General features: G+C 53.2%; 115 protein-coding genes and 1 riboswitch (2 of these 116 only partly in view). Of the genes, 49 read left to right on the forward strand and 66 right to left on the reverse strand.

Features of this window, described 5'->3' with window-relative positions:
- Together GP475_RS00265 and GP475_RS00270 are read left to right on the forward strand one after the other, a co-directional pair.
- Nucleotides 1–1,156: the end of a UvrD-helicase domain-containing protein gene (locus GP475_RS00265; RefSeq protein ID WP_187974688.1), read on the forward strand. It extends 2,165 nt beyond the left edge of the window; 1,156 of the gene's 3,321 nt are visible here — the last part of the coding sequence; its start codon lies off the left edge, out of view; the stop codon is at nt 1,154–1,156.
- A gap of 197 nt (nt 1,157–1,353) precedes the next feature.
- Nucleotides 1,354–1,665 (forward strand): DUF2853 family protein, encoded by a 312-nt coding sequence (locus tag GP475_RS00270; RefSeq protein ID WP_187974689.1) that lies wholly within the window; start codon nt 1,354–1,356, stop codon nt 1,663–1,665.
- Nucleotides 1,666–1,691: 26 nt separating this feature from the next.
- On the opposite strand, the gene GP475_RS00275 is transcribed toward GP475_RS00270, so the two are convergent.
- The 3 genes from GP475_RS00275 to nadA form a co-directional block, all read right to left on the reverse strand.
- Complete coding sequence (locus tag GP475_RS00275) at nt 1,692–2,828, reverse strand: acyl-CoA dehydrogenase family protein (RefSeq protein WP_187974690.1); 1,137 nt, start codon at nt 2,826–2,828, stop codon at nt 1,692–1,694.
- A gap of 385 nt (nt 2,829–3,213) precedes the next feature.
- Nucleotides 3,214–4,074 (reverse strand): carboxylating nicotinate-nucleotide diphosphorylase, encoded by an 861-nt coding sequence (gene nadC / locus GP475_RS00280; RefSeq protein ID WP_187974691.1) that lies wholly within the window; start codon nt 4,072–4,074, stop codon nt 3,214–3,216.
- Entirely contained in the window at nt 4,071–5,054 is a 984-nt protein-coding gene (gene nadA, locus GP475_RS00285; RefSeq protein ID WP_187974692.1) for a quinolinate synthase NadA, read from the reverse strand. The genes nadC and nadA overlap by 4 nt, the downstream gene beginning before the upstream one ends.
- A 110-nt stretch (nt 5,055–5,164) precedes the next feature.
- On the opposite strand from nadA, the gene GP475_RS00290 reads away from it, so the two are divergent.
- From GP475_RS00290 to GP475_RS00310, 5 genes are all read left to right on the forward strand, one after another.
- Nucleotides 5,165–5,896 (forward strand): NUDIX hydrolase, encoded by a 732-nt coding sequence (locus GP475_RS00290; RefSeq protein WP_187974693.1) that lies wholly within the window; start codon nt 5,165–5,167, stop codon nt 5,894–5,896.
- Nucleotides 5,897–6,692: 796 nt separating this feature from the next.
- Nucleotides 6,693–6,926 (forward strand): hypothetical protein, encoded by a 234-nt coding sequence (locus tag GP475_RS00295; RefSeq protein WP_187974694.1) that lies wholly within the window; start codon nt 6,693–6,695, stop codon nt 6,924–6,926.
- A gap of 215 nt (nt 6,927–7,141) precedes the next feature.
- Nucleotides 7,142–8,401: an NAD(P)/FAD-dependent oxidoreductase gene (locus tag GP475_RS00300; RefSeq protein ID WP_187974695.1), complete on the forward strand. Its 1,260-nt coding sequence runs from the start codon at nt 7,142–7,144 to the stop codon at nt 8,399–8,401.
- 51 nt (nt 8,402–8,452) lie between these two features.
- Nucleotides 8,453–8,827: an SdpI family protein gene (locus GP475_RS00305; RefSeq protein WP_187974696.1), complete on the forward strand. Its 375-nt coding sequence runs from the start codon at nt 8,453–8,455 to the stop codon at nt 8,825–8,827.
- Between the two features lie 2 nt (nt 8,828–8,829).
- Nucleotides 8,830–9,213 (forward strand): class I SAM-dependent methyltransferase, encoded by a 384-nt coding sequence (locus tag GP475_RS00310; RefSeq protein ID WP_187974697.1) that lies wholly within the window; start codon nt 8,830–8,832, stop codon nt 9,211–9,213.
- 297 nt (nt 9,214–9,510) lie between these two features.
- On the opposite strand, the gene GP475_RS00315 is transcribed toward GP475_RS00310, so the two are convergent.
- Nucleotides 9,511–10,833, reverse strand: a complete 1,323-nt coding sequence (locus tag GP475_RS00315) for a M20/M25/M40 family metallo-hydrolase (protein ID WP_187974698.1) — start codon at nt 10,831–10,833, stop codon at nt 9,511–9,513.
- A gap of 53 nt (nt 10,834–10,886) precedes the next feature.
- Here GP475_RS00315 and bioB point away from each other — a divergent pair, with 53 nt between their 5' ends.
- Nucleotides 10,887–11,939, forward strand: a complete 1,053-nt coding sequence (gene bioB, locus GP475_RS00320) for a biotin synthase BioB (RefSeq protein WP_187974699.1) — start codon at nt 10,887–10,889, stop codon at nt 11,937–11,939.
- Between the two features lie 13 nt (nt 11,940–11,952).
- Nucleotides 11,953–12,153, forward strand: a complete 201-nt coding sequence (bsaP, locus tag GP475_RS00325) for a biotin synthase auxiliary protein BsaP (protein ID WP_187974700.1) — start codon at nt 11,953–11,955, stop codon at nt 12,151–12,153.
- Nucleotides 12,154–12,156: 3 nt separating this feature from the next.
- Here bsaP and GP475_RS00330 read toward each other — a convergent pair whose 3' ends face one another.
- The 5 genes from GP475_RS00330 to GP475_RS00350 form a co-directional block, all read right to left on the reverse strand.
- Complete coding sequence (locus tag GP475_RS00330) at nt 12,157–12,834, reverse strand: response regulator (protein ID WP_187974701.1); 678 nt, start codon at nt 12,832–12,834, stop codon at nt 12,157–12,159.
- 23 nt (nt 12,835–12,857) lie between these two features.
- Nucleotides 12,858–13,010: a hypothetical protein gene (locus GP475_RS00335; RefSeq protein WP_187974702.1), complete on the reverse strand. Its 153-nt coding sequence runs from the start codon at nt 13,008–13,010 to the stop codon at nt 12,858–12,860.
- 117 nt (nt 13,011–13,127) lie between these two features.
- On the reverse strand, nt 13,128–14,291 hold the full coding sequence (locus GP475_RS00340) for a histidine kinase (RefSeq protein WP_187974703.1): 1,164 nt from the start codon (nt 14,289–14,291) through the stop codon (nt 13,128–13,130).
- Between the two features lie 43 nt (nt 14,292–14,334).
- Entirely contained in the window at nt 14,335–15,111 is a 777-nt protein-coding gene (nagB, locus tag GP475_RS00345) for a glucosamine-6-phosphate deaminase (protein ID WP_187974704.1), read from the reverse strand.
- Between the two features lie 9 nt (nt 15,112–15,120).
- Nucleotides 15,121–16,257, reverse strand: a complete 1,137-nt coding sequence (locus GP475_RS00350) for an N-acetylglucosamine-6-phosphate deacetylase (RefSeq protein ID WP_224400127.1) — start codon at nt 16,255–16,257, stop codon at nt 15,121–15,123.
- Nucleotides 16,258–16,404: 147 nt separating this feature from the next.
- Here GP475_RS00350 and GP475_RS00355 point away from each other — a divergent pair, with 147 nt between their 5' ends.
- From GP475_RS00355 to GP475_RS00365, 3 genes are read left to right on the forward strand one after another with little or no spacing between them, the layout of a single operon-like run.
- Nucleotides 16,405–17,349, forward strand: a complete 945-nt coding sequence (locus GP475_RS00355) for a dihydrodipicolinate synthase family protein (protein ID WP_187974706.1) — start codon at nt 16,405–16,407, stop codon at nt 17,347–17,349.
- Nucleotides 17,346–18,296, forward strand: coding sequence for an ROK family protein (locus GP475_RS00360; RefSeq protein WP_187974707.1), 951 nt, complete (start codon nt 17,346–17,348; stop codon nt 18,294–18,296). Before GP475_RS00355 ends, GP475_RS00360 begins: the two co-directional genes overlap by 4 nt.
- Nucleotides 18,296–18,973: an N-acetylmannosamine-6-phosphate 2-epimerase gene (locus GP475_RS00365; protein WP_187974708.1), complete on the forward strand. Its 678-nt coding sequence runs from the start codon at nt 18,296–18,298 to the stop codon at nt 18,971–18,973. The genes GP475_RS00360 and GP475_RS00365 overlap by 1 nt, the downstream gene beginning before the upstream one ends.
- Here the strand turns inward: GP475_RS00365 and GP475_RS00370 are convergent.
- Nucleotides 18,970–19,689, reverse strand: a complete 720-nt coding sequence (locus tag GP475_RS00370; RefSeq protein ID WP_224400129.1) for a FadR/GntR family transcriptional regulator — start codon at nt 19,687–19,689, stop codon at nt 18,970–18,972. The two genes, GP475_RS00365 and GP475_RS00370, sit on opposite strands and share 4 nt — an antisense overlap.
- A gap of 66 nt (nt 19,690–19,755) precedes the next feature.
- Nucleotides 19,756–20,466 (reverse strand): GntR family transcriptional regulator, encoded by a 711-nt coding sequence (locus GP475_RS00375; RefSeq protein ID WP_187974709.1) that lies wholly within the window; start codon nt 20,464–20,466, stop codon nt 19,756–19,758.
- 24 nt (nt 20,467–20,490) lie between these two features.
- Here GP475_RS00375 and lhgO point away from each other — a divergent pair, with 24 nt between their 5' ends.
- Both lhgO and GP475_RS00385 read left to right on the forward strand, forming a co-directional pair.
- A complete protein-coding gene (lhgO, locus tag GP475_RS00380; protein ID WP_187974710.1) occupies nt 20,491–21,705 on the forward strand; it encodes an L-2-hydroxyglutarate oxidase in 1,215 nt (404 codons plus the stop codon).
- A gap of 82 nt (nt 21,706–21,787) precedes the next feature.
- Nucleotides 21,788–22,942, forward strand: coding sequence for an HNH endonuclease signature motif containing protein (locus tag GP475_RS00385; protein WP_187974711.1), 1,155 nt, complete (start codon nt 21,788–21,790; stop codon nt 22,940–22,942).
- Here the strand turns inward: GP475_RS00385 and GP475_RS00390 are convergent.
- The 8 genes from GP475_RS00390 to GP475_RS00425 all read right to left on the reverse strand — a co-directional run bounded on the left by GP475_RS00390 (nt 22,939) and on the right by GP475_RS00425 (nt 32,460).
- The gene (locus GP475_RS00390; RefSeq protein WP_187974712.1) at nt 22,939–24,408 is read right to left on the reverse strand and encodes a peptide MFS transporter; all 1,470 of its coding nucleotides are present in this window, start codon (nt 24,406–24,408) and stop codon (nt 22,939–22,941) included. The two genes, GP475_RS00385 and GP475_RS00390, sit on opposite strands and share 4 nt — an antisense overlap.
- 47 nt (nt 24,409–24,455) lie before the next feature.
- On the reverse strand, nt 24,456–25,316 hold the full coding sequence (locus GP475_RS00395; protein ID WP_187974713.1) for a PRD domain-containing protein: 861 nt from the start codon (nt 25,314–25,316) through the stop codon (nt 24,456–24,458).
- A gap of 44 nt (nt 25,317–25,360) precedes the next feature.
- A complete protein-coding gene (locus GP475_RS00400; protein WP_187974714.1) occupies nt 25,361–26,809 on the reverse strand; it encodes a 6-phospho-beta-glucosidase in 1,449 nt (482 codons plus the stop codon).
- Nucleotides 26,806–28,710, reverse strand: a complete 1,905-nt coding sequence (locus GP475_RS00405; RefSeq protein ID WP_187974715.1) for a beta-glucoside-specific PTS transporter subunit IIABC — start codon at nt 28,708–28,710, stop codon at nt 26,806–26,808. The genes GP475_RS00400 and GP475_RS00405 overlap by 4 nt, the downstream gene beginning before the upstream one ends.
- Before the next feature lie 145 nt (nt 28,711–28,855).
- Nucleotides 28,856–29,131, reverse strand: a complete 276-nt coding sequence (locus tag GP475_RS00410; protein ID WP_187974716.1) for a FeoC-like transcriptional regulator — start codon at nt 29,129–29,131, stop codon at nt 28,856–28,858.
- Between the two features lie 7 nt (nt 29,132–29,138).
- On the reverse strand, nt 29,139–31,100 hold the full coding sequence (gene feoB / locus GP475_RS00415; RefSeq protein ID WP_187974717.1) for a ferrous iron transport protein B: 1,962 nt from the start codon (nt 31,098–31,100) through the stop codon (nt 29,139–29,141).
- On the reverse strand, nt 31,097–31,336 hold the full coding sequence (locus tag GP475_RS00420; RefSeq protein ID WP_187974718.1) for a FeoA family protein: 240 nt from the start codon (nt 31,334–31,336) through the stop codon (nt 31,097–31,099). The genes feoB and GP475_RS00420 overlap by 4 nt, the downstream gene beginning before the upstream one ends.
- A gap of 428 nt (nt 31,337–31,764) precedes the next feature.
- Complete coding sequence (locus tag GP475_RS00425) at nt 31,765–32,460, reverse strand: DUF2848 family protein (protein WP_187974719.1); 696 nt, start codon at nt 32,458–32,460, stop codon at nt 31,765–31,767.
- Between the two features lie 107 nt (nt 32,461–32,567).
- Between GP475_RS00425 and GP475_RS00430 the strand changes: the two genes are divergently transcribed.
- Nucleotides 32,568–33,917: an MFS transporter gene (locus GP475_RS00430; protein ID WP_187974720.1), complete on the forward strand. Its 1,350-nt coding sequence runs from the start codon at nt 32,568–32,570 to the stop codon at nt 33,915–33,917.
- Here GP475_RS00430 and GP475_RS00435 read toward each other — a convergent pair.
- Complete coding sequence (locus GP475_RS00435) at nt 33,912–34,595, reverse strand: GntR family transcriptional regulator (protein WP_187974721.1); 684 nt, start codon at nt 34,593–34,595, stop codon at nt 33,912–33,914. The genes GP475_RS00430 and GP475_RS00435 overlap by 6 nt on opposite strands.
- A 162-nt stretch (nt 34,596–34,757) precedes the next feature.
- Here GP475_RS00435 and GP475_RS00440 point away from each other — a divergent pair, with 162 nt between their 5' ends.
- Nucleotides 34,758–35,270, forward strand: a complete 513-nt coding sequence (locus tag GP475_RS00440; RefSeq protein ID WP_187974722.1) for a hypothetical protein — start codon at nt 34,758–34,760, stop codon at nt 35,268–35,270.
- A gap of 7 nt (nt 35,271–35,277) precedes the next feature.
- Nucleotides 35,278–35,481: a PLDc N-terminal domain-containing protein gene (locus GP475_RS00445; RefSeq protein ID WP_187974723.1), complete on the forward strand. Its 204-nt coding sequence runs from the start codon at nt 35,278–35,280 to the stop codon at nt 35,479–35,481.
- Between the two features lie 37 nt (nt 35,482–35,518).
- On the opposite strand, the gene GP475_RS00450 is transcribed toward GP475_RS00445, so the two are convergent.
- Genes GP475_RS00450 through gabT (GP475_RS00460) form a run of 3 tightly spaced genes read right to left on the reverse strand, consistent with a single transcriptional unit; the run spans nt 35,519 to nt 39,401 of the window.
- Nucleotides 35,519–36,721, reverse strand: a complete 1,203-nt coding sequence (locus tag GP475_RS00450) for an aromatic amino acid transport family protein (protein WP_187974724.1) — start codon at nt 36,719–36,721, stop codon at nt 35,519–35,521.
- Entirely contained in the window at nt 36,718–38,082 is a 1,365-nt protein-coding gene (locus GP475_RS00455; RefSeq protein ID WP_187974725.1) for an aldehyde dehydrogenase family protein, read from the reverse strand. The genes GP475_RS00450 and GP475_RS00455 overlap by 4 nt, the downstream gene beginning before the upstream one ends.
- A complete protein-coding gene (gene gabT, locus GP475_RS00460) occupies nt 38,079–39,401 on the reverse strand; it encodes a 4-aminobutyrate--2-oxoglutarate transaminase (protein WP_187974726.1) in 1,323 nt (440 codons plus the stop codon). The genes GP475_RS00455 and gabT (GP475_RS00460) overlap by 4 nt, the downstream gene beginning before the upstream one ends.
- 127 nt (nt 39,402–39,528) lie before the next feature.
- On the opposite strand from gabT (GP475_RS00460), the gene GP475_RS00465 reads away from it, so the two are divergent.
- Together GP475_RS00465 and GP475_RS00470 are read left to right on the forward strand one after the other, a co-directional pair.
- Nucleotides 39,529–40,062 (forward strand): PucR family transcriptional regulator ligand-binding domain-containing protein, encoded by a 534-nt coding sequence (locus tag GP475_RS00465; RefSeq protein ID WP_187974727.1) that lies wholly within the window; start codon nt 39,529–39,531, stop codon nt 40,060–40,062.
- Nucleotides 40,063–40,126: 64 nt separating this feature from the next.
- Nucleotides 40,127–40,924 (forward strand): hypothetical protein, encoded by a 798-nt coding sequence (locus GP475_RS00470; RefSeq protein WP_187974728.1) that lies wholly within the window; start codon nt 40,127–40,129, stop codon nt 40,922–40,924.
- A gap of 19 nt (nt 40,925–40,943) precedes the next feature.
- Here the strand turns inward: GP475_RS00470 and GP475_RS00475 are convergent, their stop codons facing one another.
- From GP475_RS00475 to GP475_RS00485, 3 genes are all read right to left on the reverse strand, one after another.
- Entirely contained in the window at nt 40,944–41,612 is a 669-nt protein-coding gene (locus tag GP475_RS00475; RefSeq protein ID WP_187974729.1) for a 3'-5' exonuclease, read from the reverse strand.
- Between the two features lie 61 nt (nt 41,613–41,673).
- On the reverse strand, nt 41,674–42,864 hold the full coding sequence (locus GP475_RS00480) for an NAD(P)-dependent malic enzyme (protein ID WP_187974730.1): 1,191 nt from the start codon (nt 42,862–42,864) through the stop codon (nt 41,674–41,676).
- A gap of 271 nt (nt 42,865–43,135) precedes the next feature.
- Nucleotides 43,136–43,885, reverse strand: coding sequence for a GntR family transcriptional regulator (locus GP475_RS00485; RefSeq protein ID WP_187974731.1), 750 nt, complete (start codon nt 43,883–43,885; stop codon nt 43,136–43,138).
- A gap of 69 nt (nt 43,886–43,954) precedes the next feature.
- On the opposite strand from GP475_RS00485, the gene GP475_RS12420 reads away from it, so the two are divergent.
- From GP475_RS12420 to GP475_RS00500, 7 genes are all read left to right on the forward strand, one after another.
- Nucleotides 43,955–44,209 carry a hypothetical protein gene (locus tag GP475_RS12420; protein WP_224400141.1) on the forward strand — a complete coding sequence of 85 codons (255 nt, stop codon included), beginning with the start codon at nt 43,955–43,957 and terminating at the stop codon, nt 44,207–44,209.
- Between the two features lie 81 nt (nt 44,210–44,290).
- Nucleotides 44,291–44,614 (forward strand): FAD-dependent oxidoreductase, encoded by a 324-nt coding sequence (locus tag GP475_RS12425; RefSeq protein WP_224400142.1) that lies wholly within the window; start codon nt 44,291–44,293, stop codon nt 44,612–44,614.
- 195 nt (nt 44,615–44,809) lie between these two features.
- The gene (locus GP475_RS12430) at nt 44,810–45,070 is read left to right on the forward strand and encodes a hypothetical protein (protein WP_224400143.1); all 261 of its coding nucleotides are present in this window, start codon (nt 44,810–44,812) and stop codon (nt 45,068–45,070) included.
- Between the two features lie 24 nt (nt 45,071–45,094).
- Complete coding sequence (locus tag GP475_RS12435) at nt 45,095–45,229, forward strand: hypothetical protein (RefSeq protein ID WP_262485204.1); 135 nt, start codon at nt 45,095–45,097, stop codon at nt 45,227–45,229.
- Nucleotides 45,230–45,400: 171 nt separating this feature from the next.
- Nucleotides 45,401–45,556, forward strand: a complete 156-nt coding sequence (locus tag GP475_RS12440; protein WP_262485205.1) for a hypothetical protein — start codon at nt 45,401–45,403, stop codon at nt 45,554–45,556.
- Nucleotides 45,557–45,602: 46 nt separating this feature from the next.
- Complete coding sequence (locus GP475_RS12445; protein WP_262485206.1) at nt 45,603–45,770, forward strand: HAD family hydrolase; 168 nt, start codon at nt 45,603–45,605, stop codon at nt 45,768–45,770.
- A gap of 3 nt (nt 45,771–45,773) precedes the next feature.
- Nucleotides 45,774–46,325, forward strand: coding sequence for an LppP/LprE family lipoprotein (locus tag GP475_RS00500; protein WP_187974732.1), 552 nt, complete (start codon nt 45,774–45,776; stop codon nt 46,323–46,325).
- 9 nt (nt 46,326–46,334) lie between these two features.
- Here GP475_RS00500 and GP475_RS00505 read toward each other — a convergent pair whose 3' ends face one another.
- Entirely contained in the window at nt 46,335–47,366 is a 1,032-nt protein-coding gene (locus GP475_RS00505) for an esterase/lipase family protein (RefSeq protein WP_187974733.1), read from the reverse strand.
- Nucleotides 47,367–47,743: 377 nt separating this feature from the next.
- On the opposite strand from GP475_RS00505, the gene GP475_RS00510 reads away from it, so the two are divergent.
- Nucleotides 47,744–49,033: an MFS transporter gene (locus GP475_RS00510; protein ID WP_187974734.1), complete on the forward strand. Its 1,290-nt coding sequence runs from the start codon at nt 47,744–47,746 to the stop codon at nt 49,031–49,033.
- Nucleotides 49,034–49,082: 49 nt separating this feature from the next.
- Nucleotides 49,083–49,979, forward strand: coding sequence for an oxygen-dependent tRNA uridine(34) hydroxylase TrhO (gene trhO / locus GP475_RS00515; protein WP_187974735.1), 897 nt, complete (start codon nt 49,083–49,085; stop codon nt 49,977–49,979).
- A gap of 169 nt (nt 49,980–50,148) precedes the next feature.
- Here trhO and GP475_RS00520 read toward each other — a convergent pair whose 3' ends face one another.
- The 8 genes from GP475_RS00520 to gabT (GP475_RS00555) form a co-directional block, all read right to left on the reverse strand.
- Nucleotides 50,149–50,361, reverse strand: coding sequence for a hypothetical protein (locus GP475_RS00520; RefSeq protein WP_187974736.1), 213 nt, complete (start codon nt 50,359–50,361; stop codon nt 50,149–50,151).
- A 52-nt stretch (nt 50,362–50,413) separates the two neighbouring features.
- Nucleotides 50,414–51,358 (reverse strand): uridine-preferring nucleoside hydrolase UriH, encoded by a 945-nt coding sequence (uriH, locus tag GP475_RS00525; protein WP_187974737.1) that lies wholly within the window; start codon nt 51,356–51,358, stop codon nt 50,414–50,416.
- A gap of 41 nt (nt 51,359–51,399) precedes the next feature.
- Complete coding sequence (locus GP475_RS00530; RefSeq protein WP_187974738.1) at nt 51,400–52,437, reverse strand: esterase/lipase family protein; 1,038 nt, start codon at nt 52,435–52,437, stop codon at nt 51,400–51,402.
- Between the two features lie 154 nt (nt 52,438–52,591).
- The gene (locus GP475_RS00535; protein ID WP_187974739.1) at nt 52,592–53,044 is read right to left on the reverse strand and encodes a hypothetical protein; all 453 of its coding nucleotides are present in this window, start codon (nt 53,042–53,044) and stop codon (nt 52,592–52,594) included.
- Between the two features lie 215 nt (nt 53,045–53,259).
- Nucleotides 53,260–54,396, reverse strand: a complete 1,137-nt coding sequence (locus GP475_RS00540) for an MFS transporter (protein WP_262485207.1) — start codon at nt 54,394–54,396, stop codon at nt 53,260–53,262.
- A gap of 40 nt (nt 54,397–54,436) precedes the next feature.
- Nucleotides 54,437–55,780, reverse strand: a complete 1,344-nt coding sequence (locus GP475_RS00545) for a glycosyltransferase family 87 protein (RefSeq protein WP_187974741.1) — start codon at nt 55,778–55,780, stop codon at nt 54,437–54,439.
- A gap of 115 nt (nt 55,781–55,895) precedes the next feature.
- Nucleotides 55,896–57,107 (reverse strand): aromatic amino acid transport family protein, encoded by a 1,212-nt coding sequence (locus GP475_RS00550; protein WP_187975726.1) that lies wholly within the window; start codon nt 57,105–57,107, stop codon nt 55,896–55,898.
- Between the two features lie 72 nt (nt 57,108–57,179).
- On the reverse strand, nt 57,180–58,523 hold the full coding sequence (gene gabT / locus GP475_RS00555; RefSeq protein ID WP_187974742.1) for a 4-aminobutyrate--2-oxoglutarate transaminase: 1,344 nt from the start codon (nt 58,521–58,523) through the stop codon (nt 57,180–57,182).
- 83 nt (nt 58,524–58,606) lie between these two features.
- Between gabT (GP475_RS00555) and GP475_RS00560 the strand changes: the two genes are divergently transcribed.
- Nucleotides 58,607–60,142: a PucR family transcriptional regulator gene (locus GP475_RS00560; RefSeq protein ID WP_187974743.1), complete on the forward strand. Its 1,536-nt coding sequence runs from the start codon at nt 58,607–58,609 to the stop codon at nt 60,140–60,142.
- 33 nt (nt 60,143–60,175) lie between these two features.
- Here GP475_RS00560 and mmsB read toward each other — a convergent pair whose 3' ends face one another.
- On the reverse strand, nt 60,176–61,066 hold the full coding sequence (mmsB, locus tag GP475_RS00565; RefSeq protein WP_187974744.1) for a 3-hydroxyisobutyrate dehydrogenase: 891 nt from the start codon (nt 61,064–61,066) through the stop codon (nt 60,176–60,178).
- A gap of 32 nt (nt 61,067–61,098) precedes the next feature.
- Entirely contained in the window at nt 61,099–62,616 is a 1,518-nt protein-coding gene (locus GP475_RS00570) for a CoA-acylating methylmalonate-semialdehyde dehydrogenase (protein ID WP_187975727.1), read from the reverse strand.
- Between the two features lie 221 nt (nt 62,617–62,837).
- On the opposite strand from GP475_RS00570, the gene GP475_RS00575 reads away from it, so the two are divergent.
- Both GP475_RS00575 and GP475_RS00580 read left to right on the forward strand, forming a co-directional pair.
- Nucleotides 62,838–65,552 carry a GNAT family N-acetyltransferase gene (locus tag GP475_RS00575; protein WP_187974745.1) on the forward strand — a complete coding sequence of 905 codons (2,715 nt, stop codon included), beginning with the start codon at nt 62,838–62,840 and terminating at the stop codon, nt 65,550–65,552.
- 15 nt (nt 65,553–65,567) lie between these two features.
- Entirely contained in the window at nt 65,568–66,773 is a 1,206-nt protein-coding gene (locus GP475_RS00580) for an acetoin utilization protein AcuC (protein WP_187974746.1), read from the forward strand.
- A gap of 24 nt (nt 66,774–66,797) precedes the next feature.
- On the opposite strand, the gene GP475_RS00585 is transcribed toward GP475_RS00580, so the two are convergent.
- Together GP475_RS00585 and GP475_RS00590 are read right to left on the reverse strand one after the other, a co-directional pair.
- Nucleotides 66,798–67,565, reverse strand: a complete 768-nt coding sequence (locus tag GP475_RS00585; protein ID WP_187974747.1) for an SDR family NAD(P)-dependent oxidoreductase — start codon at nt 67,563–67,565, stop codon at nt 66,798–66,800.
- Nucleotides 67,566–67,613: 48 nt separating this feature from the next.
- Entirely contained in the window at nt 67,614–68,822 is a 1,209-nt protein-coding gene (locus tag GP475_RS00590) for an acyl-CoA dehydrogenase family protein (RefSeq protein ID WP_187974748.1), read from the reverse strand.
- 149 nt (nt 68,823–68,971) lie between these two features.
- On the opposite strand from GP475_RS00590, the gene GP475_RS00595 reads away from it, so the two are divergent.
- From GP475_RS00595 to GP475_RS00605, 3 genes are all read left to right on the forward strand, one after another.
- On the forward strand, nt 68,972–69,550 hold the full coding sequence (locus GP475_RS00595; protein ID WP_316932480.1) for a TetR/AcrR family transcriptional regulator: 579 nt from the start codon (nt 68,972–68,974) through the stop codon (nt 69,548–69,550).
- A gap of 254 nt (nt 69,551–69,804) precedes the next feature.
- Entirely contained in the window at nt 69,805–71,535 is a 1,731-nt protein-coding gene (locus GP475_RS00600) for an AMP-binding protein (RefSeq protein ID WP_187974749.1), read from the forward strand.
- 78 nt (nt 71,536–71,613) lie between these two features.
- The gene (locus GP475_RS00605; RefSeq protein WP_187974750.1) at nt 71,614–72,138 is read left to right on the forward strand and encodes a MarR family winged helix-turn-helix transcriptional regulator; all 525 of its coding nucleotides are present in this window, start codon (nt 71,614–71,616) and stop codon (nt 72,136–72,138) included.
- Between the two features lie 42 nt (nt 72,139–72,180).
- On the opposite strand, the gene GP475_RS00610 is transcribed toward GP475_RS00605, so the two are convergent.
- The 8 genes from GP475_RS00610 to GP475_RS00645 form a co-directional block, all read right to left on the reverse strand.
- The gene (locus GP475_RS00610) at nt 72,181–72,957 is read right to left on the reverse strand and encodes an enoyl-CoA hydratase (protein WP_187974751.1); all 777 of its coding nucleotides are present in this window, start codon (nt 72,955–72,957) and stop codon (nt 72,181–72,183) included.
- A gap of 12 nt (nt 72,958–72,969) precedes the next feature.
- Complete coding sequence (locus GP475_RS00615; protein WP_187974752.1) at nt 72,970–74,034, reverse strand: enoyl-CoA hydratase/isomerase family protein; 1,065 nt, start codon at nt 74,032–74,034, stop codon at nt 72,970–72,972.
- A gap of 25 nt (nt 74,035–74,059) precedes the next feature.
- Entirely contained in the window at nt 74,060–75,244 is a 1,185-nt protein-coding gene (locus tag GP475_RS00620; protein WP_262485208.1) for an acetyl-CoA C-acetyltransferase, read from the reverse strand.
- A gap of 111 nt (nt 75,245–75,355) precedes the next feature.
- Nucleotides 75,356–76,765, reverse strand: a complete 1,410-nt coding sequence (locus tag GP475_RS00625) for an NAD(P)/FAD-dependent oxidoreductase (protein WP_187974754.1) — start codon at nt 76,763–76,765, stop codon at nt 75,356–75,358.
- 1 nt (nt 76,766) lies between these two features.
- On the reverse strand, nt 76,767–77,597 hold the full coding sequence (locus tag GP475_RS00630; RefSeq protein WP_187974755.1) for an ABC transporter permease: 831 nt from the start codon (nt 77,595–77,597) through the stop codon (nt 76,767–76,769).
- Nucleotides 77,597–78,496 carry an ABC transporter permease gene (locus tag GP475_RS00635; RefSeq protein ID WP_187974756.1) on the reverse strand — a complete coding sequence of 300 codons (900 nt, stop codon included), beginning with the start codon at nt 78,494–78,496 and terminating at the stop codon, nt 77,597–77,599. The genes GP475_RS00630 and GP475_RS00635 overlap by 1 nt, the downstream gene beginning before the upstream one ends.
- The gene (locus GP475_RS00640) at nt 78,493–79,662 is read right to left on the reverse strand and encodes a polyamine ABC transporter substrate-binding protein (protein ID WP_187974757.1); all 1,170 of its coding nucleotides are present in this window, start codon (nt 79,660–79,662) and stop codon (nt 78,493–78,495) included. The genes GP475_RS00635 and GP475_RS00640 overlap by 4 nt, the downstream gene beginning before the upstream one ends.
- Nucleotides 79,655–80,746: an ABC transporter ATP-binding protein gene (locus GP475_RS00645; RefSeq protein WP_187974758.1), complete on the reverse strand. Its 1,092-nt coding sequence runs from the start codon at nt 80,744–80,746 to the stop codon at nt 79,655–79,657. Before GP475_RS00645 ends, GP475_RS00640 begins: the two co-directional genes overlap by 8 nt.
- 244 nt (nt 80,747–80,990) lie before the next feature.
- On the opposite strand from GP475_RS00645, the gene GP475_RS00650 reads away from it, so the two are divergent.
- The gene (locus GP475_RS00650; protein WP_224400236.1) at nt 80,991–82,349 is read left to right on the forward strand and encodes an aspartate aminotransferase family protein; all 1,359 of its coding nucleotides are present in this window, start codon (nt 80,991–80,993) and stop codon (nt 82,347–82,349) included.
- Between the two features lie 45 nt (nt 82,350–82,394).
- Here GP475_RS00650 and GP475_RS00655 read toward each other — a convergent pair whose 3' ends face one another.
- The 4 genes from GP475_RS00655 to GP475_RS00670 all read right to left on the reverse strand — a co-directional run bounded on the left by GP475_RS00655 (nt 82,395) and on the right by GP475_RS00670 (nt 87,717).
- Complete coding sequence (locus GP475_RS00655) at nt 82,395–83,783, reverse strand: NAD-dependent succinate-semialdehyde dehydrogenase (protein ID WP_187974760.1); 1,389 nt, start codon at nt 83,781–83,783, stop codon at nt 82,395–82,397.
- Between the two features lie 91 nt (nt 83,784–83,874).
- Nucleotides 83,875–85,383, reverse strand: a complete 1,509-nt coding sequence (locus tag GP475_RS00660; RefSeq protein WP_262485209.1) for an APC family permease — start codon at nt 85,381–85,383, stop codon at nt 83,875–83,877.
- On the reverse strand, nt 85,373–86,230 hold the full coding sequence (locus tag GP475_RS00665; RefSeq protein ID WP_187974762.1) for a universal stress protein: 858 nt from the start codon (nt 86,228–86,230) through the stop codon (nt 85,373–85,375). Before GP475_RS00665 ends, GP475_RS00660 begins: the two co-directional genes overlap by 11 nt.
- Nucleotides 86,227–87,717: a flavin monoamine oxidase family protein gene (locus tag GP475_RS00670; RefSeq protein ID WP_187974763.1), complete on the reverse strand. Its 1,491-nt coding sequence runs from the start codon at nt 87,715–87,717 to the stop codon at nt 86,227–86,229. The genes GP475_RS00665 and GP475_RS00670 overlap by 4 nt, the downstream gene beginning before the upstream one ends.
- Nucleotides 87,718–87,820: 103 nt before the next feature.
- On the opposite strand from GP475_RS00670, the gene GP475_RS00675 reads away from it, so the two are divergent.
- On the forward strand, nt 87,821–88,504 hold the full coding sequence (locus tag GP475_RS00675) for a TetR/AcrR family transcriptional regulator (RefSeq protein WP_187974764.1): 684 nt from the start codon (nt 87,821–87,823) through the stop codon (nt 88,502–88,504).
- Nucleotides 88,505–88,666: 162 nt separating this feature from the next.
- Nucleotides 88,667–89,317 (forward strand): trypsin-like serine protease, encoded by a 651-nt coding sequence (locus GP475_RS00680; protein WP_187974765.1) that lies wholly within the window; start codon nt 88,667–88,669, stop codon nt 89,315–89,317.
- Nucleotides 89,318–89,337: 20 nt separating this feature from the next.
- Here GP475_RS00680 and GP475_RS00685 read toward each other — a convergent pair whose 3' ends face one another.
- The 7 genes from GP475_RS00685 to GP475_RS00715 form a co-directional block, all read right to left on the reverse strand.
- Nucleotides 89,338–90,081, reverse strand: coding sequence for an energy-coupling factor transporter transmembrane component T family protein (locus GP475_RS00685; protein ID WP_187975729.1), 744 nt, complete (start codon nt 90,079–90,081; stop codon nt 89,338–89,340).
- Between the two features lie 8 nt (nt 90,082–90,089).
- Nucleotides 90,090–91,475 (reverse strand): ABC transporter ATP-binding protein, encoded by a 1,386-nt coding sequence (locus GP475_RS00690; protein ID WP_187974766.1) that lies wholly within the window; start codon nt 91,473–91,475, stop codon nt 90,090–90,092.
- Between the two features lies 1 nt (nt 91,476).
- A complete protein-coding gene (locus GP475_RS00695; protein ID WP_187974767.1) occupies nt 91,477–92,070 on the reverse strand; it encodes an ECF transporter S component in 594 nt (197 codons plus the stop codon).
- 39 nt (nt 92,071–92,109) lie between these two features.
- Nucleotides 92,110–92,220, reverse strand: a riboswitch (TPP riboswitch).
- 172 nt (nt 92,221–92,392) lie between these two features.
- The gene (locus GP475_RS00700) at nt 92,393–93,718 is read right to left on the reverse strand and encodes a dicarboxylate/amino acid:cation symporter (protein ID WP_187974768.1); all 1,326 of its coding nucleotides are present in this window, start codon (nt 93,716–93,718) and stop codon (nt 92,393–92,395) included.
- 474 nt (nt 93,719–94,192) lie between these two features.
- The gene (locus tag GP475_RS00705) at nt 94,193–94,822 is read right to left on the reverse strand and encodes a hypothetical protein (RefSeq protein WP_187974769.1); all 630 of its coding nucleotides are present in this window, start codon (nt 94,820–94,822) and stop codon (nt 94,193–94,195) included.
- Between the two features lie 15 nt (nt 94,823–94,837).
- Nucleotides 94,838–94,984, reverse strand: coding sequence for a hypothetical protein (locus GP475_RS00710; protein WP_187974770.1), 147 nt, complete (start codon nt 94,982–94,984; stop codon nt 94,838–94,840).
- Nucleotides 94,985–95,026: 42 nt separating this feature from the next.
- A complete protein-coding gene (locus GP475_RS00715; protein WP_187974771.1) occupies nt 95,027–95,356 on the reverse strand; it encodes a hypothetical protein in 330 nt (109 codons plus the stop codon).
- A gap of 333 nt (nt 95,357–95,689) precedes the next feature.
- Here GP475_RS00715 and GP475_RS00720 point away from each other — a divergent pair, with 333 nt between their 5' ends.
- On the forward strand, nt 95,690–96,088 hold the full coding sequence (locus GP475_RS00720) for a hypothetical protein (protein ID WP_187974772.1): 399 nt from the start codon (nt 95,690–95,692) through the stop codon (nt 96,086–96,088).
- Here the strand turns inward: GP475_RS00720 and GP475_RS00725 are convergent.
- Entirely contained in the window at nt 96,085–96,687 is a 603-nt protein-coding gene (locus GP475_RS00725) for a DNA-3-methyladenine glycosylase (protein ID WP_187974773.1), read from the reverse strand. The genes GP475_RS00720 and GP475_RS00725 overlap by 4 nt on opposite strands.
- A gap of 47 nt (nt 96,688–96,734) precedes the next feature.
- Between GP475_RS00725 and GP475_RS00730 the strand changes: the two genes are divergently transcribed.
- A complete protein-coding gene (locus GP475_RS00730) occupies nt 96,735–97,319 on the forward strand; it encodes a nitroreductase family protein (RefSeq protein ID WP_187974774.1) in 585 nt (194 codons plus the stop codon).
- Nucleotides 97,320–97,555: 236 nt separating this feature from the next.
- Nucleotides 97,556–98,722, forward strand: a complete 1,167-nt coding sequence (locus GP475_RS00735; RefSeq protein WP_187974775.1) for an MFS transporter — start codon at nt 97,556–97,558, stop codon at nt 98,720–98,722.
- Between the two features lie 30 nt (nt 98,723–98,752).
- Here the strand turns inward: GP475_RS00735 and GP475_RS00740 are convergent, their stop codons facing one another.
- Together GP475_RS00740 and GP475_RS00745 are read right to left on the reverse strand one after the other, a co-directional pair.
- Nucleotides 98,753–99,808, reverse strand: coding sequence for an ROK family transcriptional regulator (locus GP475_RS00740; RefSeq protein WP_187974776.1), 1,056 nt, complete (start codon nt 99,806–99,808; stop codon nt 98,753–98,755).
- Between the two features lie 82 nt (nt 99,809–99,890).
- Nucleotides 99,891–100,661 (reverse strand): NAD-dependent deacylase, encoded by a 771-nt coding sequence (locus GP475_RS00745; RefSeq protein WP_187974777.1) that lies wholly within the window; start codon nt 100,659–100,661, stop codon nt 99,891–99,893.
- Nucleotides 100,662–100,718: 57 nt separating this feature from the next.
- Here GP475_RS00745 and GP475_RS00750 point away from each other — a divergent pair, with 57 nt between their 5' ends.
- From GP475_RS00750 to GP475_RS00765, 4 genes are all read left to right on the forward strand, one after another.
- Complete coding sequence (locus GP475_RS00750; RefSeq protein WP_187974778.1) at nt 100,719–101,813, forward strand: GTP-binding protein; 1,095 nt, start codon at nt 100,719–100,721, stop codon at nt 101,811–101,813.
- Between the two features lie 93 nt (nt 101,814–101,906).
- Nucleotides 101,907–102,197, forward strand: coding sequence for a hypothetical protein (locus tag GP475_RS00755; RefSeq protein ID WP_187974779.1), 291 nt, complete (start codon nt 101,907–101,909; stop codon nt 102,195–102,197).
- Between the two features lie 76 nt (nt 102,198–102,273).
- Nucleotides 102,274–102,864, forward strand: coding sequence for an LOG family protein (locus GP475_RS00760; RefSeq protein WP_187974780.1), 591 nt, complete (start codon nt 102,274–102,276; stop codon nt 102,862–102,864).
- Between the two features lie 74 nt (nt 102,865–102,938).
- Nucleotides 102,939–104,603, forward strand: a complete 1,665-nt coding sequence (locus GP475_RS00765) for a DUF885 domain-containing protein (protein ID WP_187974781.1) — start codon at nt 102,939–102,941, stop codon at nt 104,601–104,603.
- An 18-nt stretch (nt 104,604–104,621) separates the two neighbouring features.
- Here GP475_RS00765 and GP475_RS00770 read toward each other — a convergent pair whose 3' ends face one another.
- Complete coding sequence (locus tag GP475_RS00770) at nt 104,622–105,251, reverse strand: hypothetical protein (protein WP_187974782.1); 630 nt, start codon at nt 105,249–105,251, stop codon at nt 104,622–104,624.
- Nucleotides 105,252–105,331: 80 nt separating this feature from the next.
- Here GP475_RS00770 and GP475_RS00775 point away from each other — a divergent pair, with 80 nt between their 5' ends.
- Nucleotides 105,332–106,132, forward strand: coding sequence for a TSUP family transporter (locus tag GP475_RS00775; protein WP_187974783.1), 801 nt, complete (start codon nt 105,332–105,334; stop codon nt 106,130–106,132).
- Nucleotides 106,133–106,174: 42 nt separating this feature from the next.
- Complete coding sequence (locus GP475_RS00780; protein WP_187974784.1) at nt 106,175–106,492, forward strand: hypothetical protein; 318 nt, start codon at nt 106,175–106,177, stop codon at nt 106,490–106,492.
- 3 nt (nt 106,493–106,495) lie between these two features.
- On the opposite strand, the gene hrpB is transcribed toward GP475_RS00780, so the two are convergent.
- The gene (gene hrpB, locus GP475_RS00785) at nt 106,496–109,027 is read right to left on the reverse strand and encodes an ATP-dependent helicase HrpB (RefSeq protein ID WP_187974785.1); all 2,532 of its coding nucleotides are present in this window, start codon (nt 109,025–109,027) and stop codon (nt 106,496–106,498) included.
- A gap of 6 nt (nt 109,028–109,033) precedes the next feature.
- Nucleotides 109,034–109,756, reverse strand: a complete 723-nt coding sequence (locus GP475_RS00790; protein ID WP_187974786.1) for a sugar O-acetyltransferase — start codon at nt 109,754–109,756, stop codon at nt 109,034–109,036.
- 38 nt (nt 109,757–109,794) lie between these two features.
- On the opposite strand from GP475_RS00790, the gene GP475_RS00795 reads away from it, so the two are divergent.
- From GP475_RS00795 to GP475_RS00805, 3 genes are read left to right on the forward strand one after another with little or no spacing between them, the layout of a single operon-like run.
- Nucleotides 109,795–110,574, forward strand: coding sequence for an SDR family oxidoreductase (locus tag GP475_RS00795; protein ID WP_187974787.1), 780 nt, complete (start codon nt 109,795–109,797; stop codon nt 110,572–110,574).
- A 60-nt stretch (nt 110,575–110,634) separates the two neighbouring features.
- On the forward strand, nt 110,635–110,946 hold the full coding sequence (locus tag GP475_RS00800; RefSeq protein ID WP_187974788.1) for an RNA-binding S4 domain-containing protein: 312 nt from the start codon (nt 110,635–110,637) through the stop codon (nt 110,944–110,946).
- Nucleotides 110,947–110,948: 2 nt separating this feature from the next.
- Complete coding sequence (locus GP475_RS00805) at nt 110,949–111,782, forward strand: VOC family protein (protein WP_187974789.1); 834 nt, start codon at nt 110,949–110,951, stop codon at nt 111,780–111,782.
- A 142-nt stretch (nt 111,783–111,924) separates the two neighbouring features.
- Here GP475_RS00805 and GP475_RS00810 read toward each other — a convergent pair whose 3' ends face one another.
- Together GP475_RS00810 and GP475_RS00815 are read right to left on the reverse strand one after the other, a co-directional pair.
- Entirely contained in the window at nt 111,925–112,941 is a 1,017-nt protein-coding gene (locus GP475_RS00810; RefSeq protein ID WP_187974790.1) for an alpha/beta hydrolase fold domain-containing protein, read from the reverse strand.
- Between the two features lie 13 nt (nt 112,942–112,954).
- Nucleotides 112,955–114,310 carry the 3' portion of a M13 family metallopeptidase gene (locus GP475_RS00815; RefSeq protein WP_187974791.1) on the reverse strand. Its footprint extends 573 nt past the window's final position, so 1,356 of the gene's 1,929 nt are visible here — the last part of the coding sequence; its start codon lies off the right edge, out of view — the gene reads right to left on this strand; the stop codon is at nt 112,955–112,957.

Below are 114,310 nucleotides of genomic sequence, written 5' to 3' on the forward strand. Positions count from 1 at the left end.
GGTGAGCACCATGCACAAAGCCAAGGGCTTGGAATGGAATACCGTGATTACGGTCTTGAAGAACAGCGGGAAACGCTACCTCAACTCGGTGTGGCTAGAGCCAGCCCAGAGCTTTGATTTTGACCACCCGCTTCATGGCCGTGAAATTCGATTCCTCCCAGCAACCCCGCTGATTCAGAAGAACGTGGAACAATCCGGCAAGGGTGTGGATGTCGGCGCCTTTTACTATGAACAACTCTGGGATCCAGAGCTTCATCCAGAGAATTTTGCCCGACGTCAGGCAGACCAGGATGAGGAGGACCGGATAAGGTACGTGGCGCTGACGAGGTCGAAGACGTGCACCATCTTGTGTACGAGCGCTGATGGCGAGGCGTTGACCACCCCGAGAGTAGAAGTTGAGTTTGGGCCAGACTTTCTGAAGCTTAGTAGTCAAAAATTTGGGTTGGATATTGTTCCCGTTCACAAGCGGGTGTGTAGTTCGGAGGATGAAGAAAAACCCGATGCGGTGCTACCCGCACCATCACCGCTACCAGCGTGGCGAGAGGAACCGCAGCGTCCAGATAATCCCATCTATTCGCGGTTCCAGCCGTCGCGGATCACCTTGGAAGCCGAACAGCTAGCTGAGGTTGAGGTGCGCACCAAAGCCAGCCTTGGTGAACCTATCCCAACTGCGGGCGGCAAGGTTCGAGCTGATTGGCTGGGAGAGGCTGTGCATAGTTACCTGGCTACCCCCTTTGCTGCGCTTTCTCATGCTCAGCAGGAAGCTTTAGCTTCCGAGATTGTGGATCGGTGGAAAGTTGCGCACCACCTCAGTGCGGAGCAGTTGGTGAGCATCGGAAACCGGTTTAGTCAATGGTTAGCTACCGAGTATCCAGATGCGCGGATAATAACAGAAGTTCCGGTGCGCATCCGTACCGAGGAAGGGCAGGTAGCCCAAGGGTGGATAGATCTGCTGATTGAGCAACCAGACGGTTCTTTGGCTGTGGTGGATCACAAAACCTATGCCGGGGACAATGCTGAGGACCATGTGCGTCGTAAATTTGCCGGACAGCTACTGAGCTATGCCGACGCTATCGAGGCGGTGCATCAGCGACGTCCCGAAGAGATCATGATTCATCTGCCCCTCATAGGGACAATGCTCAGTCTTAAGGGATAGGGTTTAGCTGGCGTTTTAGCTGCCTTGAGGGAAGATATAAGGACTAATCCTTAAAGGGACTCGGGAATTTTCTGTATCTTCCCTCTCAATATTTTCTTTGGCCCTTCCTCCCAGGTGGCAAAGGAGTAGGGTTAGGAACGTCCAACACATTGAGGAGGATGCTTTGTGAAATCCTCTACACAGATAGGAACACTGCTATGAGCGCTCTGGAAACTGTCCGTAAATATGCTCCCGACGCAGATGAAGCCGTGGTTGCGGCAATGGAGAAAACCTACCGGCTGGCATTAACTCACGCTGACGCTCGCCTGGTTTCTTATAGCGATGATGAGGAACTGAAGACAGTTCGAGAAAGCTTTGTGAAAGGCAAACTAGGTGTCACCGATTCTGATGAGTCTATTGACGCTGCCATTCAGGAAGTGGGCAAGAAGATTTCCGGCCAAAAGCCACGCTTGGCGGTTTATTACCTGCTGGCTGAAAAATACGGCAAGCTAGGGGTATTTAAGTCCTAGATACCCCCGAAGATCACCGGCCACCGCTAGCGAAATGCGGCGTGGCCGGTTAATTTATTGCCCACAATCAGAGTGTGTACCTCATCAGTGCCTTCGTAGGTGCGTACCGATTCCAGATTATTGGCGTGACGCAGCGGAGAATAATCTCCGGTGATTCCGTTACCACCTAAAATTGTGCGAGCATCCCGGCAGATCTCGATGGCGGTACGACAATTAGCTAATTTAGCCACTGAGATCTGGTGCAGTTCCAGCTGTCCAGCGTCTTTGGCGCGGCCCAATTCCAAAGCCAAAAGCTGCGCCTTATTCAATTCCACCACCATATCTACCAACTTCTTCTGGGTGAGTTGGAAGGAAGAAAGAGGGCGATCAAACACCTCCCTGTTAGCGGCATAGTCAAGTGCAACTTCAATACTGTCCCGAGCCGCACCCAACGCCCCCCAGGCAATGCCATAACGAGCCTCGTTTAGACAAGTAAAAGGCCCTTTGAGTCCCGGGTTGTCGGGCAAGATTGCGGAGTCCGGGAGGTGGACGTCGAGCTCAATATCGCATTGCAATGAGGCCCGCATAGAGAGTTTCTGCTCAATGGGAGTGGCCTTAAATCCCGGGGTATCCGTAGGCACCACGAACCCTCGAACAGTGCCGTCCACCTTGGCCCAGATGATCGCGACATCAGCAATACTGGCTAACCCGATCCAACGCTTAGCTCCAGTGAGATGCCAACCATCACTTTCTTGAGTGGCCGTGGTCTTCATATTCGCAGGATCAGACCCGGCATTGGGCTCAGTAAGGCCGAAGCACCCAATAGCTTCTCCACGAGCCATGCGCGGAAGCCAATAATTCTTCTGCTCCTCTGAACCATGACGGTGGATGGCTGTCATTGCTAAGGAACCTTGCACTGAGATCACCGTGCGCAAACCGGAATCACCGGCCTCTAGCTCTTGCATAGCAATTCCATATTCCACTGCGCTGCGTCCCGGGCATCCATAGCCCTTGAGATGCATCCCAAATAGACCGAGGTCAGCCATCTTAGGAAGAAGTTCGACGGGTAAGGTGGCGGTCTCATACCACTGAGCGATATGAGGGCGAACCTCACGATCCACGAACTCCGATACCTGGGACTGAAGAGCTTTCTCCTGCTCAGTGAAATGACGTTGAATATTCATCAGATCCGTAACTCTGCGACCCACAATAACCTCAATCCTGTCGTCTCGTTGAGGTGTCCTTTAGTTCAGCAACCAAAGCCAAAGAACACATAGGTAACTCACATCACAACATTTTTGGTGGCGTTGGTCAAGGAAATGCCGCTGAAATTATCTTTACTTTGGCTGCAAATTTATAGAGAAATAAGTATGGCTGATAGGAATGGTCTTATTGGAATGTGAGGTTTTATGTTAATTCTCATAGCGTGGAGAATATAGGGGATTGGCGTATGTCGTCGGCATTCATATAAGCACCTATCGCTTAACTCGAAAGGGAGAAAAGGATCTTTTCAAGATAGTCTGGTTAAATATCCTCACCCGAAATAAAGTTTTGGTGGAATATCCGCCATTATCCCAAGTCAAGCCCTAAATCCAGAACGGTGCTGGAATGGGTCAGCGCCCCTACCGCTAGGTAGTCCACCCCAGTTTCCGCATAGGCCCTCGCATTGCTTAGTTTTAGCTCTCCGCTGGCTTCTGCTTTCGCCCCCGCCTGGTGAATAGCGGCAACGCAGTTCGCCACCTGGCGTGGACTCATATTATCTAGGAGCAACAAGTTCACCCCAGCGTCGAGGGCCTCCTGGACTTGGTCTTCGGTATCGCATTCCACCTGAATAGTGATGTCAGGATCGGCAGAGCGGATCCGCTCCACGGCAAGTCCAAGCGATCCCGTGGCTGCAATGTGGTTATCTTTCACCAGCGCGGCGTCGCCCAACCCCATTCGGTGATTGACGCCCCCTCCGCATCGCACGGCATATTTTTGCAATTTCCTCAAAGTAGGAATGGTTTTCCGAGTATCGCGTATTTGCGCCCCGGTCCCCTCAACTGCATCTACCCAGCGTCGGGTATGCGTGGCCACCCCAGATAACTGGCTTAGGAAATTCAACAAAACCCGTTCAAAACTGAGGATTTCTCGGATAGGTGCGCTTATAGCTAAGGCAGTCTCCCCAGCCTGGATTCGTTGGCCGTCATCGAGCATGTGTTCGCAGGTGATAGTTCCGGGGTCAAGCTTTCGGCGCAATGCCCATTGTTCAGCGACCACCTGGGCTACCGGTAGTCCCGCTACAACACCAGCTTCTCTAGCAACAACTAACGCAGTTCCGTGTTGTCCAATCGGTACGGTCGCGTCGGTGGTGATGTCAGGACCCCACTCCAAATCTTCATCAAGGGCCCGGTTGACCACTTCGCGCACATAGTTGCTCTTAAGCATCATTCCCCACCTCCCGGCTGTCCAATGGCAATCATTCTTTCCACGGCGCTGCGGGCAGCGTCAGCAATATGAGGTTCGACGTCTACCTCGTCTTTTCCTTCTCGGAGACAATTAAGCAGCTTATCCAGAGTGATCATCTGCATATAGGGGCACGCTGCTTCCGGATTAACCGCGGCAAATTGAGTATCGGGGCGGGCTTTACGCAATTGGTGCAATATGCCAACTTCAGTAGCGACTAAAACAGTAGCGGTGGTGCTGGTTCGGGCCGCCTCAAGCATTCCTCCGGTAGACAAGATATGGGTGCGTTCAGCCGGGAAATCTCCATGACTAGCCATCCAGAGAGCAGAGGTGGTACAACCACATTCAGGGTGTATAAACAAGTCTGCTTCAGGATGTTGTGCCACGGCTTCTTTTAGTCCGGTTGGCGAAATATCGGCATGAACATGACATTCTCCTAGCCAGAGGTGAATATTATTGCGGCCAGTTGCGCGCTGAACATGTGCACCCAGGAATTGGTCGGGGCAAAATAAAATCTCCTGATCAGCCGGAATAGATTGCACAACCTCCACCGCGTTGGAACTAGTGCAGCAAATATCGGTTTCGGCTTTTACCTCCGCCGTGGTGTTGACATAAGACACCACTACAGCACCGGGATGTTCCGCCTTCCACGCCCGTAGTTGTTCAGCGCTGATGCTGTCAGCTAAAGAACAGCCCGCCTTGGCGTCGGGAATAAAAACCCGCTTATTGGGAGAGAGAATTTTTGCCGTCTCCGCCATAAAGTGAACGCCGCAAAAAACCACCTCATCGGCGTCAGTTTCCGCTGCTATTCGAGACAACGCCAAAGAGTCTCCCACATAATCAGCGAGATCCTGGATCTCGGGGAGTTGATAGTTGTGCGCCAGAATCACGGCGTTGCGGCGCTGGGCTAGCTTCTTAATTTCTTCTTGCTGATCGTGAATAGTTGCGGTAGGGGAGTGAGTCATAGAGTTGGCTCTTTCGGTGTGAAATGACCTGAGTGAAGCGTGACCTGCTGCGGGAGAACTCCCCTTAACAGGTTATCGCCTCAGAGACGAAAACTAAAGTCCACGCTAGCATGACTGATGTGAAGAATGCCAAGTCACCTCTGGGGCCGCAATATCCGATGCGCGATCCCGCAGGAACCGCGAAGTTCCGGCACCAAGCCATTGCTGTCATCCTCAAAACTGACATTGAGGAGGGGCTACAGGTGCTTCTTCACCGTCGCTTACATGAACCTTTTAGTGGTCGATGGGAATTACCGTCCGGATCGGTAGAGGTCAATGAGAACCTGGATCACTCTGTTCGACGCCACCTGAGCCGCTACATTGACCCGCATGTAATCAGTCATCAAGAACAGTTGGGGACATATAGCGATGTTCATCGAGACCCGTATGATCGGACTATCGCCACCTCTTATCTCATTCTGGTGCCCTGGAATGTTGGAGAAATTAACCGTGGCGAAGGGCAGTGGCAGACTGTGTCCCATGCTGGAGACCTGGCTTTTGACCACCAGCGGATATTAGGTGATGGGATAGATCGGCTGCGAGCGAAGCTAAGTTATTCCAATATTTCTTTTGCCTTAGCGCCGCACAGTTTTAGCATTGCGCAACTGCGGGAAGCGTACCGCACTGTTCTGGGTTATGACGTGGCGGCCACAAACTTGCAACGGGTTTTAGCGCGACGCGGCCAATTGGAGGAAACCGGAGAACTTGCTAAACCTCCTGGTGGTGGGCGACCGGCAAAACTATATAGATTTACCTCACAGCAATTGCGTATTACGGATCCTTTTGCTGCTTTTAAACCTTAGAAACCAGTTGACAAGCCCTTGATGAAAGAGTCGATATGCAGATCAAAGGTCAAAGAGCCGTTATCGAAAAAATATGAGAATGATGATATAGCGTGGAAATTTGCGCAATTCACACTAATATTTAGCATTCCGAAGGCTGCTATACCCGAAAACAATAAAAAGATGGCAGAATTTATTTAACGGCGGTAGAAAAGATAGAGGACCCAGAGCTCACAAGCGAGTTAACCAAGGGGAGAGATTCGGGAATATCGGTGCTCAAACTACGGCCTGAGGACCCTTTTAAAGCGTATTATAAAAAATCTTTTAGCTATTTTGATAGCTATTTTCATGACACCTTGGGGAGTGTGGAGGCAGAAAACAAAGAAAAGGACTGCGCTAATAAGGTTAAATTCTATCATAAGAAATTCATTTCCAAGGACGACAATAAAATCTATCGTTTCTATTCAGAAAAACTAACTCAGAATGCGGCTCCGTGTCCTTAAGGGCATGTGAACTTCTTTCTTACTACGATCAGTTGTCTAGTAGCGTGGAAAAAGGAGTGCTTGATTCAACATTCCTGGTTCTTCATGTTGTCGCAGAGAATCTCAGTAACGCTGCACTGGAACGACTATCTCAAAACCTTTATCGCAGCAGGAATCGTATGAGAAGCAAGGGGGAACAACAGATTCGACTATGTTAATAATCGATGAATACATAGGGAACAGTGGCAACGCTGTCAATGCAGAGGAAAACCGGTACGCTGAGAGATTTTGAGAATTTTAATCGTCAAATCAGAGTATAAGAAAGAATCATTGAGATGCAATACAAGAAACGGCTTGATGCCTTAAGCCGACGTCAAGAAGATATTGATAGAGAACGTGACCTATACATCGCCGTCTTCGCTATCTTTTTAGGTATCCCAGGCGTGGTCGAGATGTTTGATGACTCTACTCTTCCGATTGATAAATCATATTTCGGATTCTTAATCCTATTCCTCTTTATTGTTTTGACCGTGATGTACTTCCTGCGTAGGAGAAATAGCAACCGATAAAAGCTATAACGCAGCGTGTGGTGTGGCGGCGGTTTTATCTTGCTTGACGTCGGTAAACGTCACCGCCGGTATCCCTCCAGTAGGAATGGCTCTTGTGTGCAATGCGGTTCATGCAGTGAGCCAAAAGCTGCGCCATAATGTGACGTAGAGCATGAAAGATGAAGGTCCTTCGTCGCTCTCCACTAATCTTGATCAGCACTGAAGGAATTAGGACTATGACTGGCTTCCCACATGCTTCAAAAACTGCAACGATTATCGGGGCAGGGATGGTTGGTTTAGCAACTGCGTGGTTTCTCCAGGAGCGCGGTTATCAGGTGACGGTGTTAGACAAGACCGGACCTGCGGCTGGTTCTTCGTGGGGGAATGCAGGGTGGCTTACTCCGGCAAAAATTTTGCCCTTAGCGGATACCTCCTTATGGACCTATGGTCCTACCGCCCTTTTTAACCCCGACGCAGCGCTTTCTGTTCCGCCTCGTTTTGAACCGGCTCTCTGGGGTTTCTTTGCGCAATTTATGGCTCACGCCACTCCTCGAGCGTGGGATAGGACGATGGCCGGTTTGGTGCCTTTAGCCCAATCCTGTCTTGATGCTTTTGATGAGATTGACGCCACCATTCCCGTAGCGTTGCAGTCTCGCCCCACCCCTTTTGTGGCGGCTTTTGAGAAGAAAGCAGAAGCCCACGGTTTTCTCAAAGAAATTGATGGGGTCCGACGCCACGGGATCCCCGCTGAACTGAGTGAAATCACCAACGTGGACGATTATGCGCCTATGCTTTCAGATCGAATATCCTTGGCCTACCGCCTGGACGGTCAGCGTTTTATTGAGCCTGGTCCCTATGTGATTGCTTTAGCAGAGGCGATAGAAAATCGAGGAGCACAGCTGCGTTGGGGGATTAACGTAACGAGAGTACGTCCCGCCTCATCCGCTAATCATGCCCCGACGGTGTTGTGTGAGAGCGGCGAGGAAATTATCTCTGAGCAAGTGGTTATCGCGAATGGGGCGTGGCTACCTGGACTGGCCAGAGAACACGGCGTCCGCCTCCCGGTTAAGGCTGGACGAGGTTATTCCTTTAGCGTCGCCACTGACACACCCGCCGAACACCCGGTTTATCTGCCTTATCACCGGGTGGCGTGCACCCCTTACCAAGGGCGATTCCGGATTGCCGGAACCATGGAGTTCCGCGGCCCCGACGAACCTTTGCACCCTCGACGGATCGAAGCGATTATCCGCAATACTAAGCCGCTGATGAGGGGAATTGATTTCAACGAGCGCTACGACGAATGGGTGGGTTCTCGACCCGTCACCCCAGATGGGCTATCGCTGGTAGGGCGAACCCGAACCGAAGGAGTTTTCGTCGCCGGCGGCCACGGCATGTGGGGGATAGCTCTGGGGCCTGCAACCGGAAAAGCGCTGGCCAAACTGATGGAAACCGGTGTCGCCCCACCAGAGATCGCCCCTTGCTACCCGCTTCGATAGGTGATAGAACCGGACATAGTTCTTGAAAAACATCATTCTAAGGTGAGAACTATGTCCTTGGTTTCGGCGCTTTTTGACACCTTTGCTCTGATCTTCTTAGGAGCTATATCTCTTACTATCGCCCACCAATCTGAAACCGGTCGTTTGCCGAGAAGTAACCAAATGGGGATCAGGACAACCGAAACGAAGAAGAGTGATCGAGCCTGGGAGCAGGCGCATAAAAAGGCAGCTCCGTTGCTGCGTTATACCGCTTATATTTCTTTCCTATGCGCCGCTGTTTCCCTCCTTGAAGGAATATTGACGGCCTCGGTACGGCTACGAGTTATCACCTTCGCCCTCACGTGGGCTCTCGTGATTGTCTTTTTTGCCTATTCGGCATTGACCGCTCACCGAGTTGCTAAGAGGATCAATCAATCAGGGGGATAACCTTGAGGAGACTTTTAGACCGGATCAATGACAGGCACCTGTGGGACCATAACGAGGCTTTTTATCCGTGGATCCTTAATCACTTACCAGAAAAACGTCGCTTTGCCATTGACGTCGGATGTGGCAGAGGTGAATTACTTATGCTGCTCGGTCAGCATTTTCCTCAAGTCATCGGGGTAGAAATTGATCCCGCCATGATTCTCGCCTCGCAGCAACGCTGTGCCGGGTATTCTCATGTGAAAGTGACGGGCAGCCTTGAAAACTGCGCCCCGCAGAGTGACTTAATCACTATGGTTGCCAGTCTCCACCACATGGAAATTGAAGAAACTCTGGAGCATGTCGTAGACAAGTTAGCTCCAGGGGGAAATTCCTTTGTGTGGGACTAGCCAGACCTGAAACCTTGACCGACCTTTGTTGGGAGCTTGCGTCTACGATAAGTAATCCCGTGATCGGCTGGGTGAAACATCCGTGGCCAACTAATAATTTAGATTCTAAAAATGACTACCCGACGGTACCTCCGGATCAATCTTTGGGTGAGATATCGAGGATTGCATACAAAATCATGCCTGGAGTGAGGGTGAGAAGGCATCTTGCTTTTAGATACACCATGGAATGGCGGCGGTGAAAAGCCGAAAAGCAGGATGTTCTGCGGCTGTTTCTGTCCGCCTCCTGGGGTCGGAGAATTAAGATAAGAATCTTTGGACAAGGCTGTAGTAGGCGCGGACGGTGAGGTCGAGGTCTTCCAAATAGAGGTTTTCGTCGTGGGAGTGGAGCTCAGAAAAGACGTGATCTAGGGTGCGTTCCCGGTGGTGGAGAGCAAATCCGTACCCTACGCCGCCCAGGCGTCGGGCAAAACGTAGGTCCGAACCGCCGGCTGAGAGGGTGGGGATCACCGGGACGTCGGGAAAGAATTCCTGGAAAGTGTCAAGTATGGCCTGGTAGAGGGGCCCTTCGCTGGGGGAGACAGTAGCTTCTTCTGAGATAAGACGCTCAATCTGGACGTGGTCAGCTAAATCACCAAGTCCGGCGCGCAGGATCTCGTCCACGTCATCTTGGCTTTGTCCTGGTAGGGGTCGGATGTCTAGGTCCACATAGCCGCTGGAGGGGAGAACGTTGATGGGGCCACCGGCATGGATGGCTGTTTGGGCAATGGTGAGCCGACTCATGGCGTGGGAGTATCCGGCTAGCGGTCCAAAGGCTTGGTAGGCCTCGGGATCAGTTCCGGCTAGGAGTGCGTGTTCAGTATCGGCATCAAACCGGAAAGCTCGGACATAGTCTTGCCAGATTTCGCTGCTGCTGACTGGAGGTTCAATAGCTGCCAGGCGTCGCGTCACTTCCCCTAACGTCACCAGCGTGGAGGAACGCCCGAAAGGAGTAGAGCCATGCCCGGCATCCCCAACCACATGGATTCTGCGTTGAGCGGCACCTTTTTCTCCGACCACTACCACTAGGGCATCACTGCCATCGTGCACCGGAAGGTGAGACCCACCGGTTTCTGAGAGCGTGTTGCGCCAACTGAAAGCGGTTGGCTGATGTTGCGCTAACCACCCTGCGCCGAGTCCGCCGCGGGATTCTTCATCGGCCAAGGCCACAAACGTTAAATCCCCTTTGAGTGGGTTCCCGCGGGCGATCTCGCGGGTGGCGGCAGCCATAGCAGCGGTGATAAAGAGCATGTCCACGGTGCCGCGCCCATAAATGCGACCATCGCGGATTTCTGCCCCGAAGGGAGGTACGGTCCAATGAGCATTATCGACGGGCACGACATCGGTGTGTCCTAAGAGGGTAAGGGGTTCGGCCTGGGGGTCCGTGCCGGGAACGCTAAAAGCAACACTGACTCTGCCGGGGTGTGGTTCAAAGCGCTGGATGTTGACCGGAGTGTCCTGGAAAAACGTGCAGAGGGTATCTGCGTTGCGGTGTTCGTGTCCCGAATCTGGGGTGTAGTCATTGACGCAGGCGTTGCGGACAAGATCGGATAGGAGACGGAGGGTGTCGTCATACAAGCTCATAAAACATATTGTGCTGAGAGCACAGTGATCCGCGCAATAGTTGAACGCTGTTCATGAGCTGCTATAAGCTAAAACAACATTCTATTTTTATTCACCCAAGGAGAATCGCCGTGTCTGACATTCTGGAACTAGCGCGTGAAAAGGCCCTGGAAAAGGGGGAGGGGCTTAACCAAGCGGAGGTGCTTCAGATTTTGGAGTTGCCGGATGAAAAAATCCCGGAACTCATGGAGTTGGCGCATCAAGTTCGGTTGAAGTGGTGTGGCGAAGACGTAGAAGTTGAAGGAATTATTTCTCTGAAAACCGGCGGCTGCCCGGAGGACTGCCATTTCTGTTCCCAGTCCGGGCTTTTTGAATCCCCGGTGCGGGCGGTGCGGCTAGACATCGCTGAGCTGGTGGAAGCAGCAAAGCAAACCGCAAAAACCGGAGCTACAGAGTTTTGTATTGTCGCTGCGGTAAAGGGCCCCGATGAGCGTTTGATGAAGCAGGTAGGCGACGCCGTTGCTGCCATCCACTCTGAAGTAGATATTAACGTTGCAGCATCATTAGGGACCTTGACGCGGGAACAAGCTCAGCGTCTCAAGGACATGGGGGTTCACCGATACAACCACAACTTGGAGACCTCTCGTTCCTATTTCCCGAACGTGGTGACTACCCACAGCTGGGATGAGCGTCGAGAGACGCTGGAATTTGTTCGGGAAGCCGGCATGGAAGTGTGCTCCGGTGGAATTGTGGGCATGGGCGAAACCCCAGAGCAGCGTGCTGAATTTGCGGTGCAGTTAGCAGAGGCTGATCCCACGGAGGTTCCGATGAATTTCTTGGATCCTCGTCCTGGTACCCCCTTCCAGCACATGGAGGTCATGAGCGCAGAAGATTCCTTGCGCGCGGTTGGCGCATTCCGGCTGGCTATGCCCAAGACCACGTTGAGATTTGCTGGTGGTCGGGAACTGAGCCTAGGAGATCAGGGAACTGAGCAAGGACTCTTGGGCGGTATCAACGCCATTATCGTCGGCAATTACCTCACCACCCTGGGACGCCCCATGGAAAAGGACCTCGACATGATGGACCGTCTCCACCTCCCTATCAAGGCTTTGAACTCAGCGGTGTAGGTGAATCAGGATCATGTTTCATCCCAACACTGGTCAAGTTGTAGAAGACGGGGTAGAGATTAAACTTTCCCCTTCTGCAGCTGCTGGTTTAGAAGCACCACGGTATTGCAGCATCTGCGGGCGTCGAATGATCGTAAAAATTAGGCCCGACGGCTGGTCCGCGACCTGTAGCCGCCACGGCACCATTGATTCACTAGAGTTTGAACTGCGCTAGGCACTAGTTGTGCGGAATCCCGGGGACATCCTCCGGGATGAACCCTCGGCGTAGCGCAATAACTACCAGGTTAAGCCGGGACGACGCACCGAAGCGGTGAATCAACGTAGAAACATGCTTTTTGACGGTGCCTTCCGCATAGCCCAATTTCTGGGCGATAACTGCATTTGATAAGCCATCGCACAGCATGGCAAGGACCCGGGCCTCCGGGTTGCTGAGTTCGGGAAGTTTCCGGGTGGGGCGATCAGGTAAATCCCCGATCAGCCGGGAGAGTGATCGAGAAGAGACGACGGTGCCGCCGGCTGCGGCCTGGCGGACCGTATCAATAATGAAACTAGCGCGGGCACTTTTCACCACATAGGCCGCACCGCCATTCGACAGCACATCCAGCATGGTTTCATCGGCGTCGAGCGCCGTCATCGCCACAAAGGTGGGTGGCTGTTCCAACTTCTGGATCTCACGCAGCAAAGTAAGCCCATCCATCTCGGGCATGTGGATATCAGCCAGCACCGTGTCGATATTCAAGTCTTTGATAGCGCGGAGGGCATCCACCCCATTATGTGCTTCCGCAACTACCTCAATATCATCCACCGTGGCAAAGTAGCGGCGTAAGGAGCCTAGGACTAAAGAGTCGTCATCAACGACGAGCAGCTGAGTAGGCCGGAACTCCAAATCAGTCATAAGACCAAAGCTTAGTTGCTCAACTAGTCACGGCACCACGGGTAATGGTAGGTTTTGCAGCTAAAAATCATATAGGCTGCACCATAATCATGCTCATCAGCATTTGCCACAGCTGGAGTTAGCGTGGTGATTAAGGCTACGGCAGCGGCTACAGAAAATCTGCGGAAGCGTGACATGCCAGGAATCCTTTCTGGAGGATGGTTCTCTCAGTTTGAGAATCTACGCCGGTTGACAGGGTTAAGCTGCATCAACGTCAAAGAGTAGTCGAAAGAGGACACCCAAATAGGGGTAGCCTATTGTTTGATCTTCTGGACCCCTTCCTTGGGGACATCTAAGGCAATGATCCAGGTTTCCCCATCTGAACTTGTACTTAGCTTGCCGCCCACATTAGAAGCCATCTGCACGAGCGCCGGAATGCCCAGGCCAGAACTCATCGCCGGATCCACTGGTCGGCGAGAAATGAGGTTGCGCATCTCTACTCGCACATAATCACCATGGGAATTGACCGTGATACTTACCTTGGAACGTCGAACTGCATACTTCCCGGCATTTAGTGCGGCTTCATTGAGCATCTTATTCACCACTTCAAGCCGCGCTGAATTAAAGTCCAACAACCCCGTCGAAATCTCCGTGTGGGAATTCAACTGATAGGTCCGAAGTTTCTGTGCGGCATTTTGCACCGATTGAGTCAACGAGGGTGGCGTAGTTTCAGTAGCGCCATTATTTTCTCTTTCCTCGGTATCCAGAATCTTCAACAAAGCCCGCACCTCCTGCATACTCTGCCGAGCAGCATCTGCGATATCTTCCAATTCCTGCCCAGTTTCTGTATCAGGCGGATCCAAAGCTAAGGCCTCAGAACGCATAACAATAGACGTCAAGGAGGAAGCCACAGAATCATGGAGAGTCTCAGCTAGTTCTCGCCGGCGATTCCGCATATCAATTTCCCACTGCTCATAGAGCATTCGGCGCTGCCGGAGGGAACGACTGGCTTCCCAGCCGATGAGGAGGAAAATGACAAAAAGCCCAGCCCAGATAAAAGCGGGGAGGGGATCAACGGCGAAGGGGTTTTCCGAACGTCGCTCAATTAAACCGAGGAACCACAGCAGCACCGCGCAGGCAATAGCTAGGCGGGTAGCGCCAGCGCGCATGGTTACCGCCACGAGGAGGGGGGCCATGAATGTAAAAGCAGCTATTCGGTGTTCGGGGTACAGGGTGACCACCGTAAAGAGGGAGAGGAATAGCAGCGCACCGGGCAGCGGAAAGCGGACGGCTAAGGCCATGGCCGCAGTAAAGGCAACCGCGAAGAGGAGGGAGAGCGGATTGACATCATAAGGGCGCAGCACATTAGTCACCAGAATGAGTGCCAAACCGCAGATCACCATGCCAATTTCCAGCCGGAATCTACGGATGGATTTCATAGCAGTGGGAATGACTCCGGAATTATCTCGGGAAACCATAAGCATTAGGTTATATCGTCATCCCCACCGGACGGCAATGTTACTAGTGTCGCTGCCAGTGTGGTTTGTTGGCATCGGCATAACGATAGTATTCGGAGTCCTGCAAATTCTGGGCGGCCGCTTCATCCACAATCACCGTGGCGTGTGGATGGAGCTGGAGCACGCTGGCTGGACAACGCGCACTCACTGGGCCTTCCGCCAAAGCCGCCACCGCCTGGGCTTTGCCCTCTCCGGTAGCCAGAAGAAGCAAGTGCCGGGCGCGGCTAATGGTGCCTAGACCTTGGGTAAGTACGTGCCGAGGGACGTCGGCAGCGCGCTCAAAAAACCGGGCATTGTCTTTGACGGTTTGAGGATGCAGTGTCTTCAGGCGGGTAGGGGAGCTAAGGGAACTGCCAGGCTCATTAAAACCGATATGCCCGTTGGTTCCGACTCCAAGAAGTTGAATGTCCACCCCGCCACTTTGTTGGATGGCTTCATCGTAGGCGCGGCCGGCGGCGTCGGAATCCTCAGTTAGTCCATCCGGGGAGTGGACGGCGGAATCATCAATATCAATATGCTCGGTAAATTCCCGGCGAATAGTCCGATAATAAGATTGCTCGTGGTCTCGGGGTAGGCCCACGTATTCATCCAACAAAAAAGCCTGGCACTTGGAGAAACTCAGGCCTTCGTGGTGGTGGAGCCGGATCAACTCTTGGTAGGTAGCCAAGGGGGTAGATCCCGTTGCTAGCCCTAAAGTAGCCCCATCACCAGCGTATCCAGCAAGAATCTGAGCAGCTAAGGCGGCAACATCTTCCGGATCGGGGCGGATCAAAATTTCCATCAGTTCTCCTTACACAGTGAATTCAGCGCCTGCGGCAAGACACCGCTGGAATTGACCTTGGCAATTAAGTTCGACGACGTCAGCCGGGCCGCCAATAACCAAGCCGGGTGGGGTGACACCAAGGATGGTGGCAGCGCGCATTGAGGACATAGCAACTACGTGATCTAGGCTCCAGCCTCGTTGCCAATGCCGAGAGACCTGAGAAGCAATGGTGCTGGTTCCTCCCGCAATGGCCCCCGTTCCCGGGGTAAGCCGGGCAACTCCGTGAGAGACAGTGACATCAAGACTGCCGAGGATATATTGACCATCCGGTTTACCAGCGGCCTCCATGGCGTCAGTGATTAAGAAAGCATGATCTGTGGCCGTATCCAGAAATGCCACCGTGTCATCTGAGAGATGCACTCCATCAGCGATGATTTCTAGCCCTGCTACGCCCCGGCCCGCGCTTTCCATGAGTGCCGCTATGGGGCCTGGATTGCGGTGGTGTAACTGGGGCATGGCATTGAATAAGTGTGTCGCCGTCACCGTGACTCCACGGGCCGCCGCGGCAGCAATGACCGCGGTGGTGGTGGTGAAATCTGCATCGGTGTGTCCCAAAGAGGCGATCACACCATGCTCGGCGCATAGATCGAGCAGAGCCACAGCATTATCCGTCTCGGGGGCAAAGGTGATTTGTTTAAGGTAGCCTCGGCCTGCCTTGATCACCTCAGAAAACAGTTCCGGATCACCGGGGATAATAGCCGCCGGATCTTGAGCACCGCAGCGGCACTCAGCAATAAAGGGGCCTTCCATGTGGATACCGGCAATTAACCCTTCATCGGCGAGGTCAGCCAATAGTGCGGTTTGCGCTACAAGATGATCGCCAGCGGCGGAGACCAAGGAGGCTAAGAGAGTAGTTGAACCGTGTTTCCGGTGATACATCGCAGCCCGACGACATTCCTCCAGGGTGCCGGTGGGAAATGCTCCACCGTCCCCACCGTGGTTGTGGAGGTCCACAAAACCTGGAATGAGATAAGGCAGATGCGGATCCTTGAGAGAAGGATCGGGGGTGATCTCGGCAATCAACCCAGTTTCTTCATCGACGCTGAGTATCCCCGGTCCGAGGTTGCGGTGTCCAGTATGAATATGGCCGCGATAGGTGCGCACGGAGTGGCTCCTTAAGGAAGTTGGAATAGCCATTGCGCCTTTAGCCTAGTCTGGGTGAGGAAAAATTCCCAGGAGACATCTGATGTCTGACTTTTTGAGGCGTAAGCTGGAACCCGTCCCACCCTTCCCTCTCAAGGAGTTTTCGGCATGGCACCGCTATTCCAGGGCGTTATTCCCCCGGTCTTGACCCCATTTTTAGATAGCACTCCCACGGTAGATACCCAGACCCTAGCCCACCAGGCAGACCGCCTCATCCGTGCAGGTGTCCACGGTCTTTTTGTCTTGGGATCTTCAGCCGAAACAGCGTTCCTTAATGCCGCTAACCGACGCCAGATCATCCGCACAGTGCGAGAGGTAGCAGAGGGAAGAGTTCCGGTGACCGCGGGCGTTATTGATATGACCACCCCGCTAGTTCTGGAGCATGTTGCCGACGCCGTCGAATGCGGAGCCCAAGGCCTCGTCGCCACTGCGCCCTTTTACGTTCGCACTCATCCGATGGAAATCATTAACCATTTCCGGATGATTCACGACGCCGCACCAGAATTGCCGCTTTTTGCCTACAACATCCCCGTCTCAGTGCATTCCATCTTGGGAGCAGAAATGGTTATGGATTTAGCTGAAGAAGGGGTACTGGCCGGTATCAAAGACTCTGGTGGCAATGATGGCTACCTGCGGGGGCTAATCAATCTCCGCAACCAGCGTGGCCTGAGTGCAGAGCAATTCACCATTTTGACTGGCTCTGAAACAACCGTTGATTTTGCCTATTTAGCCGGGGCGGATGGGGTGGTTCCGGGGCTGGGCAATGTGGATCCGGTGTCCTATGTGCAGTTACATGAGTTATTGCGCGCCGGGAAGTGGGAAGAAGCCGCTGACCTGCAGAACAAAATTATTGAGCTGTTCCGCATAGTGGCGGTGGGTACACCTGACCGGATGGGAGGATCCTCCGCGGGTCTGGGTGGTTTTAAGGCAGCGCTGCAGCATCTGGGGGTGTTCCCCAATGGATTGATGGCGCCGCCGCATATTCCACTCAATGATGCGGAAATTCAGGAGATAGCCCGGGTGGTTGATGAAGCCAAGGTGCGGGAACCGTGAAGCCAGCGAGCTTAGCTCTGGATATTGGGGCGACAAAGATCGCCGTCGGACTTGTTCCCGATGACGCCCCCACCGCCGTACTCGGTCAATTTCGACTCCCCACCCAGGGAGAAGGCTATGAGCCACGGCAGCAAATCCGTGCCGCCATCGCGCAAGGGATACGTATGGCCGACACCCTGGGCTATCACATCCTCCGCGTCGGTATGGGAGCTCCCGGAGTAGTCCAAGGCCCGGCAGGGATGATCACCTATAACGGTGACACGCTACGCAATTGGGCGGGCACTGACCTGGGTGAACTATCCCCTCTACCCACCGCAGCGCATAATGATGTTCGCATCATGGGGTACGGGGAATATCATCTTGGTATTGGTCAAGAGCTACCCGATAATGCCCGTATCCTGGTGGTTTCGCTGGGTACAGGGGTAGGTGGAGCCATTATCGACCAGGGGCAACTGCTCACCGGCCCAACCAGTTCTGCTGGAGAGATTTCTGAGATCCGATGCGCAGATTTTCGGGGGCTTTCTACCCGGTGTGAAAATAGCGTGTCGGGGACGGGACTATGCCGCTACTATCACGTGCTACGTCATAACCTCCAGCACCAAGAGCCCATTCCCTGGGCACTCAGTCCAGGACAAGAAAGCCTGCCAGAGATTATTAGGCGCGACGATAACCTGATCCGCACCATCGTGGACGGAAACCTATTCGGCTTTGGGCAAGCCCTCGGCGCGCTTATCAGTGCGTGGGATTTAGCTGCCGTGGTCATCGGTGGAGGAGTAGCTGAACTGGGGGGAAGAATCATCGGCCCGCTCCGTCACGGTGTACAGGATGCTGTTCTCTCCATTAACCGCGACGTGCCAGTAATTCGCGCCCGACTAGGCAAGAATGCCCCGCTCGTGGGGGCTGCCTGCTACGCCCGAGACATGATCGAACTCAAAGGAGACCAGTGATGGACATCAAAGACCTCTGTGGCGCAGTCATTGTCAGTGTGCAAGCGCCTGATGGGCACCCCATGAGAGACACCCACACGCTGTTGCACGTCGCCCAAGCGTGTGTTGCTGCCGGAACCCCGGCGATACGTTGTGGGGGGTATGGGGGCTTGGAGGATATTCACACCCTCTCTCAAGGAATTTCAGTCCCGGTATTTGGATTGACTAAGGAGGGTAACACGGGCGTGTATATCACTCCTTCAGTGGAATCAGTGCGGGCAGTAGCTCAGGCGGGGGCACAAGTGGTTTGCGCCGATGCTACGTTCCGCCCCGCAGCTGATGGCTCAACCCTGCAGGAGCGCGTAGCCGCAGCGCACGAAGCCGGAGCGTTATTTATGGCAGACTGCGCCACCCCGGAGGAAGTGGCTGAAGCCTATGCAGCGGGAGCAGATATTGCTAGCACAACCTTGGCGGGATATACCGAGCATCGGCCCGCAACCACGGGGCCTGACTTGGCGTGTCTGCGCGAAGCTCGAAACCTGGTGGGGCCAGAACCCATGCTCATAGCGGAAGGACGATACCACCACCCCCACCAGGTGAAACAAGCCTTTGACTTGGGTGCCAGCGCAGTTATTGTGGGCACAGCCATAACAGATCCTATGTGGATCACCCAACAATTTCTGAGCTGGGACACCTAAAGCTGTTCTGCCACTATCTCCTCTAAGGGGCGATAATGCTGGGTTACTGCTTCCCGATAAGCAGCAACGTCGCCATCTAGAGCAGCATCTAAAATAGCTTGATGAGCTTCTGCGGTGTCCTCCAACCGAGGAGAAATTGCCAAGCCGAGAGTAGGCACCACAGCCTGATGGACCAACCACAAACTGTGAATTAACTGCTTAATTACCTCATTGGGGATGTTGTCCATGAGGCCGAGATGAAAAGCGATGTCATCATCGGGGAAAGTATGGCCGGCTTGGGCATGAGCGCGCATCCGGGACACACAGGCGGCTAGCTCCGGCTGCTGAGTTCCGGCCAAGCTAGAGACAACCTGTTCGGCACAACCAAGGTCAAGGTAGCGTCGGACTTCAATGACGTCCCGGAGTGCAGAGAAATCCACCGTTCCCTGGAGGATGGCGCGGAAAGCCAAGGTCTGAACCAAAGGCTCCATAGAAAGACTGCCGACGTATGTGCCGCGGCCATGCACTACTGACACAATTCTCAGGGCCTCAAGTTTGCGGATCGCCTCCCTGACCGAAGAGCGCGACACTCCTAAATGCTGGCAGAGGGTGGTTTCCGTGGGAAGCGGATCACCAGGCTGGAGGTGATTGGCGATAATGAGCTCCTTGATAGCCGTCATCGTAGCTTCCGCGCGTTTAACTGTGGCCTCGGGTTGAAATGAATCAGATGTGCTCACAAAAGCCAGTCTAGGAGCTTTCTTTATTTCCAGGCGCCCAGATACCTTTTGCAGGTTGCATGCAACCTAGTCTAGGGTGGAGGCATGGCTCAAAAAGCCCAGAGATGCCGAGATATCTACCTCGCCGAACTCCGGACGATGCTCTGCCTCCTGCTGCAACAGCATCTCAGCGGTATGGATGATATGCCTGGTCATGGCCGCCTCACCCTGGCGCGGATCCCCAGCCCGGTAAGCGGCAATAATCCCATCGTGATCCGCCAAGCAATCTTGAGGGGAACGAGACACCGGAACCGTGCCAATACCCGTGCCCAACACCACATCACGATTCTCAGCCAGCAGATGACGAGCCCGAGAATTCCCCGCACCAGCGATCAACACATCGTGAAAATCCCGATCCGCGCGCAAGGTCGCCTCCGAATCCCCCGACGCCGCCGCACGCTGGAAGACTTCATAAGCATCCTCAACTCGAGCTGCCTCAACAGGCGTTTGCCGAGCAATCGCCAAAGCCGTCAACCGACCCTCCAGCAGCACCCGAATCTGGAAAATCTCCACAAAGGATTCAGCCGACGTACTGACCACCTCCACGCCGCGATTCTTTACCGTGCGAACCAACCCCCGACGCGACAACTCCTGACACGCCTCCCGAACCGGTGTACGGGACATACACAACTTCTCACCCAAAGCTCCAGCCGTGTACAACGTGCCAGGGACCAGCTCTCCACGGAGAATCCCCTGACGAATCGCATCCACCGCCTGAGCAGTCAACGTTTGTGCCATAACCCCCAACCCTAAAGGAAAGAAATGAACAACCCACACCACGCCTCATTCGCCGTTATCGGAGCGGGGATTATTGGAACCGCTACTGCTCGAGAACTTCAACAGCGCTACCCGGACGCGAACATCACCCTCATCGACAAAGAACCACATGCCGCCAGCCATCAAACCGGGCACAACTCCGGAGTGGTTCATGCCGGACTCTACTACCAGCCAGGAAGTCTTAAAGCGCGACTCTGCCGCCGTGGGGGAGAAAAAATCAGCAGCTATGCGAAAGAACGGGGGCTGCCCTATGAAGAATGCGGAAAAATCCTCGTCTCCCTCTCAAAGGAAGAAGACGAAAGACTGCAACAAATCTTTGAGAAGGCGAAAGCTAACGGTGTACCTGGGGTAGAACTCATTGGGCCTGAAGGAATTAAAGCTATAGAACCGAATGCGGTAGGAAGAATGGCTCTGCACTCTCCGCATACTGCGATTATTGACTACGCCGCAATCACCGCCTCCCTTCTCAAGGAATTCCAAGAAGCAGGTGGCCGAGTGCAGTTGGGAGCCGCGGTCGAAGACCTGGTTAACAACGACAATGGATGCGGTGTGCGTCGGGTAAACGAAGACACTGAAACGTACGACCATGTAGTAGTTTGCGCGGGCCTGCAGTCAGACCGGCTTGCTCAACTAGCCGGGGCGCCCAAATACCCGGTGATTGTTCCGTTTTTTGGGCAGTATTCGCAGTTGGAACAGGCTTATCGGACGATCCTCAATGGCCTGGTCTATCCAGTTCCGGACCCCGCGTACCCCTTTCTCGGCGTTCACCTCACGAAACGAGTAGATGGAGAAATGCTCGTAGGCCCCAATGCCTTCCTGTCCCTGGGGCGCGAAAGCTATCGCGGATGGCCGGTCATCAAAGACAGCCTCGATATTGCCTTAGAACCAGGATTCTGGCGATTCGCGGCAGGGAATATGAAAGCTGCGGGCCGCGAGTTTGGCGCCGTCCTCTCAAGGAAAAAATTTCTGGCTGGAGCTCAGGCCTACGTGCCTGCCCTCGCCGACGCAAAATCCACCCCGATAACTCGAGGGATCCGCGCCCAAGCCATGGAGCATGATGGCAGTCTCGTAGACGATTTCGTAATCCACCACGTTGGGCAAGCCACACTATTGCGCAATGCTCCGTCACCCGGTGCCACATCCTCGCTGGCTATAGCAGAACATTTGGTCACCTGCATCTCAAAGAAATTGGAACTGTGAAAAACTTTGCTTTTCCACAGGATTGACCCCCAAGTGCTTGAGAGGGGAAAAGTCTTGAGAAGGAAGGGTTAATGTTTCCGACATGAACCTTCTCAAGAACTTGCGCGAAATCCACCAGCGGGGAGTGGATTTGGCTCGAGCCGCGTTCAACCTCGGGGGATCAATGGGTTCAGCTCAGCGTGAGCTTGCCGAACTTCTCGGGATTCCCAGGAAAGAAGCCAATCAATGGTTGCGCGTGGCTGACACCCTATTTGGTCGATGTGAGCAGGATTGGTCTGCATATCGGGATGAGACTGTGCAACTCATGCAAAACCACAACCTCAGCATTCAGCAACTGTGCGTGGTGGATCGATATAGCCGTCGAGCCCCTAAAGGCCAGCGGTACCCAATGTGCCGGGAACTGACTCATCTTGCGGCAAAAGCACGCAGTTTAGAAGAACTCGAGGATGTGGCGCGAGAAAAGCTACGCCAACTGACTCCCGATGTCCGACGACGCGCTGAAGCACTGCGTGGAATTAGCTATTCGCGGAGCGCTGATGCGGATGGTCAACTCCATGTGATGGCGCGAGGGCCAGTAGCAGAAATGGAGCGAGTTATTGGGGCGATAGAACGCGCCACCGCCAAAAACTGGGATCGGGAAGGGAATCGGAGCTATAGCCAAGCCATGTTTGACAACTTTGTGACGCTAATTACCGGAGCCCAAAACGGACAGCCTGCCGACAACGCCTATCAACCGGCGGTGGTGATCCGGGTGGAAGAGCTAGATCGCGAAACCCTCCCCTCTCAAGAAGGAAGGCAATTTATGCTCAGCACCGGAGAGACGATCACCACAAGAGAATATCTTGAGATGAAGCTGAACAACTCCGGATGGGTACTTGTTAAGGACCGGGACAATTATCCAGTTGAATTGCACCGCATCCACAGAAGATTCGCCACCGATGCGCAGAGATTCGCTATGGGATGTGACGAAGGGACCTGTGGACACCCAGGATGCACGTTCCGATCGGACATCTGCCAAGCCCACCACATTCAGCCTTGGAGCGAAGGAGGGAAAACATCGGTAGAGAACATGGTTCTCCTATGTCCTCGGCACCATTCCTGGATCCAGCCCGGGAGAGATCGAGTACAGAAAGGAGAAAACGCCCGAGTTGAATGGGTCGGGCGTAATGGAATTCCCCGAGAGGGGAGGGGTCCGTCAGATGCCGTGAAAGGACAAGTTCTTACTGCAAGGGACTAACGCACTCCCTGGAAGCGACGCAGCACCCAGCCTTTCATCAGAAGCAAAACAATACCGAGGGCTATGGAAGCACACCCAAGGATGAGGAAGAATGAGTTCTCAGCTGAGGCGTCCTCCGGATTGTAAAACTTAGCTAGGGTGCCGGCTAAAGACGTGCCCATTGCCACGGCCATGAGCCACAAGGCAAACATCTTAGAAGGAAACGCATGGGGAGCAAGTTTAGTCGCTAAAGAGTTTCCAACTGGGGAGAGCAGCAACTCACCCATAGTGAATAGGAACAGAATCCAGACAATGGCGTAAATCGGCACCGAGTTCTCAGCCGCTCCCGAGAAGGGAAGGAAGAAGAACAAGGAAACACCAATGATCAGATTCGCCACGCCAAATTTCACGGGAGTAGACCATTGGCGCTCACCAAGCTTTGTCCACATGGCGGCGAAAATTACCGAGAAGATGATGATGAAAACCGGGTTAATGGAGTTGACAGCGCCGGGCTTGATCTCAAGACTGCCAATGAATCGATTTAGTCGGACGTCGGCGTAAATAGCGAGCACCGTAAACTGTTGCTGGAAAATACCAAAGAATAGAACCCCGGAGATAAACATGGGGATAAAACCAATTAGGCGAGAACGCTCTTCGACGGTTGTGAGATTTGAGAAATACATCTGACACCACATGATGACAGCAGCTATCAAAGCAATCGCGGTCACAATGTCTGAGAGTCTCTCAATAGGAATGATTCCGCCAGCAATTAACCCAATCACCACAAGGACTACACCAGCAGCGATGAGCCCTCCCTTGAGATAGTCACGGCGGGGGAGGGGGTTAGGAACCTCGTGTCCGGCGGCACCGATCGTAGATTTCCGCATCAGGATATATTGAATCAGTCCAAATGCCATGCCGACAGCAGCAAGTCCGAATCCCCAGTGGAAACCACCAATGCCCCACAAGGCGTTGGTGAGCAGAGGACCAGCCAAAGCACCGATATTAACCCCGAGATAGAAAATAGAAAATCCGGCATCCCGTCGGGTATCTTCTCGAGAATAAAGCTGCCCCAGAACTACCTGGGCACAAGTCTTAATCCCTCCTGACCCCAGAGCGATACATACAAGTCCTATGCTCAGGCCGGTAACACCCGGGACCAATGCAAGTGAGAGATGTCCAAGCATCACAAGGAACGCGGAATAAAAAAGGGTGCGTTCTGAGCCGAAGATTCGATCCGAGATGAATGAGGCGAGCAAAGCTGCCATGTACACCATGCCGCCATACGCACCAACAATGGATGTCGCTGCGCTTTGGGACATACCCAATCCATTTTGGGAAAGGGGGTAATAGATGTAGTAAGCCAGGAGCGCCTGCATACCGTAGAAGCTGAAGCGCTCCCACATTTCTACCCCAAAGAGGTTTGCTAATCCCCATGGATGGCCGAAGAAGGTTCTCTCGGCGGGATTCTGTTGTGCTTGTGTCATGCGGATATTATTGCGCTTTACATAAGGCTTAGTGAAGTAGACCCCAGTTAAACGCTTGGTTTCATTCTAGGTTCGCTCAGTCTCAAGATATGAAGCCGCAGGTAATCTACCTCAGCAGGGGTTAATTTCGTCGCCTGTTCCCTCTCAAGAAGTTTTTGAATATTAGCTACCGCCCGGTCCACCCCGTCGGCATTTTGTGATGAGGGTGGCGTCATAACTCGTGAAGTGATTTGTGTATCATCCATGATTCGAACGAAGAGATACCGCAAGTGGGTGACAAACCGAGCGACACTGAGTGGGTCTTCCGGAGCATCTGGCCCTAGCCCTGTTTTCACAGCCTCCACAGATTCCTTGAGAAGGGAGGTGAGTTTAAGGGTTCGAGCTAAATTGTCGCCGGTAAACTGGGCATTAACAAAATGCATTGCCAACGCAATTGCTTCTTCATCGGGTAATTCCGGGCACAATTTTTCCCGCGCCACGTGGAGAGTGAGTTGCCCCCAGTGAGTTTCTTGGGGATAAAAGTGAGGGACTTCCCAACTGGTGGGGTAAGTAATGACAATCCCTTCGTGTGTGCGGGCGATTGCTTGAGAGAGGTGGTCGGCGAGTGCCAGCAAAATTCCTTGAGAGGGGTGGTTGAAGGCTGGGCCAATTCGCGTCAATGCTTCTCTGCAGCATTCGAAGATTTCGATCGGGATTTCGTCGAGAAATGCGGCAACATTGCGGCCTGAGGCGTCAAGCCGTGTACTAAAAATCTCTTCTGCTTGAGATAGGGCGATATCGTCACCGAGTCGGCGCCGGAAGCCAATTCCCCGCCCCATCAGGATCATTCGCTGCCCGTCTACGGTAACGAGGACGGCGTTGTTATTCATGGAGCGAAGAACCGTTCCCGTTTTGTTTTCCATGCCCATGCTTTTACATTTTAGTTTTTGCTCGACGCAGACCTGCTCCCACGCTATAGCTTGGCTCCATGGCTGCGAATGACGTCGCGATACCAGTAGTAGGATTTTTTCGGGGTTCGCGCTAGTGTTCCGCTTCCATCATCATTGCGGTCGACGTGGATCATACCGTATCGTTTGCGCATTTCACCGGTGGTAAAGGACACTAGATCGATGATCCCCCAAGGGGTGTATCCCATCAAGTCCACACCGTCTTCTAAGACTGCTAATTTCATCTGTTCGATGTGATGCCGCAGGTAATCGATGCGGTCCTCATCATGAACGGTGCCATCCTTTGAGAGAGAGTCGTAGGAGCCATACCCATTTTCCACAATGAACAGCGGCAGGTCGTATCGCTCTGAAAGTGTGATGAGACTGTGGCGCAGTCCGATGGGATCGATGGTCCATCCCCAGTCGGTTGCTTTGAGATGGGGATTGTCAACGGAGCTTGGTAGACCTCCGTTAAAGACCTCTTCCTTCTCAAGGATTGTCTCTGGGTTGGCTTTGACGGTGGTACTCATGTAATAGGAAAAACCTAGGAAGTCTACTGTACCTTCAGCGAGGATATGATCATCACCTTCTTGGAAACCAATGTCATAGCCTTTCCTATCTATTTCCTTGAGAGCGTAGTTGGGCCAGTGGCCTCTGATTTGCACATCTGGAAAAAGGAATCGTTCATGTAGCGCTTGGTCTGCGGCCATGATGTCGGCTGGGTTGCAGGAGTAGGGATAGATGGCAACGAAGGAGATCATGGCACCGATTTTCAGGTCTGGATCGATGTCATGCCCGGCTTTGACGGCTAGAGCGCTAGCTATGAGCTCGTTGTGTGCGACTTGCAGTAGTACTTCTCGGTCATCGTCCTCTGGCTGGAGGGTCACTCCTGAGTTGGTCCACAGGAATAGTGGGTTGCGGGTGTCCATCTGGTTGTTGATTTCGTTGAACGTCAGCCAGTAGCGAACTTTGGTGTGATAGCGCTGGAAACATACTTTCGCGAAGCGGAGGAAGTGGTCAACTACTTTTCGGTTTCGGAATCCGCCATAGTGTCGGGCGAGGTGGAGCGGGAGCTCAAAGTGCGATAGCGTGACGACGGGCTGGATTCCGTGTGCATTCAGCTTGTCGAAAAGATGATCATAGAATTCGAGGCCTGCCTCGTTGGGTTCGTCTTCGTCTCCCCGGGGAAAAATTCTGCTCCATTGGATTGAGGTGCGGAAGCATTTCAACCCCATTCCGGCAAGGAGTTCTACGTCTTCTTCATATCGGTGGTAAAAGTCCGACGCTACCTGGTTCGGGTAGTACTCGTCTGCTTCGATGTCTTTTGTAATGCGTCGGGGTACGTTGTGCGCTCCCCCAGTGAGAACATCGATAACGCTGGGACCTTTTCCATCCTCGTTCCAAGCCCCTTCTATTTGGTGCCCGGCGACGGCGCCTCCCCAGAGAAAATCAGCGGATAAAGTGTCGTTGCTCATAGCTGAGCTCCTTCGGTTCGTTTGATAGCGGCGAGTTCTTCGCCTTCTTTGAGATGAGTCACGGGACGAGGTATCACAGTGCCGACTTCCTTGGAATTGGTCAGGACAACGGCGGTGATGGGGGAGTAGCCGGCGTCGACAATCTTTTGGCGATCAAATTCCAACAGCAAGTCTCCCTTGCGTACGCGTTGTTTTTTGGCGACGTGAACGGTAAAGGGCTCACCATTCATGGCGACGGTATCCAGTCCGACGTGGATGAGCAGATCGAGACCGTCGTCGGATCTTAGTCCTATGGCGTGACCACTGGGCATAACCGTCACAATGGTGCCATCGAAGGGTGCATGGACAGTACTGCCGTCTGGGTCGATGGCGCACCCTTCTCCGAGACTGCCACTGGCGAACACTTCGTCCGGAATTTCCTTGAGAGGGAGAGGGTGGCCAGATAGCGGGCTAGACAATCGGCTAACGCCTTGTTCTCCTCCGATGGATGTTTCGTAGGCGGTGAGGGCATCTTGGTTGTCTTCTTCGGTTTTGGGATCGGTAAATCCGACAACTAGCACGAGAAGGATAGCACCGACGAAAGCGACGAGACAGCCGATAACTTCACCCAGAAGTGAGAGCGAGTTATCTGTTGAATGGGCGTTCATAATAGTTAACATCCCTGGTAGACCAGCATAAACGTAGTATCGGGAGCCGAATAGCGAAATCACTACTGCGCCCACGGCACCCGCCGTACATCCACAGATGAATGGTTTCTTGAGACGGAGCGTTACACCGTAGATCGCCGGTTCGGTGATCCCGAAAATCCCGGTGAGGGAAGCGGATCCAGCGACACCACGCAAGCTGGGGTTTCGGCTGCGGAGGAATACCCCAAACGCTGCTCCTACTTGGCCGATGACTGCTGCGGTTTGGAAAGCTTGGAAAGAGTCTGAACCGTATTGCTCGAAGTTAGAGAGCACCACGGGGGTAATTCCCCAATGTACGCCGAAGATAACAATTACTTGCCAGAATCCTCCGATGATGGCGGCAGCGAGTGGGGGGAAGAAATCTACGAGCCAGTTATAGCCGTTAGCGATCGCATCCGCTCCAGCTGCAGATAGTGGCCCCAGGGTGAGTAGCGTCAAGGGGACCATCACCAGCGCGGAGATAAAAGGCACCAATATTGATTGGGCTACCCCTTTGATTTGCCGATTAAGGAAGTGTTCTAGGTAAGACAGGATCCATACCAGAATCAGCGGTGGTAACACGGTGGATGTATAGGTGGTGGAGCTTAGGGCCATGCCTAAGAAGCTAATTTTTTCACCGTCGGCAACCTGCCCGGCGAGGGTGCTTAGGTCGGGGCTGACCAGTGCCGCGCAGCAGAAAACCGCAACGAAGATATTTACTTTGAAGTGTTTAGCGGCAGTGATGGCAATAAAGATCGGCAAGAAGGTAAAAGGCGCCCAGGAGATGAGTGAAAATACCCGGTCGGTTCCGGAATCGGTGAATGGCGGCCAGGCGAGCCGGATGAGAATTAAGATACCTTGGATAAATCCGGCAGCGGCAAGCACGTAAATAAATGGTGCAAATACTGCCGACATTGTGGCAATGATCCGATTAAGGATGCTGGCTTTGGGTTGACTGTCGGTATCGGCAGCTGAGATGGAGCTGTTCTCCATGAGAGATTCATAGACTTCGCCAACGTGAGTGCCAATAACTACTTGGAATTGGCCGCTGTTTTCGATGACGGTAATGACTCCCGGGAGGCTAGCAACCTTCTGCTTCGCATCTGCAGGGGTTTCTTTGAGAACGAGGCGTAGGCGGGTGGCACAGTGCGTCGCATTATGAATATTCTTTTCGCCGCCAACGAGCTTCAAAATGTCGGCGGCAAGTTGGGGATAGTCCCTGACCTTTTCGGCCATGATCGTCCAATCCTTGGCAAAACGTGGATTCAACCCTCAGCTATTTTCATACTGAAGGTTGGGGTTGATGCCTCGCGGATTGGAGTGACACGCCCCTAGTTTCTCTTTCAAAGCATAATTCCCCGGGACTATCTCCGCTATGCCCTCACGGGTGGTCTTTCTCACATCTCTGGAGCACCAGCATCACGGGGCCTCGCGCGCCGGTGGTGGTGCAGGTGCCGTCGCTGAGGGCACAGGAGGAACAGGCTCCGGAGGAACATGAGCTGTGGAGAGTTTCGCGGCGTATCCGACCGGTTCGTAGGAGGTGCTCTAACACGGCATCAACAGTCATCGGGTGGATTCCAGCCCGCCGTGCAATGTCGGAGCGAGATACTGCCCCCTCCGCTATGGCGTTCTCAACGGCTGTCAGTGGGGATGGCATTTTCACCTCAGAGGAAAAGTTTGAGCAGCTGGAAGGTCAGTACGGATAGCGCCCATGCGCCACCTAATTGGATGAGGAGCCCAAAGAGGGTCCATTTCAGACCGATTTCTCTCTTCTGGGCTGCTAGCGTGGCAACGCATGGGGTGTAGGCCAGGAGGAAGATCATAAACGCCCACACTGCGGGGATCGTGTGTCCACCGGATGCTTCGGCAAAGTCTTGGCGAATATTTTGGGCTAGGGGGCTTGAGGCTTGGGTATCTGCATCGTCATCGGTGACGTCATCGACGGCATAGGTTTGCGCCCATGTCGAGATGACGGCTTCTTTGGCGACGAATCCGGTAATGAGGGTTCCGGATAGAGACCATGAACCGAAGCCGGCGGGTTCAAAAATGGGAGAAATTCCGTCGCTAATTACTCCATAAGCTGAGTCCTGAGGCGGAAGGTCTTCGTCGCCCCAACTGTGGTTGCTCGCAACCGGGGTGGATTGTAAGAGCCACACCAGAGTTACGGTCACCACGATGATTCCTCCGGCGGTTTGCAGGAAACCGCGGAGTCTTTGCCACATGACCGAGAACACTAGGCGGGGTACAGGTAATTGGTATTCCGGTAGATCTATGACGAGCGGTTCGGAGGGCATAGTTCGCCAAAGGGTGTGGCGAAGCGCTAAGCCGGTGAGCACAATCAGCCCGATAGAGATGAGGTACATCAGGAAGACCACACTGCCGGCGTGGTCTGGGAAGAAGGTGCTGGCCAGCATAACGTAGACGGTCAGTCGCGCGGAGCAGGAGGTAAAGGGGATGAGCAGTGCAGTTAGGATGCGGTGGCGTGGGTTGCCGAGTACTCGGGTGGCGGAAATCGCCGGGACGTTACAGCCAAATCCCACGATTAGTGGGATGAATGCTTTGCCGGGTAGGCCGATGGATCTCATGAGTCGGTCGGAGACTACAGCGGCACGAGCCATATATCCTGAATCCTCTAGTATGGCGAGGCAGAGGAACATGAGGGCCATCAGGGGTGCGAACGTTAGGACCATCCCCACTCCGCTGATGAGTCCATTGACTATGAGTCCTTGGATGAGGGGGATATCTGGCAACCAAGAGGAAACAACGTCTGAGATAGTCCCGGTGATAAAGCTTTCTAGACCGTCCTGGAGTGGTGCGGCAACAGTTGTGGTGATCTGGAAGACTAACCACATTGCAACTAGGAAAATGAGTGATCCCAGTAGTGGATGGAGGACAAATCTGTCTATGCGGTCACTGAAAGAGGAGTTTCCGCCCTCGGTGCCGATGCTAGCGGCGACTGCTTGGTCGATAAGCTCGAAGCGGGCGTCGAGCCGTTCTTCGTCGGGAAGGGCCGGATCAAGAGGGGAAATTCGGGTGGGAGTTCGACGCATAGCGCGGGCCACCGTTTCCGCTACCGCAGCAATGTTACTTTTGCGGCGCGGATCAACGGCGACCACCGGGATCCCCAGAGCGGCTTCTAAGGCCTGAGGATTGACGGAAACTTCTCGCTTCGCAGCGATGTCTGACTTCGTAAGAGCGAGAACTACCCGGTAGGGTTCTTCGGCAATTTCAGCCGCTAGATAAAGACTGCGGGCTAATTGTGATGCGTCGGCTACCACGATCACCAAATCCGGGCGTTCTTCGGGAGCACGCTCCAGGAGCATTTCTCTGGTCAAATACTCGTCCGGGCTGACCGCGGTGAGGGAATATGTGCCGGGGAAGTCGATGACATCATAAGTAGTCTCTGGTGTACGCCACGCCCCGCGAGACACCTCAACTGTGGTACCTGGCCAATTCCCCATTTGGGCTTTAGCGCCGGTAAGAGCGTTAAAAAGAGTGGATTTACCAGCATTGGGGGCACCGATGAGCGCGATGATAGGAGCATGGTCGGGCGCCTGGGCGGTTCCCCCCGCTCCGCATTTTTGGCACGACGGTGCTTCTTTAATAGCGCGCGGTGCTCGTTTCATAGCCTAACTTCAACTGCTCTAAGGGTTCGCTTATCAACCGCATAGCGTGATTCACCTACTCGGATGATTTGTCCACCCCCGCTGGTCTTCTGGTGCACACTGACGAAGCGCCCGATTCTTAACCCCAATTCCTTGAGACGACGACTGAGCTCAGGGTTTGTATGGTGGGCAAGGATGAGTGCTGATTTTCCAATGGGAACGTCGGCGAGAGTCGTCGACGGTTGAAAGTCCGTCATTGTGAATCCCAAATAATCCAGTATGGTGAGCCTAAGGCTCCTGATAATCGACGAGTTTAGGTGTGGCACGGCTAATTTGTCAAACATAGGTGAGGGTAAATTCTTCGACTTCGGATAGGCGACGCTATCTGTCGGCTTATGTGCGTATTAAGAATCACTCACGGTAACTTTCGACCACCGTCGAACCTAGTTTTTGGTGCCTTTCCTTAAACTATTGCCTGGTGTCTTACTGGCACGTAGGGTCCAAACCTGAGATTTTGAGATGCGAGAGGACTACTACAAAAACAACGTGGATTTTACGAGTTCAACACCTAGAGTGGTTCCAATCGGACAAAGTTAACAGCGTTTTTGCCTGCGAGTACTTCTTAGGTGTTACTGACTCTAGAGCTAAAGATGAGAGCCTAGCATCGAGTGCGACAAAACCGTGCTTACTCAATGGGATCGGGCATTTGTAGTACGTCATATTTGACGGAAGCTGTGCCTAGGCCTGGGACTGTTAGATCAACACGCCATCGATCTGAGAATTGGTCGATTCCCTCAAGCATAACTATGGTGCCTGAAAGCAATATGGTTCCCGGAAGATGTTCGCCGCGCTCCTTCAAAACTTGTAGCCAGTAATCAGGTGACAGCAATGCGCTGGCGTCGGAGTCTTGAATCAGTACTTCATCCTTACCTACCCACGCTTTTAGGGAAATTTCTGACAAGTCCTCGGGCAAATCCTTGAGAGGAAAAGCAGTACTTCCTAATACATCGGGAGAAGCATTCTTTGACCAAGCTACGCCTTTGGTTTCCAAAGCCCGGTCAGTGTGGTCACAGGCTACGGTGAGGAATTCTTCGCCTAGATCATCAATAATTAAGGCCCATTCTGCTTCTCCAGAAGTTCTGCCGTGTTGCACAGGAATCTGTGTTGTTTGTTGTGCGAGATATGGAGAAACGGGGTACAGCGTGGGACTAGTGGAAGGGGCGGGAACACCCAATGCTGCGAGCTCTTTGATGTGGGCTTGAACCTCCTCTTGATTCTTTCCTGCATAGCCAGCATTAAAAAGGTTTCGCACTGTTACAACGCGGGTACTGCCGTCGGGAAGCTGAAATGATAACACTGGAAAAGTGGATGTGTTGGGCATAAAAAGCTCCTATTGCACGATAGAAATTAGAGTTTTATCTACACATTATCAGTTTATTGTATACAATCTACCGAAAAGCTGATGATTTCCAGCACCAGGGAGGTGTTATGAAAAATCTCGATTCTTCGCTTCAGTCCGATCATTTTGATGTCTCGAAGAGAGACTTGTATAAGGCTTTTGTTGCATCACTTTCCGGGACATCCCTGGAGTGGTATGACTTTGCGGTATATTCGGCCGCTTCTGCCCTTGTCTTAGGCCCGTTATTCTTTCCATCAGAAGATCAATACGCCGCTACGCTCATGGCTTTTGCAACGTATGCCATTGGATATTTGTCGCGGCCGGTCGGCGGGGTAGTTTTTGGTCGCCTAGGTGACAGATTAGGAAGAAAGACTGTCCTGGTCTACACACTCGTTCTCATTGGCGTGGCAACATTCTTAATCGGAGTGTTGCCTACATATCTTCAGATTGGTCTGTGGGCTCCAATCTTCCTAGTTATTTTGCGCTTTTTCCAAGGTGTTGGCGTAGGTGGTGAATGGGGCGGAGCAGTACTGCTTTCCTCAGAATATGGAAATCCCCATCGACGTGGCTTCTGGGCTAGTGCCGCACAAGTAGGGCCTCCAGCTGGAAACCTATTGGCCAATGGCGTACTTGCATTTTTGACGGCATTTCTCAACGAGCAACAGTTTATGACTTGGGGTTGGCGCGTTGCTTTTATCGTCTCCCTAATCCTTATCGGATTCGGATTATGGATCCGGCTAAAGCTTGAAGATACCCCCGTTTTTAGAGCACTTGAAAATGCTGGTGATCGATCAGAGAGCCCTATCACCGAAGTAATTATCACTCAGTTAAAGCCACTCATTGCAGCAGTATTGAGCCGGCTTGGACCGGATGTCTTTTATGCCTTGTATACGGTTTTCATCTTGACCTATGGGACCCAACGTCTCGGTTTTGAAAGAAGCACAGTCCTAAGTGCCGTGCTTATTGGATCAGCTACTCAATTAGTGACTATCCCGTTAGCTGGATGGTTGTCTGATCTATTAAATCGACGTCTTCTCTATGCCGTTGCTGCCATTTCTGCTGCAGCTTGGTCTTATCTGCTTTTCCCACTGGCAGGGGCAGGTACTTTTGAAAAGTTAGCAATAGCTATGGTTATTGCTGGGACTTGCCATAGTTTCATGTTCGCACCACAAGCTGCTTATGTCATCGAACAGTTTCATCCACGATTGAGATACACCGGGTCTTCTCTTGCTTATACAATCGGCGGAGTTTTTGGTGGCGCCATGGCACCCATGATGTTCACGTGGGTTGCAGGTCCAGAGATTCGGTCGCTTCCCGTCTCTTTATATGTCACAGGAGCAGTGTTTTTCACCTTGATTGGGTTGTCAATTGGAAGAAATCCAGTGGTTGAGGAGGATTTGGAGCATTTAGATACAATCAAAAAAGCGACGAACTTATGACTCCGCACTGAAATTTTTCAATAAAACTTGCTTAGTTTTGTTCAGATGGTCTATGAGAGCAAGAATAGCTTTTTCTGATTCTTTGTTTTTCAGGGAATCTACGATCTTTGCATGTTCTTCAATGACTTCGCGCCACCGAGTTGGAGCAAAAAGTGCGGTGGCCCCTATCAGGCGCTGTCGGACTCTTATTCTGTTGTACACTTCAATTATTGCGTTATTGCCGGCAGCATTTAAAAGATGAGCGTGAAATTCCTGATCAAGTCGGATAAATTCAACAATTTTAGGCTTATCCGAATGGTTGAGTAATTGACGTTGTTCCTCCAAAGTGGTTGCTAGTCGTTGACACAGTAAAGAGTTCTTCGTTTGTTTTAAAGCGGTTTGAGCTGCATGTGTTTCAAGAAGTAGCCTAAGCTCCATCAGATCAAGAATTTGCTTTTTATCTACAGTGGGGATTCGAGTTCCTCTATTAGGGATCTGTTCTAATAGTCCTTCCGCTGTAAGCAGGCGGAAAGCTTCACGGACAGGTGTTCTCGATATACCAATTTGTGCGGCTAGCTCTTGTTCACTGAGGAAAGTACCTTGTAGCTCCGGACGGACCAGCACCTCTGTAGTTAAGTATTCGTACACAAGATGCTGTCCTGTTTTGTTATTTTGACGTGATGACATGCCCGAACCCATAGCTATAACGATAATCGGTGGTAACTTTCGACCACCGTCGAACCTAGTTTTTGGTGCCTTTCGTCTACTCTTTTCCTTAAACTATTGCCTGGTGTCTTACTGGCACGTAGGGTCCAAACCTGAAGCAGCCCTGAAGTTTTGGACTCTGAGGAGGATTTCCGCATGAACGTCCGTTCACGTCAGAATGTGAGAAAAGGCCTCGGCGGATCTGCCCTTGCCTTAGCAATGTTGATCGGAGGAAGCAGCGTGGCTTGTGCTGACAGCCCAGCTCAACCAGCGTCGGATGTCACTAGTCCGACGCAAACAGCAGGCGCAATTGAGCAGGTCAATGAGTCTACTCTCATTTTGGCTACCCCTCCGGGGGTGAAAGTAGCCTTTGGCGAGGCTGGCAGCGGGCCGGTAATTACCCAGAATGCTAAGAGCGAGCAGCTACCAGTGGATGTTGTTGACCGAAATGGTATTGAGACAACTTTGGTGTATTTACCTCATGACAAGGGCGTAGAGATCCGCGCTGTGGAGCGCGTCACGACCAGGGAATACCGGGAGTGCCAGGTTCCGCCAGCAGACAACCCGGTGAGTGCAGACTTGCCAGTTGTGGGAAATGACGTATCTGGCGTAATTCAACAACTGGTAGAAAAGAGCCTGGTAGCTTCTTTCCCCACCTGTTTCCACTAAGGTGTTCATGGGTGCTAGCCGGTCGCCGCTGGTGCCAACGCTCTGGGACTATATGTGGGCGTTCCTTGCAGCGTTGGCTTTCCTCCTGGCGTTAATTGCAATAGTCCTCCTTGTGAAAGACCGACACACCATCAAGAGCACTTTGGTTTCTCTTCTTCTTGTGCTCGGTGTGCCCATCATCGGCCCCCTGCTGTATTTCTTATACCGGTAGGGTTAGCTGTGGTCCAGATTTTCCTGCTGCATCCTCGTTAGTTCCATCCCGCTGGGACAAGGTCCAGCGTTAAGAGTGCAGAGTAGATAAAGGCGAGTGAAAAGAGCGCAACGAGGGGAATGGTGAAAATCGGGGAGGTTTGCCATGTATTAACCCAGCCGGGTTTGCGGTCTCCTTGTTGACGTGCTTTCCGCAGGAGCCACACGGGCATAATCGACATGATGGCGCCGGAAAATCCGCCAGCGTAGGTCATGACGCTTACTATGCCTCCCCAGCCAGCTATCGAAATGACGATGGGGGGTAGCATGGCCCAGGCCACCGCCATGATTCGGTGCACTCCGTCTTCACGCCAGTGACAAAGGTCGGTGATATTGCGCATGGAGGAGTAACCAATAGTTACCAGTGAGGTGAGCATGGCGATTAGAGCAAAGATATTGGCCATGTAGTAGGCCACCGGCCCTAGTATTTGACCCCAGCTCACAGTAACGACTTCATCGACGTTCATTCCTAGTAACCCTAACGCGGTAAAGGACACGAGTGCTATGGTGAAACCCACAGCACTCATGCCCGCTACCACTGCTCTCGGAAGCAACCAGGGTCGGTCTTCTAAGCCACGGGCAAGCTCAGGGACTACAAATTGACCTATGAAAATGAACATCACCATGTTCATGACTGGGACTATGAAGTAGGGGCGGAGCACCCACAGATTCATGAGATCTATGCCAGGTCCGATGAAAGTCCAAATACAGAGAATCCCCACAACTATAGCCATTCCGCTAGTGAGGATTCCTTCTACTAGTCCGGTTGCTTCTAACCCTTTGAGGATGACGGCGGTTCCTATTCCGAAGAATATCAAGGTGCCAGCAATCGGTGGTATCCCCAACAATTCATGAAGAATAGTTCCAGAGCCTGCAGCATATGCGGTAAGTGCAGCAACTCCAAGAATAGTGACCGATATGAACGTCAACCATCGTCCTGTTTGCCCAAGATATTTTTCCGCTAATCCGGATAGCTGGAGTGGTTCTTTGGTCCGTAGGGATGCTTCAGCCACAAAGAGCATGGAGATCGTGGTGATAAAACCGGCTACGACTAAACTGATTGCTAGCGCTAGGTATCCACCATTTCGGGTGGCGTAGGGCAGGGATAAAATCCCAGCTCCGATATTGGTCCCAAAGATTAGCGCTGTGCCTTGTAGAAAAGTGATTCTAGGATGGCTGGTGTTTCGGATTTCGGTGCTCATTGTTGCCACCTCGCTAACCGGGTGTTGAGGTATTCTTCGATGCCTTCAAAACCACCTTCTCTGCCGAATCCTGACTGTTTGATTCCACCAAAAGGTGTGGCGTTGTCAAAAACTACGGCGCCATTAATCGCGATCATTCCGGCGTTGAGGTTGTCAGCTAAAAACTGCGCATTGCGGAGGTTTTCTGAATATCCATAGGCTGCTAAGCCAAATTCGGAGTCATTAGCCATTGCTACGCCTTCATCAAGTGTGCTGAAGGTTTGGATAACTGCTACGGGGCCAAAAATTTCTTCGTGCAGAATGCTCGACGTCTCTGGCACGTCGCTCAGTACCGTTGTTGGATAAAAATATCCTGGCCCCTCAGGGATGTTGCCGCCGCAGTGAAGTTCTGCGCCCGCGGCAACTGCCTGGTTAACTAGGTCTGCGACTCGGTTTCTTTGAGCCTCAGTAATCAAGGCACACGCTGGCGCTGCTGACATAAGATCAACTAATTTTTCCGTGAACGCCTCTGCAATAGCTTCATGCACCAGAATTCGGTTCGCCGCGACGCACACTTGGCCACCGTTACGAGTCTTGAGTAAGAAGGCCCCCTGGACAGCTTTGTCCAGATCTGCGTCTTGGTGAATGACTAGGGGTGCATTTCCGCCCAGTTCCATCGAGGTTCGCAGAAGACGTTCCCCAGATTGTTTCACTAAGATTTTGCCCACGTTAGTCGAACCAGTGAAGGATACTTTCGCAAGCCGTGGGTCATTCATCAGCTCTTGGCTCAATTCAGCATCATGGGTGGTGCTTACCACGGTAACGGGGCACAATTCTAGTCCTTGATCGCCACAAACTTCCCGGAGTAGTTCACCAAAGCGGATCATGGTTAACGGCGTTTCCTGGGCGGGTTTGATCAGCACCGGACAGCCAGCAGCCAATGCAGGTGCAATCTTTCTTACTCCTAAACTCAACGGGAAGTTCCACGGAGTGATAGCTAACACCGGGCCGATCGGGCGTCGGGTAATAATAAAGTGCGCACCACCATTGGGTGCCTCCGCATATCGACCTGGCAGGCGCACAGCTTCTTCGGAATACCAGCGCAAAGTGTCTACGGCGGACAAGGCTTCAGCGCGAGCTTCAGCAAGAGGCTTAGCCATCTCTCGGTGAATGAGCTCCGCATACTCCTCCACCTGCGTCTCTAAGGCTTCAGACAGGGCTAATAGGACATTGGAGCGCTGCCGTGCATTAAGCGCAGCCCATTGCGAGCCCGCAGCGACGACCGCATCGAGTGCCTGGTTCCACTCTTGAGAAGTGGCGTTAGGAACATGTTCAATAATTTCTTCCGTGGCCGGATTTAGGACGGGGAACGTGGCGCTCATTTGCGGGCCTCCTCAACAATGACTTGGAGACCATCGCGTAATAGTTCTTCCTCAATGACGAGTGGGGGAAGCATTCGGATCACGTTTCCATAGAAACCACACACTAAGGCGAGCACACCGCGGTCTCGGACGGCAGCTGCAATTTTTGCTGTGCGTTCTGGATCAGGAGCTCCATCTGGATGGACAAATTCTAGTGCCTTCATTGCGCCGCGGCCGCGGAGTTCGGCAACATGATCTAACTCTAGTAGTGGACTGAGTTCCTCGGTGATGATGTTGTCGATTCTTTGGGCAGCGGAACAGAGGTCTAACTCCGCCATCTGATCTAGGGCGGCTAGGGCAGCGGCGCAGGCAACCGGGTTGCCGGTGTAGGTGCCTCCTAGGCCACTAGGTATGGGGGAGTCCATGATCTCCGCTCGCCCAGTAACCGCAGATAAGGGCATACCACCAGCAAGCCCTTTCGCTGTAGTGACTAGGTCAGGTACTACGTCTTCATAGTCACAAGCAAACCAGTGTCCAGTCCGGCAGAGCCCCGCCTGGATTTCATCGGCAATAAAGACGATGCCATTGTCTTGGCACCACTGATTGATGGCTGTTAAGAAGCCTTGGGCTGGTTCAATAAAACCACCTTCGCCTTGGATAGGTTCAACGACTACACAGGCGATATTCTCTGGCCCTACGCCAGCATCAATCATGGTGATTGCCTTCGTTGCGGCTTCCTGTCCAGACAGGTTGTCGCGGAGAGGATATGACATTGGTGTCCGGAATACGTTGCTGGCAAGTGGGCCAAAACCATTCCGGTAGGGAATGTTCTTGGCCGTCATCGTCATGGTTAAATTTGTCCGGCCGTGATAGGCGTAATCAAAGACCACTACCGAGGGGCGTCGAGTGTAATGGCGGGCAATCTTTACCGCATTTTCTACTGCTTCTGCTCCCGAATTCAGCAAGACACTACGCTTTTCGTGATTACCAGGGGTGATCTCATTGAGTTTCTCGCATACAGCCACATAGGACTCATAAGGAGTGATACTGAAATTCGTGTGGGTGAAGTGGTCTAATGCTTCTTTGGCGGCAGCTATAACCTTCGGGTTTCGAGCACCCACAGTGGTGACCGCAATACCGGAAGCGAAGTCGATAAAACGGTTGCCGTCTTTGTCGGCGATAATGCCGCCATCAGCTACGTCGGCGTAGATGGGTAGAAGAGGGGTGAGAGCGCGGGCGACAGCGTTATTTCGACGCTCCCCGAGGCGCGTGTTTTCCTCTCCGGGAAAATGATCGATAACGTGGCGGCTCTGTTGTGGAGAGTAAGAATCAGAAATCATGAACTAGAACTCCTTAAGGGAAAAATGTGCTATAGATCACTTTAGTCGTGTGATGCTTATTATTAACCCCTTGATCCCGCCGGAGCTACCATCATGATGTCGAAAAGTTTTTTACCTGATCGTCATCATGATGAATGAGTTTTCTTTTCCGCCTTTAGGGTTGCGGTGGTTGTTGAGCCAACGGTCGCTTCGGCTGATCCCTATTAACCACGCTGACCAGCAATTTAGCACCATTCAAAACTTGGAGCTTGCTGATCCTAGTGACTATATTCAAAGCCCTAGCGTCATGCTCACTCTGGGGCTGTCGTTGACCAATCAATCAGGGCAATTCCGTGATTATGCTCAACGAATGGCGAAGGCGGGGGTAGTGGCGATAGGTTTTGGGACAGGAATGAAACACGATGAGGTGCCCGTCGAACTTGTCCACGCCACCGCTGAATTGGGATTAGGTTTGTTTGAGATTCCTAAAGAAATCTCTTTTATTTCGATCACCACAACTGCACAAGCAGAACAAGTAAGGCAGCTCAATGCTCAAAAAGAAGCCATCGATAAGGAGATATCAGCACTGAGCCGAGAAGCCCAAGAACGTGGGCTAGAGGCACTCGTAGAATACTGTGCCTCATTGTGCGGTGGTGGATTCAGATGGAAGAGTAAATGCTGAGAGTGATCCTTTCTCATGGAACCCAAAGGCACGAGCCTTAGCGGCAATACATAATCTGTCCCTAGTGCATCGCGCGAGGGTAGACCACCACAATGGAAAATTCTGGTTGATCCAGCGGATTCGAGGCGTGGGCGAACGCTTCCACGTTTTTGTTCTTGGTGTTGTGGAACCTCCCGACAGTCGGATTAGATCGTTGGTCCAGCACTGCGCCACTCTGGCGGCCATATTATTGCGACGCCCAGAGGAGTTCGATCATGCGCGAGCGGAGTTAGCGAGTTTGGCCATGGCCCTTCACCTCGGGAAAGACAGCGGCAGCACGGGGGCAATGGGGTGGTTATTTGAGGATCTTGCTGATTCTCACGGGAAAATTCCTCCCGTTGTTTTTATGTGTTTGGACGCCGTGATGGTGGAAAGAACAGTGTCAGAAATCCGGAAGCTATTTGGGGCTTTGAGCAATAAAGTCCGGATCGCGGTGGGACTGCCCACACCGGTGGAGGAACTAAGCTCCAGGCAGGTGGACCTACTGCAGATCCAAGCTCAAAGAGCGCAGATTGGTCATATTGTTGATCCGCATAATCAGGCGCCCTTGTGGTTGGAAATCCGGTCCTTAGTGAGGTTCCAGCAGAACGGGCCCAAGAGATTCTTAGTCGCTTGGACCTCCATGATGCTGAACATGGAACTGCCTTGGCTCAGACCTTGGGCGCCTGGGTCGAAAACGGCGGAGTTCTCCAGTCGGTGCCACCGTCAAACGGTACGTACTCGGCTCAACACCATCGAACTTATTTGTGAGCTCGACCTTAGCTCGCCTCTCACGCTCACAGAATTGGTGTTGATCAGTATCCTCGGATTAGGTCGTTCTTAAAAAGCCAGGGAATAGCTAGTTAGTTGGAGTTGGTCTGGTGGGCGCAGATTTCTCCACCGATGAGCGGAATCCCGTGAATGCGTGCTCGCGGTAGAGGTGCCTCCGGTGGGTATGCAGATAAGTCGAGGTTGTGCCAGGGGAAAGGTGAGGTTCGACGACAATCTATGAGCTGTGCGCGGTGCAAGGCGCGGAAAAGTTCAACAGTGGTGTGGGCATCGGCAGCTGCGGTATGAGCAGCTGAATTACGGATCCCCACATGGCTGGCGCAGCTACTCAGCGAAAAGGAACCTAGCTTGGGGAATCGTTGCTTGGCAAGCTTCAGGGTGCACAAGGACCACTCCCGCCACGGGGCTAGCTGGGTGTGGCAGCGAGCAAATTCCTGGGAGAGAAACTGAGCGTCGAACTTAGCGTAATGCGCCACCATGACTCGACCGTGGAGCAGGTGTAGCAGGTGTACGGCTATCCCGGGGAATCGGGGTGCTTGATGGACATCGGCGGCGCTTAGACCGTGAATATGAGTAGGACCTACATCTTGCCCCGGATTAACGAGGGTTTCCCAGCGGCCCTCAACTTCTAGATGTTGATTGAGCTGGACAACCGCAATTTCAAGGATACGGTCGGTAGCGTGAAGACCTGTAGTTTCGCAATCGAGAACCGCGATAGGGAAAGGAAGAGGGGGCATACTCATGATGCCGTTAGTGTAGCGCTTGAATAAGCGGGGTAGGGAGAAGTCCTTTTGCCTGTTGCACTCAGGGGTTTTGTCGAGCCGCAGCCATCCGGACTGCTTCGCTAACTGCTGGGGCTACCCGTCCATCCAACGGCGAGGGAATCAGATATTCTGCATCGAGACGTTCAGCGGCTATTTCGGCGATAGCTCGGGAGGCGGCTAACTTCATTTCTGGCGTAATAGCAGTGGCATGGGCAGCTAAAGCTCCGTGGAAAATCCCCGGGAATGCCAGCACGTTGTTGATTTGATTAGGCAGATCGCTGCGTCCTGTCGCCACCACAGCGCCATACCGGTACGCTAATTCCGGCGCAATTTCCGGATCCGGGTTCGCAAGAGAGAACAGGATAGGTTCGGCAGCCATACCTGCGAGTTCTTGCTCTGAGACGTGTCCGCGGGACAGGCCAATAAAAGCGTCGGCTCCGCGCAGTGCTTCGGCTACGCCACCACTGATTCCTCGCGGGTTAGTAATCTTTAACAGGTCCTGTTTCACCGGGTTTAAATTATCCCGACCGGAGTGAATAATTCCCCGAGAGTCCAAAACAGTGATGTCGCTAATTCCTGCTTCGTGAAGCATTTTTGCACATGCTACGCCGGCCGCCCCGGCCCCAGAAATAACCACTTTCAGGCGAGTGAGGTCTCGGTTTAATAATCGGCATGCGTTATGGAGCGCCGCGGTGATAACAATGGCTGTGCCGTGTTGGTCATCGTGCATCACAGGGATGTCTAGTTCTTCAATTAATCGACGCTCCACCTCGAAACAGGTAGGGGCGGCAATATCTTCTAAATTGATAGCACCAAATGAGGGGGCCATGGCCTTGATGGTGTCTACGAGCGAATCGGCGTCGTGGACATCGAGCACCACAGGGACGGCGTTTAAGTCTGCGAATGCGCTAAATAACTGGGCTTTTCCTTCCATTACTGGTAGGGCTGCCAGGGGTCCGATATTGCCTAAACCGAGAACTGCGGATCCGTCGGAAATAATAGCTACGGTGCGACCTCGGCCAGTTAGTCGCAATGACGCGGCGGGGGTGTGCTGTACTTCTTGGCATACCCGTGCCACCCCGGGGGTGTAAGCCAAGGACAGGTCACGGACGGAGCGCAGCGGGCGTGAAGAAGCGATGGTGAGCTTTCCGCCCTCATGCGCATCAAAAATCTCTTGGTCGCTTAAGTGGGCCGGCTGATGTTCTAGTTTGCGCTCGTTGGAAAGACTCATAGTTATTAAGTGTATAAGGTTGCGCTAATCCTGGCGCCAGGGTTTGAAAAGAAGAACTAAGCCAGACACTAAGACGATGAAGGCCTCTAAATGAAGGTCATAGAAGAAGAAAAAGGCGGCGAGGAAAAAGGATACCCATAGCAGAAGGTGATAAATATAACTTTTAAGACTGTTCATCATCGCAGGAAAACACAATCGGGTTGGGCCTAAAAAACACTCAGCGGGAGAGCTTCGCCTCGCTATATGGTACTTGATGCGCGGCTAGGGTTTTCTATGCCCGACCAGGGGTAAAGAAGCTCGGGGAGGGGCGTTCCTTGACGTTGTTGATGGAAAAGCTCGCTAATTCGGGTAGGTAGTGTTGCTCAGAGCACCATACTGGCTGGCCGTCAGCAGTATAAACACACTGGTTAACCACAAATAATGGGGAATTGGGGGCGACACCTAGCGCCTGGGCCTCATCCGCGTCCGCCGCCGTGGCCGTCACGGTGCTATGTGCGTGTGAAATTTCCACTCCACGCTCAACAAGGTGTTGGTACATAGAGCCGCTAGAGCTCTGATAATCCGATAGATGGCTGGCTATTTCCTCAGGAAAGTAGATCCGTTCCACCATCGTTGGGGTATTATCCATCAACCGCACCCGAACTAGTGCCAGAACTGAGGCACTGCTGGAGCATTGCAATTGGACCGCGAGCCGAGGACCAGCGTCAATCATCTCCCGAGAGTGGATGCGTTCGCCAGGTGTTTTTCCGGCCTCCTGGCAACGTTGACTAAAAGAGACGACGCTGTCAAAATCCTGGGTCAGGGCCGGAAGAAGGACCTGGGAGCGACGCCCCTGATGAGAGCTAATCAGCCCTTCGGCACGGAGTTTTTCTAGCGCGTGCCGAACGGTGCCTCGCGAACTCATAAACTGTTGAGATAAGCGGGCCTCCGAGGGCAGTTTATCTCCAGGTTGGAGTTCTCCACTTTGTATTGCTTCCCGGAGATGAGAGGCAATAATCAGGTATTGCTGCTGATCTGACACAATTTTACCCTAACATATTGAGAGATACCTATATAGACAAGTTTAGGGAAACTCAGTAATACTGGATTCATGACTGATGACCTCGTGGTAGGTGGTAGCGGCATCCTTGGTTTGGCGGTAGCCTATCTCGCTTCTCGTCAGAGCCAACGAGTTCGGGACATTGATGCTGCTGACCGTCCAGTAGGATCCTCTATTCAAAACTTTGGACACGCCTGCTTTACCGGCCAAAGCGATAAATTAGAGAACTTGATCACTGTATCCCGTGAGAGGTGGTTAGCTGCTGCGCGTGATGCCGGACTCTGGGTGAGCAAGTCGGGTACTTAGATTCCTGCGCGCACTGAATGTGAATGGCAAGTCCTTCAGGAATTTCATGCGCATCGCGGTTCGCAGCTGAGTCTGCATGATATGTCCGACGTCCAATCAGCTCTTGGGAATCCGCGGTTAGCGGAGGTTGGCGGGGCGCATTTAAAGGCAGAGCTGCGGGTTAATCCTCGTCAAGCTGCACCACACCTCGCGCAGTTCTTAGCCAGCCGGGGCGTGTGTTTCACGTGGAACACCAGAGTGTATGACGTAGCCGATGGGGTGGTTGCCACAAGTCGTGGAGACTATTGCGCTGATCGGGTAATAGTGTGTCCGGGGCTGGAGCTTCTTCAGCTCTTTCCTGATTATGCGGAAAAGTACCATGTCAGAGTGTGTTCTTTGGTGATGGCTCTGTTAGACAGGTCATAGCGCATTCCCGATGCTCTTGCTGTCCTGACCGGAACCTTTGCTGCGATATGACGGCTTTGCGGCCATGCCTTCGGTCTCTGCATTGCGACGAGAGATCAACGAAAACCAGCCTGAACTTAGTCAGTGCCGTGCAAATCTCATGCTCACCACCATCCTCTTGGGGATATTAGTGGGTGGTGACCCCATGCCTATGACATGTCTTCGGAGCTATTCCTTGAAGAGGATATTTCCGATATCTTGATCCGGGAACCAAGTGCCCTCGTCGGTGTCGAACCGCACGAAAGAAAGATTAAACAGCGGTGGTTAGGCCGCTATGCAGATAGTTCGCAGACAAATCTGATTGTGGAATACCCGGATCTGCGAACTGCGCTAGCTGTAGTTGCCTCTGGAATTGGGATGACCCTGTCCTTTGGGCTGGCAGACTTAGTAGTTCGTGTCGAAAGAAGGCCTGAATAACACCGAAAAGAGGCGAGCACCATTGTGTCTACCACAATAGAACTAGTAATTTTTGACCTGGCCGGAACAACGACCGATGACAGAGAAGAGGTATATCGGGTCTTAAGAGAAGCCGCGGAACGGGAAGACGCGGTTCTCTCTCCTGAGCAATCTAGGTGAATATGGGGTTGGAAAACGCCATGCCTTAGGTGTGAACTCATACAAGTAGGAACCGAGCTGAGTGGAGAAGAGTGGGAGAAGGCTAGAGACCGAGCTTGGCGATGGTTTCGAGCCGAGTTAGCTAGGACCTATCGGGATCATCCGCCTGCTGCCTTAGCAGGGATTCCAGAGATGCTGCACGAGCTTGCCGATAGCGGCATAAAGATCGGCTTCACCACCGGTTTTTCTCGGGACATCGTCGATATTATTTTCAACAGTTTAGAGTGGCATCCAGATATATCAGTAGCTGGTGATGAAGTCTCAAAGGTCACCCGGCACCAGACTTGATTCAGGCCACGATGTCTCAGGTTGGCATCACAGACCGCGGCGCGTCGTGAACTTCGGTGATACTGCAGCTGATATCCGCTCCGCGCAGGCAGCCGGTGTCTATACGGTAGGAGTACTCACCGGTGATCTCGGCACGACTGAGCTTCAGCAGCTCAAGGCCGATGCAATAGTCGGCTCCGCCGCAGATGGGGGTGAACTAATAGCTAAGATATAACTTATGAAACTCTCCCACGCGTGTCTTATCGTCCTTGTCCCAGCAGCTTTATTGATGGGTGGGTGCGGATCAAGTGAGAACCAGACAGTCACAGTAACCTCTACGGTGACTAATTCTGATACCTCGACATCTCATCCAGCATCTAGTTCACAATGTCAGGGAAAAGATCTTCGGGATAGTGCTTTTGGTCGCTGGATGAAGCTCGGGGAAATCCCGGTGAACGGGGGAGGAGCAGCTTCGTTTGAGGTCGTGGAGAACTGCTATGATCCGGCTCAGCCGCTTAGCTACGCCATCGTGCAGTTGGCAGGTGAACAATCTGGCCAGGCGGTGATTTTGCTACAGCACGGAGATTTCGTGAATGATCCGGCGCCGGTCGTCGTCGAAAAAATAAATGGTGTGACACGTTCCGATGATTCCCATATCACTGTGGACTTTGATGGCCAGGAGGTTAATTATTCCGTGGAGCAAGGGAAAGTCCAGGCTTCCGGTCAGCCCAAGGCGAAGGCCACCCTTGATCTGACCGGAAAGGACTACCGCGGACCGCATCACTCCTAAACGGCAGATCTACAGCGAACTACCTGGAACAAAGGGGCCGACGGTGGAGGTACAAGGAACCGGCACATTGCCGCCTAAAGCATTGCTGACATACGCCAGCGACCGCGGGTCATAAGGCATTCCTAGGTGAGCGGCAAGATCCCCTGGGCATCCTTCTTGAAGCACAATGTTGCGATAGTCACCGGAATTGTATTGGGAGTTACCCAACGGGGTGGCGGCCTCATCCATCAGGCTAGAGATGGCAACATAATGCACCCCTTTTGCCTCGATCCCGCCATCTTTCAAACGCATCATGAAGTCAGAGCCTTCAAGAAGATCATTCCCGATGGGGCCAAGGATTCCATCGACAGCTGTAGTAATGGGAACCCCTGCTTCTACCAGTTCTTTGTGGAGATTAGACAGACCAAAGAGTGACGTCCCGCGGAGGACTCCGGCAATAGAGACAACAGTTCCCACAGCCTCACTGCCGTGTTCTTTAGCGTAGGCAGTTGCCAAAGTACCGCCTTGGGACCATCCCACTAGGTCCACTTTCTGGGCGCCAGTATGTTGCCGAATCAGATCAATTTGTTGGCTGACTTCAGCCAAGTTGTGGTCAAGGGAATCCATGCCGCTAAAACCAGGCAGAAGGCCAATAGCTGAGCTACCTTGTCCATCGAGGTGGTTATAAGCACCGTAGTTCAGGGCATAGACGCAGCGACCTTGGGCTTTGAGTATGGGTGCAATAGCCGACCACGATTCATAGGCATTAGAGGCCATACCGTGGAGCAGGACAACGGGGTTTTGTCCGGGTGCCGGGGTACACTCCTCGTTTGCGCCTGAGGGGCTGGGATTTATGGTCCCGGTACCGGCCAGTTTTGCTGCGGTGAGGTTGTCTTTTGCGGGGAGTTGGACTCCCATTCCGGTCCAGGGGGTGACTTCGCCAGCGACGGCTTGACCAGCGGAACAACTGATTCCTAGCCCCAGGCTAAGAGCAGAAATTCCAGCTAGAATAAAGCGGCGAAGAGCACGGGAAGTCCGCCGCCCTAATGTGAGTGAGCTCATGATAAGCCCTTTCAGTGATGTACTACGAATTTTGGGGTTCGCCTGAATCTTAATGGCACGTAACCAAAGGAAGATGTGGGTGAACCCGCATTATCCAGGGACTTTGTTAAAGAAAAGGAGTCATTTAGCCCTTCATGGGGGTAAAGTGTGGCGAAATACTTGTAATTTCTATAGACCGACAGTCCCCTTTGACTACCAGGCACACCCCCAGGGTGACTGCATAGTCCCAGAAACTCTATTGGGGCTTTCTCGGAAATGAGGACTGCTAGTGATGAGGTCAGCACCTATCCGGGGTTGCATGCAACATGCTATTCTTTGACGTGATTTAGGACACTAGGTAAACCTCTTCCTGCTCAAAAATTACCCAAGGAGCAATAATGAGTCATCTCCGAGCAGAATCACCAAGTGAAGAGCGTCGTCGCTTACGCAGAGTGATGAGTGCGACGGTTATCGGAACAACAGTCGAGTGGTATGACTTTTACCTTTATGCCACGATGTCCTCGATTGTTTTCGCGAAGGTCTTTTTCCACTCTGGCAATACCGAATCAGACACACTCAAGGCTTTCGCCACCTTCTCAGTGGGGTTCATCGCTCGTCCCGTAGGCGGAATTCTCTTTGGTCATCTGGGAGATCTGATCGGTCGCAAACGCGTACTTGTCACCACCTTCATTTTGATGGGAATATCCACCGCAGCAATCGGATTATTACCCACAGCTGATACTGCGGGAATGCTTGCACCGGTGCTCCTAGTCCTATTAAGAATTCTTCAAGGAATGGGAGCTGGGGCTGAATATGCTTCTGCAGCCGTCAACGCCTACGAACATGCTCGCGAAGAGCGACGAGGTCGTCAAGGAGCCTGGCCAGCTCTAGGACTGAACCTCGGCCTGGTGCTGTCATCTGCGACGATCTTTCTCCTGACTCTCCATGGTGATGACTTTCTTCTCAATGGTGGATGGCGAATTCCATTTATCTTCTCTCTGGTACTTGTCGCCATAGGGATGTGGGTGCGCAGCACCCTGCCAGAGTCCCCGGAATATCAGCAAGATGTCGATGTCTCCGAACCCAAGCTGAGCCTACTAGAAGTCCTCCGAACACACTGGAGCGGACTCGGGGTGGTTTTCATTGTGGCTGTTGGATATAACGCTCTCAGCTATATCTTTAAGACCTTCTCAGTTGCCTACCTGACTGAGTATCAACACATCTCGGCCAACACTACATCCGGAGCCATCATGGTTGCTGGCTTAATTGCAATCATCACGGTGCCACTATGCGGAGAACTCTGCGACCGGTTTGGCTCCCGCACAGTCATCGGTCTAGGGGGAGGGCTATCTATTTTCTTTTCAGCAGTATTTTTATGGCTTCTGGGCATGGGTCAACCCTGGGCCGCTTACCTAGCTATCGGCGCTGGCACAGGAATCCTTGCACCTATGATGTTTGCAGCTCAAGGATCATTTTTATCCCACCAATTTCCCACCTCAGCCCGCTCAACAGGCGTAGGTACCGCCCGAGAAATCGGAACAGCGGTAGCTGGAGGATTAGCACCTCTAGGGGCACTAAGCTTAGTAGCTAAATCAGCAACGCATTCCACCTTTGGCGTGGGCATAGTACTGGCGATATCTGGTGTGGCCGTGGCACTAGGCGCGGCGTTGGATCGAGGTAAGAACTAGATTCAGCCTGGATTCCTCCTAAAAAAGCAGCAGGGTTAAAATTTTTTCCATGGCCGTTCCCAAGATCATCCTGTTTTATGTTTTCACACCTCTCGCTGACCCAGACGCTATTCGACTTTGGCAACGTAGCCTCTGCGAGCAGCACAACCTCAAAGGAAGAATCATTATCTCACCAGATGGGATAAATGCCACGGTGGGTGGGGAGCTGGATGATGTCAAACGCTATGTCCGGGCCTTGAAGAGCTACGCACCTTTTAAGAACGCTGATATTAAATGGTCAGAGGGGTTAGGCGATGACTTCCCGCGCCTAAGCGTCAAAGTCCGTCCAGAACTGGTGACTTTTGGCGCGCCCGGAGAATTGAAAGTAACACCCGACGGAGTGCTCGGCGGGGGCCAGCATCTCAAACCTCATGAGCTTCATGAATTGATGGATCAGCATGGTAAAGATGTGGTGTTCTTTGACGGGCGTAACGCTATGGAAGCCGAAATCGGACGTTTCCATAATGCCGTTGTCCCTCACACCGAGACCACGCGTGATTTCTTAGCTGAAATAGAATCTGGAAAATACGATGATCTCAAAGATAAGCCAGTGGTCACGTATTGCACCGGAGGAATTCGGTGTGAAGTGCTGACAGTTTTGATGAAAAACCGTGGTTTCCAGGATGTGTATCAATTAGACGGAGGTATTGTCCGTTACGCAGAAGCCTACGGGAACGAAGGGTATTGGGACGGTTCTCTCTATGTATTCGACAAGAGAATGCATGTGGAATTCGGGGACGATGTTAAACCTTTGGGTCGCTGCTGTGTCTGTGGACAGCCTACTGCTCGTTATGTAAACTGCCGTCAAGGTAGTTGCGATGAGCAAGTACTATTTTGTGAAGAATGTGAGCGAGCGGGTAAATCGCCACAGTGCGGGACATCGGATATCAGGGTGGATATGAGTTAAATCAGCTCAGAGAATCCCCACGGCGTAGCGCCTATTCCCGGCAGCGGAAGCACAACTAACCACTCCTAAAGTGGTGGCAGAAAAGCTCACCTATCAACTGATGAGAGATAGATTGATGTGGATAAGGTGGAAGACTTCTAGCACGGTGCCGTCCCGCACAACATGAGTTTTATCGCTCCCCTCGTTCTCGGGTTGTGCTCGCAATAAAGGTAAACAACACGGTACTTAGCGCTGACATAGTTAATGGATTACCCAAGGATTCCTGAAGAGTATGCCCGAGCCCCATCATGAGTGCTATCCAGAACAGAGCCACGCCAAACGCTAAGAGAGAATATCTGCGGAGGGTTTTTGCATTCGGGCGTGGTTTTTGAGGTTCTGGCATTGTAGCTACTCCAGGAAAATAAAAAGCTTTGTAATCTTTCTAGGGGTTGAGGTTAGCCTGCTCGTTGGATTGCGTCAATAACAAGATCCCAGAATCGCTCCGTGTCGAGAGTCTGTGCAGCTTGGGTATGGCAGTTTTCTGGGGTACAGCCAGGACGTAGATCAACCACCGTCATGCCAAGCGTCGAACTTCCTTGACATTCCACGCTAATGGGCGCCCGGACTGTGCCGACGATACTCGGATCAATTACCCGTGCTACAGCTACTGGATCATGAACCGGCGGATGATCAAAACCTTGGTTGTCTTTGTATGCCTTTCGGAAGAAACTCAGAAGCCCAAGGACAAACTCTGATAGAGGAGTTCCAATGTTCTGGATCCGGGCACTGATTTCTTCGGTGGCTAATGCCTGATGAGTGACATCAAGTCCCACCATGGTTACTTCCCATGGGGCATCGAATACTATCTGTGCAGCTTCGGGGTCTGTTTTGATATTGAATTCCGCCACTGCTGACCAGTTGCCTTCATGGATACCGCCTCCCATGAGCACGACTTCTTTTACCCGCTCGGCAATGGCTGGTTCTTTTCGGACCGCCATCGCAATATTTGTCAGCGGCCCGGTAGGAACCAGGGTGATACTACCTGGCTCAGAACCCATAATGGTGTCAATGATCAGATCGACGCCGTGTCGGAGGTCTAGCTCTACTTCTGGTTCGGGAAGGTCAACACCATCAAGTCCGGTCTCCCCATGCACGTCACCTGCTTCCTCGACTTCCCGAAGAAGTGGGCGAGTACAGCCTGCCGCAATGGGCACATCCTTAATCCCAGCTTTCGCCATAATACCGAGTGCGTTCTTGGTAACTTTTCCTAAAAACGCGTTGCCTCCGATAGTGGTTATCGCAACTAGGTCGATGGTGGGGTTGCCGTGAGCAAGAATCAAGGCAACCGCATCATCATGCCCGGGATCACAATCTAAAATGATTTTCTTTTTGTTACTCACCCTTGCGATCCTAGTGAAGACGGGATTACAGGACCATCCACCTAGTGGACCGGTGTAGAGCTAATGCCCTGGTTATTAAGGTAAATAACCTCACTTCCGGTCAGTGGGCTAACGGGAACGCAGCTTATGGGTTTGTTCCAGGTGGGATCTAAGGCTCTTTTGACGATGTCAATAGTGCGCGGAGACGCAGTAATGGCTAGATGGTCAGAATGATCTTGGGGGCAGCCATCCTGCAGAATCACGTTATGAATATTGGAGGTTTCTGGAACAATTCCGGAAGTATAAGGGAGAATGATCTCGTCATACCGGGACACAACATTGGTGAGCTGCACGTCGTCTGGCACTAATTTCGTACTAGTAAGCTCTTTAAGAAAATCGGATCCAGGCGCAACGTCATTAGCAGCGGGGAAGGCCGGAAGCGGCCCAATGAATTGATCCAATAAAGGCTTCACAATAGGTACCGAGGCGCTGCCTTTATAAACCGGTGAAATGGCTACCACATGGGCTACTTTCCCCGGTCGAGTATGCGCAGCCAAATATACTCCCTGTACCGTGCCCTGAGAATGTCCGACGACATCCACCTTTTCTGCACCAGTTTGAGCTAGAACCTTATCAACATAAGCCGCAATTTCTGGAGCAGATTCTGAACGAATGTCAGTAGCTCCGCCTAAGGCTGACTTTGGCCACGGCGCTTCTTTGTCATTGCCATAGGTGGGAGCCCAGACGCAGTATCCATCGTGCTGGAGATCTTCAATTAGAGATGCCATCCCGGTTTGCCGATTCAAAAATGTGCCGTGGAGCACAACAACAGGGTTTTTATGTTGAGGCGAGGGGACGCACGAAGGATCATCTGTACCGGGGATTTTGCCTCCGGGGTTTATTCCTTCTCGGATAATTCCATTGAAGAAATTGTGTCCTGAAACAGTGATCGGTGAAGGGGTTGTTTCTGCATGAGCTGGCGGAGAAACCGCGCAGATGCAGCAAATACTAGAGATGAACAGGAAGCTGAGAAGCTGAAGCGCCGTCATATTCGGAATGAGTTTCCGAACCGGAGCACGAAGTGATGTGACGTGGATCATATAGACATGATAGCGATTGTAATTAGCGCTCGCTAGCTTTTTATGAAACTATTTGATCCATTTTCAACTTTTCTTCCTATTCCGCAGCAGAAGAGGACGCCTCCAATAAGCGTGCTCCTCTGGGGTCATTGGGTAGGATTGGCACCCACGCCGGCTAGCTGGTTTCTAGAATCCTCCAGCTTGTGGGGGTTAATTCCCCTCGGGTCTTATACTTGGGAGAGCTGAAGTAGAATTTCCCATTCTTCCCCAAGACCACCATCCCTTTAAGGTTATACTTCTTTCCTTCCTTGAGGGAGCTCACTGTGGTGTTCTGGATATCATAATTACCATTAACATTGCTTCCCTTCGCCGTCACGAGGTTAAAGGAAACACCATTGGCAGGGATGTTATCTACCTCGCCCCATGATTTTGTAGTCTGGCAGTTTAAATTTCCCTTACTTGGTGAACCAAAACAGGTCACCGTACCTTTAGAGGTTTGGTGCCGAACGGCGTCGGTCTTGAGAGTGGGAAGACTAGTGCCGGCGGCAGCCTCCCCAGCGGCTCCGGCAAGAATCATAGGGACAAAAGCACTGATGGCAGCTATGCTGCGTAATTTTTTCTTGAACATGCTTTCACCCTAAAAAAGTGATTTTCATTGCGCTACGGGAGAACTCCCCTACCTTTCCATCGGGATTCCCCCATTGATGTCAGGATGAAAAATACTGGTGAATGCGGATTGCCGTAGAACCTAAGGCGAAGCTTTTAGAAGGGTTGTCATAATTATGGCTCTCACCTAGGGGGTAGGAACAGTCTTAGCCAAGCACACTGTTTATGCCTGTAGTTTTAGTTATTGAGAGCGCGCTGAGCGGCCCATCGAACCGGAACGATGGAACCGAGGGTCACGACAATGCCGAAAAGGAAAATAGCTGAGTATCCCACTGAGTGTGCTAGGAAAGATATGACGAAGGGAGCGAAAAAACCGATATAGGTTAAGGAGTAGTAGACGCCGGTGAGGGCACCTAATTCTTCAGGCCGGGCTATCGTTTGCACCTCTTGGAGGCCAGATACCATCATCACGCCATAGCTGCCGCCAAGGGTCATTGCAGCAAGAAGGGAAATCCAGACATTTCCGGTTTGGGACACGATAAACATGATGACCATGCCGGCGCAGGCCAGAAGAAGACCAAAGGTAGCCGGATGCATTTTCACCCTTCGCACAAAGGGCTGCACCAGGACGCCCATGAGCATCGTCAAAGCCGCGATGAACCCAGAAAAGGCAATAGTATGTTCCACGCTCACTAAGAGCGGGATGACGGCGAAAGACGTTGTAGCGCAACCAAAGACCCAGGGAGCCCACGCCGCAACTCCGCCAAGGAAATGCGGATGTCCAGCAGTTTTCGGTAACAACCGAGCCTGCTTGTGGGGACCAGAGAGATCACCTGAAGTAGCAGACTGGGGAGCGTTCCACACCACGGGGAGGAGGATAAGCACACCTATGAGGTGGGTCATCAACGGCCAGACATCGGGATAAGGGATCCACTGCGCTACTATGCCTCCCACTAGGGGGCCGATGGCAAAACCAGAGCTGGAGGCTACTGTGGCGCGTCGAGCTCCGATGGTATCCTGTTTGGACAATTCCTTAATCCACGATGCTCCTGAAGACATCACAAAACCCACTGCCACTCCGGTGAGTAACCGTCCTGTGGCAAGCCAGGTGGGGCCGAAGAAGTGAGCAATAGCGGTAATAGACGTACCCAAAAGGGACAAGATCATGGCGGGGCGAATTAATGCCCGACGCCCGTATCGGTCCGAAGCTGGTCCGCCAAGGATAAGAGCTGGAATGAGGCCAAAAATATAAATGGCAAGAAGAAAAGTGACTTGGGGTTCACTGAGCCCATCGACTAGCCGGTAGACCGGCAAGAGCGGAGCAAAAATATTTGCGCCAGCAGCAATGATGAATACTGCTAACGAAACACGCATCCAAGATTGCATATCGGTATGGTACGAGGGTCCGTGGCTTTTACCTACTTGTTGGGGGTGATGGGGGTAACTTTAGGGCAGAAAAGAGTAGGGATAACAAAGTGATTAGCCCCACCATGGGAATGAGGTTTCCCCAGGGAAAATACATCTCAGAGGTGGTGTCGGCTAAAGGTGGGAGAAGAAGTGGAATGAGGGCGAGTGCGATGAGTTTAGCGGCTCTAAGGAAAGAGAATTGCCCACTAGAGTTGGAGCTCTCAGGCTCGGGAAAGGTGAGGATCCCGCATAGTGGCAGAACTGCAACCAGGAGATAGTGGCTCCAAAGAATGCTGCTGCACGTGGTAGCAATAGAGAACAACCCCACGCTCAGAAGCGGCCAGCGGTAGTGTGGCTGGCGATACGCGGCCCACAGCACCAAGGCGAAGAGAACGGCGGCCAGTAAGCGGGGAAGCCATATCGCAAGGAGGGGCGGATGGTGGATCACAGGCACGATAGCTTGGGAGCCGGAGGCTAAGGGACTGCTCAATAGTGACGTGAGTGAACCATTCACCGGTGTAACTTGCACGCTATCGCCGATTAATCGCAGTGTTGTGACCCAGTCTTGGAGAGTGTGAAGACCAGGGGTGATAAGGGATGCGATAACCATCCCCATCCCAGATAATAGGGCGACTACACCCATGCGTCGGGAACTTTTGAACCCCAGGGCGAGGGCAATAAGTAGCACGGGGGTCAATTTGATGGCGGAGACTAGGCCGAGGACTATTCCGGCAATTATTGGCTTGTGCCGGACTGCGGCGAGGGCGTAGGCCACACCGGCAAAAATGAGGGGACTTGTTTGGCCTAGGTAGAGGGAGCTATGGAAGGGCTCGCTCACCCACATGATGATTGTTGCTAGTGCCAGAATGATCCAGGGGATGGGGTGCTGAGTCCAGAGATTCCATGCGGATGCCAGGAGCACGATGATTGCCCAGCCAGAGATAGCGGTGAGGAGAAAGACGGAGGTGGTGAATGACATCAGGTGGGTTAACCAGGACATCACTTCCGCTAAAAAAGGAATATGGACAAAGGGGTGGGGGAAGGCCGACGCCTCGGCGTGGCGCACTGTTTCTTCCCACACCGGACCGGTCCATCGGGCAAAATCTTGAGGGTCGATTCGGTACAGCTCAGAGGTGTTTCCCTGTTTGGTGATTAACCCCGCGATCCAGAGTGCTGACCAGTCATCTGGTTGTTGGTGACCACGCATGATGAGGGCGCTGACCAGCCCGAAGAGGACGCCATAGAGATGGATAGCTGCGTTGAGTGGCGGGGTAGGAGAGGAGGGGGCTGCTGGGATTGCGAAATCAGCAGTGGAATTGCGCCGGTGACCAACTGGGGGGAAGACATTCATCGAGGATAAGTCTAACCCCAGGGGCACAATGCAGAGAGGCGAGGATAGCGTTGCCGGATAGGTGTTGAGGGTGAGTGCCCGTCCTGGAAAACGGCAAGCAGGAGGGATCAGGTTATTAGGCCCACCCAGCCGGTACTAATCCCAATATCGAGACTATGGAATAGAGGAAAGCTAGGAGATAGACGAAAATCAGCACTCCTTGAATCACGGGATGTGCTTGCCAGGTGTTGACCCAGACTGGTTGGCGGTTCCCGTGACGTCGGGCTGCATGGAGCAGCGCAACTGGGAGGATGGACATCACTGCGCCGGCAAAGCCGCCGGCATAGCTAAGGGCAGCAACAAACCCACCCCAGCCCATGAGGGCGATGAATAATGGGGGTAGGACGGTGAGCGCCACCGCCCAGGGGCGACGCGGACCGTGCTCAGCCCAGTGGCAAACGTCCAGGATATTGCGCATGGCGGTATAGCCGATGGCGATGAAGGAAGTAAACATAGCGCACAAGGCGAAAATATTCGCCAAATAATAAGCGCTGCGGCCTAAGTTTTCGCCCCAGGAGAGGGTGACGACTTCAGAGACGTTTGTTCCCAATAAGCCAAGGGCAGCAAAGGGAACAAGGGCTAAGGTAAATCCGGTGGCAACCATACCGAGGACTAGGGAACGCGGAACGGCTGAGGGGGCGTCGGGGTCTACACCTCGCGCAATTTCAGGTACCACGTATTGGGCCAAGAAGGTGAACACCGCCAGATTCATTATGGGGACTATGAAATAGGGGTGGAAAACAATGAGGTTATCGAGGGAAATCCCCGGACCGATGAAAGTCCAGAAACATAAGATGAGGATTATTGCCGCCATTCCGGAGGTGATGAGCCCTTCAGCTACACCGGTTGCTTCTAGTCCTTTCCACATGATGAAGCTGCCGAGCGCGAAGAAGAATAGCGTTCCTGCTAGTGGAGGAATAAGGCCTGCGCTTAAGTTGGCGATGAGTTCACCGCTGCCGGTGGCGTAGGCGATAAGGGCGCCGATGCTGTTGACCATGATGGCGATGAAGATGATCCACCGTCCCCAATGGCCAAGATAGCGTTCCGCTAATCCGGAGAGCTGAAGGGGCTCTTTTGTTCTCAAGGACACTTCAGCGATATAGAGCATCGAGATCGTGGTGAGAATACCGGCGATGATGAGCGCTACCGTGAGAGCTAAAAATCCGCCGTTTCGGCCAGCATAGGGTAGGGAAAGAATCCCTGCTCCAATGTTGGTGCCGAAAATGAGGGCAACCCCTTGGGCGACGCTAAGGTGTGCGCGTCGTGGCCCACTATTGCCGTTATTCACCGTACTACCTGCCGATTTGGCGGTCTCGGAAGGTTTGCGACGATCCTGCACGTGTCCTACTTTCCTCGAGAATTACGCAGTTTGTCCAGCGATGGCGGTGTGGAAAGCTTCCACTAACACGGAGAGCCCATCGCGCAGGAGGGTCTCTGGCATAACCAACGGCGGCAAGAGTCGAATAACATTGCCGTCCATTCCGCAGGTCAAAATCAGCACTCCGGCCTCTTTACACGTAGCAGCAATAGCCGTAGTGGTGGCAGCGTCTGGGGCACCCGAGGCTTCCACGAACTCCAATGCGATCATTCCACCGCGTCCCCGGATCTCAGCAACCCGTCCAGAGTCCAGCAGAGGCGATAACTCTTCCCGAATGATGTCTTCCATCTCTCGAGCACGGCCATTGAGGTTAAGTTCCTGCATCCGCTCAAGGGTGGCGAGTGCGGCAGCGCAAGCAACCGGGTTGCCACCATAGGTTCCCCCCAATCCTCCGGGCTGGGCGGCATCCATAATTTCAGCTCTGCCGGTAACTGCGGACAGCGGCATTCCTCCAGCTACACCCTTCGCGATAGTCACCAAATCAGGAATAATGCCCTCGTGATCGCAGGCAAACCAGTCCCCTGTTCGTGCCAGCCCAGACTGGATTTCATCGGCAATAAACACCACGTCATTGGAATTGCACCACTCCACCAAGGCGGGGAGGAACCCTTCTGCTGGTTCAATAAAACCGCCTTCGCCTTGGATAGGTTCAATAACGACGCACGCGAGATTCTCTGCACCAATTTCTGTTTCAATCTTAGAAATAGCGCGGTCAGCGGCTTCTTTCCCGCTCAGGTCATCCCGAAGTGGGTAGGACATAGGCACTCGATGCACACCGCCAGATAGCGGGCCAAACCCTGATTTATAAGGCTTGTTCTTAGCAGTCATCGCAAGGGTGAGATTCGTGCGGCCGTGATAAGCGTTATCAAAAACCACCACTGCGTGCTTTTTGGTGTAGGCGCGCGCAATTTTCACCGCGTTTTCTACTGCTTCAGCCCCAGAGTTCAACAGCACACTCTTCTTGTCAAAACTCCCGGGGGTCAGCTCATTGAGTTTTTCGCACACTGCGACATAAGCCTCGTACGGGGAAACCATAAAGCAGGTATGGCTAAAGTGGGTAGCTGCTTCTTGGATAGCAGCAACCACTTTCGGATCCGAGGCGCCCACGGTTGTTACTGCAATTCCGGAGGCGAAATCCACAAAAGAATTTCCGTCGGCATCCACCAACACCCCGCCATCGGCGTCCACAATATATCCCGGCAATCCGGGGGTAAGGGCTCGCGCTACAGCTTTTTCACGCCGAGCGCTCAGCTCCTGGGAACGAGCGCCGGGAAGATCACCGCTAATACGGCGTTCCTGCGGAAGACGATAGTGAAGATCCTGCATTTTCCCTCCAAACAATCGAGATGTGACAGTGAATCATGTGGCCCTAGTATGTGACGCACGTAATGATGTGGAAAATATACAGTGTGGACAAATCTATCGCCCTTACTCGCCAAGCTGGACAATCAGACGCGTTGGAGCTGCGGTGGTTGTTGCGGCAAACCCGGTTGCAGCTGCGCCCCATCTGGGAACATTTCGCGAAGTTCCGCGCCGTTCACACTAGTGAGCTCCACATGCCGGGGGAGTTTCTGCCGGATGCGAGCATTGTCTTAACTCTGGGCATGGCTTTTGAAAAAAACCCGGAGGATTTTTGGGATTATGCGGCTCATCTAGCGGAAAACTCCGTAGTGGGCGTCGGATTTGGCACCGGAATGGTCTTCCCCGAGGTTCCCCCTCACCTCATTGATGCCTGCCACCACCACGGAATTGCGCTCTTTGAAGTGCCGCGTTCCACCGCGTTTCTCTCCATAACTTCCCTCGTATCTGAGGAATTTGCTCGCCGCGCCCGACGACAACGCGACCAGGCTGCGCGAACCCAAGCCGCATTAGACCAGGCGGCAGTAACGCATGGTCTCTCAGGATTAATGGCCCGCCTAGCAGAAGCGTTGGACGCAGATCTCGCGGTCGTGGATGATGATGCGCGCATCTATGCCCAGGTTGGAGAACGCGCGCTGAACCAAGCTCGACGCTATCTTTCTCGGGGACATGGCAGCAGCGGTCTTGGTCCGGGCAACCTCATCCAACAAATGATGTCCACCGGCAAGAGGTTTCATATACTTTCTATTTGTTCTGCGCGGGTGTTGTCTGAGTCTGATCGCCTCTTAGTAAAACACGCCGCAGGATTGGCGGATATTTTGTTGCGTAGAGCAGATGACCCGGAGTCTCTCGGCGCACAATTGCGCAGTCACGCTTTGGCTCTCCACCTGGGGAGGGATCAGCATAGTGAGGTTATTGCCCACATTCTTCAGGAGGTAGTGGACGCTGAAGGACGGGTACGGCCGATGGTGGTTCATGCTGATCAACCAGCCACGATGCGCCGGGCAAAAAGGTTTTTAGAGGCGGCTCTTCGAAGAGAAGAGCGGCTAAGTACCACCTTAACGCTGGATGATACTACTTTTATGGCGCTATTTCGGGGTGCTCGAACCCCCACAGAGATGGCGACGTTGATGTCTTCACTTCAGTCTCGGCTTCGGCTTTGTGTTGGATCTGCACTGCGCCTTAGCGAATTAACCGCACCCACTGTGGATGACCTAGCGCTACTTTGTCGCGCCCAACAATTAGGGCAGTGGTGTACCCAAGCTGATTCCGGGCAGGTGTGGTTAAGAACCCCGGCAGTGGCGGAGATCTTGGACCAACGGGCGCATGTCACCTGGGATCGACTCGTACAGGTGGACAAAGAACAAGGATCTCATTTCTGCGAGACTATCGCAGCGTGGGCCAGGGCCGGGACCAATCTGCGGTCAGCGGCAGAGGCACTGGGCGTGCATCGACATACCATGCGGAACCGGATGGCAAAAATAGCGGAAATCTGTGAAATTGATCTTCATGATCCCCTCGTGATTGCCGAGTTGCTCCTCGTGGTTGCATCTCGGCAAACACCAAGGAGCATACCCTCAGGGTAAATAGCGTTGTCCACGCCCATAGGTGTGCTGGTCTTAGTCCCCGCGGACTTCATTAATTATTGCGGAGAAGTCTAAGTCACCATGTCCATCGGCAACGTACTTCTCGTAAATCTCCGCGGCCATTCGTCCTAAGGTGACGTCGGTCTGAGTTTCTGAAGCAGAGGTCATAGCCAATTTCAAATCCTTGAGCATCAATGCCGCAGAGAATCCAGGTCGGAAATCATGATTTGCTGGAGAGCTAGGAACCACCTTCGGCACCGGCGCGTTGACCGATAGTGACCAGGAATTACCAGTAGCGTGCGACACCACGTCGAAGAAGGCTTGATGGTCAAGCCCTAATCGTTCACCAAGCACCAGCGCCTCCGCCAACACAATTTGCTGCACAGCCAGAATCATGTTGTTACAGGCCTTAACCGCTTGCCCATTGCCGGCTTGACCGCAGTGAGTAAGAGAACTACCCATAATCTCAAGCAGTGGTGTGGCTTCCTGATATGCCTCCGCCGGGCCGCCAACCATAAAGGCGAGGGTACCGGCTACGGAACCGCGCACCCCGCCCGATACCGGAGCATCAATAAACCGAGAGCCGACTTCCTCAAGTTTGTGGGCAATGTCTCGAGCCTCGCTCACCGCGATAGTTGAAGAGTCAATATACAGGCGAGGATCTGGTTGTGCGGCCAGAATTTCGTCTATAACACTTTTGACCAACGCCCCATTAGGCAGCATTGTTATGACAACTTGTGCTCCCTCGCTGGCTTCAACAACGGTATCGGTTATCTCAATTCCTTGGGCGGCAGCCTCGTGACGAGCTTGTTCGCTCACATCAAAGCCACGAACCCGGACCCCGGCGCGCGCCAGGTTCGCCGCCATCGGACCACCCATATTCCCCAGACCAATAAAGGCGACGGTCTGATTGTACTCGCTCATCTTTTAGCCTTCCTCGTCATCTGGTGGGGTGATTAATCCATGACTGGCATAGTGAATTGCGGACCGGCGGATTCATTCTCCGGCCAGCGTGCGGTGACGGTTTTGGTCTTGGTGTAGAAGCGGAAGGAATCTGGTCCATGTTGATTAAGGTCCCCGAACCCGGAAGCCTTCCATCCGCCGAAGGTGTAATAAGCAATAGGAACTGGGATGGGAACGTTAATACCGACCATGCCGACGTCGACGTTGGTGATGAAGTCACGAGCGGCACCACCGTCGCGAGTGAAGATAGCGACCCCATTGCCATAACGGTGTTCGCTGGGAAGTTTGATGGCTTCTTCTAGGGTTTCGGCCCGGACCATGGATAAGACAGGTCCAAAAATCTCTTCGGTATAAATACTCATGTCGGTAGTGACATGGTCGAAGAAGGAAGGACCGGTGTAGAAGCCTTGAGAAAGGGATTCTCCTTCGAAGGTGGCGTCGGACATATCTAAGGTGCGGCCATCTATCACCAGGTCAGCGCCATCGTTCACGCCTTCAGTGATGAGACGCTCCACGCGTTCTTTGGCGTCAGCGGTTACCAGAGCACCATAGTCAGATCTGGGATCTAAGCAGTGTCCCACGTGCAGTTGTGGGATCTTCCGAATTAAAGCTTCGCGGAGTTTCTCAGCGGTTTCTTTCCCCACCGGTACCACCACCGACAACGCCATACACCGCTCTCCCGCTGAGCCGAAAGCTGCCCCCACCAGGGTGTCTGCAGTGGCTTCAAGATCAGCATCGGGCAAGACAATGGCATGGTTTTTGGCTCCGCCAAAGCACTGGGATCGTTTTCCGCTTGCTGCACAGCGCTCATAAATGTACTGCGCAATAGGGGTGGAGCCGACAAACCCGATGGCCTGGATGGTCTCTGAGTCCAATAATGCATCCACGGCTTCTTTGTCGCCGTGCACTACGTTGAGGATCCCTTCCGGTCCGCCGGCTTCTATAAATAGCTCGGCCAGCCGAACTGGAACGGAGGGGTCTCGCTCAGAAGGTTTCAATATAAAGGCATTACCGGCGGCAATCGCGGGTCCTGCTTTCCATAGGGGAATCATGGCGGGGAAATTAAACGGCGTTATGCCGGCCACGACACCTAAGGGCTGGCGTAGTGAGTAGGTATCAATTCCAGGGCCTACCCCAGAGGAATACTCGCCTTTGAGCTGGTGTGGTGCGCCTAGCGCAAATTCCAGCACATCCACTCCGCGTTGGATATCACCCTTGGCGTCTTCGAATATTTTGCCGTGTTCCAAGGAGAGGGTTCGCGCCAGTTCATCCATGTGTTGATGAATGAGTTGGATCCACGCCATGAGGACCCGAATTCGCTTTTGTGGATTCTGTTGTGCCCATTTCTTTTGCGCCTTGGCTGCGTTGGCGATGGCGTGGTCCACATCTACCTTGTTGGCGAGGGCTACCTCTGCTTGGGGTGTGCCCAGAGAGGGATTGAGAACAGGTTGGGTATTCCCCGAGGTGCCGGGGTAATCTGTGCCATCCACGAAGTGTTGAATGGTGCGCATATAATCCTCCAAAAATACCGACGTCCGACATGTCCAGGGCATGTTGTCGTCGATTGTTGGTTGTGCGTCGCTCACCCTAGCGAGTCACACTGCCCACCTTAGCTAAAATAGTGATGCGAAACACTATTTATTGGGAATTTCCTGCTTGTTCTCCCCCGGACTGGGGGTATTCTCCGGTAGGCTGTCCCACAACCCTTTTCTAATAACTTTGAGTAGTCACTATGAATGTAGAAAAATCGCAGCCTGTTGGGGCTGGTAGCGCCCTGGAAAAATCCTCTGCATCGGCTAGGTGGGAAGCTGATGTGATCTTAAATGATGGGGGGATTGCTACGTTGCGCTCGGTTGCCCCCGGTGATGGTGAGGCCTTGCGGCGGTTTTATTCCCGCGTATCGGACCGATCTAAGTATCTGCGCTTCTTTTCTACTCATCCTGAGTTAAGTGATGAAGACCTTGAACGGTGGATGAGCACTGATAGCTATGACAAGGTCACTTTAGTTATGGTTGAGCGCGACAGTATTATTGCCGTGGCGGGGTATGAAATTGTGCCGGAGTTTCTTCCGGCAAGGGTGGGCGACGTCTCGTTCCTCGTCCAGGACTCCCACCATAGCCGTGGGGTGGGGAATATCTTATTGGAACACCTCGCCGAAATTGGGCGTGAAGGTGGGGTAGAGCGATTCTTCGCTGAAATGCTGACCCAAAACCGACAAATGGCGCAGGTGTTTATCCGTGCGGGGTATTCGGCGACGCCAGAATTAGCTGATGGGTTTGTTACCGTGGATTTCACCATTGAACCCAATGTCAAGTCCCGAGAAGTTATGGAGCGACGGGAAATGCGAGCCGAAGCCAATTCTATTCGGCGGCTGCTCAACCCAGCGTCGGTAGCGGTGATTGGGGAAATTGATGGCGTTCGAGCGTTAATCCCGTCTTTAGTTACTGGACGCTACCAAGGCCAATTGCATATCGTGACCACTCCCACCAAGGAAACCTCCGTGGCAGAGGGTCTTGATCGACTCTCGAGTTCAGTGGATTTGGTGTTGGTGGAGCACAACCCAGAGCAACTGGATCAGATTATGGCGGCTGCGGCGCGGAAGAACGCTACTGGTTTGGTGATTTTTGCGAATAGCCAAAACCCTGGGCTAAGTCATGACCAAGCTAGGGACGTCGTACTTAAAGCCCGTGACTACGGTCTGCGAGCCTTAGGGCCAGCCGCCCTGGGGTTGATTAATACTGACCCGCAGATGAGTTTGAACGCTACCCCCGCCCCGATGCCACGGCGAGGCAAGGTGGGGTTATTTACTCAATCAGCGGGGGTGGCAACCTTGGCTCTTTCTCACGCCATTGAGCGCGGCTGTGGCTTAAGTTCCTTTGTGGGAGCTGGGCTTTTTGCCGATGTCACCGGCAACGATGTCATCCAGTATTGGGGTGATGATGAGAACACCGATATCTGCTTGCTCTCCTTAGACTCTATTGGCAATCCACGGAAATTCTTCCGGGTTTTACATCGTCTGGCTTTAGAAAAGCACGTGGTTGTCTTTATTCCATCTCGGGCGCTGCAATCTGCTCGTCACTATGGGGAAGCTGAGGGAATGTCCTTGGAGGCTATTGGTCCTCACGCTCTTGATGAGGTGATTCGTCAGACGGGTTCGATGGTAGTCACGCGCCGAGACACGATGTATGACATAGCGCAGCTTCTTGCGCGTCAACCCTTGCCCCGCGGAAATAACGTAGCTGTGGTTTCTAACTCCGCTGGTTTAACTCAACAAATGGCACAATCAGCGCGGCGTTTTGGGTTGGAACCTCATCCTTTTACCGTGCTAGAAGAGCCGGTTTCGGGGATCGCAGCTCGGATCGAAGAGTGTCTGAACGATGACGGCATTGACGCAGTCTTAGCCACCGTGGTTGAGGTGGGGATAGAACCTGATGCACCGGTACTCACGGCTGCTGCGGAGCGCCTGGCGGAATTGGCGGCTCGAACCACCGATACCCCAGTGATCGCCTCCTTAGTAGGTTTTGGGAAACCAGATATTGTCATGCCGGCTGAAGAATCTCAGGGGCAACTACCACTATTTCCCACCTATGCTGATGCCCTAGAAACGCTGGGACTAATTGTTGATAATGAGCGACGACGCGCCCAGGCTCGACCCCAGCCAGAAGATGAGATTGGCGAAGGTGCTAAAGAGGATGCCTTAGAGGTGGTGGAGCGTGTACTGGAAGACTGTCCCGAGGGGAGATGGGCTACTGATACTGAATGCTCCGAGATTCTGGCTGCTTATGGGATTGACATAGTTCCCTGGGTAGCTGTGAATAACCTAGAGGAGGCAGTGGCAGCCGGAGAGAAACACGGCTGGGATGTGGTACTCAAATGCGTCAGTTCCCTGGCTCGCGGACGATCCGAATGGCCCACGGTGATCCGCCACATCCGTGATGCGGAAGCCATGGCCGAGGCTTGGCAGACTCTTCAGCTCATGGCGCAGGAACTACAGCTCATATCTCCTGATAGCGATGATTTATCAGCATTGGAACCCGTGGTTCAAACCACGGTTGCCACCGGTGCGGCGCTCACCGTTCGAGCGGTAGAAGACCCGGTGATTGGGCCGGTAGTCTCCTTGGGTATTTCGGGAATAACCAATGACCTACTTGAAGATAAAGCCTGGCGAGTCCCACCTCTACGACGCAGTGACGCCAAAGATATGGTGCTGCAATTATCAGCTGCCCCGTTGCTTACTGGTTACCGCGGATCCAAACCTTCCCGTTTGGACAGCGTAGAACGAGTGATTATGCAGCTTGCCAGATTAAAAGATGATATTGCCGGCATTGTCGAAGTAGAGCTCACCCCAGTTATTGCCGGAGTGGTGAATACTGACATTGTGGGAGCGCGAATGCGAATAGCGCCGCTGAGTGAACATCGAGATCCATTGGTTCGAAAGATTTCTTGATTTAGGGAAATGACCATGAAACCGCTATTAATAAATACCGAAGAAATTCACCATTATCATTTGGGTGACCAGCACCCCATGGGGCCAGACCGGGTTACCTTAGCGCTGGAGTTGAGTGAGTATCTGGGGTTGTCTGACGCCTTTCGTACTCTTCATCCAGACCCTGCTGATGACCCCACGTTGGAGCTTGTACACAGTGCCGAATACTTAGCTGCTACGCGCTCTACTACTCCTCAACCAGAATTTGGAATAGGCACTGATGACAACCCTTTAAACCCAGGGCTATCTGAGGTAGCTGCTCGGATTTGTGGCGGTGCGTTGGCTGCAACTCAGGAAGTTTGGCAAGGACGCGCACCCCGGGCGGTCAATTTAGCAGGCGGATTGCATCATGCTTTTCCCAGCTATATGAGCGGATTCTGCATGTACAATGACGCTGCTATCGCTATTGAGTGGCTCTTGCAGTTCGGTGGAGCTCAGCGCGTTGCCTATATTGATCTCGATGCGCACCACGGCGATGCTGTGGAGAAAGTGTTTTGGGATGACCCCCGAGTGCTCACTATTTCAGTACATGAGTCCGGACTTTACCTATTCCCTGGCACAGGTTTTGCTCATGAGATAGGCGGTCCGGACGCCGTGGGTACAGTTGTGAACTTGGCTTTACCCAAGGAGTGTGATGATGAGGAATGGTTGCAGGGAATTCATGCTCTCATTCCGCCACTATTAAAGAAATTTGCCCCTGAATTAATCATCACCCAGCATGGGGCAGATCCTCATCGGCATGATCCATTGGCGGATCTTAATATCAGCATGGAGGCTATTGCTCGGGCGTATCACTCTATGGCCACGTGGGCGGAGGAATATGCCGACGGCAAATGGGTGGCCCTAGGTGGGGGCGGTTACCGTCGAGATTCTGTGGCGCGGGCTTGGGCTAATGTCCTAGCGGCTGTGTCTCACCAGGAGATTGATCCCCACACCCCGATGCCAGAGAATTGGGCTCATCGGGTAGGCAGCGGAGGATTTGGCGGGAGCGCTCTGCCGTCTGGCTCTTCTCATTCTTCTGAGTCAATTCCGCCGGCAGCAGCGTTTATGGGTGATCTCACAAAGAACACCGCAGCGGATCGTTTTGACCCCACCCAAATCCACCCCACCCAGCCGCGCTCAGCGCTCATTGCCACGAGCCGCTCCGTTTTCCCGTATTGGGGTTTGCAACCCTATGGCTAAGGGGCAAGCTCGGGCTTCCAGCATCTAACGAGGAGGCATTCTCAACGCCCCATCAAGGCGGATAGTCTGGCCGTTGATGTAATCATTATCAATGATCGATAGCACCAATTTTGCAAATTCTTCGGGTTTCGCCAAGCGGGCTGGGAACGGAACATTAGCTTCCAGGGCTTTACGGAATTCCTCGGTGATTTGCTTCATCATGGGGGTCGCCACCACGCCAGGGGCAATGGCGTTGACTCTAATCCCCATCGAAGCAAGATCCCGTGCGGCCGTTATCGAGAGAGCGTGGACTGCTCCTTTGGACGCTGAGTAGGCGGCTTGCCCCACCTGACCTTCAAAAGCTGCCACTGAGGATGTGTTGATAATGACACCACGTTGCCCATCCTCACCCCAGGGATCAGACTCAGCGATAATTTCTGCTGCGGAGCTGAGAACATGGAAGGTGCCAAGAAGGTTGATGTTGATGGTGCGGCTAAACAGCTGGGGGTCGTGAGGTCCACGACGGCTCAGAATACGCTGAGAGGGGGCAATTCCGGCACAGTTGACGGCCACCCGCAGCGGGGCGAGAGAGGCTGCTTGCCGTACGGCTTTGCGGACCGCATCAACGTCGGTGACATCTACGCCTTGATATTCAACCCCTGGGATGGCTTGATCGTCGAGGGCGTCGAGTGCCTGAGGGAGGTCAATCCCCAGAACTTTGACTCCTTTTTCTTGCAGAGCATGGGCGGTTTCGGCCCCCAATCCTGAGGCTGCGCCGGTAACAATGGCGGAATAACTATCATTTAGCTGCATGAGTTTCCTCTCTTCATAGCTGGTAGATGGAGCAGGTAGTGAGGTAGATTACACGAATGCTGAGATTCCGGTCACGGCTCGCCCCACAATCAGAGAATTGATTTCATAGGTGCCCTCATAGGTGTAAAGAATCTCGGTATCCGCCATGAGTTTGGAGAGCTCATGTTCGCTAAGAATTCCGTTACCGCCGCCAATATTGCGCCCTGCGGCAGCAGATTCCCTAGCTAAGCGAGTGGTTGTGGCTTTGACCAGCGCAGAATAGGGCATTTCTAACTGGCCTTCTTCTTGTAAGCGGGCTATCTGCGTCATCATGGATAGCGATGCAGTAGCGTTGCCAAGAATCCTTACCAGGGCTTCCTGAATAAGCTGAAATTTCGCAAGCGGGCGGCCAAATTGTTGCCTGGTCACGGCGTATTCTCTGGCTCGGTCAAAAATTCCTAGCTGGATTCCAGCGGCTTGCCACCCCACCCAGGCGCGAGAGCTGCAGAGAAAGTCATTGGTGTTAGCAAAGGTTTCAGCTCCGGGAATGAGATTGTCATGGGGGATGCAGACATTGTCGAAGATGATGTCCGCGTTTTGCATTATCCGCAGGCCCATCTTCCGGGAGATCTTCGTGCTCGATACCCCAGTGCGATCCATCTCAACGATAAAGCCTTTAATGGCGTCATCTGCCAAGTCACGAGCGAAAACAATGGCGAAGTCGGCGAAAGTACCTGCCCCGATCCACCGTTTCGCACCATTAATAATCCACCCGTCGGCAGTCTTTTCGGCCGTCGTAGACAGTCCACCGGAAATATCCGAACCGTGCTCTGGTTCGGTTAACGCAAAACACCCCACGTGACGGAATTTCTTTAATCCATCGATCCATTGCTCCTTTTGGGCGGGGCTACCCAAGTCATTAATGAGCCCTAAGACCAGTTCATTATGGATCCCTACCAGGGCAGAGAGGGAAACGTCTGCACGAGTGACTTCGGCATAAACCAAACCCCGGAATAAGTGTGAGGTGTCCGACGTCTGGATTTCACCTAGTCCATATTCTGCCAAGGCGGGGAGAAGCTCAAAAGGGAATTCCTCGCGGTCCCAATAGTCAGCCACTACGGGGCGAATTTCGATTTGGAGAAATTCGTGAATGCGCTGAAGCTGTTGAGCTTCGGCCTCAGAAAGCTGGTCTGCTACTCCAAGAATGTCTGCGTGGGGATACTTAATATTCTGGAAAATAGCGCTCTGGGGGTGGTCACTGCGTAAAATAGGCGGCATGGTGAAAAATTCTCCCAACGTGCATCCAAAAGATAGACTGTACGATTTTTCTAATCAGAGTACACCTAAATGTGTTCACCGTCACTAAAAATATCGGATTTCTTTTTGGAAGTTCCCCTTAAAATCTAGATTGAAGAGGATATGACACTGTGGTGATTGCTCCCGCGACAATGCCCTTAACGCCACGTCAGAGAGAACTTTTTGGCGCTCTCCTGAGAGATTTCGAAGCTGAAGGCTTTGAGAAATTTACGATCGAAAGCGCGACGAAGCGTTATCGCTGTTCTAAGAGCACTATTTATGGGATTGGAAGCACCAGGGATGAAATCATCTCACGCGTACTGGTCAGTTATTTCAAAGAGCTGGCTCGCAGGACTACCCCGCAACTGAATAAGGTGAGTTCTTATCGCGCGGCTTTAGAGGATTATTTTACCGCGATCACTGTTGCTCTTTCCCCAGCTAGTCCGCAGTTTATGTTTGATCTTGCCCATGAACCAGTAGCCCGGAAAATCTATGATCTCAATACCCAAAAGGCCTATCAGATCATCAGTGATCTACTGGAGCGGGGGGTTGCTGCCGGGGAATTTTCGGTGGAATCTATCCCCTTTGCGTCGCGGCTTATTCAGCGCAGTCTAGAGGATATCCAACAGGGAGTTTATGTCGACACTCTGCCGACGACGGAGGCGTATCATGCTTTGGGGCAAATTATTTTGAACGGCTTGAAACTCTAAAATAACCGCTTGAACTGCGGTTATCTTGGGTTTTGTTGATGGGCCAGTGGCTTGAAGCGGGGGTGGGCGAGAAAAAAGTCCAAAAAGGTGTGGAATTTATTTTGACGTCAAATTATAGTGGGGTGGGACGCAGATCACATTGGTTGCAAGTCACAACTTTAAGACCACACTTTTGGCCCCTGTGCCGTCGTCTCACCCACCCACGTGGTCTTCCATCTGGCATGCGTCTTCATTCCCTTCGTCTGAGGAGCACCATGACTACGGTTACTGAAAAATTCCTAGCCGCGCGCGACTATCTTGTTCAGCACCGCGTGGAGTATGACACTGCCCGTCGCGAATTCCAATGGCCGCATTTTGACTATTTCAATTTCGCCACTGATTGGTTTGACTATCTTGCTCAACATCCGGAGTCTGCGGATCGGAACGCCTTGATTATTTGTGAGGCGGACGGAAGCAGCTGTCGTCGAACCTTTTCCGAGTTATCTCAACGTTCGTGCCAACTTGCGCGGTGGCTGAGTGATCAGGGTGTTCAGCGTGGCGACCGGGTCATGCTGATGCTGAATAACCAAGTGGAATTATGGGAATCCATGTTGGCCTGTATCCGGGCGGGTTTTGTGCTGAATCCGGCTACAGCCATGCTGGGTGCTGCTGATCTTCAGGAGCGCACTGAGGCGGCAGAGATTAAATGGGTCATTGTCAATCATGATGATGCGCAGAAATTCCAGGATGTCACCGGTGAGTTCACAGTCATCCAAATTCAGGATGGGGACGTTGCCCAAAGCGCTCACCCCACCCTGTTTTATTCGGAGTCTTACCAGGCAGACACTCATTTTGAGTTAGAACAACCCACTAGTGCTGATGAATCACTGCTCCTATATTTCACCTCGGGCACTACCTCGAAAGCCAAACTTGTGGAGCACACCCATACTTCTTATCCCGTGGGGCACCTCAGCACCCTATATTGGCTGGGTTTGGAGCCAGGGGATATTCACCTTAACGTCGCTGCTCCTGGATGGGCTAAACACGCCTGGTCCAATTTCTTTACCCCGTGGATCGCCGGAGCAACCGTGTTTATCTATAACTACACCCGCTTTGACGCATTAGCCCTGATGGACAAAATGCAAGAAGAAGGCGTGAGTAGCTTTTGTGCACCCCCTACAGTTTGGCGAATGCTTATCCAGGCAGATCTCTCAAGGTTGAAAACTCCGCCAACCAAGCTTATTGCCGCCGGGGAGCCGCTTAATCCGGAGTTATTTAATACCGTTAAGAAGGCGTGGGGTGGTGAGTTGAGAGATGGTTTTGGGCAGACTGAAACTACTGTGCAAATTGCTAATACTCCTGGCCAGCCAGTAAAACCTGGATCCATGGGGAAGCCCTTGCCCGGGTATGAGATTGTTCTCAAAGATCCAGCCACTGATGCCTTGGGCGATACGGGGGAAATCTGTATTCAGCTAGATCCTCGTCCAGTGGGGTTGACCCCCGGATATGCCAATGCTCCGGAAAAGAATACGGAGGTATTCCGGGATGGTTATTACCATACCGGTGATATAGCGGAGCGGGATGAGGATGGATACATTTTCTATATTGGCCGGGCCGATGATGTGTTTAAAGCCTCGGATTATCGACTGTCGCCTTTTGAATTGGAATCTGTTGTTATTGAGCATCCCGCTGTTGCCGAGGTTGCGGTTGTTCCTTCTCCGGATCCCATTCGTTTGGCGGTGCCGAAGGCCTATATTGCGTTGACTGCGCATTTTAAGCCGACGGCAGAAACAGCGGAAGCTATTTTGAAGCATTGTCGGGAAAATCTTGCGCCCTATAAGCGGATCCGGAGGCTAGAGTTTTATGAGCTTCCTAAGACCGTGTCGGGTAAAATTCGCCGGGTTGAACTGCGGAAGAGGGAAACGGAGATTCATGCTGAGGATGGAGGTAAGAACACGGTGTCCAGCGAATATGCGGATAGTGATTTCCCTTCCCTTAAGGGTTAGAATACTTCAGCGTTGGTTCCTCGCCCAGCCTTGTGTTTTGCCCCCCAGCACCCTAGTTGGCCTAAGGAGACGCACATTATGCCCCAGCCCAGCCATCGTTCTCTGACCGCGACAAATTTCGATGCGATCGCGGAAGGCCAACGCCAGTGGGCCAAGCGTCATTCTCGTGCAGCAGCAGAAGGGCTGGCCACGATAAGTTCGACGGTGCGGGCTGCGGATATTTTATGGGGCGGGGCTGAGGAAGCCTTGAAGCCGTTTGGCATTACCTTTAATCAATTTGAGCTGCTTACGGTCCTGATGTATGCCAAGTCCGGGGCTTTATCTATGAACAAGATCAGTACCCGTCTGCAATTGCCCCCGGCCTCATTAACGCACGCAGTAAGCCGGCTGGAAAAACTAGGACTTTTGCAACGGATCCCTAATCGGGAAGACCGCCGTTCTGTCCTCGTGATGGTGACTGATCAAGGTATTGCCTTAGCTGGTGCGGCAACCCCGCAGGTCAATAAGTACTTTGAAAATATTGGACTCGATGCTCAAGATCAGGCACAGCTGCGTGCAATTGCCGCGAAGCTGCGTCGAAAAGTCGGTGACGTCGTGGAATAGCCCCGCCCGTTGTCACGGGAGGGGCTGCCTTTCTTTGAGGGCCTAACGGTGATTAAACTCCGCCTCACGCTTTTCGGCGAAAGCAGCCATACCTTCCTTCTGATCCTCAGAAGCAAAGATGGAATGGAAAGTTCTCCGTTCAAAGAGAAGCCCTTGCTGGAGGGTTGTCTCATACGCTGCATTGATCTGTTCTTTGATCATGCTTGTAGCAACGAATGATTTCGCCGCAATAGCGGTTGCTGTTTCTAGGGCCTGGTCCACAAGTTGCGCAGCCGGAACTACGCGTGCCACGAGACCACTGCATTCAGCTTCCGTGGCATCCATCATCCGGCCGCTCAGGCACATCTCCATAGCTTTAGCTTTGCCAATAGCACGGGTGAGACGCTGCGATCCACCCATCCCAGGGGTAACTCCCAAATTCACCTCAGGCTGCCCAAATTTCGCACCATCACCAGCGATAATGAAGTCACACATCATGGCCAGCTCACAACCGCCGCCCAGGGCATAACCATTAACGGCGGCAATCAGCGGAGTGCGTACTCGGGTCAACCCCTCCCACCCGGCGAACCAATCACTCAGGTACATATCCGTGGCAGTTTTGCTCACCATTTCCTTAATGTCCGCCCCCGCAGCAAAGGCCTTATCCGAGCCGGTAATCACGATGGCCCCGATATCAGATCGCTGATCAAATTCTTGTGCGGCAGCTACCACCTCTTCCATGGTCGCTTTATTCAGTGCATTGAGAGCTTTGGGCCGGTTCAGACGAATAAGGCCAACCCGGTCATGAGTTTCGAGGAGAATATTGTCATAGTTGCTCATGGTGTTCCTTTCTTAGCTAAACTGCGGCGGCGTGAACGTCGAGCCTGTTCTCGGGCAAAGCATTCGTACAGCAAGTTCTTCTGGTACAGCTTCCAGGCTCTGATAAGCCCACCGAGGTTGTCGGTCCTTATCGATAATTTGAGCCCGTACCCCCTCTACGAACTCTCCCTCCAGCATCAGGTTCATCGACGTCCAGAACTCCGTGCTTAAAGCTTCTGCTAAGTCCTGGTGTTCTGCTTTATCCAGGGCGTAGCGTGTGGTTTTAATCCCTAGCGGAGAATGAGTACGAATCTTCTTAGCTGCTTTCGCCGCCCAATGCTCAGGGCCGTGAGCTCGGGCGAGGGAATCTAGTCGGAGAAGAGTTTCTTCCGGGCTAGCTGCGGAATACACCTGCACCATTTCGGCGCGGTCGTCACCAAAACCAGGGCCGATCTCGCGGGAGAATCGCTCAATGACCGCAGCATTACCAGAGAAGATGAGAGCTTCAGTCAGGGCCTCAAGTTGATCTTCTGGCACATAGTAGTCGGCAAATCCCAGGTCAATGGCTTCGGCGGCAGCGACGTGGAGAGAGGTATATGCCAGATGGCGGCCTAGGCGATCCGCGGAGCGTGCAAGCAAGAAAGTACCGCCCACATCAGGGGCGAAACCAATGCCGACCTCAGGCATTCCAAGGCGGGTGGAGTCTGTTACAACGCGGTGGGAGCCATGTGCGGACACCCCGACTCCGCCTCCCAGCACTATTCCATGCATCAGTGCCACGTAGGGTTTGGGGTAGGTGGCGATGAGATAGTTCAATTCATATTCGTTGCGGAAAAACTCGGCGCTGTTGAGTCCGGCGTCTACGGACTCATCCTTGACGTCCTGGTATAGGGTAGCAATATCACCACCTGCACAGAAGGCACGTTCCCCGGCGCCGCGCACGATGACGAGGGCAATATCGTCATCCTCTCGCCAGGTTTTGAGGGCGACGCTCATCTCTTTCACCATGTCTAGGTTTAGAGCATTCAGCGCCTTGGGACGGTTGAGAGTGATAATTCCTGCTTTTCCCTCAGTAGTAATCACTACGTGTTCAGACATCTTTTTGATTAACTCCTCCGCGGATTTAGTTCTCGAGCAGCAAGGCTTCACCTTGCCCGCCTCCGCCGCAAAGGGCAACTCCGGCGCGTCGAGCCTTATTCGCCTTAATCTGGTGGGCGGCGTGGACAACGAGCCGGGCACCAGAGGCTCCGATAGGGTGTCCCAGCGCAATTGCTCCGCCGCACGCATTAATGAGGTCCGGATCAACCCCTAATTCATGAGCGGAGTGAACTACCACCGCGCCAAAGGCTTCATTGATCTCAATCAAGTCGAGGTCTTTAGCTTCCCATTGCTGCCTGGACAGTGCCGCCTGGAGAGCGTGAGCTGGCTGAGCTTGCAGTGAACTATCCGGACCGGCGACCTGCCCCACAGCCCGGAGAGTGGCAAGAATATCCAGGTTATGGGTTTCGGCATACTCTCGCCGACATAGCACCACCGCTGCAGCTCCATCGGAGATCGGTGAAGCATTACCAGCAGTAATACTTCCGTCCTTAACAAAAGCAGGGGACAATGACGCTAAGGACTCTTCGGTCACACCGCTGCGAATACCTTCATCTTGATTCACGCACACCGTATTCTTGCGATGCTTTACCGATACTGGGATGATTTCATCTTCAAATATTCCGTCCTGGGTAGCAGCTTCTGCTCGTTGGTGAGATAAAGCGGCGCAGTGGTCTTGCTCGGCGCGGGTGACAGGGTAGCGTTCAGCATGACGCTCAGATAACTTGCCCATCGAAATGTCAAGGTCAGCGGCCCGCAAACCATCATGAGCAAGATGATCTATAGCTTCCCAGGAACCATATTTCTGACCCTGACGAGAACGTGGAAGAAGGTGCGGGGATAGGCTCATGGATTCCATTCCCCCGGCGACCACCACTTCAGCTTCGCGGGATCGTAGCAGCCGAGCAGCATCGATGATGGCGCTCAGTCCAGAAAGGCACACCTTATTGACCGTGGTGGTATGTGCTCGAGGCGAGATTCCCGCGCTGAGTGCGGCTTGTTTCGCGGGGTTTTGACCCACACCGGCCTGAAGCACTTCGCCCATAATCACCGCGTCAACTTGATCGCCGCTGACCTGGGATTTTTCCAATGCCCCGCGGATAGCGATGGCCCCCAGCTCAGTGGCTGGCAGAGTGGATAAAGCTCCCAAAAATTTTCCGAATGGGGTTCGTGCGGCCCCCACAATGACGATGTCTTGTTCGGCACTCATAATATTCATCCTGTGCAGTCCGAGTGAAAGATATGTACAAACCTTCTTAGGATCGTACACCTATGACGTGACGCTGGCCACTATTTATTACGTTGAATTTAATAGAGCGCTTTAAGAATCAAAGCCTACACCGAAAGCGTCAAGCATTTTCAACCAAGGTCCACGGCGGCCGTGCTGCTGATCAGAGCGGATTAATGCGCGAGTAGTTAGTTGGATTCCTAGCCAGGCAAGAGGTTCCGGTGGGAACGGTAGGGGCTTTTGCCGTACCATCTCCAGTTCACAGAGGGGGCTGGGGTTGTCGCTGAGGAGGTCGAGCATTACCCGTGCCGCGAATCGAGAAGCGCCAACTCCCAGACCGGTAAATCCGAGGGCAGAGACAACTGCGCCGCCGTGAGAGGAATGGAAGAAGGGGAAAAACCGAGTGCAGGTGTCAATAGCGCCGCCCCACGCATGACTAAATTTCACCCCGGATAGCTGAGGAAAGGTGTGGTGGAAGTGCGTAGCCAGAGTTGTAAAAGTGGCCGAGCGCTGATCAAAGGCCGGTTTTATGCGTCGACCAAAATGATAGACGGCATCCCAACCGCCCCAAAGGATCCTGTTATTTGGAGTAAGACGGAAATAATGGAATTGATTTCCGACGTCTGAAATACCCTGTCGCCGAGACCAGCCGATAGCTTCAAGCTGCTCTTGGGTGAGTGGCTCAGTGGCGAGAACATAGTCATAGACCGGGACGGTATGAAAGCGAAGCGCAGGGATCAGCGAAGGGAATACATTGGTGCCCAGAATCACCTTAGCGGCACGGACCTCCCCGGTTCGAGTCTCCACTTTTATTCCCCAGGGGGTGGAACTGACCTGTGTGACCAAAGAATTTTCAAAGATGTCAACACCCAGATCAGTGATGACCCGAGCTAATTCCCAACACAATTGGGCAGGGTTAACCAGAGCGTTTCGCTGGGTATCCCACAGACCACCCAAGAAGAGAGGAGAATCAATATGTTCTTTGAGGGCAGTTTGATCCAACCAGTATTGGCCGTTATCGGGATCATGAGCAGACGCTAATTCACGCTCTTGATGAGGATGCAAAGCCACCATAATTTCTCCGCTGCGCTCAAAACCGCAATCCATCTGGTAACGAGCAATAGTGGCCTCGATCTCAGCGAGATTTTCCATTCCCAGCTGCTCAAGGACATCCACCTCATTAGGAAGATGCTTTTTGCCATTGTCATATCCGTGAGTCAAACTAGCGGAACAAAAACCGCCATTTCGTCCCGAAGCTGCCCAGCCTACGGTATTTGCCTCGATGAGAATGACTCGACGATCAGGCTGTTGCTCCTTCGCTAATAAAGCTGCCCATAGCCCGGTGAATCCTCCACCAACGATAACGAGGTCGGCGCTATGGGCTCCAGACAAACTAGGACGCGGTTCGGGGCGTCGAGGATCATCGAACCAAAGGGGGATAGAACTGGCTTCGGCCAAGGAAGCCCTGACATCTAGCTTGGGGTATAAGGATTGAGTACTCATCTTAGGCTCCCGCCATCGTAGAAATCACTGATTCAGTTGACGCGCCACTTCGACGCAGCACCACCCCCACGCATGCCAACGCCAACAAAGTTAAGCCCAGCATGATGGTAGACATGGCCGCTACCTCAGGTCTGAGGGCCACTCGCACAGCTGAGAAAATATATACCGGCCATGGGGTATAGCCAGGCTGCTGGACAAAGCTAGAAAGAATGGTGTTATCCAGGCTCAAGGTAAAAGCCATGAGACCACCGGCCAGGATTCCGGGAGCCGCGATAGGTAAGGTGATGTCCTTGAAAACATGCCAAGGAGCTGCGCCGAGATCTGCGGCGGCTTCCATGACTTGCCGATCAATTCCCGTCATCCGAGCTCGAACAATGAAGGTCACCACAGCTACCGAAAACATGGTATGGGCAATGATCAATCTCACGAGCCCGTTATTCATAGGAGTTAACCCAGCATCAACTCCCAAGGTGACGAACCAGGGAAGAAAGGCAACACCGTCAACAATCTCCGGAGTAACCAAGGTCAACACCAATACTGCACTAAGCCCTAGTGCCCACCACGTTCCTCGAGGAGCATGGGCTAAGGCCACCCCGCCGATGGTGCCTAGCAGTGCTGATAAAGCAGCCGAACACACCGCGACAAGGAGAGACGTCACCACGGAACTGACAATCACATCATTATTGATTGCTCGGACATAGGCGCCCACCCCGAAGCCATTCCAAGAAGCCAAGATATTGCCAGAGTTAAAGGAGTATACGACGATGACGGCGATGGGGAAGAAGAGGAAAATGAAGACCAGCAACCCCCAGATATTTAATAGTGCTTTCATTAGTGGGCTCCTTCAATCACATCAATGGCTTGAGACCGACGCATAATGGTGCGAATTAGCCACCCCAGTACAGCTGCGAGAAGGATGACGCTGAGGGTGGCGATAATGAGGGTGACTGCCATCGCAGAACCTAAGGCCCAGTTTTGCGCAGTGGTGAATTGTTGGGCGATAACTTGTCCGATCATCGAACCACTGGCTCCGCCCAGGACGCTAGCGGTGACGTAGTCCCCGGTGAGGGGAATGAATACGAGGAGACAGCCGCTTATGATTCCGGGTTGAGCGAGCGGCAAAGTGACGTAGCAAAATGTTGCAATCCGCCCAGCTCCCAAATCATAACTCGCTTCTCTTAACGTTGCTCCAGCTCGATCTATGGCGACGAAAAGCGGAAGAATCATGAGCGGTAGGTAGTTATATACCACGCCTATTTGCACGGCATTACGGGTGTAGAGCAGATCAATGGGATGGCCTAAAAGGCGCGAGATAATGCCTTCAGGGGATAAAATCACATGCCACCCAATTGTTCTGACCAGGAAATTTGTCCAAAATGGCACCATCACTAGGGCTAGGAGCATACCTCGCCAACGAGGTGGAACCTTAATCGCTAGCCAATAGGAAAACGGCAGAGCAATAAGTAGGCATAATAAGGTGCCGGTAATTGAGATTCGAAGGGTGTGGAGGAAGGTAATAAACACCGGGCCGTGAAGGACCTCACGATAGTTGGTGAGGGAGAGGTGATCTGTTGCTACTGCAGAAAACTCATCTGGTTTGTAGCCAAAGCTGTAATAGAGCACCATGGCTACCGGGATGAGGAAGAAAAATAGTGCATAAGCCCAGGTGGGGAAGGAGAGAGCTGCTGGGCCGAGGGTGTTGGGTAGATATTTCTTTCTCAAGTTATTCATGTTCCACTCCTTGTTTGAGCGGCGCTAAAGATATCAACTCGGGTGGACATCGTCTCATCATGGACACACTCGACTAGCCGGTTAAGGATTTGTTCATCTGGGAAAATCAGTTCGGGAAGCTCAAAATCTGCTGTCTCGGGTTGATCTTGGGAGGGGTGGTTATGCAGAATGGCTGCTCCGGTGGAATATCCGATATAGTCTACTTCTGATAAGACATTATCGGGCGTGAGAATGTCGTTGAGGAAAGCATGGGCTGCATCCGGGTGTGGAGCCCCGCGGGCGATACACCAGACGTCGTACCATAAATTTGCGGTGGGGGTGGGGAAGACAAATTTCCATCGATCAGGGTCCTTGGCGTTCAAGATTCCTTGGCGAGCATCTCCATTGAAGGCGTGCATCAGCACAAACCCGCCTTGAGACATGGCTGTTGCTGCGTTGCCGATATAGGCTTTGACATGTGGCGCAAGCCCGTCGACCACAAGGTCTCGGCATTGCTTCAAGACCCCCGGATCGGTGGTGTTGAGGTCCTGATTTTTAGCACCTAAAGCAATGGCGACCACTTCCCAGGCATCCTCCAATAATGCGACCTTCCCCGACGCTTCGCCTTGAGCTAGCTCCACAAAGTCCTGCCATGAGGTAGGGGAGCCCTGGATACTTAAAGAGTCATAGATGAATCCGGTGGTTCCGAAGCATTTACAAATCGAATAGTCATTATTCTTATCCACCGATAAATGCCGGAATCGGGGAGCGATCAGGTTGAGGTTGGGCAATAAATCATGATTAAGTGGCTGCAATAAATCATGCTCCACCATCTGCGGCAGCATATAGCTAGAGGGGACTACGATGTCATATCCCGAGGTTCCACGGGAAGCAGCTAGCTTGGCAATCAGTTCCTCATTGGAACCATAAGAATCCACGTGAACCTTAACGCCAAAGCGCTGGCCAAAGTCAGCAAGGACCTCCGGGTCATCGTAATCACCCCAGGAATAGATATTTAATTTGTTTTCCAGCTGGCCGTCGGTGCTAGTAGCTGGGGCCATGCGACGTTCAGCAGTGCAGCCTTGAAGTGCGTTGCTAAACAATAATCCAGAACCCAAGATCATCCCTCGAAGCAGTTGGCGACGGCTGATGCGGGGAGCAAGAACTCGGAACTGTGATTTAGTCATGATGGAACACCTGCACTGCGTCCTCAGCCCAGCTCACTGTGGCGTAATCCCCTTCAGAAATATCCGGGGTTGTTCGAGCCGGAACTCGCACTAAAATTTCATGACCATCGCGGAGGCGAACTAGGTAGGCAACGGCATCACCTCGGAAAGATTCGCCAATGATAATGCCGCCCACTTCATTGGTATCGCTGCTGGGATTCCCCGCCCTGATTTTCATATGCTCCGGGCGGATTGCTGCTAAAACCTTGTCCGCTACCTGGTAGGAAGGGTGGTGGCCGGACACTTTGAGAAATTCTCGTTCACCTCGAAGGATCAAGCTATCGGAGTTTCGCTTTATGACGGTGGCGGGAACAAAATTTTGGGTACCAATAAAACCGGCGACAAATTTATTGGCGGGGTGCTGGTAGATCTCCTCGGCGGAACCCACTTGCTGCACAATACCTTGGTTAAGGACCACAACACGATCACTCATAGCTAGAGCTTCTTCTTGGTCATGAGTAACAAAAAGAAAAGTTAGCCCCAGGTCGGTATGTAGCCGGATCAATTCTAGCTGCATCTCTTCTCGAAGTTTGCGGTCTAGGGCACTCATCGGCTCATCGAGAAGCAACACCGTAGGTCTATTGACCAGTGCGCGAGCCAGCGCTACTCGTTGCTGTTGCCCACCGGAAAGCTGCTGAGGTAGGCGGTTAGCAAGATGATCCATCTGCACCAGCTCTAAAGCCTCTTTGATTCGTGGAGGCATTTCTCGACGCGGCACTTTGGCTCTTTTGAGTCCATAGGCCACATTTTCCGCCACGCTCATGTGAGGGAAAAGGGCATAGGATTGGAAGACGGTGTTTACCGGTCTGCGATAGGGGGGAAGCGCAGTTAAATCCTTGCCATCTAGCTCAATACGTCCGGCGGTAGGTTGTTCAAAACCTGCAATCATCCGCAAGAGCGTGGTTTTCCCGCAGCCTGAGGGGCCTAGAAGAGAAAGAAATTCGCCACGATGGACGTCGAGGTGGACATCGGAAAGAGCGGTGACATCTTTGTACTTCTTTTCTACATGGTCCAGCCTTAACACTGGTCTATCTGGTGTTGTCATGGCTTTCCTTTAATTACGTGTGTGAACAGTTAGATGTTCCACTGGTAAGTGAATGTCGTTCATTATTGTCCTGGTCACATTATGGCATGATCTAAGTCACTAAGTGAAGAAAAATATGGCGAGTAGTGGGTGAGGTGAGTTGATTTCTTATGATGCACATCACTTTAGGATATAACTATTAATCTATAGAAATATGAGTTGGTTTAGACCTTGGCAACCCCTAGAAGAAAGGGAGGGAGAAACAATGGGTATCAGTGGAGAACAAGTGCAACAATGGGACCGGGAACACGTATTCCATTCCTGGTCTGCGCAGGATCAGATAAGCCCGTTAGCGGTAGCTCAAGCCGACGGGGCTATTTTTAGCGACTATCAGGGTAAGGAATATATAGATTTCAGCTCCCAGTTGGTATATACCAATCTCGGGCATCAACACCCTCGGCTTGTTGCTGCCGTTCAGCAACAGGCGGAGAAATTAGCCACCATCGCCCCGGCTTTTGCCAATGACGCCCGTTCTGAACTGGCGTATCTCTTAAGCGAGATCGCCCCGGACGGGCTTGATTATGTTTTCTTTACCAACGGCGGGGCAGACGCTAATGAATACGCCATCCGAATGGCGCGGGAATACACCGGCCGCACGAAGGTCCTCAGCATGTACCGGTCATATCACGGTGCTACTGGCTCGATGATCCATATCACCGGAGACCCCCGGCGGTGGGATAATGAGAAATCAACTGGGGATTCTTTCCACGGTCATCATTTCTTCGGACCGTACCTATACCGCAGTGCTTTTTGGGCAACAACCCCCGAAGAAGAAGCTGAACGAGCCTTGGCACATGTGGAACGTCAGATCCAATTAGAAGGCCCAGACACCATCGCCGCAATTATTGTGGAATCAGTGGTGGGTACTAACGGAATTTTAGTGCCTCCACCTGGTTATTTAGCGGGCCTCAGGAAGCTGTGTGACCGCTACGGCATCTGTTATATCGCCGATGAAGTCATGGCTGGGTTTGGTCGAACTGGCCAGTGGTTTGGTTTTCAACACTTTGATGTCGAACCTGATTTAATCACCTTCGCTAAAGGCGTTAATTCAGGGTATGTCCCTCTCGGTGGGGTAATCATGCGTCGAGAGATTCGGGATACCTTTGCCCACCGGCCCTTCCCCGGTGGTTTAACCTATTCTGGCCATCCCTTAGCCTGCGCAGTGGGGGTTGAGTCTATCAAGGTCTTTCGTGATGAGGATATTCTTGGCAGAGTTCAGGACTTAGGGGACAGAATAGTACGCCCAGCATTGGAAGAGATGATGAATCGTCATAGCATCATCGGTGATGTTCGTGGTCTTGGGATGTTTTGGGCAGTGGAACTGGTCTGGGATAAAGAAACCAAGGAGCCGTTAGTTCCGTTCATTCCACAACCAGAACAGCTTCAACCCATGAAAGATCTCATGGCTGCCTGCGTCGAGCGCGGCGTATGGCCCCTCATGGTGAGCAACCGGTTCCATCTGACTCCGCCATTGACCATTCAAGAAGATGAGCTGCGGACCGGGTTAGAAAGGTTCGACGCCGCCTTGTCCACGTTCAATTCCGCTGCGTATCGAAGGGCATAAAAATCCGCCCCTTGACGTCGGGTTAAGGGGCGGAAATGCGTTTTGTTACTTCTTCCGAATGGAAACGAGGCGCTTATTCACAAACTCATCCATGCCGAGCGGGCCAAGCTCTCGGCCGTAGCCAGAGCGTTTCACTCCACCAAAAGGCATGTCCTCTGTTTCAGGGGTTTGACGGTTAACCCCCACCATCCCGGCATCAAGAAGTTCACCAAATTTTTCTGCGCGCCCTTTTTCAACCGCGTAGACGCTAGACCCCAATCCATACTGCGTATCATTGGCTAACTCAAGGGCTTCTTCATCACTGCTGATCTTATAAATCTGCACGATAGGCCCAAAGAACTCTTCATAAGAAATATCCTCCCCGCGCGGCATATCGGTGATGACCCCAGGCGAGACATAGAATCCTGGTCGGTCAAGTCGTTCACCACCGACATGGACAGTGGCACCGGCCTCGCGCGCACGTCGTACTTGCTCAGCAAGTTTATCTGCAGCGGCTTCAGAAGACAGCGGGGCGAAGGTTCCTTCTTCCCCTGCCGCCGGGTCCCCAGGGGTAAGCGCGGAGATTAACGCGATGGTTTCATCGAGGAATTCCTCATAGATATCCTCGTGAACAATAATGCGCTTATTGGAGTTACACGCCTGACCTGTGTTTTCCATCCGAATTGCCACAGCCTTTCGGGCCTGTTTCCGCGGATCATCGCTAGACAGCACCACGTACGGATCAGATCCGCCCAGCTCAAACACCGCTTTCTTGAGCTGCGCTCCAGCTTGTTGGGCAATAGCAGCTCCGGCCCGTTCTGATCCAGTAAGGGAAACACCTTGGATCCGCGGGTCTTCAATAATCGCGGAAATTTGTTCATGAGTGGCAAAGATATTCTGATAGACCCCGGCCGGAACTCCAGCTTCGTCCATAAGTTTTTGGACCGCTTCGGCGCACCCAGGCACTGATTCCGCATGTTTCAGGAGGATTGTGTTACCCAACATCAAGTTAGGCGCAGCAAATCGCGCAATCTGATAGAAGGGGTAGTTCCACGGCATAATGCCCAAGATCGGCCCTAAGGGGCGTCGCTGGATAACTGACTTAACTCGATCATTTTCTTCAAGAACAGTATCTGCCGCCAGCTTTTCACCATGGGTGGCGTAATAACGGAAAATAGCGCCGCAGAACTCCGCTTCACCCGCTGATTCCGCAATAGGTTTACCCATTTCCTGGGTGGCTAGGGCGCCGAGTTCCTGGGCCTGAGCCTCAAATAATTCTGCCACCTTGGTAACAATCTCAGCTCGTTCAGACATGGGGCGGGAGCGCCATTGCGTGAAAGCCTCCGCAGAGTGGGCCACGGCCTCAGCTATTTGGCTATCAGAGGCATGGTCAAAGGCGTTGATTTGTTCACCAGTAGCGGGGTTAATAGCCACATAGTTAGGGGATGTTGACATTTGAATTACTCCTTAAGAGGTTATCGATGATGGCCATTAGAGGCCAGTATGCTTGAGTTTCGGTTTTTGTGCAGGCGGTGTGAGTTTGTCGTTACCCCTCCGAGAGAACATCTGCATGGTCAGAGGTTGATTCAGAGCGAGCTAGAGTTTCGCCGGCAAAAAACTCTGGGTGGCGGAGCCGGGTCCAGAGCATAAGGACGACGCCTAAACCTAGGACCGTCATACCCAGAACAAAGACGGCACCTATTCCAAAGACGGAAGAACCGGAACCGTAGGAGGGGTCGAGGGAGTCATAGGCGGTAATAGCGAACATTGCTAGCAAGATGATGCCGCCTAATCCGGGGCAGAGGAATTTGAAGATGATGGAGTGGAGAGAAGTGAAAAGTTCACGTCGGAAATACCACACACAAGCGCAGGCGGTGATGCCATAGTAGAAGCAGATCATGAGGCCAAGGGCGGTGATGGTATCCCACAGAGCGTTTTCACTAATCAGCCGGGTGACGGTGTAGAACACTCCCGAGGCTAGCGCGGATACCCACGTCGCGACCGAAGGAGTGCGGAAGCGTGGGCTAATTTTGGCGAAAACGGGTGGTAGAGCGCGGTAGTGCCCCATTGCGAGCAAGGTTCGGGAGGGTGAAATCATGGTGGATTGCAGTGAAGCAAAGGAAGAGGCCATGACGGCGATAGACATGAGTACTGCTGCTGGTCCCATGATAGGTTGCGCGAGTGCGGCAAAGAGGGATTCTTGGTTATCGGGATTCCCGGCGCCAAGGCCGGTATCGCCTACCCCTGCCCAGGTGATGACACCGATGGCGACCAAAATATATACCGCGATGATGATGAGCACCACGATGGTTGATGCGCGTCCAGCGGTGTGTTGGGGGTCCTTAGTTTCCTCAGTGAGGGTTAAGGTGGCGTCCCAGCCCCAGAACATGAAAATGGATAGCGACACTCCTGCGGCAACGGTGCCGATATCGGGAAGATCTGCCGGGTTGAACCAATTGAGGTCAATGGTGGTGGAGTTGAAGGCGGAACCGTTGTGCGCTTGCCATAAAGCGGCGATGGCAAAACCAAGGAGGACTACCAATTGCAGGGCTACGAGGACATACTGCACCGCTTGAGTGGACTCCATGCCGCGCCAGGCGATCCACGCAGCAATTGCTAAGAGAATGCAGGTAGTTGGGATATTCACCCACATATTTGTACGTAGATCAGCAAGTTCTGGGTGAGCGAAGATCTGGCCCAAAAGGATGTAGAAGAAATCTACTGCTACCGCTGCGAGGTTGGACAGCACGATGATTGTGGCAGCTATCAGCCCCCAGCCGCCCATCCACCCTATCCAAGGGCTGAATGCTTTGGTAGCCCAGGTAAAGGAGGTGCCACTATCGGGCAGTCGGTGATTTAGCTCCCGGTAGCCGAAGGCAACCAGCAGCATAGGTAAGAAACCTAGGAGCAAGATAGCCGGTACATGGGTGCCCACGGCGGCTATGGTGGGACCTAAACCGGAGGTGAGAGTGTAGGTGGGGGCAATGCAGGAAACCCCAATGACTACCGCTCCGAGAACTCCCACCTGACCTGGAGCTAGACCTTTATCCGCCATCGGAATCATCTCCTGTTCCAGCTGGGATCACGACCACCGGCACGGGGGAGTGGCGCACAATATGGTGGGCATTTCGACCCAAGAAGAGATGTCCGCGCGGGGCTATCCGGGCTGAACCCAGCACCAAGATCTCATCATCATCCCAGCTCAACTGTGTTATCGCTTGCTCTAAAGTGGCGCCACTACCCAACTCCACGGTGACGTGTGGATCATGCTGTAATTCACCCACCATGGTCCGAACGCGGTTATCTATGCTTTCCGCTTGTTCCTCAGTGACTAAAGAAGCCAACCGCAGCGGAATGTTCCGGTGATGTGCAATGCGAGCGGCAATACTGACAACGTCTACCGCGCCGGGACGGGGGCCGAACATGCCGGTGATCCGGCTCACTGGTTCCTGGCGGCTATAGCCGGTAGGAGCCAGAGCCACCGGGAAGTCCGCAGTATGGAGAAGTTCACGTGCCGTAGAGCCAATGACCATCCGCTTCAACAACCCGCCGGAGCGAGATCCCACCACGATAATGCAGGTTTTTGCGTGGTGCTTCTCCTGTGCCTGGTGGGCGGCGACAAGAATACCTTCAGCATCCGAGCAGGCACGAACAATGACCCCTTCGGCAGAAATATCCTTCGGTACTTGGTTAATGGCATCATCCAGCCATTCTTGAAGCTGGTGGTGGATGATTTTTTCATAGCCGGCGTCGTGGGTATCTGGAGCACCAAAAAGGTCATCTCGGGGCTCGACCATAGCGATAGTTAGAGGGAAATCTAGTCCTCTGGCTAGGGCGATTCCTAGATTAAGGGCATCTCTTCCGGTTGCGGTGGCGGTATAGCCAACAGTAATGCAACTCATGCTTGCTCCAGAATGCGCTGAGCGGCCTTTTCCCCTTGGCGAATGGCGCCATCGACGTGCTGGTAGCCTTCGGCTGCGATGTCCGAGCAGGCGTAATAGATAGGTCCGGTCGGCTGGTTCTGGAGGTGACCCCAGCGGCTTAATCCCCCTAAGTCATAGCTGGTGGCGTAGGCGCCTCGGGTCCATTCTTCGGCAGCCATATCAGATAGATAAAAAGCGATCGGTTCTTTGGCTTTCTCTCCCAGGTAGCTGGCAATTTCTTGGAGAATGCGCTCCTTGCGACTTTCTTCATCCAGGGCCCACATTTCCTCAGCGAAGACGTCGGAGACAAAGCCGACGAGGGTGCCATATTCTTCTTCCTGAGGTCCGCTTTCGGTAGCTATGACATTGGTGTTGTCATAGAGTTCTTGGACTAGATGTCCGCCGCCAAAGCAGGTTCCGGATAGGCCTTCCTCCCGCCAGAACGGACGGTCATAGATGGCATGGACCTTGATCACGAGGCCCATGGAGATGTGTTGGTGGGCAATATGCTGTTCTCTGGGTAGCGGGGGGACATACTGAATCCGCGAGTAAAGATTTGGCGGGACAGCTAGCACCACGTTCCTGGCTTTAATAGCTAGATCATCGGTTTCGACAAGGACATCACCGGCCGCGCCATTATTTTTTACTCCATTGCGAACATCTGCTGGGACAGCATTAAGGTCATCGGCTGTACTCGGATCAGGTGTAGCCCAGTGGAGGGTTCGTGCAGGTTGGCCAAGGAAAATATCCTCATCGCCAATTCTTTGGGCTAGTTCAAGAGAGACACTTTGCATTCCGCCGACTACTCGGCGGTCTAGGATAAAGTCTTCATCAACAAGATTGTCGAAACTCCCAGCAGAAGCAGCCATGAGGGCAGCTTGCAGCGCTGAGAAAGTGCGCGCTGGTTTAGTCAACATTCCGCTGGCTACGTAAATAGAAACATTATCAATAGCTTCTGTATCATCCGAATGCTGTTCCAACCATGACCGGAAAGAGATTTCATCTAATTCTTTGGCACGCTGTGCTGCCCACGGCTCCTGCGCCCCCACCTCGGCCGTTACCTGATTCATCAAAGCGATGAGTTTCTTGCTTTCTGCCAGCGTTTTTTCACTTGTCGGCAGATCCTCGCCGGAATAAATATGACGCTCACCGTCGGGGGATCGGTACACCGATTTCCCCTCTCGGTAGCGCTGGAAAGTCGCTAACCCTAATTCCTCGACCAAAGCAATAAGCCGAGTTTGATCTGGAGAGATCCACTGGCCGCCGATTTCAATAAAATGCTCGACGCCTGCGTGGTCCTTGACTTTCCCATTCCAGGTACGACCACCGACGCGGTGGCGCGCCTCGACAACAGCTACGCTTCGGCCGGCTTTCTTCAGGGTGTATGCGGCCATGAGACCGGCTGGACCGGCACCGATAACAACAACGTCACGTTCGATAGTGGATTTATTAGGCGTCTTCGTCATTGGCGAAAAAGTTTCCTCTCATAAAAAGAATGGGATTCATTTATGGCATGCTACAACCCCTGCCCCGAATGTGGCAAGGGTCATAGCGTTAAAATTCTGAGATATGGCTCGACGCTCTGTGGGACGCCCGCGGTTACCAGTTCTGGATCGAAAGACCATCGCCTTAGCCGCCTTGGACTTGGCAGATAGTGAAGGTGATAGCGCAGTGACGATGATTCGATTGGCGAAGCATCTGGGCGTAGCGCCTTCTGCTTTGTATAACCATGTTTCTGGTAAAGACGAAGTGCGGCTATTGATCCAGGACGTGGTGATGTCGAGGGTAGATGACGTCGGCCTTAAACAGGTGGTAGCGGGGGAGATCGCTTTAGATGAAGGATTGCGGCAGTGGGCTTATTCTTACCGGGAAACCTTTGCTCGCTATCCCGGACTGGTGCCGCTCATTGCGACGCTACCGGTCGGTGGTGCTCCTGCTACCCAGGCAATGTATGAGTCAGTGGCAGCAGCCTTAGCTGCAGCAGGTGTGCCAATGCGCCAGATTATGCCAGTCATAGTTGCCTTTGAGTCTTTTCTTTTTGGCTCAGCTATGGATGTTCATGCTCCGGCCGATATTTTCCGGTCCGCACCGGGTGATGATGAAGCTGTTACTCCAACCTTGCGCCAAGCTTTAGATGCGCAGCCACGTAGTTCGGCGGATCATTCCCCTAATCCCTACGCCAATCCTCCTTTTGAGTGGGGGCTCAAGAGTCTGTGTGAGGCCGTCATGAAGCTGGTGGACGGGAAAGAGTAATACTCACCGCTTTTGTTCTTAGCACTAAGCAACTAGATAGGTTGACCTAATTTGGGGGATGGGTGGAGCCTTTTGGTCAATTCGCCCTATGCTTAGTGACAACCGTTTTCAATAAGGACGGTGTTTTGCTCGCACCAACCAGGAATGCCTTAAGGAGGCTTTATGTTGAAAGGTCTAAGAACCACCGCTGCGGCCGCGGGTCTTGTGGCTATGGCTTTGGCCACTCCCATTGCTCATGCTGCTGTAGGAGGTGACAAGTCAGAAAACAATCCAGGGATTGTGGCACTGACCGATGGCAGCGGAAATCAAGTGTGCACCGCTGTGATGGTGGATAGTCAGTGGGCTTTAACCTTTGAAGGGCCGATGACCTGTTCTGGCGCAGTAGCCGGTACCGCAGATAGTCATGACCCGGTCAGTATTGATCGCCAAGAGTTTAAGTCGCAGAACCCTGAAGAAAGCCAGGCGATGCTCGTTCATTTCGCTGAGCCAGTGCAACGGGTAACCCCAGCCAAGCTAAGCACCAAGGCGCCAGAGGCTGGAGAGACCCTCAGAATTGCAGCTTATAACGGTGAAGAAGGGATAAATCACCTGCTTAGTATCGGTACCTCGGACATTAAGGTCGAGGGTCATAATGCCTGGTTGAGCTGGTATGGTGCTCCGGAAAGCTTCAGCTTAGAAACCGGTAAGGATAGTGGTGCCCCAATTATGCGCGGCAATGAAGTGGTTGGATTTACCGGCTTGGTCACGGAAAAATCCGCAGACGCTGAAGATATTGCCAATGTGTATGACTGGGTGCAGAGCACTATCCATTAAACCCTGTCTTGAGGTGCGGTTTAGGCCACCCCTAGGAACCGGAACTCTCCGGCCCATACGCTGAGCGCGATAGCTGTGGTGGCGATCCCCAGGCACACTCCGATGAGGGTCCAATCTTTCCAGGTAATAATGGATTGACGGGCCCAAGTTCGGTCGGGTGAGGCGCCGAAGCCTCGGGCTTCCATGGCGGTGGCTAAGCTACTGGCTCGACGTAGGGCAAAAACCAGGAGGGAAAATGCCTGGCCTGCCCCGCGTCGGATCCGGTTGTGATCGCCGAGGCCGCGGGCGCGTCGGGCTAGACTAAGAGCCTGCCAATCCTGGCGAAAGAGTGAAATCAGTCTTAACCCGGCTACGGTAGCAAGAACAAAGCGCCAGGGCAGGTGAAGTTTCTGGGCTAAACCATCTCCCAAATAGGTGGGATCAATATCGCGCAGCAGTGCCACTGAGGCGAGGCCTATAGCCAGGACTCTCAAGATAATTGCTTCTCCCAGGTAGATGGAGTTATCGGTAATTCGGGCGCTGAGGAAGGAAGCATAGACATGTCCTTCCGGACGTCCGTAGAGGGTCATGGATACCCCAGCGAGAATAGCTGCGAGAAGCACCGGCCAGGCATGGCGAATCCACTTGCGGGGACCGAAACCCAAGATCACGATGAGTGGTATCACGAGAATACATGCCACCCCGGCAGAAATCCGATCAATAGAGATTAATAACGGGGTAGTAAATACGAACAGGGCGAGAGGCCGCATTACCGGATTAAACATGGACGTACTCACAACCGGATCTCCTGTTCTCCCAACGCCTGAACCACCAGGGGGTCATGGGTAATCGTGCACACGGTAGTGCCCTCCCGGCAGAGTTCATCTAATAAGTGCACTACCTCGCTAAAGGTACGGCGATCTTGGCCAAACGTTGGTTCATCAAGAATCAGCAGCTGTGGGGCATGAGTTAAGGCAGTTGCCACTGATAGGCGTCGCTTTTCCCCACCGGAGAGTGTGAACGGATTAGCCTCGGCCAGATGTTCCAGCCGCAACCGAGTTAATAACTCGTCAACCCGGGTCTTTGGAGTTTCACCAAAGGCTAGCTCTTCCCGAACGGTGCGGCAGAGAAATTGGTGCTCGGGATTTTGGAACACCGAGCCGATCCGTTGACAAAGCTCACGGGAGCGCCACCGGTAGGGAGAAGGCTCAGATAATGATCCACGCAAGCGGGGATGGGCAATCACGTGCCCAGCCTGCGGTGGCAATAAACCTCCGAGGGCCAACGCCAAAGTTGATTTACCGCTGCCGTTCTTCCCGGTAATGCACACCCCATGTCCCACCGGCAGCGCCACGTTCATATCGCTTCGCACCGCTGGAGAACCCGGCCACCCTAGACTCAGCTCTACCCCTTCGATCAGGGTGTCGGGGTGTTCTGGGATAGCCTGCGCCTGGGGTAAAACCGGCGCCGGTCCTGGAATCCAGATTCCGTGTTCACGCAGTTCATCGCCATGTTCTGCCAGAACGACGTCACGCGGTCCATCCACTATAAGCCCTGCATCGCCCAGGACTATAACCCGCTCAATAAGCGGCAGCCACTCTGCAACTCGATGCTCCACCACCAGCAGCGTGGCGTGCGTTTCAGCAACAGCCTGTGCAGTGGCAGCCACCAAATCCGGAACACTGTCCGGATCAATATTGGCGGTGGGTTCGTCGAGAGCAATAATCCCCGGCTGCATCGCAAGCACACCGGCTAGGGCGAGTCGTTGCCGCTGACCTCCGGAAAGCTCCTTGGTGAGGTGATGGAGTGGAAGGTCTAACCCCACCAACTCTAAGGCTCGACGCACCCGTGGCCACATCTCATCTGGGGGCACCGAAAGGTTTTCTAAACCAAAAGCAATATCATCGCCTACCTGAGCTGATACTGCTTGGGAATCTGGATCTTGGAGGACTAGACCCACCCGGTCACGTACCTCTAGTTCTCCGGCGGCTTCACCATCTTCACTGCTTCCCAACACTCCAGCTATGGCGCCGAGAAGAGTAGATTTCCCGGCACCCGAGGTGCCGAGTATGAGGATGCGTTCTCCGCGTTCTATCTCAAGATCAATATTGGCTAGAGCGGGTTTCGCTCTGCCGGCATGACGCCATCCATATCCGCGGGCGCGAATCTGTGGGGTCATATTAGATAAGTTTCCGGTGTTCACGGCCAACAGCAAAGCGGTCTAAAGCCCCGGTTTTAGCTAAGGCGCGTACCACAAAATAACTCAGAAGTCCGGCGAGGATAATCCCGGATAGTTGGGTGCATAACAAATACACCACATTGAATTCTAAGGATTTCGCGAAGTTGCCCAGGAATAATTCGAGGATGAAGGCGCCTGCTGCGGCACCCATTCCGGCTAAGAGAGAAACCGGTAGGGTGAAACGTCGATAAGCAAAAAGGGCGAAGATGAGTTCCGCGCCTAGTCCTTGGGCGATACCGGAGTAGACCGTGCCGATGCCCCATTGGTTGCCGGCTATGGCGGAAATGATGGCGGCGATGAGTTCGACGGCGAGCGCGGCGCCGGGTTTCCGGATGATGAGTCCGCCGAAGAGCCCGCCGATCAGCCAGAGGCCGAGGGGAAGCCCGCCGAGACCAGGGGTGATGGCGTTAAAAACCTCATAGAGGTTGCCGCCCACCACATTCCAGACCATGAAGATAAAAGATATGGCGGCTCCGAGGACCGCTGCGGTGACAATATCGACGATCCGCCAGGATCGAGCAGATGTAAAAGTCATAATGTGTGCTCCTTAGTGAAATATCGGGTTCACAGAGCACACGGGAAAGTCGTCGCTCCCTGCGCCGGCATTATCCGGATCAGGTTGTAACGGTCGAAAGCATCCGTGCTTTCCTCTCAGCCCCGGTAGGGGACTCCCGTGCGCTAGGCGCATCGGCGTTTTTCAGGCTGACACGCTGCGTCACACCCTACTACAAAGACGACGGAAAGCTAGTGGTAGCTAACCCTAGAGCGGAAATTGGACACTGAAGCTCAGGAGCTTGACAGCTACTGACCTGGATCAGAAGGAAATGGGGGTCAAAGGTGTTAGGTGGTACGGGTGCTCATGATGAAGACACCGTTGGTGCTGCCTGCAGATCCTTTCCGCGCTTCCACACCTCACGGTCTAGGATTCCGGCTCGGTGTGACACCACGGCTGCTACCAGAGCTTGACCAGTGACGTTGGTTGCCGTCCGGCCCATATCAATGATGGGTTCAATAGCTAGGAGGAGTCCTGCACCCGCAAGAGGTAGACCGAGGGTGGAGAGAGTCAGCGTAAGCATAACGACGGCACCTGTTGTGCCGGCGGTAGCTGCTGAACCGATCACCGAGACCACGATGATGAGAAGATAATCCACCGCAGAAAGATCAACGCCAAAGAATTGGGCGACGAAAAGAGCAGCAACCGCTGGATAAATAGAGGCGCACCCATCCATTTTTGTGGTCGCCCCAAGCGGGATAGCGAAAGAGGCATAGGAAGAAGGAACTCCAAGAGCCTGTTCGCTGACTCGTTGAGTCACCGGCATGACTCCCATGGAAGACCGGGTAATAAAGCCGAGGGAAGTCACCGGCCAGACTCGACGATAAAACTCGATGGGGGAAAGTCCGTGGATTTTCAGAATAGCTGGGTAGATCAGGAGCAGAACCAAAGCCAAACCTACATAGATGGCGAGGACAAATTTCCCGAGGCTGCCTAATGCACTCCAACCGTAGGCGGCGACGGCGTGTCCGATGAGTGCTGCGGTGCCTATGGGGGCGAGACGGATAATCCACCACAGAATCACTTGGACCACGGAGAGGAATGATTCCGTGAAGTGAAGAAACGGCTCAGCGGCTTTACCTGCTTTGACTGAAGCTATGCCAATAGCTAAAGACACCACCAGGATCTGAAGCACGTTGAAACTAAGGGATACGCCGGATTCGGAAACCTTTGCGCTAAGTCCAAGGATATTGACCGGAACGATGGAGTTGAGGAAACCAAACCATGATCCGATAGTTGATGGTTCTGCAGCGTTTCCTGGGTTAACGCTGGTACCAACCCCCGGTTTCATGACCGCTCCAACTAATAAGCCGGCAAGCACGGAGAAGAAGGCAGTGATCATAAACCACCAAATAGTTGATAGCGCTAGTTTGGCGGCGTTGCTGACTTCTCGTAGTTTTGCGACGGAGGTTACCACCGCAGCAAAGACGAGCGCGGGAACCATGACTCTGAGGAGTTGAACATAGGTATCTCCCACCCAGGAAAGACACGTACTTAGCCAATTATCGGGCTCGCTGCTGTGAGGGCTAAGAGAACGGGCAATAAACCCGAGGATAAGCCCGATGATGAGACCATAGATGACCTGGGCACCGAACCCGGTGGCCCAGCCATGACGCTTCTGCTGCGACACGTGTTCTCCCTCTACTCATGAGTAATTGATGGTGGGAACGCTTCTGGCATTCTTGATGTCCAACGTCAGGTGTCGGGCATATCATTCCCTAGACCTAAGTATTGTGACCAAGTTAACCAAGTAGACTAGTAAAAACATACTACTCTGTCTATTAGTGGAGGCGCGATAAACCCCTTCCCAAGGACGGTAGGTGTCGGTACCGCAGGGAAGGGGATCGCGAAGAGAACCGAATAAGTAGAGTTCGATAAGCCTCCTCGAACGTTGAGATATGTGTCTTTTTTAAGCCGAGTTACCCGAGCCCTTAGCTCAGAGCGCCGAAGATTTTCCCAATTCCACCCAAAATGGTGGTAACAATCTTCACTGCGAAATCAAGGGCGTCGGAGTCAAAGTAACCAGGGAAAGGTTGCTGTCCAGTAGGCATGAGGATCCTTTCAAGAATGAGTAATGAAAATCAAAGACCAGTGAGTGGGGAAATTACTCCGCTTGGCCGATGGTGATTATGGAATCCGGGTTGGAGTAATCCTTGTACTTGGTCAACGGAGCTACCCGCTCACAATTGAGAACGCACTTGGGATCAACCTTGTTCGGTCGGCCGTCGCGACGAATGTCATTGGCGTTATATACCGCCGGAGCGGCAACAATGCGTTCGCCTACCTGAGCCCGTGACGGGAACTCGATACGCAGGTCAATATGGAGTTCACCCTGTGCAGTGGCCTGATAGGTCTGCCAGGTGTACACGCCCCAATCTGCACCGTTATCAGCGGTTCGCAGAGTCACCCGGACGGTGTAATACTGTCCTGGGGTGTAGCCGGTAGCTACGGTCTGAACTCGCCCGTAATAGGGGCCTTTACCCGCATTAGCCTTTTCCAAGAACGGAATGACGTGGTCGCCATCGCCAGCGTCAGTAAAAGTTACCGGGCCAAATTTTCCTTCAGCATGATCCGGCTTGACATCTGCTTCATTCACCTGGGTCGGATCCCAAAATGGACGTCCTCCCCCGGGGCCACTGCTTCCCAGTAGGTCTGCTGAAGCAACTCCGTGAGCGGCGATGCTACCGCTAAAAGCTAGCGCCAAAATAGCGCTTGCGGTGCGACGGAACTTCATCGGTCTTAATCTCCTTTATACGATGCCTGCAGCGAAACCGAGCATGGCTTTAATGACCTCGACGAGGGAGGGTCCTACCTCAGATCCCCAGTGCAAGATGGGAAGTGGATCAGTGGTGGGGTCCAGGGCCAAACCGTCATTGGGGTTAGTGTCAGCACCCATGAATCTCTCCTTGAGCTGTAGTGTGGACGTTTCTGGTTACTCTTAGCCAGCGAGGGCGGTGACCAGGCCGATGATGGACTGAGCCAAGGAACCGAGGGTGTTGATGACGCCGGTGATGTCCTTGAAGTCGATTTCAGAGGACAGAGCGCTCAGTTTGTCGGAAGAACCGGTGTTGCCGAGGGAGGAGCTGCCGTCGCCGAAGCTGGAGCCGGACTCGGTTCCGGTGGTGGTTCCAGTGGTGGTGCCGGTGGTCGGAGTGGACACAGCGGCGGTCTCGCTGGCGGGGGTGGTCTCAGCGGCGGTTGCGGTAGCTACTCCAAAGGAAGCGGAAGCGGCGATCAAACCAGCTGCGACGGCGTTGCGAATCTTCATGGAAAAACCTCTTTCATAAGCTTGTTTGTCAAGAACTGGACTCATGTTAAGTGGCAAAGATGGCGTTGCACTACGGTCGAAAGGCCCAAGTTTGTGGTTACTTTAGATACCTCAAACTCGTAGCTAGGGGGTCAAAGGTTACCTGTCTGATCTCCTTTCGGCCATAGGGCAGCCTAATAGTTGCAGCTTAAAAAATTACGGTTCGCAAAATTACCCCGTCGGTTTCGTAGCGAGGTGTAGTGGGGAAGGGGTCAAAATTTTTAAAAAATCTTTTCGTGCCCTAGTATTGGTGCGGTAGGTGATGTATCAACAAAGATAGTAGGGAGGAATTTTATGTCTCTTTCTAGTGGTATTTTGCGCGGAATCACGGGAGCCTATCTTCTTCAGTCCGGCTGGAGTCTTAAGGATCTTCCTGAAGAAGCCGCCAAGGGATTGCAGGATTTTGCTGCTACGGGTGTACCGCAGATGAAGAAACTTAGCCCCGCGCAATTCCGGCAATTTGTTGCCTATTCTCAGCTAGGAATTGGTGGGGCGCTGCTGGCTCCAGTGGTTCCTAAAAAACTAGCGGCACTGGGCTTAGCTGGTTTTAGCGCTGGTTTGTTAAGTATCTATTTCCGAAATCAAGACATGACCCAGGCAGATGGTATTCGCCCGAGCGAAGCCGGTCTATCTCTTTCTAAAGATGTGTGGCTAGCAGCTATTGCTGGTGCACTCTTGGTTGATAAGTCCTAGCTCAGGGTAGGTCGGCGACGTGAGCGACTGACACTAGGTTCCCCGGGAATCCAAAATCGCAGCGGGGCTTCGGTGTTACGGCTAATGCCTATTCGGGGCCCACAGGCCCATTCCGGTTGACTGGTGGGAGCCGAGATCCAAAAACTCTGGGGATCGTCGTGGGGAAGTTGGGAAACGAGTGCGTGGTTATCACTGAGGGTAAGACCTAGGGCTGAGCCGAGATTGCCGGGACCTTGGGCAAGCCGGTGATAATGGGAAGGGGTATCGGGCAGCTGCCGGCGTCGGAATGCCTCCGCGTGGCCAGACATGACTTCCCCGGCTCGTAATAAACAGCCGTGCCCAACCCCTTCTGGGCCGCAGGTAATATTGCCTGCGCGGTGTATTCCATAGGAAAGGTACACATACATGTGGCCTCCGGGCCCAAACATGGCGGCGTTGCGTTGGGTAAGGCCTCGAAAGGAATGGGCGGCAGGGTCATCTGCTCCTAGATAAGCCTCGATCTCGGTCAGCCGCAAGGAAACACCGTTATGGTGCAGGATGCTTCCCAAAAGGAGCGGAGCAACCTGGTCGGCGGGCAAGAAAAAGTCAATAGCTACCATGGTTGTGATTAGTGTAGCTGCCGAAAGGCAGAGAAAGAAGCAAGGATATGAATTTTCTCAACGTTCAAGAAGCAATTGATCAGCGCCGTGCGGTGCGCTCTTATACTGCCGAGGTTCCTAGCAACGAGGTCATTGCTGAAGTAGCTCGCCTAGCCCTCGAAGCTCCGAGTGCTTTTAATATTCAAATGCGCGATCTCGTTGTTGTTCGAGACACCGAGCAGAAACAAAAGCTGTTTGACGCCTCTGGTCAACAGCAGTTCTTAGACGCGCCCGTGGTTTTTGTCTGCGTGGGGCGCAGCGAAGTAATGCCGGATGATGCAGAAGACATTCTTGGAGCGGAGCGAGTCGCCGGTATCGGCGGAATTCGCTCTCGGATGAGCGAATCCGCCCTCCGTGAGGCTGGGCTAAAAGATGCCCTCTTGCTAGCTGGATTCCTCTTGGTGGCAGCTCAGTCCGTGGGCTTGGCTACAAGTCCGACGACTGGCTGGGACGAAGAAAAAGTGAAAGCTGCTATCGGCTTGGCCGGGCGTAGTGATCGCTCCATCGGATTAGTGGTAGCGGCCGGATACCCCAATGAAGCTCCGACTCACCCGGGGCGTGCAGCTAACCGGCTTGTAGCAGAATCTTTCTAAAGATATTCCGACAAATTTTGCTACAGTAAGCAAAAGCCCTAGTAGTCTTCTCCGCGGTGACACCGCGGACCTTGAGTGTCGGGGAGAACACCCTATGACGGCATAAATGGTTGATACCTAGCGGGCGAGTGGACAATAAAGTCCCGCCCCAATAACAACCATGCCGTCGTTTCGTGGGGCGTTATTGTTCATCGCTGTTTTTTGGCGAGAGCGGCCCTGTTTATCAAGGGATAACAATGTATCCGACACTCACATTCTATTTGTGCATCACGGGGACTAACCTTCTCGATGGGATCCTCGGCAGCTATATCATCATGTCTGCGGCAGCTTCCGGGGCATCACCAGCCGTGGTTGGCCTAATATCAGCAGCCGCTGTCGCCCCCTGGCTTTTTAGTCTGTTGCTCGGCACCGTCCTCGACCACCTAGGCGCTTCTAGGGTCTTGCGCATAGTCACATTCATCCGGCCCACAGCGATAGGGCTGATAGCCCTCTGTCATTGGATCTCCCAGTTTCCTCCCGACTGGTCATTTCTGCTTTGGGTAGTGCTGGCACTCATCAATGGTGCAGTAGATATGGCAACAGACATCTCAGCCCAAACCTACCTCGGCCAGTGCGTTCCTCCGGCTCAATTGGTACGAAGCTATGGCCTTCTCAGCAGTATCCAGGTAGTGTGCGCCTCGCTACTCGCTCCCGCTGTGGTTGGGTTCCTCGTCACTATTCCTTTCTCCTGGGTGGTAGGTGGAGCTGCACTAGGCGCACTACTCATGGTGTTCCCGGCGTTGACCCTGAACCAGCCAGCTCCAATAATCACGGAACCTCTTTCTCCGCAGTTGGCTGGTGCTGGCCTTAAAGCCTTGTGGCAGAACAACTGGCTCCGCAGAACAGCACTGAGCGTCAGCACCCTGAATATCATGAATTCTGCTGCCGGAGCAGTCGGAATGGTTTATCTTCTCCAAGAGCTTCACATCAAACCAGAGCATCTAGGAATAGTGTGGTCCTTAGTAGGAGTAGCCTCTGCTGCCGGTGGCTACCTTGCCGGAAAACTCAGCACCGCACTGGGTTTTTCAGCCGCGGTATTTCTTGGTGCAACTGCTCTGGTTCTTAGTGACGCCGCACTATTGCTCTCCGCCTCCTTATCATTCCTCGCCGCCACGTGGATACTCACCGGGTTCTTTACCCCCTTGTTCGCGGTAAACCTCATGAGTCAGCGTCAACGCAGTGTTCCCCTAATGGTCTTAGGAAGAGTCAACGCGGCGTTTCAGTTCTTAGGAATCGGTAGTGCACCTATTGGAAGCCTACTTGGTGGCTTCTGCGCCTCGGCGTGGGGAGTATGGCCAGTTCTTCTTGCAGTGTTCCTCATCAACGCGGTGACTTTATTAATCAACAAACCGTGGAGCCGCTAACGATGCCTCCTGTGCCCCCATGACCTGTCTCTAGTTCTCGATAGCCAGTTGGTAAGGGTCTCTAAGTAGCTGATCAGAAGCTACTGCCCTCGCCACTGCCCGCACTATTTCTTGATGGCTGGGAATAAGCCGAAACTGTGGTGGATGATCAATCTGTCGACGTACTGCAGCGGCGACATGATGGGCAATGTGAGGTGTCTCGGTGAATTGAGAACCTGCAAGTACCATCGTTGTTGCTCCGGATTCCTCAATTATTTGGCAGGCAAGGTTACTGAGGTATGCCACGTCGTGAGGGTCATCCGGGTGTTGTGAGTGGTGGCGTAGTGAAAGTTCGGAGATGTGGGGAAGCAGAGTGACGTCATCTGCATGGGATACTGCCGCGCCGAGTGAGTCGTCGGCAAAAAATACCGCGGTGGGAGTCGAGTGATTACTTGGTGGGGTGGATTGTAATTCGGCGGCTAAAATTGCTGGAACTGCTGCGGTGACGGTGATGGGGACCGAGAGTTTCTGCCCTAAGTGGCTAGTGAGGTGGAATTTATTCCAACCTAGATTTGGGGCAACAACGGTGCCTTCGTGGCTGACTACTCCGGATGTGGTGATCCCAACTCCAACGATCTTGGGTGCCGCGAACAGCCGTCCGCTAGCTAGTTCGCTAAGGTGTTGAATCCCAGATAGTAGTTGCTCAATTACCGTAGCGGGGGGAAGGGTAGCAATGGGAATACTTTTCGTGAACTCGGCAAGCACACCTCCGCGCAGGTTGTAGAGCGAGAAGTATGACCGCGAGGTCCCGATGGCTACTCCGACTAAAAAATAGTTCTTCGACGTCATCTCAACCGGAATAGCGGGTCGCCCCTGGCGTCGTGGACCGGGTGCCATGTCTACCTCTTGCACAAACCCGGTGTCGATCAACTTCATCAAGGTACGGGTGATGGTGGGTTGGGAGAGGTGGAGCTGCTCGGAAAAGTCTTTGCGCAATAGGTGGGGATTAAGCCGCAGCAGGTGAAGGCATCGAGCCGCCGGTGTGTGGGGGCGGGTGAAAATCGACCCTGGATCTGGCCCGCGGAAACGGGAAGATACTGCGTGCATATAAAGCAGTCTAGAAAATATAGACTGTTGAGTCTATTTAGGGTGGTCTATGCCACTATTTTCTAGAACCGTGTTCGGCAAACTAAGTAAGCCCAGCTAGGCTATCGACAAGTTGGGGCAGCGCAGTAGCAGCAGTGGACCGCCACGACAAAGTGGCTATGTCACTGAGTTCTGTTGGTTCGGGACTGATCTCAATAATGGGAGTACCTAGAGCTGCGGCTAGGCGAGGGAGTCCAGCAGCGGGATAGACCACCCCGGAGGTTCCCACGATGATGAGAACATCGCAGTTAGTCATTGCAGATTCGGCGCGTTGCCAATCATGGTTGGGGAGGGGTTCGCCGAACCACACAACCCCCGGGCGGATGGGGTTGTGACATAGGGGGCAGGTGGGAGGGGTGAGTCTTTCTACCGGCTGGTCCGGATAGTCGATGGGTGCTTTCCAGGGGCGGGAACAGATGGTGCAGCGGAATCGAAAAAGGCTGCCATGGAGATGGGTGACGTGGGAAGAGCCCCCGCGTTCGTGGAGGTCGTCGATGTTTTGGGTGGTGACTATGACCTCGTCAACCTGAGGAAGTTGTTGCCAGGCGGCGATAGCTCGGTGCCCGGCATTAGGCTCAGCTTCGCTCGCTAATCGGGCACGCCATAGATACCATGCCCACATCGGCTCGGGATCCTTCGCCCACGCATCGATGCTGGCCATGGCCTGGGGGTCGACGTTGCTCCATACTCCGGTTTGGGCGTCGCGGTAAGTGTCTAGGCCGGATTCTGCGCTCATGCCGGCGCCGGTGAACACATGAATGCGTCGAGCCTGTTGGGTGAGGGTAATGGCGCGTTCTAGTTGTGCATCCCACATGGTTTTAGGGTATGCGGATATCACCAGAATAGCTGAAAACCATTACCATTAAGCACCATGACTTTCACCAATGTTCGGCCAACGCCGGTAACTGTTCTGTCGGGATTTCTAGGATGCGGGAAAACCACCCTACTCAACTACGTATTAGCCAACCGGGAGGGGCGTCGGATAGCTGTCATTGTGAATGACTTTTCCGAGGTCAACATCGATGCTGCTTTGATTGCCGGGGAGGGGCATCTCACTCGCGGCGAAGATCGCTTTGTGGAATTGACTAACGGCTGCATTTGTTGCACGCTCCGAGAAGATTTGGTGGAGTCAGTGAGTCAACTGGCTCGCTCTGGCCGCTTCGACCATATTCTCATTGAGTCCACGGGGATCTCCGAGCCCATGCCCGTGGCCGCCACCTTTGAGTGGGAATGGGAGGACGGCACCCATCTGCAGGATATTGCCCCCATCGACACGATGGTGACGTTAGTGGATACCACGACGTTTTTGGATCAGATCCGGAAAAACCAAGCGCTAGCAGAGGCGGATCGTGCCGCAACGCCAGAGGATGATCGGACGGTGGCTGATTTGCTGGTGGACCAAGTGGAATTTGCGGACCTTATCTTCTTGACCAAAACTGATCTGGTAGAGAAGGAACGCGTCGAGCGGACTAAAGAACTGGTGCGAGCTATGAATCCGCGAGCAGGCATTGAGGAGCTGGTGCACGGTGAGGTGAGCGTCGGGAAAATTTTGGGGGCGCATCTCTATAACGTGGATACCGCGCGGACTTACCAGGGGTACACCGAGGAATTGGCGAATCCGCACACGCCGGAGACGGAAGAATATGGGATTTCCTCTTGTGTGTTCCGCGGTGATAGGCCTTTTGATCGGCAGCGTTTGATTGAGGCATTAAGGGCGACGACGGGTCTAGTCCGGTCCAAGGGGTATTGCTGGATTTCTGATCGTTTGGATCTGGTGCAGGTTTGGCACCAAGCAGGACCGAATTTACAGATTAGTCCGGCGGCTCAATGGGCGGGAACGGATTTGCAACCCGGCAATGAGTTAGTGCTTATTGGTATTGATCTCGACGCTCAGGATTTGCTGGCCAGATTGGAAAAGGCGACGTTGAGTGATGAGGAAGCCGAATCCTTGTTGAAAACTTATTGACAATGAACGGTGAGTGTGTCAACCTGTACGTAGTGATTTTTCAATAAGAGATCCTTAATGAAAAATATGCTCATTAGCAGGAAGGATGACATCATGACATGCAAGACTCATGAAAACCACACCCACCAACACGGGCCCGGCTGCGGCCATGTTGCTATTCCTCATGGAGATCACGTGGACTATGTTCACGACGGGCACCTCCACCGGGAACACAACGGGCATTGGGATGAATGTGAACCCACCGAGCACATAGTCCATGAGAACCACGAGCACCAGCATGGGCCGGGTTGTGGTCACGTTGCTGTGCCTCATGGAGACCACGTGGACTATATTCACGACGGGCACCGCCATGCCTATCATGATGGGCATTGGGACGAGCACTAATTGATCTCTGCTGGGGGAAGTCAAAGAATCTGGCTTTAGGTGAGAGGCTAAAGACTGGCTCGCTACAATCCTTGGCATGAACTCTGCCCCCACCAAGCCCATCCGTCGCGTCGCAGTCTACTGTGGTTCCGCTCATGGTCATGATCCCGCTTTCGTTGAGGCTGCCCGGGACACCGGCACCGAGTTGGCTCGGCGCGGAATAACCCTGGTTTATGGTGGGGGGAATATCGGGTTGATGGGGGCAGTTGCCGATGCGACCTTAGCCGCAGGCGGCGAGGTTATTGGAGTTATCCCCACCCAATTGGTGAACCGAGAAATGGCGCATCGGGGAATCCAGGTATTAGAAACTGTGGATACGATGGCCCAGCGCAAAGCCCGAATGGAAGAACTGGCCGATGCTTTTGTGGTGCTCCCCGGAGGACTAGGGACCCTCGAGGAACTGGGTCAAGTACTCACCGGGCAACTCCTAGGCTTTGGCTATGGTCCGGTCGGGTTAATTAACACTCATGATTATTGGCAGCCGCTGGTATCGCAGCTAGAAACAATGGTGCATTCCGGCTTTCTCCCCAGCCGCTACCTCACCAGTCTGGTAGTTAACCCGCGTCCGGTGGACGTGCTCGACGCCTTCTCGTCCTGGAACAACCCCGGAGCAAAATGGGACCAATAGCTCTATGAACTGGCGGGATACTGCCCACAAACGCGGTTGGAATTGCTTCTCTCTACCCCGTACACTGACTAGCCATGAGTTCCATCGAAGCTGATAAGCGTTCCCCTTCTCTCCTGGATGCCAGTTGCGAAGGGTTTGTGCATGACTTAGCTGCGTTGTCCCCCATCTCTGCAACCGAATGGGGAATCCCCGGGTACGAAGACAAACTAGAGGATTTTTCCCCTCACTATTGGGATGCCGTAGCCGACCGTATCCGCGAGATGATCGCAGACATTGACGCCTTCGATGATTGCACCGATGATAGTGACGATGATGATAACTTCGATGAGGTAGATCATGTCACCGCCGAAACCCTAAGAGATCGGCTCTGCTTGGAATTAGATCTGCATCACCGGATGGAATACCACCGTCAGCTCAACAATATTGCGTCCCCGGTGCAAGCCCTTTCTCAGGTGTTTTTATTAATGCCCCAGGAAACAGCCGAGGACAAGGAGATTATCAGGGCGAGACTGACTCAAATTGACGCAGCGCTCAAGGGATACCAAGAATCCCTGTCTGAGGCGGCAGCTCAAGGTAAGGTAGCCGCCCATCGCCAAGTCGATGAAGTGGTCAATCAATGTGAAAACCTGGCAGACTCCGGATCCTTACTTGAACATCTAGGACTTGAGGCGGACTGCGCCGAAGTAGAACATGCTCGAGCTGCCTTCGGGGAAATGGCTGATTGGCTCAGCGAACATCTCGCCCCGCACGCCCCCCATGGAGACGCGGTGGGGCGTGATCGCTATGAACTTTTTTCCCACCTCTTCGTGGGAGATCGAGTAGATCTCGATGAAGCCTATGAATGGGGATTGCATCGGCTTCACGAAATCAACGCCGAACAGCGCAACATTATCAACGAGCTCTATGGGGACGAGTGCACCCTGCGTCAGGCGTTCCGGAAACTCAACGCGGAACAAAAGTACCAGCTTCACGGCACCGACGCCCTCGTCGAGTGGATGCAAACCCAAGCGGACCGGGCTATTGCTGAATTGCACGGAAAGCACTTCCATATTCCCGAGCAGATTCGCACCATCGAATGCCGCATTGACCCAGCAGGTAATGGTGGTATTTTCTACACCCCACCCAGTGATGACTTCAGCCGATCTGGACGGATGTGGTGGTCTGTTCCTGCTGGCCAAGATGTGTTCCACACCTGGCAGGAACTCACCACTGTGTTCCATGAGGGGGTACCCGGTCACCACCTACAAATCGGGCAAACCCTGGTTGAAGGTTCCAAGCTTAATTTGTGGCGTCGGGTAGCCTGCTGGAATTCCGGACACGGAGAAGGTTGGGCGCTATATGCCGAAAAACTCATGGCTGACTTGGGCTATCACGAAGATCCAGCCACTCGTCTGGGCTATCTCGACGCCCAACGGCTCCGGGCTGCCAGGGTAGCGGTGGACATTGGAATCCACCTGGGGAAGAAAACCCCTGAGGGAACTGCTGTGTGGGATGCCTCCTATGCACGTAGTTTCCTACGGGACAACACCGCGATGGACGACGCTAATTTAAGTTTTGAACTGAACCGCTACTTAGGCTGGCCAGGACAAGCACCCTCATACGCCATCGGTCAAAGAATGTGGGAGCGGCTGCGGGATGATTGTCTATCTCAGGGAATGAGCCTGCGTGAGTTCCATGATGAGGCCCTTTCTTATGGGTCAATCCCCATGTCTATCCTGCGGTCCCAGATGCTGCGCTGATGAACTCACCTGGAGCGGTTAATGGGCTACGACTGTGTAGTAGTCCGGGCCCACAGTATAGATATGTGTATTGTCCCTGGTCATAGTGATCTGGTTAGCGTCGGGCCAATTCACTAAGACATCACCAATTTGAATGGGGCCGGAGGCAGATACCGGGGCATAGTCATGTGGCGGAGGGGTGTCTGTCCCGCTGACTGCAATATCGGCCGGCTCCGTGAGAAATTGGATGTGGTTTACTTGCCGATGTTCTCCTTGCTGTTCTTTCCAGGTGGTGGTGAAATGAGCCCAGCAATCGGCAAGGGTGGCTCCGCCGGTACCTATTTCGCAATCGAGATTGCCGTCATAGATGGGGAAACTATAAAAACCTGGTTCTAGCTTCTGCTTTATTTGCGATTGATCTAGTGTTGGGGCAGCAACCTGGGGGTTCGCTGAAAGGTGAGGTTCAGGCTCATTATTGATAGTTGGTTGGGGAGTGGAATTATTTAATGATGGCTGAGGAAGCTGAGATTGTTCCTGCGTTTCTTGGGTCATCGCGGCGTTGCTGCTGCGGTATTCAGCGGTCTGGCAGCTACTCAGTAGCACAGCAATAACACCACAGCTTAAGACCACAGCGCCTCTTCTTAAGCCTGGTTGCGGCATCTTGACCATGACAAACGCTCCTTGACCGATATTCTTTTGCTTTTGTACCCTTTTCAGTATTCCTGAATTTCCATGCGGAGGGCTTGTGTATGTGGTTGTTGAGTGGAATTGACTTATCTTCCTTAGGAATTCTGCTGGGTGGAGCGGCTCTAGCCGGATGGGCGGATGCTGTCATTGGGGGAGGTGGTCTTATTCTTATTCCCCTCCTCATGTCCACTCTGCCGCACATGGCCCCAGTGGTCATATTGGCAAGTAATAAGGTCGCCGCTGTATCGGGGACTACCTCCGCTGCCGTTGTGATGGTTCGACGCACCCGGCCGCCAGCCCTCCTCTTAGTCCGCTACGCTTCTGTCGCTGTGGTGTGTTCTGCCTTGGGTGCCTTTGCAGCCACACTGGTTAATAAGAACATCATGCGGCCGATTATTATCGTGCTCCTTGTGGCAGTGGGGATCTTTGTGATGCTTCGACCCCAATTTGGTTTGCAACGAGCTGACAATATCCCAGGTCAACGCAGTGTTCGTGGGATTCTGGCAGTGCTCGCGGTGGGGATCATTGCTGGGTATGACGGAATCTTCGGCCCCGGCACCGGCATGTTCCTCATCATGGCATTTACTGCTTTACTCTCCCAAGATTTTCTCCAATCAGCAGCGATGGCCAAAGTAGTTAACACAGCAACAAATTTCGGAGCCTTAGTGGTTTTTGGGATCGGGGGGCACATCTGGTGGGCTCTAGGGTTTTCCCTCGCCGTAGCTAATATCCTCGGGGCACAACTTGGCGCCCGCACGGTACTAGGAGGAGGGGCGAAGCTAGTCCGCATTGCTCTCTTATGCATGGTCTTAGTGTTGGCGGCCTATCTGAGCTACGAACAATTGGCAGGCAATTTTCAGTGAGCACCTCGTTCCTGGACAGGTGCGGTTCCTAGGGTGGGAACCGTGAAAACGCAAACGATGATTGATAGCGGTGTGATCTCGGTACATGTTGATACGCCCATCCCGCAGCCTGGAGAACTTATCCACGGAGTGTGTTTAGCGGCTCGCCTTCTAGGCCTTTCCCGCGTCCATTTGTACGTCCCGACTGATGTCCTTCCGGACCTTGCCAGGGAAGCCTACCAACAGTCGGAGCTGCCACCCGTTTTCCAAATTCATGAGATGGGGCCGGGCCACGTCCCTGACTATCCTGGGTCAACGGAATTAGGTTTAGGGGCTTTAGTGAAACTCTCCCGTGCTGCTTCCCGGGTCAAGGTTGGCTAGCGCCTAGCTGTTGTGGCGTCGAACCTGTGCCTTTGTTGCTGCGGTGGCAGTGGCTTGGCGGGGATCTTCAGGCCAAGGATGTTTGGGGTAGCGGCCCCGCATCTCGGCACGAACTTGATGATATGGTCCAGACCAAAAACTAGCTAGGTCCTCAGTGACTGCTACCGGCCGCCCAGCAGGTGAGAGTAAATGAAATTGAATGCGGATCCCGCCGGCAAGGTGAGGACTTTCCTGCAACCCAAAACACTCTTGCAGCTTAGCGCGAATAATTGGGCGTCCTTGAGAATAATCTATCCGGTGATGATGTCCGCTAGGGAGTTTAAGCTCCGCGGGAGCCAAGCGCTCAAACTCCTGGATGTGCTGCCAGGGAAGTAGTCGTTGGAGAACCGGAACCATATCAATGGAGTCAACGGCAGCGCCGTGGGCCAACGCCGAGAGCTCCGCAGCGGCATAGGTCTCTGGCGGATAGTGGGGGAGATGGGGCCAGGGATCACCGCATTGGCGGTGGAGAAACTCCATGCGTTCTTTTAAGCGTTGGGCTTGGGGCGAAAAATGAAAAAGATCCCAGCCGTGGTGTTGGATTAGTTGGGAGACGGCGCTCGACGCGGCGTCGGGGTGGGTAGCTGCAACCTGAGCTGCAGAAAGGGGGGTGGAACTGAGCTCGATGGCGCCAAGTGAGCGGGAGCAACGAAACCGGAGTTTCCCGTCGTGAAACTCAGCTGTCAAAGACTCCTCGGGTGCGACGGCCGCCTCAGCGCACTCTTGGGTTATCCTGGCGGCGCTACGAATAACAGTCCCGTGAGGAGACTTGCTGAGTTCCGCAATTGCTATCCACGGCTGATTTATTAAGCTGCGGTAGTCCTGAGGGAGACGGGCTCGGGTTCCCGAGGCAAGTAGATATTCCGAAGATCCCGCAGTGACTTGCTGAGCCACTTGGAGCGGGAAGGCTGTGGCAATGATCTCTCCCGGAGTGGGGGTTGAAGAAATATTCTGGTCTGGCTCAGTGCTCCGGCACCGTTCCATAATTTTTTCTAAGCGCTGCTGTTCCGCCTGTATGCGCCCCGGAATACGGCCGTTGTCAAGAAATTGAGCCACGTCACCACTGACTCTGTCACTCAGCGCTGCAATAGTTGCGGCCACGATATGTGCCACCTTGGGTGTAGTAGTGCACGCATATTTCCATAAAGCCGCCGCCAGATAGGGTTCCAAAGGAAGCTCCGCTAACTGCTTCCCCAGCGAGGTAGCTCGACCTTGTTCATCCACTGCTCCGATTGCTTGAAGGTTCTGCTCCGCAGCCTGGATAGCTTGGCGCGGAGGTGAATCAAGAAGAACTAACCCCTCTCCCCGTGGCGTCCCCCAACACGCCAAATAGAGGGCGGTGGAACTAAGATCTGTAGTCCGAATTTCCGGGGTGCTATGAGCCGGGGCGTGGTGAAATTCTGATTCTGAACAACAACGGATACACCTCCCGGGTCCTTGTCTGCCAGCTCGTCCTGCTCGTTGTTCCATGGTGTCACGAGACGCAGAAAGAGTAACCAAGCCAGACATATTGCGCTGAGAGTCACGCCGCGCCTGTCGCGATAACGTTGAGTCCACCACTCCATAAACCCCAGGGACCGTCAAGGAAGATTCCGCTATTGCTGAAGCCACGATGACTCTCGGTTGAGAGCAGGGGGTAAGAACCTGATCTTGCTGTTGATTATTGAGGCGACCATGAAGCGGAAAAGAAGGGATGTCGTGAGCTTGAAGATGCGCGACAACGTGGTCAATTTCTCGAACTCCAGGGGCAAAAACAATGATGGATTGTTGGTGAGGAGCAAGGTCGACGTAAAGACCGCGCGCTTGTTCAGCGACATGCTCCCAAAAATCCGGTGATCCGTGAACTCGGTGCCGGTGTGGGGACCACTGAATGTCGACCGGGTGAAGTGGAGAGGGGATGTTAATGACCTGGCAATGAGGTCCACAGAGGTCGCGATAGCGTCGCACATCTAATGTTGCCGACATGATGCACACATGAAGATCCTCGCGAAGCTCTTGAAGCTCAAGAAGCATCCCTAGGCACAGGTCGGTGTCTACATTTCGCTCGTGGACTTCATCGAGCACCACGGCAGAGACACCGGGAAGCTCCGGGTTTTTCAGGAGCATTCTTAAAAGCACGCCGGGTGTCATGAACTGGATCCGGGTACCTGGGCGGTGCTCGCCGCGAACACTGATCCCCACTGGGGAAGAAGGAGAGTTGCCTGGGGCATCGAGGTGCAGAAGCCGACGCGCAGCAGCTCGAGCAGCGACCCGACGAGGAATAGTAACGAGCACGCGTCCGGGGGAATCATGAGTTCCAGAAGGCTGAGCCCTCATGATCTGATTAGCAAAAACTGGAGGTACGGCGGTGGTTTTCCCCGTTCCAGGAGGTGCAGTAATAATAGACACCTTGCTGGTGGTCAGGGCGCGGGAAATCTCGGTGAGTGATTGCGTGACCGGGAGGCCAGCGCCAATCCGGGCGCAATCAAATTCATGTGCAGCAGGAATCTGGGGCATGGGGTGTTATAAGTGTGGGTCGTCGGTAATAGTATGGCGAGCAGCTTCGGGAAGTTCCTGGCGTTCCCAGTGATCAGGCTGGAGTTCGCGAATCACCCGTGCTGGAACCCCCGCTGCAAGAGTGCGTGGTGGGATATCTCGGTTCACTATCGCCCCAGCAGCAATCACCGCACCGTCGCCAATAGTTACCCCACCCAATACTGTGACACCTCCACCTAGCCAGACATCTTTACCAATAGTAATGGGTTTGGCTTGTTCCCAACCGGCTCGTCGCATCGCAACATCGTGGACCGGGTGGTTGATGGTAAGTAACTGACAATTAGGTGCCAGCATGGAGTAAGCCCCAATTCGCACCGGTGCGGAATCCAGGATGACCGTGTTGTAGTTGAGAAACACTCCTTCGTCGAGGAAGGTATGGAAACCATATTCAATCTGACAGGGAGCATGGACCCCCATCGGCTGCGAGCCCGGAGCAAGAATAGAGCGCAAGATGTCAGCGGCCTGGCGTGGATCAGTATTTGCTAAATCATTAAACTTCTTCAGGGCCGCGGCAGTCTTTAATCGCTGGCGGCCTAGGGTTTCTGGAGCTTCCGTGAGATGCCACTGCCCGGCAGCCATCCGATCAAAACCCGTCCACGCTGGTGTTTCCGAAGAATTGTGATCCGGGCGGCAAGGTCCGGTGCTCTGGTGTCCAGAGGAACTAGCAGAATGGTGTGAAGGAATGTTCATAGTGGTGTACCTGGGGGAGGATAGCTTATTTTGGGAACATGACTCTTATACCCGACGATACTTCGGCTACCCCTAACCCCACATCTTCCGCAGCAGACACCGGCTCGAATAGTGCGTCATGTCGCGTGGCTGTAGTGACCGGCGGATCTTCAGGGATTGGTGAGGCTGCTGCCCGAGCCCTCGCCCAGGATGGTTGGCAGGTGATCATTGCCGCGCGCCGGGAAGACCGTCTAGCGAAAATTGCTGAAGAAATTGGTGCTACTGCTATTACCTTAGACGTGACCGATGATAAATCAGTAGCTCATTTTGCTCAGCGTATCCCGGCCGTGGATCTGTTAGTCAATAACGCCGGGGGCGCCAAGGGGCTAGAACCGGTAGAAGAAACCACTCTGCAGGATTGGCAGTGGATGTATGACACCAATGTGCTCGGCACGGTTCGGGTCACTCAAGCTCTACTCCCGCAGCTTCGTGAAGCCCGCGGTCTCATCATCAACATTGGTTCAGTTGCGGCACTCCGGCCCTATGAAGGAGGTTCCGGATACAACGCCGCGAAATTCGGGCTGCGTGCCTTAACCAGGGTGTTGCGCATAGAAAACGCTGAGCGCGAGGTCCGAGTTTGTGAAATTGACCCGGGCCGCGTCGCCACCGATTTTTCGCTCGTTCGCTTTTCCGGCAATCAAGATCGTGCCGATGCCGTGTATGCCGACAAAATCAATCTCCTGGCCGAAGACATTGCCGAGGCAATTCGTTGGGTCGCCTCCCTGCCACCCAGGGTTAACATTGACAGTCTCAACATTATGCCGGCAGACCAGATATAGTTTTCCCTTTTAGGTTCAGCCGTTTCATGATGGATTTCCCTATGACCTAGACTGGCCCTCATGCATGCACCCGATGTGCCTATCAACGGCGAATCTATCAAGCTAGGTCAGTTCCTCAAACTGGCCAACCTGGCAGAAACCGGAGGCGAAGCAAAAGAGCTTATTGCCTCAGGTTTGATCCGGGTCAATGGTGAGACAGAGACTCGCCGAGGTCGTAGCCTTCATCTTGGAGACGTAGTAGCAGTAATAGATCCGACGTCTGGCTCAGCCTTGAGTAGCGGACGAGTGTCCGCAGCGGAAGACATCGAAGACTATTTCGATGAGTCCACTGCTGATGATGATTTTGATCCAGAAAAGTGGAGGAATCTTTAGTCATGCCAGCTTTTGGTGCCCTAGGCGGAATGCCCTATTGGGTGGAATTAACGAGCACTTGTCCGGCTAAATCCGCGCACTTTTATTCTCGTCTACTCGGGTGGGAATTCGAGGGTGATGATTATCGTCTAGCTCGGGTCCAGGGATTACCTGTGGCCGGTATAGTCCAACAGCCAGAGGAAGCTCCCTTCCCAGATACCTGGGTGACATATTTCCTAGCCGATGACCTTGACGCAGAGGTGAATCACGCTGAAGAACTGGGTGCTCGAATACTTAGCCCCATTTCGGATGTTCGCCTAGGTCGAATGGCATTATTAGCTGATCCCTCGGGAGCTCTCCTTGGTCTGATTGAACCACCTGGTGAAGAAGCGTTTGTGGCCGCCGGGGAGCCTGGCACCCCGGTATGGCATGAGTTAAGTTGTACCACTAACTATGATGCCGTCATCACCTTTTATGAAGAGTTCTTCAACTGGATGACCCACTCCATCGATAGCAACGACGACGCCGGAAATTCGGATTTTCGCTATACCACAGCACTCATGGACGGGGCTCCATTTTGCGGAGTTCGAGATGTCCAAGGCCAATTTCCCCCTCAGGTTCCTAGTTTTTGGCAAACATATCTGGGTGTTGCTGATGTTCAGGACATAGCTAAGAAAGTTCCGGAACTAGGCGGGGAAGTGATCCGGGGCCCGTTCAACTCCGAATTCGGCAGAATGTTGATTCTGTCTGATTCCACCGGAGCTACAGTCACAGTCTGTGAAGTAGCTCCTCCGGTGGAAGAAGGAGCAGAATCTGACCCCCTCCATGGGATAGATCTCAGTCAATTCCAGTACTAACTATTCTGCGGCCGGCTACTGGGGCTTCCGTTGTCGTGGCGGTAGTCCACGTAGCCGACTACTGTCTTTGGTTTCTGGGTACCGCGTGCCTTTGGCTTCTGGGTACCGCGCCATCATGGTTTAGGGAAGTTTGACTGCCAGGTCATGATGGGGAAGCCGAGTCGGTGATGTTCCCCTGGATATTCCCCTGTTCCTCTACTGGGTTTCTTAAAAACTCCGCTAGGTCAGCTATTCTTTCTCGAGCTACTTCAGGCGTAGAAATCCATTGTCGTGACACATACTCCTTTTTCCGAACGTGTGGCGGGAGTTCAACTTCTCTGCTTCCGGCTAACCCCTGGACTCGGGTTGGTTCTGTACCGGCGATTTGCCAGAATGTGTGAGGCCAGTGCTCTGGGGCAGGGAGGTTATAGGAGCCCCGGAAGCGTTCTGGTAGTTCAGCAAAAGCAGAGAAATCTGGGAACATCAAGGCCAGTTTCTCCACAGTATCTGCACCGAATACGTCATTGATATGACGAGAAGAAAGAACTGCCAGTGCAGCTCCGGCTTCGAATCCCACCAGGCTCAAAGGGAAATTTGTGTTAGCGCAAGCGTAGGCTGCTGCGGCGGCAACACTTTCTAGCATCTCGTCAATATGTGCTGACGGGGCCAGTGGGTAGTCCACGTCGATGATGGTAGTACCTGATCTCTCCGCTAACCCAGCGATCTCAGGCTGCCATTGGAACTCTAGTGCTGAGCCGGAACCAAACCAGAATTGTCCCCCATGCAGAGAAATAGCCCAATGCCCGTTTGGGTTGGAAGGTAGCATAATAGTGCTGTTGATGTCGGGGTGCGTTTCTATTTGGATATTGCCTAAGAAGGAAACACCGGGCATGGAATGGTCCAAACCGGAACCTAGCATGAGCATGGCTGAGTGGGTGAGACGGTCTGGCAACCGGGCTAAGTAATTATCCACTGCTTCGGCCGGAGAAGAAGGTTGCTTGTTTTCTACCCAGGGTGCGATGAGCTCGGGCATCGGATGGTGAGCGTCCACATATGTGCCGATTTGTGCCAATTGCTGAACAGGATTGAGCTTTTCCTCTCGGCCTCCTACCTGAAAAGCAGCCCGTTCTTCAGCCTCTCCTAGCAGGGCTTTTTCCTCTAGCCGCGGTTGTTCTGACATTCGCCTTCCTTAGCTACCAAATGGTGACGCGATCTTCAGGGGCAATCCACATCGACGAGTCTTCATCGATCTCAGGGAAAGCCTCATAGAACTCGTCGATATTCCCCGCAATTACATTGCAACGGAATTCTGCTGGTGAATGCGGATCAATGGCCAGATACTGCTGCGCCATTTGTGGACGAATAGCAGTTCTCCAGATCCGGGCCCACGACAGAAATAGTCGCTGCATCCCGGTGAAAGAACGCTCCTGTAACTCAGGATCTGCACCTTCGGCATCAAATGTATAGGCTTCGCAGTCACCGTGATCCTTAACCCAATTTTGATAGGCCACAACTGCGATTCCTAAGCCGCCGAGGTCGCCGATATTTTCCCCTAAGGTAAAACTACCGTTGACTCCTTTGGAATTAATCCCTGCCTCTTTTAATACCGTCGGCACTAGGCCGTCGTATTGGTTGACAAGATTGTCGGTCAAGGCGGTAAACGCTTCCCGGTCTTCATCTGTCCACCAGGAGTTGAGGTCCCCTTCGCCGTCGTAGCGCGATCCCTGGTCATCAAAGCCATGGCCGATTTCATGACCGATAACAGCGCCAATAGCTCCGAAGTTCTCTGCTGCGTCAGCATCTGGGTTGTAGAAGGGGGGACGCAGAATGGCGGCGGGGAACGTGATGTCATTGACTACGGGGTTATAAAAAGCATTTACCGTTTGGGGAGTCGCGAACCACTCGTCTCGATTAGCTGGTTTCCCTAATTTTGCTAATTCATAATCATGCAAATACCGGGCACCAACTCGGACGTTCTCCAATAGGTTTTCTCCGCCTGGTTTCAGCTCCATACCGTCATAGCTGCGCGGTTGATCAGGGTAGCCAATTTTCGCTCTGAACTTCTCGAGCTTCACCAGCGCGCGACGACGCGTCGGCTCCGTCATCCAGGTCAATTGAGAGATACGCTGTTGATAAGCCTCAATGAGGTAGTGAACTAATTGCTGCATCTCAGCTCGATACGAAGCTGGGAAGTGCTTTTCGACATACAATTGACCAATTTCATGGCCAACCATACGTTCTGCGAGTCCCACGCCACGCTTCCAACGATCCCGCTGTTTCGTCGCACCACTTAATTCGGTGCCGTAGAATTCGAAGTTCCGGTTACCAACTTCTTGCGGCAGCAAATTAGAACGGGCATTGAGGATTTGCCATGTCGCCCACAACTGCCAGTCCGCCAGCCGATCTGCGCTGAGCATCTCTGCCAAGTGATCGACAAAACTAGGCATCATGGAAATGACGGCGCCCTCAGTGATGCCAGCACCGCGAAGAAGGCGTTGAATAATGCTTGGTAGCTGGTCAACGGTGGTGGGATTGTAGGTTTTCATGGC

Source organism: Corynebacterium poyangense, assembly GCF_014522205.1.
Lineage (GTDB): Bacteria > Actinomycetota > Actinomycetes > Mycobacteriales > Mycobacteriaceae > Corynebacterium > Corynebacterium poyangense.

Coding starts and splice junctions, on each gene's coding strand:
- GP475_RS00290 (WP_187974693.1), top strand. CDS start 5,165: ATGACTGATGTGAAGAATGCCAAGTCACCTCTGGGGCCGCAATATCCG.
- GP475_RS00615 (WP_187974752.1), bottom strand. CDS start 74,034: ATGTCTGAACACGTAGTGATTACTACTGAGGGAAAAGCAGGAATTATC.
- GP475_RS00420 (WP_187974718.1), bottom strand. CDS start 31,336: ATGACGGACTTTCAACCGTCGACGACTCTCGCCGACGTTCCCATTGGA.
- GP475_RS00670 (WP_187974763.1), bottom strand. CDS start 87,717: ATGACGAAGACGCCTAATAAATCCACTATCGAACGTGACGTTGTTGTT.
- GP475_RS00630 (WP_187974755.1), bottom strand. CDS start 77,597: ATGAAAGCACTATTAAATATCTGGGGGTTGCTGGTCTTCATTTTCCTC.
- GP475_RS00365 (WP_187974708.1), top strand. CDS start 18,296: ATGGACATCAAAGACCTCTGTGGCGCAGTCATTGTCAGTGTGCAAGCG.
- GP475_RS12430 (WP_224400143.1), top strand. CDS start 44,810: ATGTCTTCGGAGCTATTCCTTGAAGAGGATATTTCCGATATCTTGATC.
- GP475_RS00705 (WP_187974769.1), bottom strand. CDS start 94,822: ATGAAGTTCCGTCGCACCGCAAGCGCTATTTTGGCGCTAGCTTTTAGC.
- GP475_RS00530 (WP_187974738.1), bottom strand. CDS start 52,437: ATGATCCACGTCACATCACTTCGTGCTCCGGTTCGGAAACTCATTCCG.
- lhgO (WP_187974710.1), top strand. CDS start 20,491: ATGAACAACCCACACCACGCCTCATTCGCCGTTATCGGAGCGGGGATT.
- GP475_RS00330 (WP_187974701.1), bottom strand. CDS start 12,834: ATGACTGATTTGGAGTTCCGGCCTACTCAGCTGCTCGTCGTTGATGAC.
- GP475_RS00300 (WP_187974695.1), top strand. CDS start 7,142: ATGACTGGCTTCCCACATGCTTCAAAAACTGCAACGATTATCGGGGCA.
- GP475_RS00715 (WP_187974771.1), bottom strand. CDS start 95,356: ATGAAGATTCGCAACGCCGTCGCAGCTGGTTTGATCGCCGCTTCCGCT.
- GP475_RS00575 (WP_187974745.1), top strand. CDS start 62,838: ATGAATGTAGAAAAATCGCAGCCTGTTGGGGCTGGTAGCGCCCTGGAA.
- GP475_RS00750 (WP_187974778.1), top strand. CDS start 100,719: ATGACTTTCACCAATGTTCGGCCAACGCCGGTAACTGTTCTGTCGGGA.
- GP475_RS00295 (WP_187974694.1), top strand. CDS start 6,693: ATGCAATACAAGAAACGGCTTGATGCCTTAAGCCGACGTCAAGAAGAT.
- GP475_RS00405 (WP_187974715.1), bottom strand. CDS start 28,710: ATGGCCGAAAAGGTCAGGGACTATCCCCAACTTGCCGCCGACATTTTG.
- GP475_RS00650 (WP_224400236.1), top strand. CDS start 80,991: ATGGGTATCAGTGGAGAACAAGTGCAACAATGGGACCGGGAACACGTA.
- GP475_RS00665 (WP_187974762.1), bottom strand. CDS start 86,230: ATGAGTTGCATTACTGTTGGCTATACCGCCACCGCAACCGGAAGAGAT.
- GP475_RS00395 (WP_187974713.1), bottom strand. CDS start 25,316: ATGGGCATGGAAAACAAAACGGGAACGGTTCTTCGCTCCATGAATAAC.
- GP475_RS00500 (WP_187974732.1), top strand. CDS start 45,774: ATGAAACTCTCCCACGCGTGTCTTATCGTCCTTGTCCCAGCAGCTTTA.
- GP475_RS00375 (WP_187974709.1), bottom strand. CDS start 20,466: ATGGCACAAACGTTGACTGCTCAGGCGGTGGATGCGATTCGTCAGGGG.
- GP475_RS00545 (WP_187974741.1), bottom strand. CDS start 55,780: ATGAATGTCTTCCCCCCAGTTGGTCACCGGCGCAATTCCACTGCTGAT.
- GP475_RS00445 (WP_187974723.1), top strand. CDS start 35,278: ATGGGTGCTAGCCGGTCGCCGCTGGTGCCAACGCTCTGGGACTATATG.
- gabT (WP_187974742.1), bottom strand. CDS start 58,523: ATGCAGGATCTTCACTATCGTCTTCCGCAGGAACGCCGTATTAGCGGT.
- GP475_RS00730 (WP_187974774.1), top strand. CDS start 96,735: ATGAATTTTCTCAACGTTCAAGAAGCAATTGATCAGCGCCGTGCGGTG.
- GP475_RS00635 (WP_187974756.1), bottom strand. CDS start 78,496: ATGAATAACTTGAGAAAGAAATATCTACCCAACACCCTCGGCCCAGCA.
- GP475_RS00430 (WP_187974720.1), top strand. CDS start 32,568: ATGAAAAATCTCGATTCTTCGCTTCAGTCCGATCATTTTGATGTCTCG.
- GP475_RS00655 (WP_187974760.1), bottom strand. CDS start 83,783: ATGTCAACATCCCCTAACTATGTGGCTATTAACCCCGCTACTGGTGAA.
- GP475_RS00385 (WP_187974711.1), top strand. CDS start 21,788: ATGAACCTTCTCAAGAACTTGCGCGAAATCCACCAGCGGGGAGTGGAT.
- GP475_RS00305 (WP_187974696.1), top strand. CDS start 8,453: ATGTCCTTGGTTTCGGCGCTTTTTGACACCTTTGCTCTGATCTTCTTA.
- GP475_RS00520 (WP_187974736.1), bottom strand. CDS start 50,361: ATGCCAGAACCTCAAAAACCACGCCCGAATGCAAAAACCCTCCGCAGA.
- GP475_RS00435 (WP_187974721.1), bottom strand. CDS start 34,595: ATGGGTTCGGGCATGTCATCACGTCAAAATAACAAAACAGGACAGCAT.
- GP475_RS00355 (WP_187974706.1), top strand. CDS start 16,405: ATGGCACCGCTATTCCAGGGCGTTATTCCCCCGGTCTTGACCCCATTT.
- nadA (WP_187974692.1), bottom strand. CDS start 5,054: ATGACTCACTCCCCTACCGCAACTATTCACGATCAGCAAGAAGAAATT.
- GP475_RS00740 (WP_187974776.1), bottom strand. CDS start 99,808: ATGCACGCAGTATCTTCCCGTTTCCGCGGGCCAGATCCAGGGTCGATT.
- GP475_RS12425 (WP_224400142.1), top strand. CDS start 44,291: ATGTCCGACGTCCAATCAGCTCTTGGGAATCCGCGGTTAGCGGAGGTT.
- GP475_RS00685 (WP_187975729.1), bottom strand. CDS start 90,081: ATGTTTAATCCGGTAATGCGGCCTCTCGCCCTGTTCGTATTTACTACC.
- GP475_RS00450 (WP_187974724.1), bottom strand. CDS start 36,721: ATGAGCACCGAAATCCGAAACACCAGCCATCCTAGAATCACTTTTCTA.
- GP475_RS00480 (WP_187974730.1), bottom strand. CDS start 42,864: ATGAGTCTTTCCAACGAGCGCAAACTAGAACATCAGCCGGCCCACTTA.
- feoB (WP_187974717.1), bottom strand. CDS start 31,100: ATGAAACGAGCACCGCGCGCTATTAAAGAAGCACCGTCGTGCCAAAAA.
- GP475_RS00605 (WP_187974750.1), top strand. CDS start 71,614: ATGCCCCAGCCCAGCCATCGTTCTCTGACCGCGACAAATTTCGATGCG.
- GP475_RS00270 (WP_187974689.1), top strand. CDS start 1,354: ATGAGCGCTCTGGAAACTGTCCGTAAATATGCTCCCGACGCAGATGAA.
- GP475_RS00745 (WP_187974777.1), bottom strand. CDS start 100,661: ATGTGGGATGCACAACTAGAACGCGCCATTACCCTCACCCAACAGGCT.
- GP475_RS00465 (WP_187974727.1), top strand. CDS start 39,529: ATGATGAATGAGTTTTCTTTTCCGCCTTTAGGGTTGCGGTGGTTGTTG.
- GP475_RS00340 (WP_187974703.1), bottom strand. CDS start 14,291: ATGGTTTCCCGAGATAATTCCGGAGTCATTCCCACTGCTATGAAATCC.
- GP475_RS00675 (WP_187974764.1), top strand. CDS start 87,821: ATGGCTCGACGCTCTGTGGGACGCCCGCGGTTACCAGTTCTGGATCGA.
- GP475_RS12420 (WP_224400141.1), top strand. CDS start 43,955: ATGACTGATGACCTCGTGGTAGGTGGTAGCGGCATCCTTGGTTTGGCG.
- GP475_RS00755 (WP_187974779.1), top strand. CDS start 101,907: ATGACATGCAAGACTCATGAAAACCACACCCACCAACACGGGCCCGGC.
- GP475_RS00795 (WP_187974787.1), top strand. CDS start 109,795: ATGACTCTTATACCCGACGATACTTCGGCTACCCCTAACCCCACATCT.
- GP475_RS00660 (WP_262485209.1), bottom strand. CDS start 85,383: ATGGCGGATAAAGGTCTAGCTCCAGGTCAGGTGGGAGTTCTCGGAGCG.
- GP475_RS00275 (WP_187974690.1), bottom strand. CDS start 2,828: ATGAATATTCAACGTCATTTCACTGAGCAGGAGAAAGCTCTTCAGTCC.
- GP475_RS00770 (WP_187974782.1), bottom strand. CDS start 105,251: ATGGTCAAGATGCCGCAACCAGGCTTAAGAAGAGGCGCTGTGGTCTTA.
- GP475_RS00620 (WP_262485208.1), bottom strand. CDS start 75,244: ATGAGTGCCGAACAAGACATCGTCATTGTGGGGGCCGCACGAACCCCA.
- GP475_RS00390 (WP_187974712.1), bottom strand. CDS start 24,408: ATGACACAAGCACAACAGAATCCCGCCGAGAGAACCTTCTTCGGCCAT.
- GP475_RS00610 (WP_187974751.1), bottom strand. CDS start 72,957: ATGAGCAACTATGACAATATTCTCCTCGAAACTCATGACCGGGTTGGC.
- GP475_RS00600 (WP_187974749.1), top strand. CDS start 69,805: ATGACTACGGTTACTGAAAAATTCCTAGCCGCGCGCGACTATCTTGTT.
- GP475_RS00695 (WP_187974767.1), bottom strand. CDS start 92,070: ATGACTTTTACATCTGCTCGATCCTGGCGGATCGTCGATATTGTCACC.
- bsaP (WP_187974700.1), top strand. CDS start 11,953: ATGTTTCATCCCAACACTGGTCAAGTTGTAGAAGACGGGGTAGAGATT.
- GP475_RS12440 (WP_262485205.1), top strand. CDS start 45,401: ATGCTGCACGAGCTTGCCGATAGCGGCATAAAGATCGGCTTCACCACC.
- GP475_RS00735 (WP_187974775.1), top strand. CDS start 97,556: ATGTATCCGACACTCACATTCTATTTGTGCATCACGGGGACTAACCTT.
- nadC (WP_187974691.1), bottom strand. CDS start 4,074: ATGATGCTTAAGAGCAACTATGTGCGCGAAGTGGTCAACCGGGCCCTT.
- GP475_RS00645 (WP_187974758.1), bottom strand. CDS start 80,746: ATGACAACACCAGATAGACCAGTGTTAAGGCTGGACCATGTAGAAAAG.
- GP475_RS00790 (WP_187974786.1), bottom strand. CDS start 109,756: ATGAACATTCCTTCACACCATTCTGCTAGTTCCTCTGGACACCAGAGC.
- GP475_RS00475 (WP_187974729.1), bottom strand. CDS start 41,612: ATGAGTATGCCCCCTCTTCCTTTCCCTATCGCGGTTCTCGATTGCGAA.
- GP475_RS00725 (WP_187974773.1), bottom strand. CDS start 96,687: ATGGTAGCTATTGACTTTTTCTTGCCCGCCGACCAGGTTGCTCCGCTC.
- GP475_RS00590 (WP_187974748.1), bottom strand. CDS start 68,822: ATGCCGCCTATTTTACGCAGTGACCACCCCCAGAGCGCTATTTTCCAG.
- GP475_RS00690 (WP_187974766.1), bottom strand. CDS start 91,475: ATGACCCCACAGATTCGCGCCCGCGGATATGGATGGCGTCATGCCGGC.
- GP475_RS00810 (WP_187974790.1), bottom strand. CDS start 112,941: ATGTCAGAACAACCGCGGCTAGAGGAAAAAGCCCTGCTAGGAGAGGCT.
- GP475_RS00440 (WP_187974722.1), top strand. CDS start 34,758: ATGAACGTCCGTTCACGTCAGAATGTGAGAAAAGGCCTCGGCGGATCT.
- GP475_RS00775 (WP_187974783.1), top strand. CDS start 105,332: ATGTGGTTGTTGAGTGGAATTGACTTATCTTCCTTAGGAATTCTGCTG.
- GP475_RS00765 (WP_187974781.1), top strand. CDS start 102,939: ATGAGTTCCATCGAAGCTGATAAGCGTTCCCCTTCTCTCCTGGATGCC.
- GP475_RS00455 (WP_187974725.1), bottom strand. CDS start 38,082: ATGAGCGCCACGTTCCCCGTCCTAAATCCGGCCACGGAAGAAATTATT.
- hrpB (WP_187974785.1), bottom strand. CDS start 109,027: ATGCCCCAGATTCCTGCTGCACATGAATTTGATTGCGCCCGGATTGGC.
- GP475_RS00580 (WP_187974746.1), top strand. CDS start 65,568: ATGAAACCGCTATTAATAAATACCGAAGAAATTCACCATTATCATTTG.
- nagB (WP_187974704.1), bottom strand. CDS start 15,111: ATGGAAATTTTGATCCGCCCCGATCCGGAAGATGTTGCCGCCTTAGCT.
- GP475_RS00680 (WP_187974765.1), top strand. CDS start 88,667: ATGTTGAAAGGTCTAAGAACCACCGCTGCGGCCGCGGGTCTTGTGGCT.
- GP475_RS00720 (WP_187974772.1), top strand. CDS start 95,690: ATGTCTCTTTCTAGTGGTATTTTGCGCGGAATCACGGGAGCCTATCTT.
- GP475_RS00805 (WP_187974789.1), top strand. CDS start 110,949: ATGCCAGCTTTTGGTGCCCTAGGCGGAATGCCCTATTGGGTGGAATTA.
- bioB (WP_187974699.1), top strand. CDS start 10,887: ATGAGCTGCTATAAGCTAAAACAACATTCTATTTTTATTCACCCAAGG.
- GP475_RS00585 (WP_187974747.1), bottom strand. CDS start 67,565: ATGCAGCTAAATGATAGTTATTCCGCCATTGTTACCGGCGCAGCCTCA.
- GP475_RS00800 (WP_187974788.1), top strand. CDS start 110,635: ATGCATGCACCCGATGTGCCTATCAACGGCGAATCTATCAAGCTAGGT.
- trhO (WP_187974735.1), top strand. CDS start 49,083: ATGGCCGTTCCCAAGATCATCCTGTTTTATGTTTTCACACCTCTCGCT.
- GP475_RS00640 (WP_187974757.1), bottom strand. CDS start 79,662: ATGACTAAATCACAGTTCCGAGTTCTTGCTCCCCGCATCAGCCGTCGC.
- GP475_RS00335 (WP_187974702.1), bottom strand. CDS start 13,010: ATGTCACGCTTCCGCAGATTTTCTGTAGCCGCTGCCGTAGCCTTAATC.
- mmsB (WP_187974744.1), bottom strand. CDS start 61,066: ATGAGCGAGTACAATCAGACCGTCGCCTTTATTGGTCTGGGGAATATG.
- GP475_RS00315 (WP_187974698.1), bottom strand. CDS start 10,833: ATGAGCTTGTATGACGACACCCTCCGTCTCCTATCCGATCTTGTCCGC.
- GP475_RS00425 (WP_187974719.1), bottom strand. CDS start 32,460: ATGCCCAACACATCCACTTTTCCAGTGTTATCATTTCAGCTTCCCGAC.
- GP475_RS00760 (WP_187974780.1), top strand. CDS start 102,274: ATGAACTCTGCCCCCACCAAGCCCATCCGTCGCGTCGCAGTCTACTGT.
- GP475_RS00625 (WP_187974754.1), bottom strand. CDS start 76,765: ATGAGTACTCAATCCTTATACCCCAAGCTAGATGTCAGGGCTTCCTTG.
- GP475_RS00570 (WP_187975727.1), bottom strand. CDS start 62,616: ATGCGCACCATTCAACACTTCGTGGATGGCACAGATTACCCCGGCACC.
- GP475_RS00535 (WP_187974739.1), bottom strand. CDS start 53,044: ATGTTCAAGAAAAAATTACGCAGCATAGCTGCCATCAGTGCTTTTGTC.
- GP475_RS00400 (WP_187974714.1), bottom strand. CDS start 26,809: ATGAGCAACGACACTTTATCCGCTGATTTTCTCTGGGGAGGCGCCGTC.
- GP475_RS00510 (WP_187974734.1), top strand. CDS start 47,744: ATGAGTCATCTCCGAGCAGAATCACCAAGTGAAGAGCGTCGTCGCTTA.
- GP475_RS00540 (WP_262485207.1), bottom strand. CDS start 54,396: ATGCGTGTTTCGTTAGCAGTATTCATCATTGCTGCTGGCGCAAATATT.
- GP475_RS00410 (WP_187974716.1), bottom strand. CDS start 29,131: ATGCCATCCCCACTGACAGCCGTTGAGAACGCCATAGCGGAGGGGGCA.
- gabT (WP_187974726.1), bottom strand. CDS start 39,401: ATGATTTCTGATTCTTACTCTCCACAACAGAGCCGCCACGTTATCGAT.
- GP475_RS00710 (WP_187974770.1), bottom strand. CDS start 94,984: ATGGGTGCTGACACTAACCCCAATGACGGTTTGGCCCTGGACCCCACC.
- GP475_RS00505 (WP_187974733.1), bottom strand. CDS start 47,366: ATGAGCTCACTCACATTAGGGCGGCGGACTTCCCGTGCTCTTCGCCGC.